This is a genomic window from uncultured Campylobacter sp. (genome assembly GCF_937921625.1).
In the GTDB taxonomy this organism is placed as follows: Bacteria; Campylobacterota; Campylobacteria; order Campylobacterales; family Campylobacteraceae; genus Campylobacter_B.
In genome coordinates, this window is the sequence record NZ_CAKZTI010000005.1 from 1 (window position 1) to 91,981 (window position 91,981).

Annotated in this window: 82 protein-coding genes, 1 tRNA gene and 1 pseudogene; 56 read left to right on the plus strand and 28 right to left on the minus strand. The window is 46.3% G+C overall.

Annotated elements, in window-relative coordinates:
- Positions 1–971 precede the first annotated feature (971 nt).
- From Q0101_RS00415 to Q0101_RS00475, 13 genes are all read left to right on the plus strand, one after another.
- On the plus strand, positions 972–1,433 hold the full coding sequence (locus Q0101_RS00415; RefSeq protein WP_297941405.1) for a hypothetical protein: 462 nt from the start codon (positions 972–974) through the stop codon (positions 1,431–1,433).
- 8 nt (positions 1,434–1,441) lie between these two features.
- Positions 1,442–1,777 carry a hypothetical protein gene (locus Q0101_RS00420; protein ID WP_297941406.1) on the plus strand — a complete coding sequence of 112 codons (336 nt, stop codon included), beginning with the start codon at positions 1,442–1,444 and terminating at the stop codon, positions 1,775–1,777.
- 73 nt (positions 1,778–1,850) lie between these two features.
- Positions 1,851–2,237, plus strand: coding sequence for an Imm41 family immunity protein (locus tag Q0101_RS00425; protein ID WP_297941407.1), 387 nt, complete (start codon positions 1,851–1,853; stop codon positions 2,235–2,237).
- A gap of 4 nt (positions 2,238–2,241) precedes the next feature.
- A complete protein-coding gene (locus tag Q0101_RS00430; protein ID WP_297941408.1) occupies positions 2,242–2,637 on the plus strand; it encodes an Imm41 family immunity protein in 396 nt (131 codons plus the stop codon).
- Between the two features lie 68 nt (positions 2,638–2,705).
- Complete coding sequence (locus Q0101_RS00435; protein WP_297941409.1) at positions 2,706–3,869, plus strand: hypothetical protein; 1,164 nt, start codon at positions 2,706–2,708, stop codon at positions 3,867–3,869.
- Positions 3,870–4,308: 439 nt separating this feature from the next.
- The gene (locus tag Q0101_RS00440; RefSeq protein WP_297941410.1) at positions 4,309–4,557 is read left to right on the plus strand and encodes a hypothetical protein; all 249 of its coding nucleotides are present in this window, start codon (positions 4,309–4,311) and stop codon (positions 4,555–4,557) included.
- Positions 4,558–4,703: 146 nt separating this feature from the next.
- Positions 4,704–5,255: a hypothetical protein gene (locus tag Q0101_RS00445; protein ID WP_297941411.1), complete on the plus strand. Its 552-nt coding sequence runs from the start codon at positions 4,704–4,706 to the stop codon at positions 5,253–5,255.
- Positions 5,256–5,347: 92 nt separating this feature from the next.
- Positions 5,348–5,827, plus strand: coding sequence for a hypothetical protein (locus Q0101_RS00450; RefSeq protein ID WP_297941412.1), 480 nt, complete (start codon positions 5,348–5,350; stop codon positions 5,825–5,827).
- 137 nt (positions 5,828–5,964) lie between these two features.
- Positions 5,965–6,147 (plus strand): hypothetical protein, encoded by a 183-nt coding sequence (locus tag Q0101_RS00455; protein WP_297941413.1) that lies wholly within the window; start codon positions 5,965–5,967, stop codon positions 6,145–6,147.
- A gap of 23 nt (positions 6,148–6,170) precedes the next feature.
- Positions 6,171–6,443 (plus strand): colicin immunity domain-containing protein, encoded by a 273-nt coding sequence (locus tag Q0101_RS00460; RefSeq protein WP_297941414.1) that lies wholly within the window; start codon positions 6,171–6,173, stop codon positions 6,441–6,443.
- A gap of 93 nt (positions 6,444–6,536) precedes the next feature.
- The gene (locus tag Q0101_RS00465) at positions 6,537–6,926 is read left to right on the plus strand and encodes a phytanoyl-CoA dioxygenase (protein ID WP_297941415.1); all 390 of its coding nucleotides are present in this window, start codon (positions 6,537–6,539) and stop codon (positions 6,924–6,926) included.
- Between the two features lie 38 nt (positions 6,927–6,964).
- On the plus strand, positions 6,965–7,354 hold the full coding sequence (locus Q0101_RS00470) for a phytanoyl-CoA dioxygenase (protein WP_297941417.1): 390 nt from the start codon (positions 6,965–6,967) through the stop codon (positions 7,352–7,354).
- A gap of 168 nt (positions 7,355–7,522) precedes the next feature.
- Positions 7,523–7,780: a hypothetical protein gene (locus Q0101_RS00475; RefSeq protein ID WP_297941419.1), complete on the plus strand. Its 258-nt coding sequence runs from the start codon at positions 7,523–7,525 to the stop codon at positions 7,778–7,780.
- A 260-nt stretch (positions 7,781–8,040) separates the two neighbouring features.
- Here the strand turns inward: Q0101_RS00475 and Q0101_RS00480 are convergent, their stop codons facing one another.
- From Q0101_RS00480 to Q0101_RS00505, 6 genes are all read right to left on the minus strand, one after another.
- Complete coding sequence (locus Q0101_RS00480; protein ID WP_297941420.1) at positions 8,041–8,907, minus strand: hypothetical protein; 867 nt, start codon at positions 8,905–8,907, stop codon at positions 8,041–8,043.
- A 15-nt stretch (positions 8,908–8,922) separates the two neighbouring features.
- Positions 8,923–9,696 carry a GNAT family N-acetyltransferase gene (locus Q0101_RS00485; protein WP_297941422.1) on the minus strand — a complete coding sequence of 258 codons (774 nt, stop codon included), beginning with the start codon at positions 9,694–9,696 and terminating at the stop codon, positions 8,923–8,925.
- A 171-nt stretch (positions 9,697–9,867) separates the two neighbouring features.
- Positions 9,868–10,158, minus strand: coding sequence for a YciI family protein (locus Q0101_RS00490; RefSeq protein ID WP_297880101.1), 291 nt, complete (start codon positions 10,156–10,158; stop codon positions 9,868–9,870).
- A gap of 79 nt (positions 10,159–10,237) precedes the next feature.
- A complete protein-coding gene (locus Q0101_RS00495) occupies positions 10,238–11,491 on the minus strand; it encodes a ComEC/Rec2 family competence protein (RefSeq protein WP_297941423.1) in 1,254 nt (417 codons plus the stop codon).
- 127 nt (positions 11,492–11,618) lie between these two features.
- Positions 11,619–13,046, minus strand: coding sequence for a type I glutamate--ammonia ligase (glnA, locus tag Q0101_RS00500; protein ID WP_297941424.1), 1,428 nt, complete (start codon positions 13,044–13,046; stop codon positions 11,619–11,621).
- Positions 13,047–13,279: 233 nt separating this feature from the next.
- Positions 13,280–14,068, minus strand: coding sequence for a histidinol-phosphatase (locus Q0101_RS00505; protein WP_297941425.1), 789 nt, complete (start codon positions 14,066–14,068; stop codon positions 13,280–13,282).
- 71 nt (positions 14,069–14,139) lie between these two features.
- Here Q0101_RS00505 and Q0101_RS00510 point away from each other — a divergent pair, with 71 nt between their 5' ends.
- The 18 genes and pseudogenes from Q0101_RS00510 (at position 14,140) to Q0101_RS00595 (ending at position 29,972) form a co-directional block, all read left to right on the plus strand.
- Positions 14,140–15,402 (plus strand): peptidase U32 family protein, encoded by a 1,263-nt coding sequence (locus tag Q0101_RS00510; protein WP_297941426.1) that lies wholly within the window; start codon positions 14,140–14,142, stop codon positions 15,400–15,402.
- On the plus strand, positions 15,399–15,899 hold the full coding sequence (gene purE, locus Q0101_RS00515) for a 5-(carboxyamino)imidazole ribonucleotide mutase (protein ID WP_297941427.1): 501 nt from the start codon (positions 15,399–15,401) through the stop codon (positions 15,897–15,899). The genes Q0101_RS00510 and purE overlap by 4 nt, the downstream gene beginning before the upstream one ends.
- Positions 15,900–15,902: 3 nt before the next feature.
- Complete coding sequence (locus Q0101_RS00520) at positions 15,903–16,358, plus strand: GyrI-like domain-containing protein (protein WP_297941428.1); 456 nt, start codon at positions 15,903–15,905, stop codon at positions 16,356–16,358.
- Between the two features lie 33 nt (positions 16,359–16,391).
- A pseudogene (gene glyQ / locus Q0101_RS00525) lies at positions 16,392–17,228 on the plus strand (glycine--tRNA ligase subunit alpha); the annotation flags it as partial.
- Positions 17,229–17,395: 167 nt separating this feature from the next.
- Complete coding sequence (locus Q0101_RS00530; RefSeq protein WP_297941429.1) at positions 17,396–18,118, plus strand: Nif3-like dinuclear metal center hexameric protein; 723 nt, start codon at positions 17,396–17,398, stop codon at positions 18,116–18,118.
- Between the two features lie 9 nt (positions 18,119–18,127).
- Complete coding sequence (locus tag Q0101_RS00535) at positions 18,128–18,835, plus strand: zinc ribbon domain-containing protein (RefSeq protein WP_297941430.1); 708 nt, start codon at positions 18,128–18,130, stop codon at positions 18,833–18,835.
- Complete coding sequence (locus tag Q0101_RS00540; RefSeq protein WP_297941431.1) at positions 18,832–20,220, plus strand: 3-deoxy-D-manno-octulosonic acid transferase; 1,389 nt, start codon at positions 18,832–18,834, stop codon at positions 20,218–20,220. The genes Q0101_RS00535 and Q0101_RS00540 overlap by 4 nt, the downstream gene beginning before the upstream one ends.
- Positions 20,220–20,969: an RluA family pseudouridine synthase gene (locus Q0101_RS00545; protein WP_297941432.1), complete on the plus strand. Its 750-nt coding sequence runs from the start codon at positions 20,220–20,222 to the stop codon at positions 20,967–20,969. The genes Q0101_RS00540 and Q0101_RS00545 overlap by 1 nt, the downstream gene beginning before the upstream one ends.
- Before the next feature lie 66 nt (positions 20,970–21,035).
- Positions 21,036–22,376 (plus strand): signal recognition particle protein, encoded by a 1,341-nt coding sequence (ffh, locus tag Q0101_RS00550; protein ID WP_297941433.1) that lies wholly within the window; start codon positions 21,036–21,038, stop codon positions 22,374–22,376.
- A 78-nt stretch (positions 22,377–22,454) separates the two neighbouring features.
- Positions 22,455–22,685: a 30S ribosomal protein S16 gene (gene rpsP / locus Q0101_RS00555; RefSeq protein WP_297941435.1), complete on the plus strand. Its 231-nt coding sequence runs from the start codon at positions 22,455–22,457 to the stop codon at positions 22,683–22,685.
- A gap of 1 nt (position 22,686) precedes the next feature.
- The gene (locus tag Q0101_RS00560; protein WP_005873158.1) at positions 22,687–22,929 is read left to right on the plus strand and encodes a KH domain-containing protein; all 243 of its coding nucleotides are present in this window, start codon (positions 22,687–22,689) and stop codon (positions 22,927–22,929) included.
- Complete coding sequence (gene rimM, locus Q0101_RS00565) at positions 22,922–23,452, plus strand: ribosome maturation factor RimM (RefSeq protein WP_297941436.1); 531 nt, start codon at positions 22,922–22,924, stop codon at positions 23,450–23,452. The genes Q0101_RS00560 and rimM overlap by 8 nt, the downstream gene beginning before the upstream one ends.
- A complete protein-coding gene (gene trmD, locus Q0101_RS00570; protein ID WP_297941437.1) occupies positions 23,449–24,150 on the plus strand; it encodes a tRNA (guanosine(37)-N1)-methyltransferase TrmD in 702 nt (233 codons plus the stop codon). The genes rimM and trmD overlap by 4 nt, the downstream gene beginning before the upstream one ends.
- Entirely contained in the window at positions 24,147–24,503 is a 357-nt protein-coding gene (gene rplS, locus Q0101_RS00575; RefSeq protein ID WP_297941438.1) for a 50S ribosomal protein L19, read from the plus strand. Before trmD ends, rplS begins: the two co-directional genes overlap by 4 nt.
- Before the next feature lie 294 nt (positions 24,504–24,797).
- Positions 24,798–27,752: an acyl-CoA dehydratase activase gene (locus Q0101_RS00580; protein WP_297941439.1), complete on the plus strand. Its 2,955-nt coding sequence runs from the start codon at positions 24,798–24,800 to the stop codon at positions 27,750–27,752.
- Positions 27,752–28,969 carry a 2-hydroxyacyl-CoA dehydratase gene (locus tag Q0101_RS00585; protein WP_297941441.1) on the plus strand — a complete coding sequence of 406 codons (1,218 nt, stop codon included), beginning with the start codon at positions 27,752–27,754 and terminating at the stop codon, positions 28,967–28,969. Before Q0101_RS00580 ends, Q0101_RS00585 begins: the two co-directional genes overlap by 1 nt.
- Positions 28,947–29,108: a hypothetical protein gene (locus Q0101_RS00590; protein WP_297941442.1), complete on the plus strand. Its 162-nt coding sequence runs from the start codon at positions 28,947–28,949 to the stop codon at positions 29,106–29,108. Before Q0101_RS00585 ends, Q0101_RS00590 begins: the two co-directional genes overlap by 23 nt.
- A gap of 234 nt (positions 29,109–29,342) precedes the next feature.
- On the plus strand, positions 29,343–29,972 hold the full coding sequence (locus tag Q0101_RS00595; protein WP_297941443.1) for a hypothetical protein: 630 nt from the start codon (positions 29,343–29,345) through the stop codon (positions 29,970–29,972).
- 51 nt (positions 29,973–30,023) lie between these two features.
- Here the strand turns inward: Q0101_RS00595 and Q0101_RS00600 are convergent.
- From Q0101_RS00600 to Q0101_RS00610, 3 genes are all read right to left on the minus strand, one after another.
- Positions 30,024–30,114 (minus strand) — tRNA-Ser (locus tag Q0101_RS00600).
- 630 nt (positions 30,115–30,744) lie between these two features.
- Positions 30,745–31,161 carry a polymer-forming cytoskeletal protein gene (locus Q0101_RS00605; RefSeq protein WP_005873147.1) on the minus strand — a complete coding sequence of 139 codons (417 nt, stop codon included), beginning with the start codon at positions 31,159–31,161 and terminating at the stop codon, positions 30,745–30,747.
- Positions 31,113–32,033, minus strand: a complete 921-nt coding sequence (locus tag Q0101_RS00610) for a M23 family metallopeptidase (protein WP_366112458.1) — start codon at positions 32,031–32,033, stop codon at positions 31,113–31,115. The genes Q0101_RS00605 and Q0101_RS00610 overlap by 49 nt, the downstream gene beginning before the upstream one ends.
- Positions 32,034–32,198: 165 nt before the next feature.
- Here Q0101_RS00610 and Q0101_RS00615 point away from each other — a divergent pair, with 165 nt between their 5' ends.
- The gene (locus tag Q0101_RS00615; RefSeq protein ID WP_297902213.1) at positions 32,199–32,642 is read left to right on the plus strand and encodes a DNA starvation/stationary phase protection protein; all 444 of its coding nucleotides are present in this window, start codon (positions 32,199–32,201) and stop codon (positions 32,640–32,642) included.
- Positions 32,643–33,185: 543 nt separating this feature from the next.
- On the opposite strand, the gene Q0101_RS00620 is transcribed toward Q0101_RS00615, so the two are convergent.
- Complete coding sequence (locus tag Q0101_RS00620; RefSeq protein WP_291939653.1) at positions 33,186–33,542, minus strand: histidine triad nucleotide-binding protein; 357 nt, start codon at positions 33,540–33,542, stop codon at positions 33,186–33,188.
- A 129-nt stretch (positions 33,543–33,671) separates the two neighbouring features.
- Between Q0101_RS00620 and pheS the strand changes: the two genes are divergently transcribed.
- The 6 genes from pheS (at position 33,672) to serA (ending at position 42,502) form a co-directional block, all read left to right on the plus strand.
- Complete coding sequence (pheS, locus tag Q0101_RS00625) at positions 33,672–34,667, plus strand: phenylalanine--tRNA ligase subunit alpha (RefSeq protein ID WP_297902218.1); 996 nt, start codon at positions 33,672–33,674, stop codon at positions 34,665–34,667.
- Positions 34,664–36,994, plus strand: coding sequence for a phenylalanine--tRNA ligase subunit beta (gene pheT, locus Q0101_RS00630; RefSeq protein WP_297941446.1), 2,331 nt, complete (start codon positions 34,664–34,666; stop codon positions 36,992–36,994). The genes pheS and pheT overlap by 4 nt, the downstream gene beginning before the upstream one ends.
- Entirely contained in the window at positions 36,991–38,265 is a 1,275-nt protein-coding gene (gene aroA / locus Q0101_RS00635) for a 3-phosphoshikimate 1-carboxyvinyltransferase (protein WP_297941448.1), read from the plus strand. The genes pheT and aroA overlap by 4 nt, the downstream gene beginning before the upstream one ends.
- Positions 38,255–39,091, plus strand: coding sequence for a 4-hydroxy-3-methylbut-2-enyl diphosphate reductase (locus tag Q0101_RS00640; protein ID WP_297941449.1), 837 nt, complete (start codon positions 38,255–38,257; stop codon positions 39,089–39,091). Before aroA ends, Q0101_RS00640 begins: the two co-directional genes overlap by 11 nt.
- 112 nt (positions 39,092–39,203) lie before the next feature.
- Complete coding sequence (locus tag Q0101_RS00645) at positions 39,204–40,871, plus strand: 30S ribosomal protein S1 (RefSeq protein WP_297941450.1); 1,668 nt, start codon at positions 39,204–39,206, stop codon at positions 40,869–40,871.
- Between the two features lie 53 nt (positions 40,872–40,924).
- Entirely contained in the window at positions 40,925–42,502 is a 1,578-nt protein-coding gene (serA, locus tag Q0101_RS00650) for a phosphoglycerate dehydrogenase (protein WP_297941452.1), read from the plus strand.
- Between the two features lie 657 nt (positions 42,503–43,159).
- On the opposite strand, the gene Q0101_RS00655 is transcribed toward serA, so the two are convergent.
- The 3 genes from Q0101_RS00655 to Q0101_RS00665 form a co-directional block, all read right to left on the minus strand.
- Positions 43,160–43,921 carry a DUF3137 domain-containing protein gene (locus Q0101_RS00655; RefSeq protein WP_297941453.1) on the minus strand — a complete coding sequence of 254 codons (762 nt, stop codon included), beginning with the start codon at positions 43,919–43,921 and terminating at the stop codon, positions 43,160–43,162.
- Between the two features lie 417 nt (positions 43,922–44,338).
- Positions 44,339–46,501: a DUF1007 family protein gene (locus tag Q0101_RS00660; protein WP_297941455.1), complete on the minus strand. Its 2,163-nt coding sequence runs from the start codon at positions 46,499–46,501 to the stop codon at positions 44,339–44,341.
- A gap of 3 nt (positions 46,502–46,504) precedes the next feature.
- Entirely contained in the window at positions 46,505–47,404 is a 900-nt protein-coding gene (locus tag Q0101_RS00665) for a zinc ABC transporter substrate-binding protein (protein WP_297941456.1), read from the minus strand.
- Positions 47,405–47,518: 114 nt separating this feature from the next.
- Here Q0101_RS00665 and Q0101_RS00670 point away from each other — a divergent pair, with 114 nt between their 5' ends.
- Both Q0101_RS00670 and Q0101_RS00675 read left to right on the plus strand, forming a co-directional pair.
- Positions 47,519–47,872 (plus strand): HTH domain-containing protein, encoded by a 354-nt coding sequence (locus Q0101_RS00670; protein WP_297941457.1) that lies wholly within the window; start codon positions 47,519–47,521, stop codon positions 47,870–47,872.
- A gap of 134 nt (positions 47,873–48,006) precedes the next feature.
- Positions 48,007–48,447, plus strand: a complete 441-nt coding sequence (locus Q0101_RS00675) for a hypothetical protein (protein ID WP_291939615.1) — start codon at positions 48,007–48,009, stop codon at positions 48,445–48,447.
- A gap of 853 nt (positions 48,448–49,300) precedes the next feature.
- Here the strand turns inward: Q0101_RS00675 and Q0101_RS00680 are convergent.
- The 4 genes from Q0101_RS00680 to rpmB all read right to left on the minus strand — a co-directional run bounded on the left by Q0101_RS00680 (position 49,301) and on the right by rpmB (position 52,304).
- A complete protein-coding gene (locus Q0101_RS00680) occupies positions 49,301–49,531 on the minus strand; it encodes a YdcH family protein (RefSeq protein WP_177387402.1) in 231 nt (76 codons plus the stop codon).
- Positions 49,532–49,777: 246 nt separating this feature from the next.
- Positions 49,778–50,971 (minus strand): bifunctional glutamate N-acetyltransferase/amino-acid acetyltransferase ArgJ, encoded by a 1,194-nt coding sequence (gene argJ / locus Q0101_RS00685; protein ID WP_297941459.1) that lies wholly within the window; start codon positions 50,969–50,971, stop codon positions 49,778–49,780.
- Positions 50,964–52,094, minus strand: coding sequence for a potassium channel protein (locus Q0101_RS00690; protein WP_177387602.1), 1,131 nt, complete (start codon positions 52,092–52,094; stop codon positions 50,964–50,966). Before Q0101_RS00690 ends, argJ begins: the two co-directional genes overlap by 8 nt.
- An 18-nt stretch (positions 52,095–52,112) precedes the next feature.
- The gene (gene rpmB / locus Q0101_RS00695; protein ID WP_291939605.1) at positions 52,113–52,304 is read right to left on the minus strand and encodes a 50S ribosomal protein L28; all 192 of its coding nucleotides are present in this window, start codon (positions 52,302–52,304) and stop codon (positions 52,113–52,115) included.
- Between the two features lie 143 nt (positions 52,305–52,447).
- On the opposite strand from rpmB, the gene rpe reads away from it, so the two are divergent.
- Together rpe and Q0101_RS00705 are read left to right on the plus strand one after the other, a co-directional pair.
- Positions 52,448–53,089, plus strand: a complete 642-nt coding sequence (rpe, locus tag Q0101_RS00700) for a ribulose-phosphate 3-epimerase (protein ID WP_297941461.1) — start codon at positions 52,448–52,450, stop codon at positions 53,087–53,089.
- A gap of 21 nt (positions 53,090–53,110) precedes the next feature.
- Complete coding sequence (locus Q0101_RS00705; protein WP_297941462.1) at positions 53,111–53,917, plus strand: 3'-5' exonuclease; 807 nt, start codon at positions 53,111–53,113, stop codon at positions 53,915–53,917.
- A gap of 409 nt (positions 53,918–54,326) precedes the next feature.
- On the opposite strand, the gene Q0101_RS00710 is transcribed toward Q0101_RS00705, so the two are convergent.
- The 8 genes from Q0101_RS00710 to bamD all read right to left on the minus strand — a co-directional run bounded on the left by Q0101_RS00710 (position 54,327) and on the right by bamD (position 64,234).
- A complete protein-coding gene (locus Q0101_RS00710) occupies positions 54,327–54,461 on the minus strand; it encodes a hypothetical protein (RefSeq protein WP_297941463.1) in 135 nt (44 codons plus the stop codon).
- Positions 54,462–54,739: 278 nt separating this feature from the next.
- Positions 54,740–55,876, minus strand: a complete 1,137-nt coding sequence (locus Q0101_RS00715) for a glycerate kinase (protein ID WP_297941464.1) — start codon at positions 55,874–55,876, stop codon at positions 54,740–54,742.
- A 334-nt stretch (positions 55,877–56,210) separates the two neighbouring features.
- Positions 56,211–57,587: a GntP family permease gene (locus Q0101_RS00720; protein WP_297941466.1), complete on the minus strand. Its 1,377-nt coding sequence runs from the start codon at positions 57,585–57,587 to the stop codon at positions 56,211–56,213.
- A gap of 1,027 nt (positions 57,588–58,614) precedes the next feature.
- Positions 58,615–59,037, minus strand: a complete 423-nt coding sequence (locus tag Q0101_RS00725) for a Sua5/YciO/YrdC/YwlC family protein (protein ID WP_297941467.1) — start codon at positions 59,035–59,037, stop codon at positions 58,615–58,617.
- A gap of 13 nt (positions 59,038–59,050) precedes the next feature.
- A complete protein-coding gene (locus tag Q0101_RS00730) occupies positions 59,051–59,950 on the minus strand; it encodes a DMT family transporter (protein ID WP_297941468.1) in 900 nt (299 codons plus the stop codon).
- 182 nt (positions 59,951–60,132) lie between these two features.
- A complete protein-coding gene (locus tag Q0101_RS00735; protein WP_297941469.1) occupies positions 60,133–60,774 on the minus strand; it encodes a hypothetical protein in 642 nt (213 codons plus the stop codon).
- Between the two features lie 293 nt (positions 60,775–61,067).
- Positions 61,068–63,578, minus strand: coding sequence for an endopeptidase La (gene lon, locus Q0101_RS00740; RefSeq protein ID WP_297941470.1), 2,511 nt, complete (start codon positions 63,576–63,578; stop codon positions 61,068–61,070).
- Between the two features lie 8 nt (positions 63,579–63,586).
- The gene (bamD, locus tag Q0101_RS00745; protein WP_297941471.1) at positions 63,587–64,234 is read right to left on the minus strand and encodes an outer membrane protein assembly factor BamD; all 648 of its coding nucleotides are present in this window, start codon (positions 64,232–64,234) and stop codon (positions 63,587–63,589) included.
- 252 nt (positions 64,235–64,486) lie between these two features.
- Here bamD and Q0101_RS00750 point away from each other — a divergent pair, with 252 nt between their 5' ends.
- From Q0101_RS00750 to Q0101_RS00780, 7 genes are all read left to right on the plus strand, one after another.
- Entirely contained in the window at positions 64,487–65,233 is a 747-nt protein-coding gene (locus tag Q0101_RS00750; RefSeq protein WP_297941473.1) for a type II secretion system protein, read from the plus strand.
- A 12-nt stretch (positions 65,234–65,245) separates the two neighbouring features.
- On the plus strand, positions 65,246–66,319 hold the full coding sequence (locus Q0101_RS00755; protein WP_297941474.1) for a type II secretion system protein: 1,074 nt from the start codon (positions 65,246–65,248) through the stop codon (positions 66,317–66,319).
- Positions 66,319–66,852, plus strand: coding sequence for a hypothetical protein (locus Q0101_RS00760; RefSeq protein ID WP_297941476.1), 534 nt, complete (start codon positions 66,319–66,321; stop codon positions 66,850–66,852). Before Q0101_RS00755 ends, Q0101_RS00760 begins: the two co-directional genes overlap by 1 nt.
- A gap of 15 nt (positions 66,853–66,867) precedes the next feature.
- The gene (gene raiA, locus Q0101_RS00765; RefSeq protein WP_297941478.1) at positions 66,868–67,410 is read left to right on the plus strand and encodes a ribosome-associated translation inhibitor RaiA; all 543 of its coding nucleotides are present in this window, start codon (positions 66,868–66,870) and stop codon (positions 67,408–67,410) included.
- A 2,137-nt stretch (positions 67,411–69,547) separates the two neighbouring features.
- Positions 69,548–74,104 (plus strand): hypothetical protein, encoded by a 4,557-nt coding sequence (locus Q0101_RS00770; protein WP_297941480.1) that lies wholly within the window; start codon positions 69,548–69,550, stop codon positions 74,102–74,104.
- 768 nt (positions 74,105–74,872) lie between these two features.
- Positions 74,873–76,669, plus strand: a complete 1,797-nt coding sequence (gene lepA / locus Q0101_RS00775; RefSeq protein WP_297924538.1) for a translation elongation factor 4 — start codon at positions 74,873–74,875, stop codon at positions 76,667–76,669.
- 593 nt (positions 76,670–77,262) lie between these two features.
- Positions 77,263–77,967 carry a DUF6882 domain-containing protein gene (locus tag Q0101_RS00780; protein WP_297941481.1) on the plus strand — a complete coding sequence of 235 codons (705 nt, stop codon included), beginning with the start codon at positions 77,263–77,265 and terminating at the stop codon, positions 77,965–77,967.
- A gap of 214 nt (positions 77,968–78,181) precedes the next feature.
- Here the strand turns inward: Q0101_RS00780 and Q0101_RS00785 are convergent, their stop codons facing one another.
- Positions 78,182–78,931: a hypothetical protein gene (locus Q0101_RS00785; RefSeq protein ID WP_297941482.1), complete on the minus strand. Its 750-nt coding sequence runs from the start codon at positions 78,929–78,931 to the stop codon at positions 78,182–78,184.
- Between the two features lie 306 nt (positions 78,932–79,237).
- Between Q0101_RS00785 and Q0101_RS00790 the strand changes: the two genes are divergently transcribed.
- The gene (locus Q0101_RS00790; RefSeq protein WP_297941483.1) at positions 79,238–79,756 is read left to right on the plus strand and encodes a hypothetical protein; all 519 of its coding nucleotides are present in this window, start codon (positions 79,238–79,240) and stop codon (positions 79,754–79,756) included.
- An 869-nt stretch (positions 79,757–80,625) separates the two neighbouring features.
- Here Q0101_RS00790 and Q0101_RS00795 read toward each other — a convergent pair.
- Together Q0101_RS00795 and Q0101_RS00800 are read right to left on the minus strand one after the other, a co-directional pair.
- A complete protein-coding gene (locus Q0101_RS00795; protein ID WP_005873085.1) occupies positions 80,626–81,555 on the minus strand; it encodes a ribose-phosphate pyrophosphokinase in 930 nt (309 codons plus the stop codon).
- 795 nt (positions 81,556–82,350) lie between these two features.
- Positions 82,351–84,651 carry a DNA polymerase III subunit gamma/tau gene (locus tag Q0101_RS00800; RefSeq protein ID WP_297941484.1) on the minus strand — a complete coding sequence of 767 codons (2,301 nt, stop codon included), beginning with the start codon at positions 84,649–84,651 and terminating at the stop codon, positions 82,351–82,353.
- Between the two features lie 92 nt (positions 84,652–84,743).
- On the opposite strand from Q0101_RS00800, the gene Q0101_RS00805 reads away from it, so the two are divergent.
- The 6 genes from Q0101_RS00805 to hemE all read left to right on the plus strand — a co-directional run bounded on the left by Q0101_RS00805 (position 84,744) and on the right by hemE (position 91,563).
- Positions 84,744–85,292, plus strand: coding sequence for a YajG family lipoprotein (locus Q0101_RS00805; protein ID WP_297941485.1), 549 nt, complete (start codon positions 84,744–84,746; stop codon positions 85,290–85,292).
- Positions 85,293–85,910: a ComF family protein gene (locus Q0101_RS00810; RefSeq protein ID WP_297941486.1), complete on the plus strand. Its 618-nt coding sequence runs from the start codon at positions 85,293–85,295 to the stop codon at positions 85,908–85,910.
- A 50-nt stretch (positions 85,911–85,960) separates the two neighbouring features.
- On the plus strand, positions 85,961–88,693 hold the full coding sequence (gene gyrA / locus Q0101_RS00815; RefSeq protein ID WP_297941490.1) for a DNA gyrase subunit A: 2,733 nt from the start codon (positions 85,961–85,963) through the stop codon (positions 88,691–88,693).
- A complete protein-coding gene (locus tag Q0101_RS00820) occupies positions 88,686–89,717 on the plus strand; it encodes an aspartate-semialdehyde dehydrogenase (RefSeq protein WP_297941487.1) in 1,032 nt (343 codons plus the stop codon). Before gyrA ends, Q0101_RS00820 begins: the two co-directional genes overlap by 8 nt.
- Positions 89,718–90,022: 305 nt before the next feature.
- Complete coding sequence (locus Q0101_RS00825) at positions 90,023–90,514, plus strand: YqhA family protein (RefSeq protein WP_297941488.1); 492 nt, start codon at positions 90,023–90,025, stop codon at positions 90,512–90,514.
- 2 nt (positions 90,515–90,516) lie between these two features.
- Entirely contained in the window at positions 90,517–91,563 is a 1,047-nt protein-coding gene (gene hemE / locus Q0101_RS00830; protein ID WP_297941489.1) for a uroporphyrinogen decarboxylase, read from the plus strand.
- Positions 91,564–91,981 lie beyond the last annotated feature (418 nt).

Sequence of the window (91,981 nt, forward strand, 5' to 3'; positions counted from 1 at the left end):
TTGCTCGTCTGCTACCGCCGTTGCGATTATTCCTTGTAGGGATATTATTGCATAGGCGGAATTTTATATGTCTAGTGGATAGGATAAACTTTTATTTCTTTCAGGAGTATTTTTTGCCTAGTACTATATTATAAATAGTATTGATCTTAATATATTTTTATCGTTTGTGGGGATATTATTTACCAAAGTAGAGCTCTTTTATCATAGATAGAGCAACCTCTTAGCCTATCCCTTTTAAGGATATTTTATGTATAGCCTTGCTTTTGATATTTTGGCTTTGCTCTAATAGAATGCTTGAGTATCTAAAGGATATTGAAGATATTTAGGTATAGAAGGGATATTGAAGTATTAAGGGTGGCAACCCATCATTTTTTAATCACTCTCCCATATTTTAAAAGCCTTTGGCTATCTTAATACTATATAAGAAAATAGCATAGCTTCCTTTATACTTTTAAAGAAGCCTCTAAGCCCTTAGACTTTTTATCTGTAAATGAAAGTAAAAGAAGAGATTAATAAATTTGAGCTAAGAAGCTTTTAAGATCTTTCTAATATAATCCCCTTGTTCATAAGGATGAAGAAGGCTTTAAGCTTTTATCTATTTTTATTTGTTCTTTGCCTTAAAGAACAAACATCTTACAGATAGGCGCTTAAGGCATTTAGTGAAAATGTATTAATCAGCCTCCTTAAGATTTTAAACCTTGAGCTGCTACAAGGCTTAAGCTAAATTTCTTAAGGCTTGAAACTCCTTAACTCATTTTTGCCTATTATTTAAAGTTTCCTTAAGAGACGACAAATATTTTTATATAGTTTTTTAAAAGACTATATACTGATATTCTGTAATCGAGTGTTCGGGGGAATTCCGAGGGTTGTACAAATTCAACGCAGGACACCACTTTTATTACTAATTAAATCGGCAAATTCTATGATTTATTTTTTATATCTAAAAAGCCCAAAATAAGTAAGGATATAAAATGAAATTTTTTCTAATCATACTTAGTATATTTCTTTGTATTTATATTGTTCTTTCGGTGCTAAGTTTTTCACCTTGTGATATTAACGATATGTTGAGGCAAAACTACAATCGTATGGAGCAAAAATGCAGACTAAAATTGATACGACGAGCTAATAAAGGCAATAGCGGGGCGCATAGGCGACTTTTATATTTTTATGAATTTTATTTTTTAGATAGATATTGTGTAGATAAAAAGGCGCAGCAAGAATTAGACAAAGAAGAGCTAAATTTTATTAAAAAATTTCATTCTGGAAATTTAGATCTATGCACAAATAACGACTTTATAGTTGGTTTATTAAAAAAGTGCGTTTTGAGGGAGGGAAATTTCACATTATGTACTGAGCGGATCGGGAAGGAAAAAGAGATTAACATGGATGAAGTCATACATCTATATTACGCGGATAAAAAACCAAAAGAATAAGAGATTTCATGAAAAATAAAATTTACTTTATTGCCGCCGCTATAATATTATTTGCGTGGATATTTTATCTATATAAAGAGCAAAGCACCTCTTGCGATATAAAAGATCTTTTTATGGGCGATACCGAAATAACAAAAGAGTGCAGAATTGCTATAATAAGGCAATTTGAAAAGAATGGTAACCCGCGCGCATATAAGCGATTGAGTTTGGTTTATGGAAAAATTTTAAGCGAAAGACCGACAGAAGAGGTTTTAGATGAGCTAGATCAAGAAGAGATAGAATTTTTGAAAAAATTGTATCCTGATTCAGAAATTCTATCTAAAGAGCTATCAAATAGAAAATAATCGATTTTTATAAATGCAAATTCGCCATAAAGATGGCTAAATTTAATGAATAAATGAAAAAGGACGGTGATTAATGGACTTAGAGTTTTTATACCAAAATTCAACGAATTCTGATAAATTTAGCATCAATTCGTTTGTCGGAAAATTTATCTATCAAAAAACTTGGTCGGATTGCGACTATTGGAAGTTGGATAAAGCTTTAATGCAGATTTTGAACTTTTATCATAACAAAACGCTTCCACGAGAAATTTTCGCCGCAATACTAGCGGTATTTAATGATGTTATCGGCGTGGAGGACAAATCGGAAATTTATGTGAGCAATATGCTGTGCGCGAAAAACGGCGACGGCGTGGTGCCGAGCATATACGATAGATTTGAAAGATTAAATGTTCTGTGCAACAGCATCGTATTCAAACAAAAGCTTGACAATAGCGGTTTTTGGTATATTCCAAAGGATTAATGCAATGGATTTTATAAATTTTTATAGAAATACCGCATTTGATGATAGATATGATGCAAATTCGTTCATAGGTATGATTTTGGATAATAATCTATGGTCCGATGATGAATATTGGAAATTAGAAACCGATTTAAAAAAGATTTTGCGGCATTATAAAAACAAAGAGTTGGACCCAGAAATAATGCAAGGCATTATTTCTATCTCTAATGATATATTTCTAAACGGAAGTTGGCGCGACGTAGATATAGACGCAAAAAGCGAATGTTTTAAAACGTATAAATATCAAGAAGATACAAAGCCGAATATTTTCGATAGATTTCGCCGTATAAAAAGCTTATTATTGGCGGTTGCGTCAGGGGATGAAAATTTTTATAAAATTAAATTTTTCTATGAAAATTAATATAAATGATCTTTGCTTCGCAAATAAGGTGTATAATTTAGCAAAAACAAAAATTACGGTGGATAAAAATGAAAAAGTTATTAAATTTGACAAATAGTAGTTTAAGGCTGAGCGATATAAATTTTAGCAGCTTTAGTGCTTCTAAAAACTGGATCGGTTTCTTTGAGATCGAAAGCAGGGTCTGGCTAAGCGGAGTAAGCTTAGCGATAAAATTATTCGATAACTTTTTTAGAAAATATAGCGATGAAGTATTTATCGTAAGCGCTCTAATGTGTGATGATAAAGTATACAAAAAATATAAAGCAATCTCGCAGGTAAAGCCGTTATACGATAAATTTAAAGATCTTGGAATTTTGCAAGAACAAAATGAGTATTTTTCTCTGGCTAGAGATAAAGAATATCCGTTGCCCGCTATGTGCATAAGAATGGATATTCTGAAATGGGACGACATAAAAGAGCTGGCTAAATTTTTGATGTGCTATGATTATTCTATAAACGAATGGTGTTTTATAGTTTTTCCGAGTTTAAATTTAGCCGTCTATCCGCATGATAGCAAGGGTTTTGGCTGTATAGGGCTAAACGACGAGATTAAATATGGAATCAACTTTTTAAAATTTTGCGAGAAAAACAGCAAGGCAAAAGTGACGATAGATAAAAAAGAGGTTAATTTGAACAAAGCGGTTTTTCTTCTGCCTAAAAATAATGAAGAGCTATTTTCCAGAGTTCAAGAAGTAAGAGAGATAAAAAGAGGAACTTTGTATGCCGATCCGAATTTAATTAAATTTATTGCCCTTAGCGGCTCAATCAAAGATCTGAAAATATCGCAATTAAAGCAGCTATTGCGCGAAGGCCTGATCTATCTTGACATAGGAATATTTTTTATCAAGAATCTTAAAAGAGAAAGAATAGCCACAACAGAGAACATTTTAATTAATTCTTCAATATATCAAGGCTTAAGCGATTTTGAGTGGTCGATCAATGAAGTGGAGATCAAAAATCCAAATTTAAAGGAAGATGATTTTATTAAAGAATGCCTTTTATTTTTGAAATTGGTAAAGGAAAAGATCGAAAATATGGATATTGAGAACAGCAGATTTGCTTTATGTTTGGATTTTTATAATATCGATGGACTGAGCGCGGATTTCGAGCTTTATACTTTAAGAGATAATGAAAAGATCGTTGATTTTTCAGAGGCTAAATTTAATCAAAGCTCGGTGTATGTAATTGTATGAAATTTATTTTCTAGACATGATTAAAGTATAAAATTTATAACTACCATCCCAAAGGAGGGCATAAAATGACATATATAAAAACATACCCCAATGCGATAGAGATGAGTGATTTTTTTGGTTTTTACTCGGATGAAATAGAAGCGATATTGGAAAATATACGTTCGAAATAGACGGGTTAATATTTACATATTGCATAGTCGAGGGATAGGTAGAAATTACTATAAAAGCAGGCGGGGAGACAGCTGTGGAATTTACCGCCGAATGCATCGAGTCCTTAAAAATCAGAAGAGATAAAGATGGCGAATTTATAGAGATAGGACAAAATTTTGCTATAGATAGAATGGTGCAGATAGAGTTGTATATAAGACCGAAAATTTTATTAAAATATGCGAGTTTAGAATGCTAGATGAAACCCACATCCCAATAAAAGGAAACCCAAATGCAAATTGATGGAAAAGAGATGTTCTACAAAGGTGGTCTTATGTTTCATCTGTGGCGAATGGCTTCTTTGGAATATCAGGATAAATATATTATTCATCCCACAATCGACGAATATGAGGATCCGTCGGAAATGGCAGAAGTATTATGTAACCAATGCGAGCGAGCTTTAAGCGATAAGTTTAGATTCTGCTTCTTGCCCTATGAAAGAGAGATATTAAAAGAACTTGCAGATCTTATTTATAAATAGAAAGGCGAAGAAGATGGTGACTATCTAGTATATCAGAATAAGTCTTGGATAGAGGTCAGAGAGCTAGCTTTAAAAATAATCCAAATTTTGGCTATGAACTTGATAACCTCAACTACGATTAAAAGCCTTATAAGGAAAAATAGAATATGTATAAGCAAATAAAAGAGCTGCTAGAAAAGAGCGGTATAGAATTAAGCGAGGGTTTGAAAGAGAGCGAAATAGAGCAAATTTATGAGTTTAAATTTCCAAAAAGTCTAAGAGGCTTTTTATCATATACATTGCCTATTTCGGTAGAATTTTATAATTGGAGAGACTTTAGCGATGAAAATATAAAGGAGATAAAGCAGGCTATGAACTACGTCTTTGAATATTTAAAAAACGATCCTATTGATGAAATTTTTCCAAATGAGGGCTATTGGAATACGCAAAAATGGGGTCCGATGCCCGAAGACCAATCTCGCAAGCGAGCCATTATACTAGAAGCAGCCAAAATCGCGCCTAAGATTATACCTATATATTCTCATAGGTATATGCCGTGTATTAAATTACCGGATCCACCGGTCTTATCTATATACTATACCGACGTCATCTATTATGGGAAAAATTTATATGACTACTTTTTGAGGGAATTTAGCAAAAATCCTCTTGAGCCGGTCGGAAAATGCCCATATGTGCCTTTTTGGTCTGATTTGTACTAAAATTTAATAAAGGCGAGTTTGCGTTAATTTACGTTTGTTTGATTTTTAGAATTTTAAGAAAATATGCGTTAGCATAGTTGGGGTGAGGAAAAATGATAGAAGTAGTGATTGACTTTGACGAGTTGCAAAAATACAGAAGATATATCGATGAGTGGCATGATTATTGTCCCAAAGAAATAGAGAATAAGTTATACTCATATTTATCCGAAAAGCTGTATTTGCCGCTGCGTATCGGCCCTGATGCATTCGCGGACTTCTTTTGGTTTCTACGATTTAAAGAATGGAAAGACTACAGCGAGGAAGAATGGGAGCAATATGAAGATAAGGACGAATGGGAAAGCTATAGCGAATACATCGAAGAAAAAGAAGAAAACTCACGATACGGTTTAAAAAATAAGCAAGGCGTTCGAGACGATTTAAAGTTGATTTTCTTAAATTTTAATGCATTTAAGAAAAAATACAGCGATCTGGCTAGGCAGTTGCTAGGCGTGATAAAATTTACGCTCTCGGAGACCGCCAAATACCCAGATTACGATGACTTACTTGATATTCAAATAGAAATTCGAAGCTAGAAGGTTATAAAGCAGCGATGAGAAATAAATTTAAGGAAAGCAGCGAATGAGATACAACGATCTGATATTTTTTAAATTTATTCCGTAATTACAAAGATAAATTTGCCGGAGTCGGTCGGCGCAACTTTGTAATTTATTTGGAAGAGCTAGTTAAGGCTGGAGAATATGGTATAGCGCTGGAAGATTTTTTAGTTCAAATGTATGAATATGATATAAAAATTTCCTCTAACGACTTAGCAATTATAAAAAATTTATGCGAAGGCGTGAATATAGGTAGTAATTTATGGTCGGTTCTAAGTATTAAAGCGGCGGGCGATTAAAAATATATCTGAAAGGGGCTCTTATGATAGAGGAATATATAAAAATAATAGAGGATTTTTTGCAAAATAGAATCGACGTATTTAAATTTGAAAAGATATATTGGGATAAATTTATGAATGATAAAAATTTTCCCGATGAATATTATGAGCCGCTTAATAGACTTCTTACTGACATCGATGAATTCGAACCAGACGAAGAGTTGAGGGGTGATGATACGGTAGGCGATTCATTAAGTGAAGAGGATCTAAGGGAGTGCGCGAAAAAGGCTTTAAAACAAATTACGCTTTTAAAATAGTAGTTTTATAAAATGATAATTTTTGCGAGAATTTTAAAAATATATTACGATATAATGCGGGCAAAACCCACATCCCAATAAAAGGAAACCCAAATGCAAATTAACGGAAAAGAGATATTTAAAAAGGGTGATCTTATGTTCCATTTAACTCGAATGGCTTCTTTGGAACATCAGGATAAATATCTAGTGCATGCCACGGCTAAATCTTATGAAGACCCCGTGGAGATGATAGATTTGTTATATGATAATTGCAAGAATGCTTTATTGGAGCAATTCGAATTTTGCTTCCTGCCATACGAGAGGGATGCGTTAAGAGAGCTTATAGAACTTATAGATAAATATACTGAAGACAATAGTATATTAAAGAGAGATACTTATGAGTATTTGGTCTATCACAATAAATCTTGGATAGAGGTTAGAGAATTAGCCTTAAATACCTTGCATATTTTTGGATATGATTTAGGTGACTTTGACCTATATTAAACTCACGGAGACAGCACTTAAATAAAAAGGAAACCCAAATGCAAATTAACGGAAAAGAGATATTTGAGAAAGGCGGTCTTATGTTTTATTTAAGCCGAATGGCTTCTTTGGAACATCAAGATAAATATCTAGTGCATGCCACGGCTAAATCTTACGAAGACCCATCAGAAATGGCAGAACTACTATGCGATGAATGCTGGAGAGCCCTTGACGAAAAATTTGAATTCTGCTTCTTACCCTATGAAAGAGAGATCTTAAAAGAGCTTGCAGAGCTTATTTATAAATACTTTAAAGATCAAAGCCTGCTAGAAGGAGATACCTACGATTATCTAGTTTATCACAATAAATCTTGGATAGAGGTTAGAGAGCTATCTTTAAAGACCTTACATATTTTCGGATATGATTTGGACGACTTCGATCTATATTAAGCTCACAGAGCAGCACTTAAATAAAAGGAAACCCAAATGCAAATTAACGGAAAAGAGATATTTAGGAAAAGCGGGCTTATGGTTAATCTATGCCGTATGGCTTCTTTGGAATATCAAGTTGATCATTTGATTCATCCCGCGGTTGAATATTACGAAAGCCCATCGGAAATGATAGAATTTCTATATACCGAATGCAAAAACGCTTTATTGGAGCAATTTAAATTTTGCTTCCTGCCATATGAGAGAGATGCGCTAAGAGAACTTATGGAGCTCATAGATAGATACTTTAAAGATCAAAGCCTGCTAGAGGGAGATACTTATGACTATCTAGTATATCAGAATAAATCATGGATAGAGGTCAGAGGGCTAGCTTTAAAGACATTGCATATTTTCGGCTACAAGCCATATAGCTTTAACTATGATTAAACCCGGATTAGACTTAGCAGAATGAAATTTATCCTATATATCTTTAATCTGCTGCTATATCTAAGCGCCTGGGCTCTGCTTGGTTATATACAGCGAAAATAAAACCGACTTCGCACAAGCGAATATTTTCATTTTGGTGGCGTCTAGTTGCACTGCATCATAGCACGCCGCAATGACGCATCTAACGTCACCGGGCCGCGCTAGCCGCTACGTCGCGATGCGCTCTATCGCTGTGCCTTAAATCCTTGCGCCCGAAGCGCCTAGATCATCTTTCCGACGAGTTTTTCTTTAAATTCTTTATAAATTTCAGGCCCCGCGTGTTTGTATTCGCTCGTTAGCTTGTTGTGAAATTCCGCCATATCGCCGCCGCTTTCGCGGTAGAGCTTGATCGCGTTTCGCCTTACGGCGCCGTCTTTTAGGTCGCTATCGTAGGCGATGCTCGCGTACCTTGCTCGCGCGCCGTCCTTGATCTCGCGGTAGGCTTCGCAGCCTTTGGCTCTGCCGAGCTTTGCGACGCACGCGGCATAGAGGGCTTGCAGGCTCACGCACTGGGGTATCAGCGCCTCCACCGCGGCGAGGTCTGCTTTGGTGATTTTAAAATTTGCAGCCTTTTGTTCCTGTTGTGCGGCCTTCGGCTCCTGCTTCGCGGTTTTTGCACCTTGCTTTTGAGTCTTTAGCTCTTGCTTTGTAGCTTTCGGCTCCGCTTTTTGGGTTTTTTTCTCCGCCATGCCGCTTGTTTTGCCTTGCTTTGCGCCCGCTCCTGCGGCATGCGAGGCTAGACTGATCTTTTCAAATTTCGGATTTTTGCGGTAGTTTAGATTATTAAAGAATTCTATCACGTCGTCGTAAAATTTGTCGTTGCTGACGATGCCGATCTTGCCCTCCTGCCCGCAGAGCTTGCCCATCAAAAACACGATGATCTTATCGGCAAAGTCCTTTCTTTGCTTGCCGATCGTAAAGACCTCGCCTATGCTAACGCCCATCTTCGATAGGCGCGCAAGGGTCAAGGCGCCGATCTTTTTGGCGGTGTTGGAGACGATATTTAGCTCGTCGCCCTCTTTGAGATTTACGACGTCGAAGATATTATCGACATCGATATTTTCGTCGTCTATGATAAAGTGCGTCAAAGTTTTTCCTTTAAATTAAATTTCAATGCCCGCGCTCGCGCAAATTTCATCTCTAAAGCGCGCGAAAGGCCTCATCGCAGGCTGATTTTGCAGATGCTCGCCGATCGGCTTTTGCATCCACGCCATATCGTACCAGCGGCCGAATTTATAGGCGCAGCGCTCGAATCTGCCGACGAAGCGAAAACCCATACGCTCGTGAAATCGCACGCTAGCGTCGTTTAGATATTCGTCATCCCCGTAAGCGATGCAAGCGTTCATGTTTGCGATGTTTTGAGCTTTGAGCGTGCGTTGTAGCGCCTCATAAAGCAGCCTGCCGATACCAAAAGCGCGCACGTTTTGCGATACATAGACCGAGCACTCCGCCGACCAATCGTATTCCGCCCGCTCTTTGAAAACCGAAGCGTAGACGTAGCCGAGGATTTGTTCGTGTTTTAAATTTACGCCGCTTTGCTTTGTCGCGACGATTAAATTTGCGCTATTTTGTTTCGTCGCACCGCTTGCGCGATTTTGCGCCTCGTCTGCGGGCAAAATTTCACTCCCTGCGCCTGCCACGCTCGCAGAAATTTTAAAATTTTCATCTCGTTCATCGTTCGCAAATGCCGCCTCATCGCTTACGTAAGCGAGCAGATAGGGGTATCTTTGCAGCGTCTGCTCGATGCGCTCCGCAAATTCCGCGGCGCTGGGCACGTCGTATTCGAAGCTGATCGCCGTTTGCTTTACGTAAGGCGCGTAAATTTCAAGCAGCACCTCCGCATCTCGCGGCGTTGCGAGCCGCAGTTTTACCTGCATAAAATCTCCTTTAAATTTAGCCGTTTTTGCATAATTTCAGTTTTAAGCTTATCTAAATTTACCGCCGTAATTTGGCTTTTAAATTTGGCGGGAATTTTATCTCACGCGCAAAACGGCTAAATTTCAGAGGCGTGTTTGAGCGCGTAAATTTTAAAATTTAACCCGCGCCATCTATTCGCCGAAAAGTCGCCAAAACTCGGGCGCAAATTTCGTCGGCGCAAATTCTATAATCTCGTATTTTGCGACGCCGTTTTGAAAGAACGGATCTTGCGCGATGATCTCATCAAGCTCCGCGCGGTCTTTGGCGTTGATTAAGATGATGCCGCCCGTGCGAGGGACTTTGCGCCCCGAGCAGATAAATTTATCCGCCGCATAAAATCGGTCTAAAAACGCGTTGTGCTCGTTGATGAAGCGATCGATTTCGCTAATTTCTTTAACATAAGTGAGGTTTGCAATAAACATTTTGATCCTTTGTGAGATTTGAAGCGCGATTTTAGCATAAAATTCCAACGGATAAAATTCCCGCTGGAATTTTCAAGCGCTACGTTATAAAAAATATCGGCGAAATTCCGATTATCGCGCAACCGAGTGCTGCGTAGCGAAGTTTTATCGCAGCAAGCGCGCAGATGTTTGCGAGCGCGAAAAGAAGCGGCGGAATTTGCGCCTGAAAGCTCGGCAGAGCAAAGTTTAAAAACGCAAGCAGCGGCGTATCGAGCGCGCCGCCGAGCCCGAATAGATGCAAAAATATGCTTAGCGGATAAAAGATTACAAATACGTATCCCAGCGGCATGACGCTAAGCTGCTGCAGCGAAGCGGTCGGGAAGAAATAATAGACCGCTACGTTCATACTGAGCCAAACGTAGAGGTTAAAAAGTATGACGTTCTGCCAGAGCTTAAATTTAGGCGCGAAGTGGTGCAGGTAGAGGAAAATATACAGCACGCCCAGGCAGGAGAAATAAAATCCGATCGAAAAGGCCAGGTGCGGGAAAAACGCAAGCAGAAGCGCGATCGTTAGGAAGAGGTTCGTAAATTTAAGTACGTAGAAATTTCGCATCGCGAGGTAAAACCCCACGCAGCACATCGCAAGCGAGCGCAGAAAGCTCGGCGTAAAATCAAGCACGAAGAGATATCCGCTCATCAGCACGATCACAAAGACGCTAAGATCGCGCTTAGCGCTGCGATACGGAAAGTAGCGATCCTGAAAGTAGCGATATATCGGCATTGCGAGCAGAAAGACAGTGCTAAAGATAATGCCCAGATGAAAGCCGCTGATCGAGATGATGTGCGCTATGCCCCAGTTCGTTACGCTAGTGCGCAGCGGTTTTGAAATTTCGGTCGCAAAATACAGCGCAGAGTAAAGATCCGCCGTCATCTCATCTTCGTGTTGAGCGCGAACGAAGCTTATCGCGCGCCATTTTGCTCCGGAGGGCGCGGTCTCGGCTGAAATTTTAAAATTTGGCGCGTAAAAGCGCTGCTTTAAAAAATCTAAAAATTTTACGTTTTTCGTTACGATGCCGATATTTATGCGCGCGAAGCGGTGAAATTCCCGCCCGAGCCCGGCAGTCGTGTAGAGGGTGAAATCCGCCGTTTTGAGCTTTAGCACCGTGTAGGTGCGGCCGCGCTCGTTCGTTTTGGCGTAGGCGTTTAAAATTTGCGCGTCGTAAAAGGCGTAGTTTTTCGCGCGAAATTCTTTGAATTCATAAAATTTCACGCCTAAGTTTATCGATAAAATTCCAAGCAAAATGAGCAGAAAGTATAAAATTTCACGTTTGCGGTAAAAGAGTTGAAGCTTCACGGACGGCATTTAAGTTCGCGCATGCGGTAGAATTTTAAAAACTTTTGTGCGGCGAAATTTTAAAATTCCAAGGCCTTATGCCGCACTGCCCAGTCAAATTTTTCGGCATTGCGGCATAAATTTAGTCTTAGCACGAATAATTCGTCGCAAACTCAAACGGCGTAGGGCGCGCCTCGTAAGGCCAAACCTGCGTTTCAAATTTAAAATGCTGATAGGTCTCGATAAAAAGCTCGCTCATTATCGGGCGCAGATACTCGTTGTCGCGGATCACCGCCTCTAGGCTGCCGCGGAGCGTGTGCGGAAGCTGCTCGATGCCGCGTTCGCGGATCTCATCGAGGTGCAGTTTGAATAAATTCTCATCCATCGGCCCGACCGGCTCGGTTTTGTTTTTGATACCGTCGATGCCAGCCATCAGCATTGCCGCAAACGCCAAATACGGGCACGCGGTGCTATCTGGGAAGCGCATCTCGGCTCGCACCGAGTGCTCGCCGCTGCCGTAAGGGATGCGGATCGAAGCGGAGCGGTTTTGGCTAGAATAAGTTAAAATCGACGGCGCCTCAAAGCCCGGGATCAGGCGCTTATAGCTGTTGGTGCTTGGGTTCGTAAACGCCGCGACGCTACGCGCATGCTTTAGCACGCCGCCGATGTACCATCTCGCCGCGTCGCTTAAATTTGCGTAGTTACCCTTTTTATAAAAGGTATTTTTGCCCTTTTTCCAGATCGATTGGTGCACGTGCATTCCGCTGCCGTTGTCGCCGTAGAGCGGCTTCGGCATAAAGGTCGCGGTCTTGCCGTTTAGGTGCGCGACCATCTTTACGACGTATTTGTATTTTTGCACGTTGTCGGCGGCCTCGACGAGAGTGCCGTATTTGACGCCGATCTCGCCCTGGCCTTGCGCTACTTCGTGGTGGCAGATGAAGGTCTCAAGCCCGATCTGTTCTAGCACTTTTAGCATCTCGGCGCGCAGATCGACCATCGAATCGACGGGCTGGACGGGGAAGTAGCCGCCCTTTACGCCCGGGCGGTGGCCGCTGTTAAAGCCGTCTTTGTAGTTTTTGCCGCTGTTCCAATGCCCCTCTTCGGTATCTACCTTAAACATCGCGCAGTTCATATCGTCGATGATCTTTACGTCGTCGAAAACGAAAAATTCATTCTCCGGCCCGAAGTAGCAGGTATCTCCAAGACCCGTGGTTTGCAGAAACTGCTCGGCTTTTTTGGCGATCGAGCGCGGGCATTTTTCATAAAGTTCGTTTTTATAGATGTCGTAAACGTCGCAGATGACGATGATCGTAACGTCTGCGGTGAACGGGTCTAAAAACGCCGTTTGCACGTCGGGCTTTAGCATCATATCGGATTTATCGATCGGCTGCCACGCCGCTACCGAGCTCGCGTCGAATGGAATTCCCTCGGCGAAGTCCTTCGGCAGGCGCTTGTAGTTGTAAGCGACGTGGTGCCAGGTACCCTTTAGATCGGTAAATCTAAAATCCACGAACTCGACCTCGTTTTCATCGCAAAATTTAAAAAATTCCTTCACGTCATTAACAAATTTTCCCATATTTTTTCCTTTTTTCCGCCCGTATTTGGGCTAAATTTAATGGCGGATTTTAACATTATTTAGTTGAAATTCGACTTTATCTGCGCGCCGTTTTGCGCACCGCGATTTTTAAAATTTCTCGCCGCCGTGCCTTTTGAAATCTGAAATTTTCACGCCACTGAAGATTTTGAAATTTTAAAATTTCTCGCTGCCCGTGCCTTTTAAATTTAGCAGAGAGCGGCTGCCGTTAAAATTTACGCCAGACTTACAAACTGCCGCTCGCGGTTTTTGAAAACGGCGATCTTATCATAGCCGAACTCGCGCGCTTTGGCGTAAATTTTATCGTAGTTTAGCGCCACTTGAGCTACCGAGTGCGCGTCCGAGCCAAGCGTGATCGGCACATCTGCATCCGCTAGCATAGCCAAAAGCGCGTCGCTTGGATAAATTTCATTTGCGGGCTTGCGAAGCCCCGCGGAGTTTAGCTCCACGACGATGCCGCTTTTTTTGATCGCATTTATCGCGCCGCCTGCTAAAACTCTAATATCTTTTTTCGGAGTAAATTTAAAAATTTTAATCAGATCCATGTGCCCTAAAATGTCGAATTTACCGCTTCTACACAGCGCGCAGATCAGCGCAAAGTATTCGCGATAAACGTCGTCTATTTCGCGCCCGCTCCACTGATCTAAAAATTCCTCGTTATCAAAGCCCCAGTTGTTTAAAAAATGCACCGAGCCGATGAGATAATCAACCTCGCGCGCGAAAATCCGCTCATCCATTAGCTCTTTTTTCGTCATAAAATCGACCTCGTATCCCAGCTGCACGTCGATCCGCCCGCTAAACTCATCTCGCAGATCCCTAATCGTCCGCTCGTAAAGCTCCATCTGCTCGAAGCTCATTCGGTATTTTTGATCGAAGTTCATCGGCGCGTGATCCGCAAAGCCGAAAATTTCTATGCCTCGTGCGATCGCCGCTTCCAAATACTGCCGCGGCTCGCCGCTAGCGTGGTTGCAAAGATAGGTGTGGTTGTGTAGATCGGCTCGCATCAACTGCTCCTTAAATAAAATTTTGGCTAAATTGTAGTAAAATCGCGCTTAAAAAATCACTAGGAATGTATTTGAAAAAACCCGAACTCTTAGCTCCCGCCGGGAATTTAACGAAACTAAAAATCGCCCTGGCTTACGGCGCGGACGCCGTGTATGCAAGCACCGGCTCATTTTCGCTGCGCCAGCGAAGCGCGAAGGAATTTAGCAAGGAAAGCTTCGCGCAGGGTGTCGCGTACGCGCACGAGCGCGGCAAGAAGCTCTACGCGACCGTAAACGGCTTTGCGACCAACGGTCAGCTAGGAAACATCGAAAGGCATTTGGAATTTCTTCGCGATCTGCGCGTGGATGGAATTTTAATCGCCACCCCAGGCGTCGCGAGCCTTGCGCGAGCCGTCGCTCCCAAAATTCCGATTCACGTCTCCACCCAAGCCAACGTGCTAAATTATCTGGATGCGCAGGTTTGGGCAGAGCTGGGCGCCGTTCGCATCGTCGCGGCGCGAGAGATGACGCTCAAAGATGCCGTGGAGATTAAAGAAAAAATTCCAAACCTAGAGATCGAAATTTTCGTGCACGGCTCGATGTGTTTCGCATACAGCGGGCGCTGTCTTGTTAGCGCGGTGCAAAGCGGGCGTTTCAGCAACCGCGGAAGCTGCGCGAACGACTGTAGATTTAACTACGAGCTTTATGCGAAAAATCCCGAAACCAGCGCGCTTTTTCGCTTGCAAGAGCGCGAAGGGGAGGGGACTTTCGTAATGAACGCGAAAGATCTTAGCCTCATTTCGCACGTGCAAAAGATCATGCAAACGGGCGCGATCGACAGCTTCAAAATCGAAGGGCGCACCAAGAGCGAATACTACGTCGCATGCGCCACGAATGCCTACCGCGCGGCGATCGACGATGCCGCGAGCGATAAATTTGAGGCCGGCGTTTACGAGCGCGAGATTGCGACGCTTAAAAACCGCGGCTTTAGCGACGGATATTTGATAAAGCGCCCATACGAGCGAGAGGATACGCAAAATTTAGACCGCAGTATCGAGCTTGGCACGCATCAGGTCTGTGCGATCTCGCAGGATGGCGAGTTTATAAGCGTCAAAGATAAAATTTTACCCGGCGAGAGTTATGAAATTTTCGCTCCGCGCGGCTTTAAAATTTGCGCTTGCGATAATGAGATCGGCGAAATTTTTGAGCTTGACGGCAAGCCATATTTGAAATTTAAGAAGCTGCAAAGCCGCAGCGGTAAGGAATTTAGCGAGATTCACAGCGGCAATCTAAATGAGATTAAGCTGCCTGCGAAGCTCGCGGAGTTTTGCTTTTTAAGAAAGGAGATAGAATGAAATTTGTTTCTATAATAATGGGCTCAAAGAGCGATTACGAGGTCGTTTACGAAGCGGCTAAAATTTTAAACGAATTCGGCGCGCCGTACGAGATGATCGTATCTTCGGCGCACCGAAGCCCCGCCCGTACGGCCAAATACGTCGCAGACGCCGAGAAAAAGGGCGCGCAGGTTTTCATCTGCGCGGCGGGTATGGCGGCGCATCTTGCTGGGGCGGTCGCTGCAAATACGACCAAGCCGGTGCTGGGCGTCCCGCTCGGCGGTAGCGCGCTTAGCGGCGTAGATGCGCTGTATTCGACCGTGCAGATGCCTGCGGGCATCCCCGTCGCGACGCTTGCGATCGGCAAGGCGGGCGCAAAAAACGCAGCGTATCTGGCGGTGCAAATTTTAGCTTTAAGCGACGAAGTGCTAAGCTCGAAGCTAAAGGCGGATCGCGCGGCAAAAGCGGAGGCGCTGAAAAAGGACTCCGAGCAGATCGAAGTGCTGCTTGAAGATTAATCTATGAAAATTTTAAAATTGCGCGAAGGCTTTGAAATTTGCGGCCTAAAGACTCACACGAATAACGCAGATGAGATGAGCGGGCGAGGGGTGATCGCAAATTTGTGGGGCGAGTTTTTAAAATTTAACGCTAGCAGAAGCAGCGCTGAGAAAAACGAAATTTATGCTGCGTATTACGACTATGAAAACGGCGCACAGGGCGAATGCACTTGCTCGAAGGAGGGACACCATAAAGAAAGCCACGACGAAGCTTGCAAATCCGCAAATCAGTGCTGTAAAAATGAGCGCGATGAAACCGGCGAAAAATTATGTATTGAAGCGGGCGATTACGCGGTTTTTGATTTTGCGAACGAGCCTACGAGAGCTGGCGAATACTGGGCTGAAATTTGGAAATTTTTTGAAAGTTCGAAGCTTCAAAGCGCTTTTCAAACGGACTTTGAAAAGCGCTTTGGAAGATAAAATTTAAATTTACATATCGATAAAAGGATAAAAATGACGTTTTCACAGATTATTTTGACGCTTCAAAACTACTGGCACGAGCAGGGCTGCTTGCTCGTTCAGCCATACGATATGCCAGCGGGCGCAGGCACCTATCATCAGGCTACATTTTTACGTAGCTTAGGAAGCAAACCTTGGCGCGCGGCATACGTAGCACCCTCGCGTCGCCCCACAGACGGGCGCTACGGCGAAAACCCAAACCGCCTCGGCGCGTATTATCAGTTTCAGGTGATCTTAAAACCGAGCCCGGATAATATCCAAGAGCTCTATCTAAAAAGCTTAGAGAAACTGGGGCTAGATCTTAAAAGCCACGATATCCGCTTTGTAGAAGATAACTGGGAGAGCCCGACGCTCGGGGCTTGGGGGCTTGGCTGGGAGGTTTGGCTAGACGGCATGGAGGTGACGCAGTTTACCTATTTTCAGCAAGTAGGCGGCATCACGTGCGAGCTAATTAGCGGCGAGATCACCTACGGACTTGAGCGCTTGGCGATGTATCTGCAAAACAAAGACGACGTTTACGACATCGTCTGGGACGACAAGGCGGGGCTAGTAACCTATGGCGACGTGCATAAAAGGGGCGAGTTTGAGTTCAGCAAATACAACTTCGAGCTTGCGGATACTGCGATGCTTTTTAATCAGTTTGAAAACTGCTTCGGCGAGTGCAAAAGTATCCTAAAGCACGGCCTGGCGCTTCCTGCGTATGATTACTGCATGCTCGCGGCGCACACGTTCAACGTCCTTGACGCGCGCGGAGCGATCTCGGTCACGCAGAGGCAGGATTATATTTTAAAGATCCGCGATCTTGCCAAAAACTGCGCGCTTTGCTACGCAGATCCGCAAAAATATATCGCTGAGCTGGACGCTGCGGCGTGCAGCGATAAAAAAGGCGGCAAAGACGGCGGCGCGGCGCCCGCTTCCTCCGCGAGCGTAAATTTAAAAAACGCCCACGGCAAGCAAAACGCCGCTGATAAAGCGGATAAAAGCGAAAAGTAAAATTTATGAAAACGGGCGAAATTTATGAAATTTTAAACGCCGCTGCGCCCTTTTGCGACGCAGAGGCGTGGGATAATAGCAGGCTTTTGCTTGGAAACTTGGATGATGAAATTTCAAAAATCTATCTAAGCCTCGACGTTACTAGCGAGCTGGTGCGCGAGGCGGAGGCGGGCTCGCTTTTCGTGGTACACCACCCGCTGATTTTCAGTCCACTAAAATCGCTTGATCCGCGGCTGTATCCTGCAAATTTGATCTATGAGATGATCCGCAAAAACATCTCTCTCATCGCGATGCATACGAACTTTGACAAGCACGTTTTAAACGGGTTTATAGCGCGCGAAATTTTAAAATTTGAAATTACGGACGAGCGGGAATTTTTGGTTTTCATGCGCGCGGATTTGAGCTTTGAGGCTCTGTGCGCGGATATAAAACGCAAGCTTGGCATCGAGCACCTGCGCGCCGTGAAGACGAAAAATTTCATCCAAAATATCGCGCTTTGCACCGGCAGCGGAAGCGAACTAAATCAAAGCTTGGGCGTGGATTGCTTCATTACGGGCGACATAAAATATCACGCGGCGCTTCAAAATTTAGAAAACGGCGTGAGTTTAATCGATATAAATCATTTTGAAAGTGAGCGCTATTTTGGGCGCGCGCTCGCACCTTTCTTGCAAAAAAGCGAAATTGAAGTTATAATAAGCGAGCAAAAAAATCCATTTACGTATTATTAAAGGAAAAAGATGAACAAATATTTAAGCCAATTGGTAGAGCTTTGCGAATTCGATAAGCAGCTGGACGGGTTTAAGCCTAAAATCGAGGCCGCACAGGAGAAGCTGAGTAAAAAAAGCACTGAAATAAACGGCGCAAAAGAACAGATCGAAACTCTAAATGCGGAGATCGCCGAGCTAAAATCTCAAATTTTACAAGCAAACGCGCAGCTGAGCGCATTTTCGTCCAAGCTAAAAGGCACGGGCAAAAAAAGCGGCGCGGCAAAAACTGAAAAAGAGATCAAAGCCCTTAGCGTCGAAGAGGACATCGCCAAAGAGCAGCTCGAAGCCACAAACGAGGAGATCGAAAGGCTAGAAAAGATCGTAGCCGCAAAGGAAGCGCTTGTAAAGGAGCAGAGCGAAAAGCAAGAGGCGTTTGAAGCCGAGTTAAAAAGCTTGCAGGAGCAGGTAAGCGCCGAGATGGGCGAGGTCGAGGTCGCTCGCGGCGCGATCTACGCCAAGCGCGATAAATTAATGCAGGCGATGAACCCCAAAACCGTCTCATTCTACGAAAAGATCCGCAAGTGGGCGGGCAATACGGCAGTCTCGCCGGTGCGCAAACAGGCCTGCTACGGCTGCTTTATGCGCATAAGCGACAAGACCTACTCCGCGGTCATCAAAAGCGACGACATCGTAACCTGCCCGTATTGCGGCAGAATTTTATATAAAGAAGCCGAGTGATCTACACCGCCTTGGCGTTTTTGGCGTGGCTCGTCGCTACGCCTTTTATTTTTATCCTAAGCTTTAAAAAAAAATACCGCACGAGCCTGAAGGCGCGATTTTTTCTATACAAAAACCCCAAATTTAGCCCCGCTGCGGTGCACTTTCACGCTTGCAGCCTGGGCGAAGTAAACGCTCTTGCGCCGCTAATTTCTAAATTTGAGAGCGTCGCGCTTAGCACGACCACGCAGACGGGTTTTGATGCGGCGTGCGCGCTTACGTCGAACTCTCGCTACCTGCCGTTTGAAAACTGGCTTCCGTTTTGGCTTACGGGCAGCCGCGCGCTGGTGATCTTTGAAGCGGAGCTGTGGCTAAATTTGATCCGTTCCGCTAAATCGCGCGGAAGCTACGTGATTCTGCTAAATGCGCGCATTAGCGATCGCTCGTACGCGAGTTATCTGCGCTTTAAGTTTTATTATCGCAAAGTGTTTGAAAATATCGATCTGGTGCTTGCGCAGAGCGAGCTTGATGCGGCGCGCTTGCGGGAGCTCGGCGCAAAAAATATAAAGGTCGCCGGCAACATAAAAAGCGCAAATATCGCCGTTGCGACGAAGGACTATTCCGCCGCGTCCGCAAATAGCTTTGTGCTTACGATCTCAAATACTCACGAGGGCGAAGAGGAGCTTATTTTATCGAATTTAAACGATTTTATAAAATTTCGCAGTTCGCAAAATATGCCCGAAAAATACCAGCACGCAGCGAGTATCCGCAGCGAGACGGACTTGGCTGCGACTGATCTTCGCGACGAGCAGGGCTCGACCGAAGCGCTAAATTTAAACGCAGCTTCTTTGGATGCGGCGAGCTCAAGCGACGCTTCGTCCGCCGTGCCGAATACGGCGCCTTTAAACGGCCCGTCTTTAAATTCTGCTACACCGAATGCAGCGCCTGCGATCGCCATGTCGCAAAAGCTAAAAATCATCCTGGCGCCGAGGCATCCTGAGCGCTTCGAAAAGGTATGTGAAATTTGCAAGGCTTGGGCGCGCGAGCATGGGCTTAGCTTTGAGCGATTTAGCGACGGCGCGGGGCTTGGGAGCGATTTTATCTTGCTTGATGCCTTCGGTGAGCTGGCAAACTTTTATAAAATTTCAAACGTTGTAATCTTAGGCGGCAGTTTTTTGCGCAATATCGGCGGACATAGCCCGATCGAGGCGGCGAGCTTCGGCGTGCCGATCATCAGCGGGCGATTTTTTCATAATCAAAAGGCGCTGTACGCGCTCGTACAAAACATCGCTCTATGCGGCGCAAACGAAATTTCAAACGCTTTAAAAGAGCCGCTAAAGAGCACGCGGATAGATAAAATTTGCGATCTGCAAGAGATAGAAAATTTAATTAAGGAAAGAATTTAATGCAAGAAAAAGCCTATAAGCTGCTAGCGGCGCAAGAAAATATCTCGCACAACGAAGCTAAAGCGCTCATCGACGCGGGGCTTGTGAGCGCGCGCGGCGCAAAGATCGCTCTAGCGCGCGAGATGCTCGGCGAAAATACTAAATTTAGCGTGATGAAGCCCGCAAAACCCGCGATCATTTACGAGGATGAGAACGTTTTGGCGGTCAATAAGCCGCCCTTTATGAGTAGCGAAAATTTGGAAAAAATCTATAAATTCGGGCTTCTAAACCGCCTGGATAAGGAAACCAGCGGCGTCGTGCTACTGTATAAGAACGAAGAATTTCGCGAAGCGGCGATTGCGGAATTTAAAAATTTGCGCGTGAAGAAAAGCTACATCGCGATCGTAAAAGGGATCGTGAGCGAAGAGATGAAATTTGACGAGCCCATTTTGACGATAAAGACCAGAAGCGGCGCCTTTTCTAAAATTTCGCCAAACGGCAAGAGCGCATTTAGCGAGGTTTATCCGCTTATGGTAAGCGGCAAAAAATCGCTCGTAAAGGTGCGGATCGAGACGGGCAGGACGCATCAGATCCGCGTGCATCTAGCAAATGCGGGATTCGGCGTAATAGGCGATGAAAAATACGCTAAAAGCCGCGCAAAACGGATGTTTCTGCACTCATACGAGACTGAAATTTTAGGGCTTAAATTTAAAGCTCCGCTTGATAAAAGCTTCAACGAATTCGGCTTTGAAATTCCTAAAGAGCTCTGATATTCAATGGCTTTTAAGTTAATTTTAGGTAACATCGCAAGTTTAAAAATTTTATAAGGGATCAAAGTGTTTGAGATCATAAGCGAGTCGTTTAAAAACGCGGTCAATAAATTAAAAACAATCGATGACGAAAAAGCTTTAAAAAACGCCTTGGAGACGCTAAAAAAGGCGCTTTTAAAGGCCGACGTGCACCACAAAGTCGTAAAGGATTTTTTGGCGCTTGTCGAAGCCGATCTTCGTATCGGTACGATAGGGCAGAAGCCGTTTTTGCAGTCCATCAAGACAAATTTGACTAAAATTTTAACGGCGCCTAGAGGCAGCAGCCAGGGATTTGTGTTCGCTAGCACGCCTCCTACGGTAGCTTTGATGACGGGACTTCAAGGAAGCGGAAAATCTACAAGCACGATAAAACTTGCGAACTATCTGAAACTTCGTAAAAAAAAGGTCTTAGTCGCAGCGTGCGACTTGCAGCGCCTAGCCGCGGTCGAGCAGCTCCGTCAGTTGTGCGAAGCAAACGAGATCGAGCTATTTTTCATCGAGGGCGAGAGCGATCCGTTAAGGGTTGCGGAAAAAGCGCTAAGCAAGGCTAAGAGCGGGCTTTATGACGTACTGCTCGTAGATACGGCGGGACGTCTTGCAATAGATGAGGCGCTAATGGCGCAGCTTGCGGAGATGAAAAAAGCTCTAAATCCGCATGAAATTTTTTACGTAGCGGACGCTATGAGCGGTCAAGACGGCATTAAAACGGCCGCTAAATTTGATGAAATTTTAGGCCTTACGGGCGTGATCTTAAGCAAATTTGACGCAGATACCAAAGGCGGCGTAGCTCTTGGTATCGCGCAGCAGCTTGGCATCCCGCTTCGCTTTATCGGAACCGGCGAGAAGGTGGCCGATCTGGAGGGCTTTATACCCGATAGAATCACTGGCCGCATTATGGGCGAGGGCGATTTAGCGACGTTAGCCGAGAAAACAAGTGCCGTTTTTGACGAAAGAGAAGCCAAAGCTTTGAACAAAAAGATCAAAAAGGGCGAGTTTAATTTCAACGATTTCGTAAATCAGCTCGAAAGCGTGAAAAAGCTCGGCAATATGAAAAATTTAATCGGCATGATCCCGGGGCTTTCCGGAATGGCGAATAAGATAAAAGATATCGATTTGGAAAACTCAAAAGAGATACTTCATATCAAAGCGATGATCAGCTCTATGACGCCGAAAGAGCGCGAAAATCCGGATCTGCTAAATAATTCGCGTAAGCGCAGACTTGCTGCCGGCGCGGGGCTTTCGCAGGTGGAGGTGAACCGCTTTTTAAAGCAGTTTGCGGGCGCTTCGAAGCTTGCAAAGAAATTTTCAGGCAAGGGCGGCATGCAGGGGCTTGCCTCGATCGCTCAAAGGCAAAATTTACCGAGATAATTTCTCGGTAGAGTTTGCAGATGTTTAAGTTTTAGCCATCTGCAAGTTCTAAAACTTACAAAAATTTAAGGAGAAAAAATGGCAACAGTTGTTAGGCTTACAAGAATCGGAAGAAAGAAGCAGCCTTTTTACCGCATCGTGGTAACAGATAGTAGAAAAAGACGCGACGGCGGCTTTATCGAGACGATCGGCTTTTACAATCCGTTAAAAGATAGCAATAATATCAAATTCGACGCAGAGCGTTTGGCATACTGGAAGAGCGTAGGCGCGAAGTTAAGCGATAGAGTCGCTCAAATCACAAGCAAATAAAATGGTAGAAAATTTTATAAAAGAATACGCAAAGTTGATCGCCGACTATCCGCAGTCCGTCTCTACGCAAAAGCGGGTCGGTGAAAACTTTACCGAGATCATCGTCTATGCCGACAAGGCCGACACCGGCAAACTCATCGGCAAGGACGGCAAAATGATAAACGCCATAAAGACCGTCATCATCGGCTATAAAGCAAAAGATCCGATTAATTATAAAATTACCGTCAAAGCCAAAGATGCCTGATGATCTTTTAGAGGTCGCGAAGCTCGGTCGGACTATCGGCCTAAAGGGCGCGGTTAAAATTTTTGATCGCAGCGACTTCCCCTCTCAGTTTAAAAAAGGCGCCAAATTTTATCTGCGAAACGGCGAAATTCTAGAAATTCTATCCTTCAACGGCGCAAATTCTAGCGCTATTTTTAAAAATTACGAAAGCGTAGAAGCGGCGGCAAATTTAACCAACCAAATCATTTACCGAAGCAAAGAGGATACGCGGAAATTTTGCAAATTGCAAAAGGGCGAGTTCTTTTACTTCGATATTATCGGGCTTGAAATTTATGAAGACGGCGCGGTTTTGGGCCGCGTAAAAGACATATCGCAGATCGGAAGCGGTTATCTTTTTGAGGTAGAAACGGATGAAAACTTAATGTCACAGGCTTTGCCGAAAGAATTTTTTATCCCCTACGTGGACGCCTATGTGAAAGAAATTTCGCTTAGCGAGCGTAAAATTTTTACACAAAATGCGCGCGCGATTTTGGAAAACTCATGAATTTTATCTTCGTTTCGCTATTTGAAAATCTCATCGCGCCGTATTTTGAGGACTCGATTTTAAAGCGCGCGGTCGATAAAAAAATAATCTCGACGCATTTTTTTGACCCGAGAAATTTCACGACAAATCGCTATAAAAAAGTAGATGATTATATGATCGGCGGCGGCGCGGGGCTTTTGATCGGCACGGAGCCGCTTGCCGGAACGATCGAACACGTAAGAGCTAAATTTAAAAACGCCAAGTTTATCTACCTCTCGCCCGCCGGTAAAAAATTTAACCAAAACGATGCCAAGCGTCTAAGCGGCGAAGAGAGCCTATGCTTTATTTGCGGGCGCTATGAGGGGATAGATGAGCGCATAGTCGAAAGATATGTAGATGAAATTTTTTGCATCGGCGATTTCGTTCTTACCGGCGGAGAGCTCGGCGCGCTTTGCATGTGCGATGCAATAAGCCGCAACATAAAGGGCGTTTTGGGCAACGAAAGCTCGCTTGTCGAAGAAAGCTTTGAAGGCGGAATTTTAGAGGCGCCTGCATTTACAAAGCCTGATATTTTTGAAAATTTACCTATAGTTTCAGAGTTTTTAAAGGGTAATCACGCTAAAATGCGCAGTTTAAAAAATCAAATGGCGCTATGCAAAACGAGGTTCTTCCGCCCGGATATGTACCGAAAGATCGCCAAAAATAAAGGAAATTTATGAAAAACAAGTATATCCAAGCGTTTGAGGACGCTCAGATCACAAGCAAAAGTGTGCCTGATTTCCGTGCCGGTGACACCTTAAAGGTAGCCATCAGGATCAAAGAGGGCGATAAGAGCAGAATTCAAAATTTTGAAGGCACCTGCATTGCGCGCCGCGGAAATGGCGTCGGCGAGACCTTTATCATCCGCAAGATCGGCGCAAATGGCGTCGGCGTAGAGAGAATTTTCCCGATCTACAGCGAAAGCATTGAAAGTATCGAGGTTCTAAGAAAAGGACGCGTTCGCCGTGCGAAGCTATTTTACCTACGCGACAGACGCGGTAAAGCGGCTAAAATCAAAGAGCTTCGAAAATAATCTTTTAAATTTACGCTTCGCAATTCAAAGGGAAGCTCTTTTTATAATGCGCGAGATTTTAAAAAATTTCGCGCAAAATCTACTCGTATTAAATTTAAAATTTTACAACTTTTCCATTAAAATTTTTAATTTTAAACTGCCTAAAAATCGTCTTTTCTGATAGAAAAAGATAAAATATATCCTGATTTTATTTGCGTTTAAAAATATTACTATAAAATGCAAATTTTAATTTAGAAAGCTCGCGCTAAATTTGAGAATTCGGCCGAGTAAAATTTATTCAGTAAAGAGCAAGATGTGATTTTTTTAGGCATTGACGTAGGATCAACCACTGTTAAAACGGTAGTTTTAAACGAAAAATATGAAATTTTAAGCAAGAGCTACGAGAGGCATTTAGCAAAGCCCAAAGAGCTGGTACTGGATAAAATTTTGCAAATCCAAAAAACCTACGCGAGCGAGCAATTCAGCGTCGCCATAGCGGGTTCAGCTGGCATGGGTATCGCCAAAAATTGTAAAATTCCGTTTGTCCAAGAGGTTTTCGCTACCTCGCTCGGCGTCAAGCGGATGTTTCCAAAGACCGATGTCGTCATTGAGCTCGGCGGCGAGGATGCTAAAATTTTATTTCTCACGGGCGGACTTGAAGAGCGTATGAACGGCTCGTGTGCGGGCGGTACCGGCGCATTTATCGACCAGATGACCAATCTTTTGCATCTGGATATTACGGAGCTTGACCGTCTAAGCTTTGCAGCTAATAAAATTTACCCGATCGCCTCACGCTGCGGCGTGTTCGCCAAAAGTGATATCCAGCCGCTACTAAATCAGGGCGTACGCAAGGAAGATATCAGCGCCAGTATCTACGCCGCTGTCGTCGAGCAGACGATCTCGGGGCTTGCTCAGGGGCGCGAGGTTAAGGGCAATATCCTGTTTCTAGGCGGTCCGTTGTTTTTCCTAAAAGGCCTTCAGGCGCGCTTTAAAGAGGTGCTAAAACTCACCGACGAAACCGCGACCTTCCCCGACATCGCGCCTTATTTCGTGGCTTACGGCAGCGCGCTGTACGCAAAGGATACGGGCGAGACTCTAAATTTAGAGGAAACGATCGCGCTTTTGAAAAAGGAGCCCGACAGAACCGCGCTGGAAGCCGAGCCGCCGCTTTTCAAAGACAGAGCGGAATTTGACGAGTTCATCGCTCGCCATGCCCGCGCGAGCGTGCCTAAGGTGGATATCCACACCTACAGTGGAGATGCATATTTGGGCGTGGATTGCGGCAGTACTACGATCAAGGTCGTGTTGATGGGCGCAAACTATGAGCTGCTGTATAAATTTTACTCCTCCAATAAAGGCGATCCCGTCGATATCCTGCTGCCGCGTCTTAAGGAGTTATACGATCTTTGCGAAGGCCGCATCAAAATCAAGGGTAGCGGTGTTACCGGCTATGGCGAGGATCTCATTAAAACCGCCTTTCGCTTCGATTACGGTATCGTCGAGACGATCGCGCATTATAGCGCCGCACGCCACTTCAATCCAAAGGTCGATTTCATCATAGACATTGGCGGTCAGGACATCAAGTGTTTCTCTATTAAAGATGGCAATATTGATTCTATCGTGCTAAATGAAGCGTGTAGCTCGGGCTGCGGCTCGTTTTTACAGACCTTTTCAAATTCTTTAGGCTACGACATCAAAGATTTTGCGAATTTAGCTCTTTTTGCGACCCATCCCGCTAAGCTTGGTAGCCGCTGCACGGTCTTTATGAACTCCTCAGTTAAGCAGGCTCAAAAGGACGGCGCTACGATCGAGGACATCAGCGCGGGCCTTGCTATTAGCGTCATAAAAAATGCGATTTACAAGGTTATCCGCGTGCGAAATGCCGACGATTTGGGTCAAAACATCGTAGTGCAGGGCGGGACATTTTTAAACAACGCCGTGCTGCGCGCGTTTGAAAAAGAGCTCGGCAAGGACGTGATCCGTCTAGATATCAGCGAGCTTATGGGTGCATACGGCGCGGCGCTTTTTGCCAAAAATAACGCAAACGAGCGCACCGATATGATCAGTCGTGCAGAGCTTGAAAATTTCACTCATCGCAGCGAATTTAGCGTCTGCAAGCTCTGTACGAACAAATGCCCGCTTACGATCAGCTACTTCGGCGATACTAAATTCGTCTCGGGAAATAAGTGCGAGCGCGGCGCGGGCAAGGAGATCCGCCACGACATTACGAATTTATTTGAGTTTAAAAACGAGCTTTTGAAAAAATATCGCAAGCCGCCGAAGCAAGACGCACCGCGGGTCGGAATTCCGTTTGTTTTGAATATGTTCGAGATGATCCCGTTTTGGAGTGCGTTTTTTGAAAATTTAGGCATGAGCGTCGTGCTGTCGCAAAAGCCGCGAAAAGAGACGCTGTTTTTGGCAAGCCAAAGTATACCGAGCGATACCGTCTGCTACCCGGCTAAAAGCGTGCACGGCCACATCTACGATCTGCTAAATAAGAGCGTCGATTTTATCTTTTATCCGTGTATGAGCTACAGCCTGGATGAAAATATCAGCGAGAACTGCTACAACTGCCCCGTAGTCGCATACTATCCCGAACTGATACGCGCGAACGTAGGTGCGCTGGAGGAGAAAAAATTTCTCTATCCGCACGTGGATCTTAATATGCAAGATTCGTTTTGCAAAACGATGCAGGCTGAGCTTGCGGACGCTGGGTATAAATTTCATTCCGACGCTGTGAAAAACGCCGTCTTGCAAGGCCTTAAGGAGCTGCAAAACTATAAAAATACCGTTTTAATAAAAGGCGAGGAGACCCTAAAGGAGATCAATGCAAGCGGCATGCCTGCCATCGTGCTAGCGGGTCGTCCGTATCATATCGACAAGACGATCAACCACGGCATCGATCGCTATCTAAATTCCTTGGGCTTTATAGTGCTTAGCGAGGACGCACTGCCACTTAGCAGGGTACAGACGAAAAGCCTTAATCAATGGACCTACCACGCCAGGCTTTATAGCGCGGCGCGGTTCGTCTGTAAATACCCGCGCATGCAGCTGGTGCAGCTAGTTAGCTTCGGCTGCGGGATCGATGCGATCACGGGCGACGAGGTGCGCGACATACTGCGCCAAAACGGTAAAATTTACACTCAACTTAAAATCGACGAGGTTACGAACCTAGGTGCGGTTAAGATCCGTCTGCGTAGCCTAAAAGCGACTATGATAGAGCGCGAAAGGCAAGGCGCGCAACAAGAAGCAAGAAAGGATGCGCGCTAATGTTTGCTAAATTTACAAAAGATATGAAAGCCACCCACACGATCCTAATCCCCACGATGATTGATCCGCATTTTCGCTTTATGCAAGGCGTGCTGCGCGACGAGGGCTATAAGAGCGTCTTGCTCGGCGAAAATCGTCAAAATATCGTCGAGGAAGGGCTTCGCAGTGTGCATAACGACATGTGCTACCCCGCGCTGCTCGTCATCGGGCAGTTTATCGACGCGCTAAAAAGCGGCGAGTTTGATACGCACAAAGTAGCGCTTCTCATCAGCCAAACGGGCGGCGGCTGCAGAGCGAGCAACTACATAAATTTGCTTCGCAAAGCGCTTGAGGACAGCGGCTTTAGCTACGTCCCCGCGATCTCGTTAAATTTCGGCTCGCTAGATGAGAATGAATTTAGCCTCGGCAAAAAATCGCTTCTAAAGCTCTTTGCCGCGATATTTTACGGCGATTTGATGATGGGGCTGTATAATCAGTGCAAGCCCTACGAAAAGATCAAAAACCAAACGAATGAAATTTACGAATTCTGCGCCGAGCGGATCAAAAATTTGACCGATCAAAGATCGTTTTTCAATCTCAAGAAAAATTTCAAATTTATCCTCTCGCAGTTCGCTAAAATCGAGCGCGACGATAAGCCGCGAGTAAAAGTGGGCATCGTGGGCGAAATTTATCTTAAATATTCGCCCATCGGCAACAACGGCCTAAACGCCTACCTCATCCGCGAAAACGCCGAGCCCGTCAATACGGGGCTGATGGACTTCGTGCTTACCTGCATCTACGACGCCGTTTACGACAAGCAGCTCTACGGCAAGGGTGGCGTGGCGTATTACGGCTCGCTTGCGGTCGCTAAAGTAGTGGAATTTTTCCAGCGCATGATGATTAAGCAGATGAAGCGCTTCGGCTTTCGCGCGCCGAGCCCATTTAGCGAGGTTCGCGCCGCCGCCGACGGCTACATCGGTCACGGCGTGAAGATGGGCGAGGGTTGGCTGCTGACGGCGGAGATGGTCGAGTTTATGCGCCACGGCATACAAAACGTCGTGTGCGCGCAGCCCTTCGGTTGCCTGCCAAACCACATTATTGCGCGCGGAATGATCCGAAAGATCAAACAGAACTACCCGCAAGCAAACATCGCCGCTATCGACTACGACCCGGGCGCAAGCGCAGTAAATCAGGAAAACCGCATAAAGCTGATGCTTGCTAACGCAAATCGAAAGTAGCGCGCCGCATATCAAAAAGGGCTTTGGAATTTTAAATTCTAAAGCCTGTCGTAAAATTTTAAAATTTAAAAGCAAGCTCGCGATGACGGTTAAATTTTTGACGCACAAATGGCTCGCTTCCTTTCGCGAAATTTCCTAGAGATTTTAAAATTTTAAATCTCGATAGCGCTCTTGTGCTTCTTTTACCTCTTCCGCGCATTCCGGCTTCAGTTCTTGTGAAATCTCATCGGAATTTCATAAAAGTCCGCGCGAAATTCTACGCGTCGCCGTCGCGAAATTTCGCGCAGAATCCCATTTTGCCACGTCATAAAATTCCACTCTCATTAAGGCAAAATTTAATACAATCCGTCTTTAAATTTTACGAAGGAAGTTTATGAAATTTTGGATTTGCGGCGTGGTTTTGGCACTATGCTGTGGAGTTTTTAGCGGATGCGCGAGTAAGAATTTGCCGGGCTACATGCAAGGGCGCGAGCATATCATCGCTATGAGCGTGGCGTCCGGCGGTCAGCTGCGTATGAGTGGTGAGATTTACGATTATGTATTTGATGCGAATCTTAGCGCCGTGCGCGCCAAGGTCGCAAGTCTGGCGTCGCTGAATAAAGACGCGATAAGGCGCAACGTAAGCATGCTCACGATCGACAGATATAACGAGGGTAGCGATGCTGCGTATATCCAGCATGAAATCGAGCTTGTAAAATACGATCTACCGCTATCCGTGCAGGCTAAGCTGATGGACGACCCAGAGCAGCTGGAGCCCGCGTATAGTTCTACGTTTCGCTACTCTTATCTGATCGAAGGCAAATATTTTAAGCGCTTAAAAGATCACGACGAGCTGCGCAGATCGCACCGCCTAAGCGTGCCGATCGAGTACCCTGCGCGTATAGCGGTCGATAGCGGGATCAAAAGCGAGCGCGATGCGAAAATGGATACCGATATACAAGGACTCATCGTAATGCCGCTAATGATGCCGGTGCTGCTTTTAGGCAGTATCCTAGACGGCTAAAATCGATTGAATCACGGAAGTGAAATTTTATTGATTTAAATTCTAAAATAGTGGCGGACAGAGAGGGATTTGAACCCTCGAGCCCCGGTTAGAAGCTGCACCCTTAGCAGGGGTGTGGTTTCGGCCACTCACCCATCTGTCCACAAAAAGAAATTGCATTATACATAACTAATCTAATAATGGGCTTAAATTAGCTCAGCTCGCAGAATTTATCACCGCGCGGATATTTTAAGCTGGTGGCACAAAGAGCTATAATGAGTCAAAACATTCGGCGTAGATAATTTATACTTGCTTACATAGCTTCTGCGAAACTTGAAACTTACGCGAGCTTTTAAAGCCTGTGCGAGTAAAAAATTTGCGTCCATGCGTTATTTTGCGGCGAAATTTTAAAATTTTAAATTCAGTCGGGCGCGAATTTTAAAATCCGGCTTACAAGCAAAATTTAAAAACCCCGTGTAAGCGCAAAATTTTGGAATTTAGAGTTTTACGATTTACGTAACTATGAGATTTTAAGCATAGTTAAGCTTTAAAATTTTGAAAATTTTAAAATATAAAAATTTCAATAATTTTGGTTGCGAGGATCTTAAAATTTGGAATTTTTTAAAATTCTAAATTTTAAGATTGAAGACACTCTAAGATTACGCAAATATAAAAGCCTTAAAAATTCTAAGAATTCCAAAGGCTAGAAATTCTAAAATTTCAATATCAATCAGATTCTAAAACCCCGTTAGCTAAAGTGTTTTAAATTCCAAGAATTCTAAATGTGCGCGATTTATTCGCCTAGAGCTTTGTCGATGAGCTTGACGTCTTCGCTTGCGCTACCGTCGATGACTAGGGCTTGATCGCCGCCACTTACAGCGCTTTTTCCATTAAATTTTGCGCCGACTTCGATGCCGAAGCTTTGCGATAGCACATCGCCTACGAGCACACCGCCGCCTAGCAGCTCGACGAGCTCGGCTTCGATATTGCCGAAAAATTTGCCGCTGATTACGATATGTTTGGCCCTGATCGAGCCGCGCGCGGTACCATTTTTACCGATGACGACGGTGTTATCGGAGATCACGTCGCCTTCGACATTGCCATCGATATGCAAAATGCACGACAGGTGCAGCTCTCCTTTGATGAGCGTGCCTGACGAGATTATTGTTGTTTGAGCGGTGTTTGCATCGCCTTTATTAAAGATTGCCATGGGACATCTTCCTCCTTAGTAAAAATTTCTTTGTAATTTTTTTCGTTCCAGTTGATAAAATTTAGCGGATCTAGCGGTAGCTGTAAAAATCTAATCTCGTAGTGCAGATGAGGTCCGGTGCTAAGCCCGGTGTTGCCGCTAAAAGCGATAAGATCGCCTTTGTTTACAAACTCGCCTACTTTGCGAGTTAAATTTGAATCCAAATGCGCATATCGTGTCGTAAAGCCGTAGTTGTGGCGAATCTCGACTAGATTGCCGTAGCCAGTAGCACCCGCGCCGCTGTATTGGATGATGCCGTCTGCAGGCGCGTAGATAGGCGTTTTAGGCGGCGTACGTAGATCAACGCCCGGGTGAAACTGCTTGCGCTTTAAGATGGGATGGTTGCGCCAGCCGAATTTCTCGCTGAGCTGATAAGTGCGCATTACCCTGCCGTTTGGGATCTGCATAAAAATTTCTTTTATCAGCGCGTCGGAGAATTTTTCGTTGATGATCTTTTGTGCGCGCTCTTTGATCTCTTGTTCGGAAGTAGGCTTGATGTGAGATAGGCGGTCGATCGCGCGCTCATCCTCCTCGGGATCAAGCCCAAACTGATGCTCCAAATCCGAAATTTTACCCTCGATGGCTTCAAATTCCATCTGACTTGCCGCGATACCGTCGCGAAGTTTTTGATTTAGCTCGTTAAGCTCGGTTTTGGTTCGCGAAAGGCTATCGATTTTAGAGCCCAGATACCTGATATATAGCGCACCCGTGACGAAAACGGTAAAAACAAATAGCACCAAATATAACGCGATCTTTTTGATGATTTGCGAAAGCAAAAAATTCCTAGAGCCATTAAGGTCGGTTATAGTTATCATAAATTTGTTTTTCATAATGCGGCATTATAATGCAGCATAGCTGAAATTTCAAAAAAATTGTAGATAAATTTAAAAGCTATTTAATTTTAAAATTTCACTAAAAGATAAAATTTATTACTTAGTATAATTATAATTTAAGCAAATCTTGCTATAATTACAGCAATTTTAAATAAAGGAGACACAATGTCAAAAACAGTAAAACAACTAAACAAACTTCAGGCGGACGCTCATGCGTTCTTTGTTGCATTCCACGATTATCACTGGAATGTTAAGGGCTTACAATTCGCGCAGGTTCACGCTTACACTGAGAAAGCATACGACGAGATGGGCGAGCTCTTCGACGATATGGCCGAGCGCGCGCTTCAAATAGGTGGCAAGGCCGTAACTAAGGCTAAGGATCTAATTGAGCTTTCAAAAGACGCTCCAATTAGCGTAAAAGATAGCTATAGCGTATCTGAGGTACTCGAGGATGTTAAAAAAGCCTATGAGTATTTAGTAAAAGAATTTAAAAAGCTTCAAGAGATTGCTGAGGAGGAGGGCGACGATACGACTTCAAATATTGCGCAGGATCACTACGGCGATTATGAAAAACGCCTATGGATGCTAAGCTCAATGCTAAGCAAATAATCCTTGCAAATCCTTTCAAAATTTTTAGGGGCGCATGCCCCTAAAATCTATTAAAGTTAATATTGAAATTCCAAGAAATTTTAAAATTCTAAGATTATAATTTCACGCTAAAATTTTAAATTATGCTTGAAAACTAAAGCCGAATCGCTCATTCAAAGCAAAATTCATGTAGGTTTTAAATTCCATATCGTTGAAATCTAACTCATTCGCCATTAAAATCATAACTCTTTTTATAAAGCTCGGTTTCATTTAAAATTTTGCCGCGTCGTTAAAATTTCTTGTCGATTTCAAATTTGAAATTCTAAGAGCTAAAGCTTTGCAGCTCAAGAATGGCATTTGCTAAGAGATCGTCTGTGATAAATTTATATTTCTTTTTAGCGTCTGATGATAAATTTTAGCTTGTAGTTTTACTATTTTGATTATTTTTAAAACCTCGGTGCTTATAAATGAAGCGGAATTTTAAAAATTTCAAAGAATTTCGCAAATTCCGTAAAATTTTGCAATTTCACGGAATTTTAGTTTTTATAGAATTAAGCTCTAGCCTTAAAAATTCTCTTCGGTATTTCGGTCGCTTACGCGGTCCCACGGCAGCTTCATTCCGCCCAGGATGTGGAAGTGCAGGTGCATCACCTCTTGACCTCCGTTTTCGCCGCAGTTGCAAACGAGACGGTATCCGCTCTTATCAAGCCCCATTTTGCGAGTTACTTCTTGGATGAAAGCGCTCATCTTCGCCATCACCTCGGGAGGCGTTACTTGGAAGTTTTCGTAGCATTTTTTAGGGATAGCCAGGATGTGGATAGGCGCTTTTGGATTGATGTCGTGGAATGCCAAAAATTCATCGTTCTCTAACACTTTGTTGCACGGGATTTCGCCGTTTACGATCTTTTCAAAGACGTTCATTTTAGATCCTTTTATGAGGTTGAAATTTAGCCGCGATTATAGCCAAAAAATCCAAACACGCAAATTTACCTAGCTTTTATCAAATTTTAACTACAATCGCGCCATTAAATTTAACCACAAGGATAGAATTTGCAAGAGATTAAAGCAAAAATCGACGCCGCATCGAGCCTAAGCGAGCTGGAAGCCGTGCGCTTGGAGCTTTTCGGCAAAAAAGGCATCATAACGGCGCTTTTTTCCGAGCTCAAATCCGCAGCGCCCGAGCAGAAAAAAGAGCTTGCCGTAAGCGCGAATGAAAAGCGCGATTATTTCAGCGAGCTCATCGCCGCAAAAAAGGCGAGCCTGGAAGAGGCGGAGCAAAAAGAGGCGATGAAAAATGAAGCGAGCGACGTCACGCTTTTTAACGAAAACGTAAGCTGCGGCGCGCTGCATCCGGTGATGGAGACGATGGATAAGATCATTGACTACTTCATCGCGCAAAATTTCAGCGTCGAAAGCGGCCCGCTCATCGAGGATGACTTCCATAATTTCGAGGCGCTAAATTTACCCAAATACCACCCTGCACGCGATATGCAAGATACGTTTTATCTAAATGACGGGCGGCTATTGCGCACGCACACCAGCGGCGTTCAGATTCGCACGATGGAGAAATTTAAAGCTCCACCGGTGCGCATGATCGCTCCCGGTGCGGTATTTCGCCGCGATATGGATCTAACCCACACGCCGATGTTTCATCAAGTGGAGGGTCTCGTAGTCGAGCAGGGCGATCGGGTGAGCTTTGCAAATTTAAAATACGTTTTAGAGGAATTTTTGCGCTATATGTTTGGAGATGTAAAGGTGCGTTTCCGCCCGAGCTTCTTTCCTTTTACGGAGCCAAGCACCGAAGTCGATATTAGCTGTATTTTCTGCCACGGCGAGGGATGCCGCGTCTGTAAGCAGACGGGCTGGCTCGAGGTGCTAGGCAGCGGCGTGGTCGATCCTAACGTCTTTAAGGCGGTGGGCTGGAAAAACGTCAGCGGATACGCATTCGGGCTCGGCGTCGAGCGCTTCGCGATGCTGCTACATGGCATACCCGATCTGCGCTCGCTATTTGAAGGCGATATTAGATTATTGGAGCAGTTTAAATGATAATAACGAGAAATTGGTTGCAGGAGTGGATCGACATAAGCGAAATTTCAAGCGAAAGGCTACTTTCTACGCTAAATTCCATCGGTCTGGAGGTTGACGCTCACGATAAAATTTCACTTCCTAAAGGCGTCGTAGTAGGACTCGTAAAAAGCAAGCGTCGTCACGAAAATTCTGATCATCTCAATGTTTGCGAGGTTGATGTCGGTAAGCAGAGCCTGCAGATCGTCTGCGGCGCGAAAAATGTTGAGGCAGGACAATATGTCGCGGTTAGCCTCGTCGGCGCCGTGCTGCCTAGCGGTCTTGAGATAAAGCCTGCCAAACTTCGCGGCGTGGAGAGCTTTGGCATGATCTGTTCGGCAACCGAGCTTGGACTTGCTAAGACGAATGACGGCATTATGGTGCTTGATAGCAGTATCGGCGAGCTCGTGCTGGGCAAGGAGCTGCGCGAGTATGAAATTTTTAACGACGATCTTATCGAGATCGAGCTTACCGCTAATCGCGGCGACTGCCTTAGCATCTTAGGCATAGCGCGCGATCTAGGCGCAGCGCTTGATCTGCCGTTAAAGGAAAAGCATGAATTTGAAGATGCCGACGGAGCGCCTGGTATCGGTAGAATTTTAAGCGTGCGTGCAAGCGATGAGGTAAGCGCTAAATTTGCTTTTCGAGCTTATGAGATCAAAGGCGAGCTGAAGTTAAATTTAAAGCAGACCTTGCGTCTTGCAAGCGTTGGTATTTTGCAAAGCTGCGCGGTGCAAAATTTCATCAACTACGCTACTCATTCTACCGGAGTATTGCTGCGCGCTTATGATTTTGAAAAGATCGCTTCCGCAGATGGCAAGGTAGCGCTTGACATAAAGCCTATGCCAAACGGCGAGTTCGGCGTTTATGCGGGCAAGAGACTGCTTAGCGTAGCAGGGATTTGCCAAGACGCGGAGCTAAAGGCGTGTTGCAGTAGCAAAGTGGTGCTATTAGAGGCAAACTATACCGCGCCACTAATTATCGCCAGAGCAGTAAACGAAAACAAAAGCCTAAAGGGTGACGAGCATGTGTATCGCTCAAGTAGAGGCAGCGAGCCAAAGCTTAGGCTGGGGCTAGATCTGCTATTTAGATTGCTACTTAAAAATAAAGCCGTGAGCCTATATGCGGGCACACAAAAGATTTCAAATGCTTTGGAGCCGCTTATCGTGGGCTTTAGCGAAAAAGAGATAAACTCAATGATCGGCGCGCAAATTCCACGCGATAAGATTGTAAAAATTTTAAAAAGACTGGGCTTTGATGTGGGCGTCGAAGCCGATCTCATCACCGCCAAGGTGCCGCCTTTCCGCCACGATATCGTAAATTCCCACGACGTGTGCGAGGAGATCGTGCGTATCGTAGGCATCGATAATATCGCCGCCGCGCCGCTAAGCTTCTACGAAAAAAACCGCCTAAACGATACCTACGTAAATTTACAAAACGGGCGCAAGCTTCGCAGCAAGGCGGCAGCAGTGGGATTTTTCGAGTGCGTACATTATGTATTTGACGACGGCAAGGCGCTAGAAAGCTTAGGCTTTGCGCCGTGCAAGGTTAAAATTTTAAATCCGATCAACGGCGAGCTGGACGCGCTAAGACCGACGCTCATTAATCATCTGCTGGAATCTGCTGAGCGAAATTTAAAGAATTCCCGCAGAAGCGTTAAGCTTTTTGAGCTAGGCGAGGTCTTTGACGAAAGCGGCGCGCAGAGCCTAAGGCTGGGCTTTATCGCTAGCGGATTAAAGGCGGAGCCCTCTATCGCTGCCGGCGCAAAACCCGCTGCGGTGGATTTTTTGTATTTTGCAAATTTAATCCAAAGCGTCATCGGCAAATTTAGAGTTAGGCTGCCTGGCGAAAATTTGAAATTTTTAAGTGAATTCGAGCAAGCTCAGATCGAGCAAGACGGCGAGATAGTGGGCTTTATCGGGCGCGTGGATTACGCCGTAGAAGCGGGGCGCGATCTGGATAAAAGCTATCTGTGCGAGATCGATTTTTCCAAGCTTAAATTTAAAAATATCGTAGCGGACGCTTATTCGAAGTTCCCTAGCGTATCGCGCGATCTAAGTATTTTGGTGCCGAGCGGAATGCGCTTCGAGCAGATCAAGCAGTGCATAGACGCCCTTAAAATCGAGGCGCTAAAGGAATTTATCCCGAGCGATCTTTACGGCGACGAAAGCCTGGGCGATTCAAAGAGCCTGACGATCAGGCTTGTATTTCAAGACCTTCAAAAAACGCTCTGCGATGAGGAAGTAGCGGGCTTTACCGATAAAATTTTAGCCGCTCTTAGCAGCGAGCTAGGGCTTGGGCTGCGATGAGAATTTTTGCGCAAGCGGGCCCTTTGCGAGCGGAGATTTCAAACATCGCCGCGGATAAATCAATCTCGCATCGCGCGGCGATCTTTTCGCTGCTAGCGGAGGGAACGAGTAAAATTTCAAACTATCTAGCCGCCGAGGATACGCTAAATACGCTAAAGATCGTGGAGCTTTTGGGCGCTTGCGTGCAGCGCGACGCTAGCGAAATTTTAATCACTCCGCCGGAGGTTATCAAAGAGCCTAACGTCCCGCTTGATTGCGGCAACTCTGGCACTGCAATGCGGCTATTTATGGGCTTTTTGGCGGGACGCGAGGGCTTTTTCGCGCTATGCGGCGATCGGTATCTAAGCGAGCGCCCGATGAGGCGCGTTGCGGATCCGCTTTGCAAAGTAGGCGCTAAAATTTACGGACGAGCAGGCGGCGAAAAGGCGCCTATCGCGGTGCTGGGGCAAAAGCTTGGGTATTTTGAATACGCGAGTAAAATTGCGTCCGCGCAGGTTAAGACTGCTCTTATTTTAGCAGCCTTGCGCGGCAGCGGATGTAAATTTAGCGAGCCCGAGCTTAGCCGCGATCACAGCGAGCGGATGCTAAAAGCGATGGGCGCGCAAATTTCGCGAAACGGACTTGCGATCGAAGTCGCGCCGCTTAGCTCGCCGCTTAAACCGCTTGAAATTTTTATCCCAAACGATCCAAGCTCGGCGTTTTTCTTCGCGGTCGCCGCAGCGATAACCCCGGGTTCGCGCATAGTGCTAAAAAATATGCTGTTAAACAAAACTCGCATAGAGGCGTATGAAATTTTAAAACGCATGGGCGCCGAGGTTAAATTTAATAAAACGAGCGAAATTTACGAGCAGATCGGCGATATAGAGGTTGCTTACGCGCCGCTTCACGCCGTAGAGGTGAGCGAAAATATCTCGTGGCTGATAGACGAGGCGCCTGCGCTTGCGATCGCCTTTGCTTGCGCACAGGGAAGTAGCGTGCTCAAAAATGCCGCCGAGCTGCGCGTGAAGGAGTGCGACCGCATAAAGGTAACCTGCGAAGGGCTTCGCGCCTGCGGTATTAAGGCGCGCGAGCTGCAGGACGGCTGGCAGATCGAAGGTGGCGAAGCAAACGCGGCGATCATCACGCCGTGTGGCGATCACCGCATCGCGATGAGCTTTGCGATTTTGGGCTTAAGATCGGGGATGATCATCGAAGATAGCGATTGTATCGCGACGTCGTTTCCGAATTTCGCCGCGATTTTAAGACAGATCGGAGCCGGCGTTGAAGATTGAGATGGCCAAAAGCTACGGCTTTTGCTTCGGCGTCAAGCGCGCGATCAAGATCGCAGAAAGCGCCGGCGAGGCCGCTACGATCGGCGAACTGATACATAACGCCGAAGAGATTAACCGTTTAAAACAAAATTTCGGCGTCAAAACCTTAGAGGGCGTTAACGAGATCAAGGACGAGCAAAAGCTCATCATCCGCACCCACGGCATCCAAAAGGACGATCTACAAAACCTAAAGGCGCAAAACAAGCAGCTCATCGACGCTACCTGCCCCTTTGTGACCAAGCCGCAGCAGATCGTAGAAAAGATGAGCGCGGAGGGCTATGATATCGTAATCTTCGGTGATAAAAATCATCCCGAGGTAAAGGGCGTGAAATCCTACGCAAAATCGCGCGTATTCGTGATCATGGATACGAAGGAACTGCAAGACGTCAAGCTCGGCTCGCGCGTCGCGCTCGTTTCGCAGACTACGAAAAAGATAGAAAGCTTTACCAAAATCGCGGATTTTTTGATGCAGCGCGCGAGGGAGCTGAGAATTTTTAATACGATTTGCAATGCGACGCTGGAAAATCAAGAAGCCGTAAAAAGCCTGTCGCAAAAGGCCGACGTGATGATAATCGTAGGCGGGAAAAATTCCTCCAACACCAAACAGCTTTTTTTAATTTCACAAAATTTTTGCAAAGACAGCTACCTTATAGAAAACGAAAGCGAGCTTGAGCGCTCGTGGTTTGAAAACAAAAGCCTCTGCGGCATCTCCGCAGGAGCCAGCACGCCTGATTGGATCATCAAAAAAGTGGTAGCTCGGATCGAAAGTCTAACGCAGAATTTATAAGCCCTCTTATCAAATTTACTCTTAGAAATTTATCAAATCGAAAGCAAATTTTAGCTAGAATCGCGCATTTTAGTTCTTTTCAAAAAAGCACAAATAAATTTAAAGGAAGCATATGGCTGAGGTGAACGAGAAGGTTCAAAACCACGCAGAGGAAGATTTTGCGACATTGTTAGAGGAGTATGACGCCGGGAAGTCTCGCGACGAGGTCGTCACAGGTAAGGTTATCGCCCTTAAGGACGGCGAGGTTTTCATAGACGTAGGCAGGAAGTCGGAGGGTATTTTAGATGCCGCCGAGGTGAGCGACGATCAAGGAAACCCGCAGGTTAATGTAGGAGATGACATCAAAGTCGCTATTATCGGAAGCAGAGGCGGTCGCCCGGTCGTATCGTATAAAAAGGCTCTAAAGAAGGAAAAAGTAAAGGCGTTCATCGACTCCTATGATGAAAACGCAGAGAATGTCTATGACGTTAAAATTCTATCATTTAATAAGGGCGGTTTCGTTTGCGCTAACGCAGATGATGTGGAATTTTTTATGCCTCGCTCGCAAAGCGCGCTTAAAAACCCAAATGGCGCCGTCGGTAAAAATTTCAAGGTAAAGATCATTAAAGTTGATAGAGATGAGCAAAGCATCGTCGTATCGCGCAAGAAGCTACTTGATGAGGATCGCAAAGCAAGCAAAGAGGCGATCGAGAAAGTAATCGCCACTGAGGGCATCATCGAAGGCGTCGTCAAAAAGATCACCACCTACGGTATGTTTGTAGACGTAGGCGGCGTGGACGGGCTCGTGCACTACAGCGAAATTTCATACAAAGGCCCGGTAAATCCGAGCTCGCTCTACAAAGAGGGCGATAAGGTTCCGGTTAAGGTTATCAAATACGATAACGATAAAAAGCATCTCTCTCTTTCGATCAAAGAGGCGATGCCCGATCCTTGGAACGAGATCAAAGATAGCCTGGAAGTGGGTGATACTATCCGCGTAAAAGTAAGTAATATCGAGCCTTACGGCGCGTTTGTCGATCTTGGCAACGACATCGAGGGCTTCTTGCATATCAGCGAAATTTCGTGGGATAAAAATATCAAAAATCCGAAAGATTTCATCAGCGAGGGCGAGGAGCTTGACGTCGAGGTCGTAGAGATCAACCCTAGCGAGCGCAGGCTGCGCGTGAGCCTTAAAAATTTACTTACTAAGCCTTTTGACGAGTTCGTTGCTAAGCATAAAGTAGGCGACGTGCTAAAAGGCAGCGTTACTACGATTACAAATTTCGGCGCGTTTGTGAGGATCGATGGCGTAGAGGGACTCTTGCATAACGAGGACGCTTCGTGGGATCGCGGCGAGAAGTGCAAAAATTTATTCAAAGTAGGCGACGAGATCGAAGTTAAAATCATCAAGATCGACAAAGATACTCAAAAAATTTCTCTAAATCACAAAGAGCTCGGCGATAGCCCTATTAGCGATTATGCTAAGAGCCACAATCAAGGCGATGTCGTAAAAGGCAAGATTCGCGATATTAAAGAGTTTGGAATTTTTGTCGAGCTCGGAGGTGGTATCGACGCGCTTATTCGCAAGGAAGATCTTGGCAATGTAAGCGTAGATAGCCTAAAAGTGGGCGACGAGATTGAAGCTGCGATCGCCTTCATCGACGAGAAGAAAAATAGAATTCGTCTAAGCGTGCGTAGGCTGGCTCATCAGAAGGAGCGCGAGGCGCTAAACGAGATCAATAGCAACGACGACGAGAAGCAAAGCCTAGGGGATCTAATCAAAGATCAACTAAATAAATAATTCCTCCCGCAAGGCATCCCCGCCTTGCGGATCCACTTCAAAAGGTAAATTTAATGAAAACTATCATAGTCTGCGACGCAATTCACAAAATCGGTTTTGATATGCTTAAGCAGGAATCGGACGTTAAAGTAATCGACGCCACGAGCGTACCCAAGAACGAGCTATACGGAATTTTAGGCGATGCGGACGTCGCGATTACCAGAAGCTCTACGGCGGTGGATGAGAAATTTCTAAATGCCGGCACCAAGCTAAAAGCGATCGTGCGTGCGGGCGTCGGCGTCGACAACTGCGACATCGACGGTTGCTCCAAGCGCGGCATTATTTTGATGAACGTACCGACCGCAAACACCATCGCCGCGGTTGAAATGAGTATGTGCCATCTACTAAATGCGGCGCGCAAATATGTAAATTCCTGCAACGATCTGAAAATTGATAGAATTTGGAAGCGCGAGAAGTGGTACGGCACCGAGCTTTATAAAAAGAGCCTAGGCATCATCGGCTTTGGAAACATCGGCTCGCGCGTAGGAGTGCGCGCGCTCGCGTTTGGGATGAACGTCATCGCCTACGATCCGTATATCGAACCCGAAAAGGCCACGAAGCTCGGGGTAAAATATACGAAAAATTTCGATGAAATTTTATCTTGCGACTTCATCACGATCCATACGCCGAAAAATCAAGAGACGATAAATATGATCGATGAGCCGCAAATAGCGAAGATGAAGGACGGCGTGCGCCTAATAAACTGCGCCAGAGGCGGGCTGTATAATGAAAAAGCGCTCGCAAACAATCTACGCAGCGGCAAGATCGCGTATCTCGGCATCGATGTTTTCGACAAAGAGCCTGCGACCGATCACGAGCTTTTGGATATCGAAAATTTAAGCGCGACTCCGCATCTTGGAGCAAATACGCTCGAATCTCAAAGCAATATCGCCAGGGAAGCCGCGGAGCAGGCGATCAGCGCCGCGCGCGGCTTAAACTATCCAAACGCTTTAAATTTGCCGCTTAAGCTCGAGGATCTGCCGCGCGGTATCGAGCCGTATATAAATTTAGTCTCCAAAATGGCTTATCTTGCGGCGCAGATCAACAAAGGCCCGATCAAATCGATTCACATCGAGGGCAGCGGCGAGGTGGTTCAGTATCTAAAATCGATGCTCGTTTTTGCAATCGTAGGCGCGCTGCACGATTCTTTGGGCGATTCGCTAAATTACGTCAATGCTAAATTTCTTGCGGATGAAAAGGGGATCGAGACGAGCTTCGGCGAGCTTGCAAACAGCGTCTATAAAAGCGAGATCGCGGTAAAAATCATGACCGACGAGGCGATCTCAAACGTCGCGGGTACGGTCTTTGACGGCAGCGAGGAGCGTATCGTAAATATCGGCGGATTTAAGACCGATTTTAAGCCGAAGGGCAAGATGATAATCTTCAAAAACACCGACGTGCCGGGCGTTATCAAATCCGTAAGCACGATCCTAGCCGACGAGAACATCAATATCGCGGACTTCCGCTTAGGCAGAGGCGAGGAGGGGGACGCTTTGGCGGTCATTTTGGTCGATTCCGAAGTGCAAAAAAGCACGCTCGATAAACTAGCGGCTCTACCAACTTGCCTAATGGTGCGCTACGCAGCGCTTTAATCCTTTTCCGCTTAGGAGGCGAAATTTTAAATTTCGCCTCGTTTTAATTCTTTATAATTTGAATTTACAATCCAGCCTATGACGGCGTTTGATGAGGCGATGCAGGAACGCGCGGCGAGGATTTTGGCGGAACTTGACGTGCGTACAGAGCCGGCGCTTGAGGTACGTTGCGGTATGAGCCAGGCAGATACCTTTTAGCGTGTGGCTTTTGTAAGCGCCGCACGCTCTAAATTTAACTCTCGTCTCAAGCTTGCTTTTAAATTTAAATTTCATCCTTGCAGAGCCGCTTTAAATTTCATAATCGCGAGCGCTGCCGATTAAATTTTGCCGCTATGCGGGTTTGGTACTAAAAGCCAGAGGCTGCGATGCGAAACGCGGTAAAATTTTATTTTGGGCATGAAGAGCTAAGCAAGAGTCGCTTCCAGGAAGCATCGGAGCGTTAAATTTTATTTATAAGACAACGTCAAGGCGCTTTTGCCTCAAATTTATTTGCGGCAGGCGCTTCATCTCTCTAATCGTATCGCCCGTTTAAATTTGGCAGCCGCCGAGAGATCGCACTGCTGATTAAATTTTACGTTTTTGTCGAAATTATGCTTCGGTAAAATTCCACCCGGACTAAATTTAGCCAATACAAAATTTCAGCCGTAATGCGCCCTGCTAATTTGTGAGTTTAAGCGTTTCGATTAGGCTTAAAATTTTGCGTATCTGCGTTTGGTATTCGCGCGCGAGCTCTATGCTAGCAGGCCTACCAAAAAGCGTAGTTTCAAAAAGATCGGGCGCACCGTTTAAAAATAGATATAAGCGCTCATCCATAAATACCGCGCTCAAGCTAAACTCGCCGTTCGTTTCGCGATTTATTTCGCGCAGACGCTCCATAAACGCGGGCGTTAGCAGATAGCGCGCTTCTACTTTGTCATCCGCAAACACGCGAAAATCGCGCATAAAATCCACATCGTCCATCATCTCTTTTTCGCCGAAGATCTTGGCGTTTAGCTCCCTGCTTACCACTATCGTTTTACCCGAGGTTTTTTTCTCGAGCTCGCAGATCAGTACGTTGCCGTCAAAGTCCATATAGTTATCGTAGAATACTTTGATCAACATAATCGCCGCTATGAGCGGATTATCCGTTTTCATGTAAAACCTACCATTACTATGTACCTCGCTGAGGCTAAATTTAATCCCGCAGTACACGCCCGTAATCCGATCCTCGCTTTTGATCCTAGATTTCCTATAAATTCTAAATTTTTGAAATTCCTCCTCTTGCATGCCGGTATATGGATCGTATTTTAAACCGGCATCTATATCGTTTATTACGGCGCGGACGAATATCTCTTTATAAAATTTGTAGTAGCGAATTTCTGCTTCGGTTTTTTGACCGGCGCAATGCAGAAAAAATATCCAAAAGTGAAAAAGGATCAAGACGCTCGAAAATTCGGCAATTTTTATTAGAGGAGTGTCTGCTTTAACGCCGCTCAGATACGCTAATACGAACAGGACCGCAAAAAAGGCGGCTATACTGAGGTAGCGGTATCTATTAAAAGCTCTAGCGCACGCTTTTTGCTCGATTAAAGTCTGCGAAATAGCATCTTGCAAAGAAGGCGACATATTTATTCTTGAGAAAATTTCGCCGTATTGTAGCGAAATTTAGCGGAATTCATAAAGAGCGAATTCCGCCGCATAATTAAATAGTAGAGATCGAAATTTAATTTACGCAGTCCGTGCGGCGTAAAATTTTACGTTTTGAAATTAGATCCGCACCGAATTGAAATTTAACGCATCGCATAAACCTATATTTCACGCGAGCTGCTTTTTAAAATTTGCATCCGAAGCTTGCAATCACAGTATCCTGAGGGTGTCTGAGATGAAATACATAAAAACTCCGAGCCCGAACATCACGAAAAGCCCCGCAAATTCTATGTAAAGCTTCAAGCTTACGAGCCGCTTCGAGCTTAGCTCGTTTGCCTTCGCGCCGAAAAGCGCGGCTAGAAATATCACGACACTCATTCCAAAACCGATGAAAAGCGCACTTGCGACGCTAAGCGCGAAGCTTCCGAGGCTGAAGGCAAGTACAAAAATCAGGATCGTGCCGGGGCAGGGCACAAGCGCCGCTGCAAGCGCGATAAGCCACTCGCGACCTTTCTCGCCGCCGCCAGTCGCGCCATTTTGCAGCGAGCGAGACGAGGTTTGGTTTTTTAAATTTGCAGAATTTAAAGCCTGTTTTTGCTTGTTTTGGCTAGACGAGTTTTCTTCTAGGCTTGCGGTTAAATTTGAATCCGAATTTGGTTCTGCCGCTGCGGCGCCTAAATTTTTAGTATCTAAATACTGCGCGGATTCGCCGCTAGGGGTTTTAAATTTAGAAAATTTATAGCTCTTTGACGCTGCGCCAGCGGAATTCTCGGCGTTTGCAAATGCCGTATTTTTTAAGCGGGAGTCCGTATCTGCGGTCTTTGCGGCGGAAGCGCAAGCAGCGCAGGAGCAGCCCGCATCGTGGCTGGCGCCCGATCTTACGCGGCGAGCTTTGTCGTAGATGATGAGCGCCGTTATGACGATGATCAGAAGTGCCGAAATTTTCGTTGTGATCGAGGCGGAGTTTGCAGAGACGAGCCCTGCAACGTTTTGCAGCACGAACATGCTCGCGCTTACTAAAACGAGCGCTCCTAGTACGTGTAGAAGCCCGATTTTAAGGGCAAATCCGAAGGCTTTGACGTAGCTGCCGCCATGGGCTAGGAAATAGCTCGCCGTTAGCAGCTTCGCGTGCCCAGGGCCTGCCGCGTGGAAAAAGCCGTATATGAAAGAAAGCGCTAGGACCCACAGGATCGTGCTTGCGCTTGCATGCTCGCTGCTTGCGCGAAATGCCGTTTTGAGGCTTTTCATAAAATCCATCGTCTTTTGCGCGACAAATCCCAGCGAGACCTCTTTGTGCTGCTCGCTTGAAATCTCGTCGCTGTCGGATGTGGCGCCGTTTTTGTCTGCGTTATTTTGCGCTAAATTTAAGGAGCTCTCCTCGGGCGGCGTCGCTAGATTTTGCGTAGAATGCGCGGAATTTAAAGAATTATCTCGTCTCGCCGACAAATTTTGCCCCGCGCCTTTATCTACAGACGGCGCAGAATTTGCGGAACCACCTTTTGCTTGCGCGTCTTTTTTTGCGGCTTTATTAATCTGCGCGATAGTATCCGAAGCGGCTATATTTTTTTGCGCCTCTGCTGCAGCCTCCGAAACGATATCGCCGACGGATCTTTGGTTTGATCTGCGCGCCGAGCTGGCATTAGGTTTTGTTTGCTCGCCTTGCGCAAGTTTGCTCTCTGAGCCCGCAAGGCTCTGCTGGCTAGATGCAAGGCTATCCTGCGCTAAATCGGAGTTCGGCGCACTTGAAATTGGCGGTTTTTTATCTGCGATCTTTGGTTTTTCGCCGCTAAATTCTATAAAAGTGGTGGCTAAATTTGAATTAGGCTTCGCTACAAAGCCCTCGCCCAGATTAATGGGCTTGTCGTCAAGCATTTTGAAATTGAAAAATCCCTGATCGTCGTTAATGGAAATTTTAAGAACGCGGTTATTGCGCAGCTCAAAGCCGACCTTTTGATCAAACTCAAACATGAGTCTGCCCTTTTTGACGAGGCTTATTGCGTTTTTAAAATTTCCCTTGATCTGCGTGCCTACGAGGTTGCTAAGCGCGGGCTTTGCGTTTTTTGGCGCTTGATCGTAGAATTCCGCCTCGCAAAGATAGTTTTTGGGGGTTAGGTAATCGGTCATCGCCTTAGTTATCTCGGCAAGCTCGCTATTTTCAAGCTTGCCGTTGGAATTTATATCGTAGGTCTGCATTATGACATCGGTAAAATTTTGAGAGAAAAGCCACGAAAAATGCAGGCTCACGATCTTGCCGTCTTGTGCGACGGGGGTAATGCTAACGTGCGCAGTGGGCGTGTATAGGGCGCACAGAGCGCACGCAAATATCCGCGAGCTAAAGATCGCGGATAAAAGTAAAATTTTAATAAATTTCATCAACTACAAATTTTCTCCGAAAACGTCGATCGTCTTTTTCATCGTCTCGTACCAATCTAGCGGCAGCTGATCGATCTCCATCACCTTTGCGCCTGTTTGTGCGGCGATGGTTTGCGCTGCCTTTTTGGAAAACTGCGGTGCGACGAAAATCACCTTGATCTTTTCCTCTTTGGCTTCCTCGATTAGCTCGGCTAAATCCGCAGGCTTAGGCTCTTTGCCCTCTACTTCGACTGCGATCTGCTCTAAATCGTATCGATGCGCGAAATAGCCCCAAGACGGATGATAAACCATAAATTTCTTTCCCTTGACGCCCGCTAATTTTTGCTTTGCGTAAGCGTCCAGCTCGTCAAGCTTTTTGGCAAATTTATCGAAATTTGCTTCATAAATTTTAGCATCCTTAGGATACTGTTTGGTTAACGCGTCTTTAATATTTTTAGCTTGAATTTTTACAAGCTGCGGATCGAGCCAGATATGTGGGTCTAAACCGCCGTGACGATGATGGTGCTCGTGCGCCTCGTGATCTTTGTCACCATGCTCATGATGTGCGTCATGATCGTGTTCGTCGTGATGGTGATGCTCTGCCATAGCCATTTTGGTAATGCCATCTTCGGTGCGGATTATCTTCATCTTCGGATACGATGCGGCAAGCTTTGGTAGCCAGACTTCATCAAATTCTATACCGACTGAAAAATACAGATCGCTATTTTCTAGCATTTTCATCTCCGAAGGCTTAGGCTCGTATGTGTGCGGATCGGCGCCTTTGCCGACCATCGTATTTACCTGCAGAGTATCGCCTGCGATCTGTTCAACAAAATACTTCGTAGGAAGTATGGTCGTGGTGACCGTAGGTTTGGCGAATGCTACGCAACTAGCTGCTAAAAGCGTGAAAACAAGCTTTTTCATAAAATTCCTTTCCAAAAAAAATTGCGGAAGTATATCAAAAGCAACTTAGTTGCAACTTAATATAAATTTATCTAAATTTCGCTATCATCGCTTAAATTTTAAAAAAGGCGTAAAATGGATCCCAAAGATTTTTTAGCGAGTCACGATATCGCTCCTACAGCGCTTAGAGTGCATATCGTGCAGATCCTAAGCGAGAAAAAATGCCCGGTAAGCTATGATGAACTAGTAGAACAAACGGGTGCGAATAAAACCACGATATATCGCAATATAGCGCTTTTGGAAGAGAAAAATTTGATAATTACCAGCGAAAATAATCATAAAAGCTTTTATGAGCTCACCGACGGCGCAAAAGCGTATTTTGTCTGCGAAAACTGCCATAAAATGGAGGAGATTTCGATGCCAGCTTTGCCACAAAAAAATGTCAAAAGTGTGCTCGTGCGAGGATTGTGCGAGAAGTGCGGCGGCTGAGGCGAGAAATTTAATCAAAAGCGCCAAAGAAATTTGGCTAAAACGCTAGGGCAAAATTTAACCGATTTTTAACGGATTTTTATAAAACAAACGATATAATCCGAGCGTTTCATATTTTAAAAGGGAAAAATTCAGTGAATAAAAACGATACGATAAAAGCAATAGAGAAGTTTGTAAGTTCTCAAGAAATGACGATGTTTCGCCTGAAAAAGGGTATCTACGGCGATGCGATGAAAAATCTTGATCAGGTTTTTACGCCGTATAAGGAGTTCGCCGAGTTTTTCAAAAATCCCGCAAATAGACTGCAAGAGTTGTTAGGCAATATCGCGTACGAATCGATTTTAAACTACACTGAAGCAGGGCTATCGCACTGCGAGAAGATCCACTCGATCTATTTTGTGGAATCCAAAGGACTTTTCAAAAGTGGGCTAAAGTATATCGAGCCTGATGCGACCGCGAGAGAAAGAGCCAAGAGTTATTACGACAAATTGCTGGAAAATAATGAGAAGCTTAACGAATATATCGATATCGGCTTGCAAAGGCTACATGGCTTAGAAGCGAAGGTTTTCGAGTAGGCCAGGTTAGTTTTGGGATTTGATTTGCGTGGCGAAATTCTATCGCAAATTCTTGGCGCTTAAAATTCTATGATTAAATTTCACACCTTTTACAGATCCACTTATACTATTTAATTCCGCGTTAGCGCCGCTTTTAATTGCACATATAACAAATAGGTTAGCTTTAGGAATTCCGTGCCGGCAGGCATTATCCGATACGATCAAAGAAATAATCTAAATTTTTAAAGCTCAACGAAGCGGGTTAAAATAAGCAAGCTTGGCTAAATTCCGTGGAGCGACTAAAGCAGGCTCTAACATAAACTAGTGCTTAGTTGGAGGCTGCGAATTTGAAATTTCGCGGCTAGCGCGAACGGGAATTTAAAATTTTAGCGCTTTTAAATTCCTTCGAAATGCGGAATTTTAAAGTAGGTATTGCGCCCGCAATAAGCAAAACGCAGGATTTGAAATTTTCTAAAAATGCTCGCTGCAAAGTAAAAATTTAAGAGCCAGGCTGCAGGGCGACGCAGCGTAAATTTTAATTTACTCTGTAGCGCAAAACGCATTCAGCAAGAGATATTTTCGGAAACAGAAGGGGCGGTAACGAGCCGAGATGAGTTATATTTATCGTGCTAATTGCATTTAGATATCTACAGTTATGTAGCCGATACGTAAAAATTATTTAGTGGTGTCAATATGGTAAAGCGTGCGGTATAAATTTTAACTCGTTTTGGCGCGCTGTTTTTATTTATCGTGCGAGGCAAATTTAAGCGGCTAAACTTATTGCGATTAGAAAATTCTAAACACGGATTAAAGCTTAGCGGCGAAATTAGCCTTGCTAGCATTCTGCTGCATCTTAATTTCGCCGCAAGCAACTTTATTTATCTGCCTTTTCGGCTTTATATTGCGCTAACAGGGTGCCTAGCTCATCTTTTATGCGAAGCTTTTCTTTCTTCATCGCATCGATCTCCAGATCGCTCATATGCACTCTGCCGGCTTGTGCGTCGGCGATCTTGTGATCCAGCTCGTCGTGCTTCTCAAAAAGCGAATCAAATCGCGCGTTTTTGCCTTTTAACTCAGTGATTAAATCTCTGTATTCATGAAACATGTCTACTCCTTTAAAAAATTTATTCAAGTATATCAATAAAGCGCTTAAAACCTAATTTCAGCTATCAAATTTAGACTGAATTTCACGCATGAAATTCCAAATTTTAAGAGATGAAATTTTAGTTTTTAAAAATTTAAAACAGGCAAATTTAAATGATAAAATTTTAAGAGCAGAGCTCTAAAACCCTGCCGCTATTCGCTATTTTCGAGACGAGATTTTTATTATGAAAGAGTAAGCTGTGAATCTTTATGATCTATAATCGGCGTTGATTTTTACGTAGTCGTAGCTAAGATCGCAGCCGTACGCGCTAAACTCGCCCTCCCCGAGCCCTAAATCGCACCAGATCGTAAAGCTTTTTCGTTGCATCACGGCGTGAGCTGCAGCTTCGCGCGCGGCGTCCAGCTCGCGATTTTGCGCGTCATAAAGCAGCACATCGTCGTATTTAATACGCAGCTTTTCTTCGTCGCATTCGATACCGCAGGCGCCTATGGTCGAGGCTATGCGACCCCAATTCGGGTCTTCGCCAAAGATCGCCGTTTTAACAAGCGGCGAATTGCTTAGCGCCTTTGCCGCCCTGCGGGCATCCCCAGCATTTGCGGCGCCGCTTACTTTAAATCGCACCAGCTTGGTTGCGCCCTCGCCGTCTTTTACCAGCATTAGCGCAAGCTCATGCGTAAGGGCGTTTAGCGCGGACGCGAAGGCATCCTTTTCATAGGCGCATTTAGTGCTGCTGCAGAGCATAATCGTATCGTTGGTGGAGGTGTCGCCGTCGACGCTTACGGTGTTGAAACTCTGCTCAGCCGCCTTTTGTAGCAGCTCGTCCATATCCGCGCGTGGGATTTTTGCGTCGGTTAGGATGAAGCAGAGCATGGTCGCAAGCGCAGGATTGATCATACCCGCGCCCTTGCAAACGGCTGCGATATGAAATTTCTCGCCGTTTTCTAAAGAAATTTCATACGCAAGCTCTTTTTTTATCGTATCTGTCGTCATAATGGCGGTGGCTAGGGCGTCCGAGTTTCGTGCCGAGAGATTAAAATTTTGCGCGGCGGCGATAATTTTTTCCTTTTTGAGGCGGTATCCGATGACGCCGGTGGAGCTCATAACGGGGTTTATCAGAGCGGTCTTTTTGCCAAGCTCGCTAAAAATTTCATCGATGTCCGCGACGCCTTGCTCCCCGGTCATCGAGTTTGCATTTTTAGAATTTACGAGGATAAAATTTGTTTTAAGCTCCCCGCCCGCGCGCTCTTGCGCTCTTTTGAAATGCCTAATCGGCGCGGCTTGAAATTTATTGCTCGTAAAGATCGCGCTTACGGCAAAGGGCTCGTCCGCGCGGATAAATCCTAGATCGTTGCCCTGTTTTTTAAAACCCGAATTTACGCCGTCAAAATAAAAGCCCTCGACATTTTGCAAACCGCCCTCAAGCTTAGTTATTTTAAACATATCTCATCTCCTGTGGCTTGTATTTGCTGCGGATGAGTTTTTTAGTGTTGCGGATGCCCTCTGCCGTGCCGATGACTAAAAATTTCACCCCAGTACCGATGAGGTAGTCGCCATCCGGCATCGGAATGAAGCGGCTGTTGGGCTCTTTGATTCCCACGACGTCGGCGTTTGTAAAATCGCGCAAGCGAGTTTCTTTTAGACGCTTAAAGCGGATCCACGAAAAATCGGGCACCGTAATCTCCTCGATATCGATAAGCGAGTCTTTTTTATACAAAAACCGCTCCAAAATGTTTTCCATATCGGGGCGCACGCTGATTGCAGAGAGCCTTTGCGCGGCGAGCTTAGAGGGTGAGACGATAGAATTTGCGCCGAGTTTTTTTAGCCTCTCGGTGTCGCTGTCATCATCGCTATTTGCCATGATGAAGTAGGGGGTGATGCGACCAAGCTCCTTTTCGTATAGGCGCACTAGCGAGATTATTGCGATATTATCGGCTAAATTTGGACTTAGTGTGATGACGGATTTTGCAGATGACAGATGCGCTTTTAGCATTGTAGTTTCTACATGCGGCTCGCCTACGATGAAATATGGATAGCGGTTTTCTTCAGCGATTTTGGCTAGAGCGGGATCAGGGTCGATCACGACAAAAGGCAGATGATTTTCGCGAAACTGCTTGGCAAGCTCGGCGCAGTAGATGTTGTTGTAACAGATAATGTAGTGGTTTTTGAGCCTTGCGATGTTATTGATCATTCGTTGCTCCCTAAGTAAATTTTGAAGTTTGCCGTTTTTTATGACCTCGACGACGACGCCCAGGCAAAACGAAAAGGTTCCAAAGCCCATGAGGATGAATAAGACGGTAAAAATTCTACCCGCGGGCGATATCGGCGCTACTTCGGTAAAGCCTACCGTCGTAAAGGTCATACCCGCCTGATAAAAGGCATCCACGAGCGAAAAGCCCGCTATAAAGACATAGCCTAATGTGCCGATTAGCATCATCAGCACGATGGTTATAAGTGGTAAGCGAAAAGGGCGTAGCTGGTCGTAAATTTCCGTGTAGAGGTTGATGTCCGGCTTAGTCGAGCCGGACCAGTCGAGGAATCGCTTGATCTTGTCCAAAACAGACATAAATTCCTCTTTAAGAGGTTATTTTGATTGCTTTTTCATAGTTCGTAGAGTTGAGGCGGCGACTTTGATTCGTCTGGTTGAGCCGTCTTGTAGCTGAACGCGGATGGTGCGTAGATTGACCTGGAATTTCTTTTTGGTCCTGTTATTTGCGTGGCTGACGTTGTTTCCTACCATCGCACCTTTGCCGGTGATTGCGCATCTTCTTGCCATAATAAATCCTTGATGATTAAAATAAATGGCGATTATAGCGAAAAAATTTCAAATTATGCTTAAAATTCGCCGCGGTTTAAATTTAGCGAAATTTATGACAAAACTAAGTAAAATTTCGCATCTTAAAATTTTAAAGGAATTTTATGTATGTAGCACCCAGCATCTTATCGGCGGATTTCGGAAGGCTTGCGGAGGAAATCCGCGCAGTCTGCGAAGCGGGCGCCGATCTCATTCACGTAGACGTGATGGACGGACATTTCGTACCCAATCTTACGATCGGACCGCTCGTAGTAAACGCCGCGGCAAAGGCGAGCAGCAAGCCTTTAGATATCCATCTGATGGTTAAAAACGTGCCGTTTTTCGTCGATCTTTTTTTACCGCTAAAGCCGAAATTTCTTAGCTTCCACATCGAGGAGGAGACCCATCCGCTGCGCCTCATAGATCATATCCGCCGCAGCGGCATCTCGCCCGCGGTCGTGCTGAATCCGCACACTCCGCTTAGCGCGCTGGAGTTTATCTTGGGCGAAGTGGATATGGTGCTTTTAATGAGCGTCAATCCGGGCTTTGGCGGGCAGAAATTTATCCCCTCGGCGCTTGAGAAAATTAAGCAGCTGCGCGAGCTGATCGATCGCAAAGGCGCAAAATGCCTCATCGAGGTCGATGGCGGCGTAAACGGGCTGAATATCGCAGGTATCGACGAAGCGGGCGCCGACGTCGTGGTAGCGGGCAATTACATATTTTCTTCAAACGACTACGCGGAGGCGATCCGTGCGCTTAAAATTTAGGCGCAGCACAGGGGTAAAATTTTGACGCATAGAATCGAAAATCTCATAAATTTACTGGCTCAAAAGAGTATAAATTATTACGATTTTATTGCTAAAGCAAGCGATATTGCCGAAATTACCGAGCTTTTCGAGCCCAAAGACCTCTCGATGTGGCGGGCGCTGGGCATAGAGATAATAAAACTAGATAGCGGCAAAATCACGCTCAAGACCCGCGAGACGGACATTTCGGATGAAATTTTTTGCTTCGTGGATATCGAGACGAACGGCGGGCTCTCAAACGGACAGATCATCGAAATCGGCGCGATAAAAACGCGCGGCACGCAGGAGCTGGGTCGCTTCGAGAGCTTCGTTTACGCGCCCGTCGTGCCCGAAAATATCACGGAGCTTACGGGGATCTGCGCGGAGGATCTGGTGGGCGCTCCGCCGCTAGCTAGCGTGCTGGAGCGGTTTAGGCTGTTTTTAGGCGATAGCGTTTTTGTGGCGCACAACGTCAAATTTGACTACGGCTTCATCGACGCGAGCCTGCAAAAATGCGGCTTCGGGATGCTTTTAAATCGCAGGCTCTGCACCGTCGAGCTCGCGCGCCGCACGATCGAGGCGCAAAGATACGGGCTCGGCTCGCTAAAAGAGCTTTTAGGCGTGCAAAACGTCCATCACCGCGCATTTAGCGACGCCGTTTCCTGCTTTGAAATTTTTAAATTCGCTCTAAAGCGGCTGCCGTGGAGCGTGCAAAGCACCGAGGATCTGATACTTTTTAGCAAAACCGCAAAGAGCCTGGCGCTGCCTAAGCCGCAGATTTCGGGGCGTGGCGAGGGCGAAATTTTATAAATCGCGCGCTGAATTAAGAGATGAAATTTTAGCGAAATTTCGCGCCGCCGCCATCTTTGTAGAAGCGCGATTTTGCGATTGAGCGGTCTTTTTCGCCTCAAGACGGACATATCGCGGGCTAAAATTCGAAATGAAGTTTATAAAGCGGATCGCTGCTTTTAAATTTACGTTGCAAATCTCATAGGCTGCGAATACGGCGGTCAAATTTTAAAATTCTATCTGTTTTAATCATGTCTTGCGGAATGCATTGCGAGGGACCGCGAGCCGCTTGATTGGAAAATGAGTTTTAAATCGCGCCTTGCGTATGTATCGCGCGCAGTAAAGTAAAATTTCGCGCCGCCCCTTAACCGCCCCCCCCATTTCTGAAACGCGCTAGAATTTCGGCAAAGCTCCGCTTTAATGTAAAATTTTATCTGCTTACCCGTGGTCTATGGTGGATGAAATTTTGCCGCCCGTCGCAAGCTGCGTATAGTATTTGCTTGCCGCTCATGCACGTCATAGCCCTTATCCTCTTGCCGCAAGCCACCGCTTTACCAACGTCCATCGTTGTAGGCTCTCGCCTGCTTCTTCGCGTATATTTTTGTGCCTTGTAAGCCGCACGAGCGCTGCATCTGCGTCAAGATCGCGCCGTGCCTTTAAAGCACGCAAATCTATCCTGCATAAAATTTCGCTTCTTCGCTGTACTCGCTTTCTGCCGCACTTTGTCGTGCTTGTCTGCCGCGAGCCGTCGCCGCCTTATTTCGCAACCGCACATGCCACGCATACATACCGCGCTCGTTGTAAGCTCTAGCGGGCGCGCCTTAAAATTTCAGCCCAAAAGCCCTATTTGGCGCCGCGTCCGAGCAAGAACAATCTCATCGCTTGTTCGGCGACGCGGGCTAAATTTTGTGTCGCGGTCTCTTTTTCCATTGCGCGCTCAAGGCTCATAGGTTCGTTTAGGATGCAAAAAAATGCGCCTATACCCCGCTCATTACAGCCGCCGGCACAGGGCGAGATACCGCCTGCCAGCGCGATTACGGGCACGCCGTAGGAAGCGGCGATCTTCGCAACACCGCAAGGGGTTTTGCCCATTGAGCTTTGAAAATCGAGCCTTCCTTCGCCGGTGATGACGAGCTCGGCGCCTTGCATATCGCGCTCTAGTCCGATCTCTTCGGTGATGATGTCGATGCCTGGCTTAAGCGTCGCGTTTAGAAAGCTTACGAAGCCAAAGCCCAGCCCGCCGGCAGCTCCTGCTCCGGGACTATTCCAAAGCTCGCGTCCGAGGTGCTTACTTACGACGCTTGCGAAATTGATAAGACCTGCATCAAGTTGCTTTACCATCGCCGCATCCGCGCCCTTTTGCGGGGCGTAAATATATGCCGCGCCGTTTTCGCCAAAAAGCGGATTATCCACGTCGCAGGCGATAAGAAACTCGCATTCTTTAAGATGCGGCAGCACCGAAGTGCAATCTATCGTGGCGAGTTTAATCAGATCCTCGCCCACTCCCGCAAGCTCTGCGCCATTCGCATCTTTAAATTTAAAACCGAGCGCGCGCAGCATACCCATGCCCGCGTCATTCGTAGCACTTCCGCCGATGCCGATGATAAACTTTCGCGCGCCGTGTGCGATCGCATGCGCTATCATCTCGCCAAAGCCATAAGTGCTCGTTTTTAGCGGGTTGCGGCGCGATTTTTCGATGAGCGGCAGACCTGATGCGGACGCCATTTCTAAGATGCCTAGCTCGTCTTTTAAGGCGTAACGCGCGGGCGTTTTTTCGCCTAACGGGTTTGCTACGATGACGTCCATAAACCTAGCTTTTAGTGCGTCGGCAAGGGCTTCAACGCTTCCTTCGCCGCCATCTGCGATAGGTTTGACGAGCACCTCGCAGCCTAGCTTTTCGATGCCTGATTTTACGGCGTTGCCCGCCTCAAGCGAACTAAGCGAGCCCTTAAACGAGTCGATCGCGACCAAAACTTTCATATTTTTCCTTTAGCTAGTATTTTAAAATTTTGGAATTTTACAGCGCATAGACTAAATTTACGATGACAAGACTGAAGCAAGAGTAGAATTTTAAAATCTCGTTGCCAAATTTATGGGGGCAAATTTTAAAATTTCATGTCGTGGAATTTTAAAATTTCGCTCCTTGAGGCTTTGTGTGTAAATTTAAAACTCCGCTATACGAAATTTTAATACTAGGGCATTTGCGCGGTATGGCTAGCTACGTAAATTTAAAGAATTTTATGTAGCTAGCCGATGGTAGATGCCCGTAGCGCTCCGCACTGATTTAGCGCGGTAGCGGCTAGAATAAGCTAGCTTAGATCAAAAACAGCGACAAAACCCACACGCTGATCATGCCTGTGATGCCCATAATTAGGGTTAGCATGGTTTGGGTGCGGTAGCCTTGCTGAGGGTTCATCTTACTAAAATTCGTAACAACCCAAAAGTAGCTGTCATTAGCGTGCGAAACTGTCATCGCGCCCGCTGCGATCGCCATTACGACGAGTGCGCCGGACATTTCGGAGGTGAAGCCCAGTACCTGCATCAGCGAGCCGTCTGCGTTAAATGCGCCCATAATCGAAGCTGTAGTGATGATCGCCACGGTGGAGCTTCCTTGCGCGGTTTTTAAGATGGCCGAGATTAAGAACGGGAAGAAAATACCCGCGGCTTTAATCGCAGTCGCATTGTCCTTGATGTAGGTTACAAAGCCGGCGTCGGTGATGACCTTGCCTAGTACTCCGCCCGCTGCGGTTATAAAGAGGATCGGGCCTACGATTTTTAAGGATTCGTTGGTAATCTCGCTAAATTCGCCTAGTTTGCCGGTTTGTGCGAGCAAAAATACCGCAAAAACTACGCCCAAGGCTAGCGCGATGATAGGATTTCCTAAAAATTGTGAAATTTCGCCCGCAAATCCGCCTACTTTTAGGATCTTGGCGACGGAGCCTAGCGCCATAAATAGGATCGGTACCAAAATAGGGGCTAAGCTTAAAAATCCGCCCGGTAATTTGCCGTATTGTTTAAGCAGATCGTCGTAGCTTTTGGCGATGACTTCATTCGCTTCGGCTTCGCTTATATGGACGCTTTTGGCGACTTTTTTAGAAAAAAAGTATGTGGCGATCAGCACCGGCAAGGACACTACCGCGCCCATTGCGATTACGAGCAGCAGATTGCCGCCTAGACCCACGGCGCCTGCTGCGGCGATCGGTCCGGGAGTCGGCGGGATGAATACGTGTGAGGCATAAAGTCCGCCGGAGAGCGCTACTGCTAGAGCGACCGGATTTTCGCCGATTTTTTTGCTGATCGCTTCGCGGATCGGGTTTAAAACGACGAAGCCGCTGTCGCAAAATACGGGGATACCTACGATCCAGCCCATTATGAGCATCGCAAGCTCGGGGCGCTTTTGCCCGACTACGTTTACGACCATATCGGCGAGTTTGAGCGCCGCGCCCGTCTTTTCGAGCACGGTGCCGATGAGCGCGCCGAAGATTATGACGATACCGATACTCTTAAACGTGCCGCTAAATCCGTCGCCGATAATCGCGGGGATCTTGGCTAGCGGTATGCCCGCGACGATCGCGAGCGCCAGGGAGATAAGCATTAGCGCCAAAAACGGGTGAACGCCTGCTTTGGAGATCAAAAAAATCATCACGACGACCGCTATGGCGAAGCAGATGATTAACGCAACACCGCTCATAAAAGCTCCTTGAATGGATTTAATTTGCCCGCAAGCGGTTTAAGCTAAGCCGTTTGCGCTTCAAATTTAATGCGGTAATTTTAGCGAAATTTTAATATAAAGCAAGAATGGCGGCGCTAAATTCATGAAAATTTATGATTTATGCAGTAATGAAGGAATAGCTAGCGGAGTTTATCGGTTGGAATTTATCGGTGCCGCACGGCGAGAGGTGGTTTAAATTTTAAAATTTGCAGCGTTTGGCTTGACTCACGTTGCGCGACGGCGGAAATTTTATCGCGGATCTGTCGTCGTGGCGCAGCAATGGGGGCGGTGCGATTGCGCTTTAAACGCAGGTTTGGCAGCTAAAGGGCGTAAGTGATGCGGACGGCTTTGCGGCGCTTGCTGCGGCAGCGGCGATCAAAGGCGTAGTATCGGCGGCAGCAGCGATGAGGCGGAAACAATGGAATTTTGACATAAGATCGGCGATGATAGAATTTTGATCGCAAACTACTTGCAGTAGCGGCGATAAAATTTTAATCGAATAGGTGTCGGCAGAAGCGGCGGAATTTTAATTGAAAGCAGGCAACATGGGTAGAGCTTCGATCAAAAAATGGCGCGTAGCGACTCGGATAAAAACCGGCGGCAATGCCTGATCTCCAAAATTTTGATCCAGAACACTCGGGATGCGAGAATTTCTAGCGATAATCTTAGCTCGCCCGAGTTAAAATTTTGATCGAGTATATGGCGATAGAATTTCATTCAAAGCTAGCAGTAGTGAAATTTTCAGCTTCGAGAACGGCGGGAATTTTATTACTTGAAGGCAGTGGGGGGGGGATTTACAGCTTTTTATATGATTTTTCGACGAGTCTGTCGTGATCTTTTCGCGATTTTTTAAAATTCCAGACGGTATTTGCGAGGTTTATATGTGACGAAATTTTACGGTTCGGTAAATTTATAAAGCCATTTAAATTTACAAAGTCGCTTAAATTTATAAACTAGCGCCTCTTTTTTGAGCGCTCTTTGCGCGTGTAAATTTTAATCGGCAGCTCTATCTGATCCGCAAAATTTTAGTTTTTGAAATTTTATAAATTTTCGAGCTTGCGTTTTGGCTGAAATTTTGATCCACGATCTCGTCTGCCACCTCTTTCGCCCAGGCTTCGTCGAAGTTTTGTCCATTTAAATTTGCGCTGCTGGAGTAAAGCCAGTCAAATTTGCGCAGAAATTCCTCGTGAGCGCACTCTTTCACGATACGCACGGCCTTGGCGTTTGGGTATAAAAACGTTGTCTTTCTCGCGCGACGCACTAAATTTTTAAATTTAGCGGGCACACGAGCGAGATTTTTTAGCTCGCTAAGCTTTGCCGTCGTTATGAGGCAGGGTTTGTCCGCCGCTCGGCGTTTGAGTGCGTTTATCTCGCGAAAATCCTTACTCAAAAATCCCGCCGTCGTATCGGTCTGCGCCAAATAGATCATCTCTCCTCCAAATTTACGCCTTTTTCCTATCTTTGGCCAGCAAAAATATGCACGAGATAATGAGCGTAAAGCCCGCAAAATCAAGAAATACGAACTCCGTCCCCAGCCAAAAATAGGCAAACGCCGCCGCGCTCACCGGCTCGATGCACGCTATCATGCTCGCCCTGCTCGCGCCTATTATCTTTAGCCCCGTCATGTAAAAGCTAAACGCGCATATCGTGCCTAAAATCACCACCGCGACAAGCGCCGCAAAGCCGTCTGCGTCGCTCACGCCGCCCAGCTGCCAAACCCGCGTGTAAAGCGCAAGCGCGCCGCCGCCGATGACCATGCCCCAGCCTAAATTTAACGCGACGGGGTATTTTTGATTTAGCTTAGTCGGGATGAGGCTGTAGATCACGACGCCAAGCGCGCTAATGAGGCACCAAACCAGCGCCTCTGCGCTGATAACGAGCGAGCCAAGATCGCCGTGAGTGGCGAGCAACACGACGCCCAGCACCGCGAAAATGAGCGCGATGAGCTCGACCTTTTTAGGCACGCGTCGTTCTAAAAAGCAAACGACGGCAAGGATGAGCGCGGGCGCGGAGTACTGGATCACGGTCGCGACGGCGGCGTTTGAGAGCTCGACACCGCAAAAGTACGAATACTGTGTCATCATAAGCCCAAAAAACGCGTAGATGAGCAGCTGCGGCAAAAGCACGCGATCTTTTAGCGGAGCGAGGGCTAGGCGCGGCGAGCGAGCGATGTAATACGCTACCATCGCAAGCCCGGCGAGGCCTAGGCGGTAGGGCACGAGCCAGTCGGCGCTAACGCCCTTTTGCGTGAACAGATACTGCCCGCAAACACTGCTAAATCCCCATAATACGCCGCCAAGAAGCGTGATGAAAACGCCGAAAAATTCGCTCTGTGATCTCATTTGCCGCCTTAAATTTAAAGCCAAAGTATACAAGCTTATGCTTAAGCTGGGGTTAAATTTGGGCGAGAGCTGGCGGGGCGAAGCTAAATTTTGATTAAAGCGTTTCGCGCGTAAAATTTGAGCTAACTTTGGCTCATTTATTGACGAGTGCGGTCAAATTTAAACAAGCTTTAACGAGTCGGCTAGCGACATCCGAAAATCCGTCCGAAAAACGCAGCCGTTTGGCGAGCCCTAAGCAAAATGAACGCCCGAAGCTGCCTGCAAATCTGCACAATAAGATATGCCGACATCATCACACAAAAATTCGCAATGCCAAAGCCGATCATTTCATAGTATGAAAATAATTCTAGCCTCATCTGTGCTATGAACTCTCGCGTCGGGCGATAAGAGTGCCATATGCTATAACCAGAGTAAAAATCATCCAGTCCGCCGAAAATCAAAAAACATACGATAAGCGCAAATAAAATAATGCCTTGCGAAAGCGCTTGGGCGTTGCTTTTATTTTCCTCAAGCCTACCGGTAGCCCCTTTTGTCACGCCGTAAAGTCCCGCAAACAGCAAACAAACTAGCATAAAAAAGCACAAATAGCTAAGATGAAACGACGCTACGTCGCCAAAGGCGGTTTTAGTCTGCGCTACGCTTATCGCAGGATAAAAATCCGCCATAAATTCCGTAAAGCCTCTAAAATCTGCGTGAGCGGACAAGATGTCTTCGGGCACGATAAATAGGCTTAAAGCAGCCAAAACATAAGCGATCAGGCTAACAAAAAAGGCGATTTCAAGCTTCCTTGCGGCCAATCTTAATCTTACTTTTAGTCTTATCATTTTCTTGCTTTATATTTTGATCGCAAACGGCACAAGCGGGAATCTAAAGAAATTTTAAATTCCGCGCGCCATGCGGTAGGATTTTAAAATTTCAGAGTCTGTGGTAGTGCTCAGCCAAATTTAGAATGCGAATTTAACCTATAAATTTGGCTGAATTTACGGACGTCAAATTTGCGGGCTAAATTTGACATCCGAATTTACGGTTTTAGTTTCTTAACCTCACCCGCCGCTCAGATACTCCTGCAGACTCATAACCTCCAGCGCGCAGCTAAATTTAAAGCGGCACTTTAAATTTAGACTAGCGCCAGCTTCAGCACCTCTTCGATCCGATCTACCGGCGTTATTTTCAGATCGTTTTTGACCTCGTCCGGTATCTCCGCCAGGTCGCGCTCGTAGTTTTTGCGCGGGATCAAAACCTCGGCGATTTTGGCTTTGTGCGCGGCGATGAGCTTCTCCTTAAGCCCGCCGATCGGCAGCACCTTGCCGCTTAGCGTGATCTCGCCCGTCATCGCTAGATCGGCGCGTACCTCGCGCTCGCTTAAAATCGACGCAATCGCCGTGCTCATCGTGATGCCGGCGCTCGGTCCGTCCTTCGGCGTCGCGCCTTCGGGCACGTGGATGTGAAGGTCGAATTTATTATAAATCTGCTCCGAGCTTTCGGAATTCTCCTCCGCGTCTAAATTTCGCGTCGCCGCAGGGCTTTTAGATGCGCCGCTATTTGCGCGCAATGCGGAGTTTTTGCCCGCGCGTGAGGCTTTTGCGGCGCCCGCCCCCATGTCTTGAGCGGCTTTGAGCTTGCCCTCGTCGATCAGCACCTTTACGACGCTAAAGGCGATTTGCGCGGATTCTTTCATCACGTCGCCGAGCTGGCCCGTGATCGTCATCGCGCCCTTGCCTTTGATCTTGACCGCTTCGATCTTGAGCACGTCACCGCCTACCGCAGTCCACGCAAGCCCGTTTACTATGCCGATTTGATCGCGTTTTTCAACCTCGTCGATCTCGAAAACCTTCTTATTTAGGAATTCGCTTAAATTTTTCGTCGTAACGATGATCTTTTTAAACTCTTTGTCTTTTAAAATTTTAACCGCGACCTTGCGGAAGATCGCTGCGATCTGGCGGCGCAAATTTCGCACGCCGCTTTCGCGCGTGTACTCTTCGATGATCTCGGCAAGGGCTGCGGGGTTGATCGCTACGTCGGCGGCTTTGAGCCCGTGGCGTTGCAGCTCCTGAGGGATCAGATAGTCTTTGGCGATCTGAAACTTCTCCTGCGGCGTGTATGAGCTAAGCTCGATAAACTCCATCCTATCGCGCAGCGGCGCGGGTATGAGAGATACGTCGTTTGCCGTGGCGATAAAGATAATCTTGCTAAGATCGATATTGAAATTTAGATAATAATCCCTAAAGCTCGAGTTTTGCTCTGGGTCTAAAATTTCAAGCAGAACCGCCGTCGGATCGCCCTTGTATGAGCTTGAAATTTTATCGATCTCATCAAGCACGATGACGGGGTTCATCTGATTTGCCTCGATGAGACCTTGCACGATGCGACCCGGCATCGCGCCGATGTAGGTGCGGCGGTGTCCGCGTAGCTCGTTTACGTCCTCGAGCCCACCTAAGGCGATGCGGATAAGTTTGCGCTTAAGCGCGGTCGCGATAGAGTTCGCAAGGCTCGTCTTGCCTACGCCAGGAGGGCCGTAGAAGCACAAGATCGCGCCGCCGTTTTTGCCGTCCTCTTTACTCTTCTTGCTGCTTGTGCCGCGAAGCTCCAAAAGCTGCTTTAGCGCGAAATACTCCTCGATGCGCGCCTTGGGCTTTTTTAGCGAGTGGTGGTCTTTATTTAGCTGAGCGGTAACGCCCTCGATGGACATCTTGTGTTTGGCGGTCTTTTCAAAAGGCACCTCCAAAACCCAGTCCAGATAGCTCTGCACTAGCCCCGCATCGGCGCTGTCCGGATGGAGACGGGCAAATTTATCGATCTGCTTTTTGATCTCTTTGTAGGCATCCTCGCCCAAATAGGGCTTTTTAGCCTCCAGTTTTTTGCGGTACTCCTCGATCTCGACATCGCGATCGGCATCGCCGCCGAGCTCCTTTTGGATCTGTTTGAGCTGCTCTTTTAAAAAATACTCTTTGTTCGTCTTGTCGATCTTGGAGTGAACTTTGCTTTTGATCTCCTTTTCGAGCCTTTGGGCTTCGATCTCGTCGGAGATGTAGTTGATGAGGTTGAAAAGGCGCTTTTGCAAGTTGCTCTCGGTAAAAAACGAGTAGGCTACCTGCTTTTTTAACCGCAGTGCGCTTAAAATGAGATCGCAGACGCGCGTGGCGTCGGTGCCGTCGTCGATGGTTTTTAGTAGATCGTTCGGGAAAAAATGCGTGAGCGTGCTAAGCGTCTTGGTTTTTTCCTTCAGTACGCTTACCAGCGCGTCTAATTTCTGGTCATTGCCGCGCTCGTCGTGGATGATATCGACGGTAGCGATTAGCGGATCTTGCGAAATTTCTTTTACGATTTTGCCTTTTAGCGCGCCTTGAAATAAAATTTTAACCCGACCGTCGGGAAGCGGTACGGTTCTCATCACGGAGCCCACGACGCCTGCGTTATAGATACCGCCGAAGCTTCTATCGCCGCTAAATTCCGACTTTGAGCTTACGACCATTATCATAGATTCGTTCTTGGCGGCTAGATCGAGAGCCTTTTTGTTATGCTCGTCGCCGATGAAAAGGGGCGCTATCATAAACGGATATAAAAATAGCTCGTCCTCGACGATGATAGGCAGATCGCTCGGGAAGGTTGTATTTTGTATCAGTTGCATCGCTCCTCCTACTCAAAAATCGCGCGATACCAAGGCGAGCGAGGTTTGATGACGTCGGTACCGTTTAATGGGGATTCTTCGATGCGCTGCTCGTAGATTTTGGCGGAACTTTCGCGGTCGGTACGCTGGTAAAGGTCTTTGATGTCGATATTTAGCTGATGCTCGGCAAGTCTGAGCTTCGTTAGCATCGTCTCAAGTAGCGGACGATACTCGCTCTGCGGATATTCAGCTATAAATTTTCGAATTTCGTCGATGCTGTTTAGCATTAGCTTTTGGTTGCGGTTCGGGCGGCTAAAGGAGTCGAAATTTGCTCTGATCTTTAGAAATCTCGCATATTCGATCTTTTGCGTCGTGCCGTAGAGGCGGATATACTCGTCTAGGTATTTGTTTGCTTTCTCATAGTTTTCATCCTCCACAAAAGCCCACGCCATAATGAGTGTCATCTCCTCAAGCAGAGGCGAAGCGATATGCTCGCTAGAAAAGCTAGTATAGTGCTTCTCGGCATCCTCCATGCTGGCGTTGTTTATATCTTCTAAAATTTTAGAATACCATGCCTCGGGGCTTAGATTAAAAAGCTCGTCGTCGCCTTTGCCACTGCAGCCGCCGATAAACGCGATAAATAGGAGAGCGGATAGAATTTTACTTAGATTTGTCATAAAAAATCCTTGGAATTTATTTAGCTTGTAATTTTATAGTCTTTGAGTAAATGCAAGCTTAAATTCCGCGTTCAAATTTAAAAATGGAATTTCTTTAAAATTTTTATGCGTTCGGGCTTAAAAATCTTTGTAAACCGAAAAAATTTACGCGATAAATTCTAAATTTAAGTTTAACAATAGTATAATTAGCGCCGATAACGCAGAGTAAGTTTGCGTTTCCGTAATTTCAAAATTTTAAAGAAAGGATGTAAGATGAAAAAAGGTTTTACTCTAATTGAGCTGATCTTTACTATCGTGATTTTGGCGATTACGACGATGGCGATCCCTCGTATCGTCGCGCAGACGACCGAGCTAAACGCCCTCGCGATCAAAGAGGAGCTCGTATATAACGCCAAAGCTTTGATGTCGCGTGTGTCTAAGGCGCAATGGGATAGTGCGTATGCTAATGATGCTACATGCGGAGGCGATGCGAGCTGCATGGATAGAATTTTGACCGTAACTCCAGGCGTAGATGATTCGGGCAATAGTACCAAGGAAGTTAGACCGGGGATTTTGCCGGAAGCTAGTCAGCGTGGAATCAGCTCCCAAACTCCGGCTACAAAAAAGCAATTTGGTAGAAATGGAATTTCGGTTGGCGGAGGTCGTTATAACGATATTGACGACTACGACCAGTTCACGACCGATATAAGAGTCGGTGATCTGGTAGGCTCTAGCAGCAAGGGTGACTTCATTCTAAATACTAGGATTAATATAGATGTGGATTATGTAGCAGAGCCTTTTACTGCTGCGCAGTATGCTACCGGTACCGATATAAGTGGTGTTCTTAGTGATAAGCCATCCAATGGCGCTGTTACCAATATCAAGATGGTTAGGGTTGCTGCTACGGATCTCAACGATGCTGTAGCGAGAGACGGTGCTGCTAAATCAGTCGTTTTAAAAGCGTTTTTATCTAATATCGGCGTCGGCGTCCAGACAACCGTTACTAGACGATATAACTGACAGGAGCGCGAGATGAAAAAAGGTTTTACCCTTATAGAGCTAGTGTTTGTTATCGTAGTGCTAGGTATCATCTCGATGTTTGGTGCCGATCTATACACGAAGATCTACAAATCCTACGTACATGTGCGCGCAGTAAACCAACTGGAAGCCAGAACGCAAAATGCGATGATGCTAATCACAAACCGCTTGGAGGATAGAATAAAAAGCTCTACCATAGGCAGGGAGCTTAGCTCAAATGAGTTTGTACCGATTAGTGATCTTACTGATCCGAAATACGACATACTAGAATGGATCGGTCAAAGCATAGAGACGAGAAATATAAATAAGAGAACTCCAGGTTGGAGTGGTTTCATGTCAATGTCTCAGCTTCGAGATGACAAATGGAAAGCAGGTATAGAAGATGCTGGCTATATTGGGAATACGAGAGCTGAATTTAATATGGTCTCCTTGGGTAGCGATTTTCCGCAAGTAGCTAGGATAGTTCAGAACTTAAGGGCTACCGCGTATAATACTCCGTCTAATAACACCCAAGTTGCCGTTATTTTTAGGGTCGTTACTAACGATGCCTCCCCTACTAGCGTAGGTATAGGCTTCGGCTACGATAGAGCGGTTCAAGCAAACGGTAGCAATCGCGTGTTGATCGCCGTAGGTACTCCTAGTGCTGCGGGTAGCGGTAATATGGAAGGCGAAACTATCAGGATAAATCAGTATCCGCTCAATCCAAATAACGATAACTCACAGGAATTCTCCGAGCAGTATTATATAGCTCATAGTGCCTACGCGATCGTTCCAGATTTAGGGGGTAGGGATAGTATTGTATATATGAGAGATAATGCTGGTAATGTATTAAGTAAAAATTTTGATTTGGTTTTAAAATATAATTATCGTCCATGGAGCACTGTTGCAAACGATGCGAACTCATACAATGTTGCTAGCAGCGCGTTACTAGCCGAGGACGTGAGCTTGTTTAGGTTCAAGGACGATAACGGCGCTGTTGCGCTTAAACTATGTATGAGAGATGACGGCAGAAATTTCGATCCCGCAGAGCTGGATCTAAACGTTTGTAAAGCACAGGTGGTGTACTAATGAAAACTATGCAAAAAGGCTTTGCTCTGGTAGCAGCCATATTTTTTATCATCATTGTAGCGACTACGGCAATTACGGCGTTATCTATCGCGTCTATGACGGCTCGCGATGTCAATAATATCCAAGGCAGGGAGCAGGCGCTACTGCTAGCTCAGAGCGCTACGGAGTTAGCCGTCCTTGCTATGCAAAAGCATGAGTATCTAACTACCGAGCTTAAGGAAAAGGGCTCTACTGCTGCGACTAATCCTACATTAAATACGATTACGCTTGAGTATCCGTCAAATGATCCGGCTCAAAAGATGTTTGATATCACCGTGACATTCGGATATTTCGATATACAGCTGGGTGCGCCCGGCAATCATACCGTCGCTTATAGTAATTTTGGGCAAGGCTCGTCAGAAAGTCTTGCGAACGGTAGTGTGGGCAGAATTTTAAGTCATGCCGCGCTTGTAGATGTGGTAGTAAAATCTAATGTAGCGGTTATGGGAAGGCCACAGATCACATATCATAGGCGTACTATTCAAAAACCATAATGCAAAGGAGAGACGATGAATTTAAATATCGTAGGTAAGCAGTTTGAGTTGACGGAGCCCATCAAAGAGTATATCGAGAACGCATTTGAAACGCTTGAGAAATATAATCTAGATCTTATCTCGGGACGCTGCGTAATCTCAGCCGACGAAAAACAGGGTAAAAAAGGCTTTGTAGTGGATTTTTCTTTAAATTTAGCGCATAAAGACACCATAGTCGTGCGCCAGAAAGATAAGGATCTCTATGCCGCCGTCGATCTCATCGTAGATCGCGCTTCAAAAGTGCTTCGCAGATACCACGATAAGGTAAATTCTCATAAAAATCGCGACGAAATGAAACAAAACGCCGTAGATAATGCAGTCGGTGCCAATAAGCTAAATTTAAATGATGAAGTCGATGAGATCGTCCCTACCGAGCTGGATCTATATAAGCCGCTAGAGATCGACGAGGCGCTAAATAAGCTTAAAGAAAGCACCGATCAGTTCTTGGTCTTTAACGATATGGATGCTAAAATGCGCGTGCTTTATAAGCGTAAGGACGGTAAATTCGGTCTGTTTTAGCTAAATTTCATATTCGGGTATTTGAAATTTCAAGCGCTCGAGTTCTGATGAAATTCGGATCGGGTGCTTTTTTAAAATCGTCTCTGTTATAACATAGCGCCGATGAACTTTGGAAAAATAGCTGGTCATGTTTTTGCAAAGTCTAAATTGCGATGTCTTTAATTCGCTGCACTAGGAATTTTTACAGAGTAATACCGCCCGATTTTTAGTTGTGACAAGCCTTGTTGCGAGAATTATCTACGAGCAGTGAAGCCGTAAAGCGAATGTGGGTGAAGTTGCATGAGCAAAAAATCGCGCTCAACTCGCCGTAAGCGAGCCGGCTTTTCGTAGCGGATGTAAAATTTATTTCAACATCAAATAGTAACAGAGCTTTTGAATTTTAAAATTTGCTGAAATTTTTGATAAATTTCCGCATTTTTTATATTTTATGAAATTTTTTCATCGTTAAGTTTTCATCGCGTTGTCGTTATTTGCCGTCCCATTTGAAATAAATTAAATTTTAATTATAAATCTTTCAAATTGCACTGTAATTTAAGCAAAAAAAATGTAAAATAATAGTCAAAAATTATGTTATTGACCGGAGGGTAGTATCATGAAAGTTAAGAGTTTTAGCTTTGCGCCCATTTTGGCGCTGTTGTTTTGTTTCGCGACGGGAGTATTCGCAGATGATGTTAGGTCGAACGTGAAGATAAATCCTGCTACCCCAATAAGCAACGAGTATCGTGACGATGGCGTGCTGGACGGAAAGATAGGCAGAAGTGGTTGGACTTGGAACGGAAATGAGGGTTTGTATAATTTCACCACTATAAAAAACTTTCCGTCTGACGAATTAAACCAAAAGCCGATAGTTAGATTCGGCGGTGCGGGCACATACGTCTTTGGAGACTACGCCGTGACTGGAAAGCCGGTGATTAAATTAAGCTGGCCTTCTGCTTTAGGCCATGGTTACATGTGGGGAGCAAAAGGCACATACATTAAAGATGACGGCGACGGACAGTTTTATTTGAATAGTTCAAAAGCTGTTTTGAGGCTTCCTAAGGGCGTGACTAAAGACGATATAGTCTATGCGAGACTTTATTGGCAGGGAAATATATTCAGCACGACTGATTTTGACAGCAAAGCAGAATACAACAGCAAAGACGGAAAAAAATTGACCGGTTTTGCTAAGGGGTATACACGGGTGAAATTTAAAATGAAAAGCTCGAAAGGTAAAGCTAGCATAATAGAAGATGTTTATAGAGATAGATGCGAAGGAACGGCTGCTTGGAACTTTTTGGCAGAATCTCGCAAGCCCTTACGTTTGCGTTTAAAATATGGCTGCACTAAAGATATTACCGATCTAGTCAAGACATATTTTGAACCTTATTCCGACAGCATTGAATTTACTGTAGGAAACGTAAAAACGAGTGATGGTGAGGATCAAAGCGGTGCAGATTTTACCAATGGAGAGTTCAACAGCGTTCGTCTTGGGCCGTACGGCGGATGGGGAATAATCGTAGTATATGATAAAACCGCCCCGTCCAGAAGGGCTTTGCTAGATAATTTACAATCTAACGATAGCGTAACGGGTCAAAAAATGACTTATAAAGAAGCCGTAGAATATAAAAATAAATATTTTAAACCAAAAAACGTAACTATTTACGGCGATTATTTTGTCCTCACCCCTTGGGATAAGGGATATACGCCTATAAACATTAACGCTACCATCAATGGATTTTATACACCTAGAAGTGGGTCCGTAAGTGCAAAGCTAGGGTTTTTAGGGTTTGGTGGCGAGAGACAAATGACCTCCGACGAGTATTTTAAAGTTCAACACAAAGGAACCGCACAAATGGATTCGCTATACGGATCCGGTGTGGTTAATCAACGGTTAGCTAACGATCGCGCTAATATATACGACGGCTCTGTCGCTTTACTTATAAATGATAACGGCACCTATAAGTATAGCTATCCATACGGCACTGGTTATTTAGGTGGATTTGATCTGGACGAATTCGATATCGGTTCAAAGATGAAGAATGCGCAATCTAGTCTAAACATCTCTTTGGGTGCGGCGTATGAAGATCTCAACGGAGGTCAAGCCGATCAAAACTTCATAAGTATGATTGCTATTTCCGCCGATTTGTATGTCCCTCAAATGTGCTATCAGTATGAAGTCTATAACGCCTCTAACTGGGTTAAATTCTTTGATAATGATGGTAACCGAAGAAGCGAAGAGGATGTAAAAAAACTACATGAACCTCCTGAGCAGATCAAAAACCCGGTAGTTGCGGGTGAAAATATCTATTATAGAATGAAATTTGAAAATAGATTGAATGGCGGCGATAGCGAAGATGCAGCAGGTGCGGTAGTATCGATCGACTTTGGTCAAGCCGGCGCTACCTATACCAAAGATAGCGCTACTATAAATAACGAGCTAGTCGTAAATGATCCTATCACTACCACTACAAATACCATACCTGCGGCGGCAGCCGATGAACTAGTCTATTTACGCGATGGTCAAAAGGGTGCATACGAGACTATGAAAGACGTCATAAAAGGTGGCACTCCAAACGTTACGAAGGCTATTTATAAAGATAGGCAGTTTACTGCGCTTGACGGTAATATATTGAAATTTTATATAGGTCAAGGCGCGGGAGACTTAACTCCTTCTTCAACACCGGGCGGTAGTCCTGTACTTGTAGGCGGATTAATGCAGCCAGGTAAAGCGGCATACGGCGAGTTTAATGCTACCGTAAATACGGGTGCAACCATATTGCAGGCTCCTGCCGTGACACTAAGTTATAAGATGAGCTTGGATATAGGCGGCGGTCAGCGAGTCTTCATAGAGATGGATAGCGCTTCTGAACTTGAATTATGCGACGCGACAAAGGTTTCTAAAAGCGTTAATATCCTACCTTTAAGCGGTTTACAGGTAGTCAATAAGAATTTTAGTAAAAATGACGACGACGATAGGCTATATACTCAAATCTCCGATAAGCCTTTCGATGCGAAACTCATCTTTAGACCGGATTATGAGAGCCAATTTTGTAAGAAGTATAAGGATGATACCGGTAAATGCGAGGAATACATCGACGCAGCCGCAAATTCTCCTTACTTCAAAAAAGATCCGAATACCGGCAAGCTCGTATATATCGGTAGTGAGGCTAGAAAGCTTGAGAAATTCGACTTGAGCGGTAAATTGTATTTATCCGTTGTCAGGGCGAGAAATGCCGCTACTACCTCGGATAAAGTTGCCGATAGCGATAAGGGGAATAGCGCAGTTTACTCATGCCGATCCGTAACCGATTCCTTAAAAATTCCGTTTAAGATGAAGGACAAAACCGATTACACTATCGATAAGGAAGTGGATTTTAAAGGAAAAAGTATTTTAGAGCTAAACGATATAGAGATAGGAGATGCGTATCAGGGTCTTACATTTATGCTTAGCTATCGTCCGGATAATCAAGTTGCCTCAGGATCCGATTTAGATCAGTATATAAAAAACAAAGATTTAAATAACAGCGATCCTAAGGCTTATTATTCGGAGCTCAAGAAATGGGAGCTTAAAAAGCGATATGGATATTGCGAGACAGGTGAGAATTTTAGCTGGTGCAACACAAAACTAACTGCGGAGCAAAAGAAGGACATTTGGGAGAATAAAATACAACCAGAGTTGCAGAAGCTTGAAGATAATATAAAGGCTGCTAAAGATGAGTTCGGAATTCAAATGTCAAAAGACGGCTCGTTCCACATATGCGGTAGCGATAACTTCGTGCTTCGCCCTGCATATTTTAATGTAGATACAGAAGCGCTGAAGAATTCGGGCAAGTATAGCAAGATCGTAGACACTACCGCTAGCGGTGATATAACTAAAAAGGGTGATGGCTCCAGCGTACTTAATCCTAGTAATCTGCGCGTAGGTGGTGATTATACACAAAATGCAGATATCTTGGCTCATGTAATATCGGCCAGAAGCTATAGCGGCAACTACGTACCTAACTACACAGCAGAAATTGGCGGGGATTTGGGCAATCAACGCTATCATCTACGTAAAAGCTATGGCGCGGATTCTGATGATACTCAAGATATATCAACCAAGATTCGCGGTATTCAAACCTACTTGCGTCCGTTTATATCTAATGAATGCGCGGCTAATGTCTCTACTCAATCCTATTATGTAGATAGAAAGAATGCTTCCACTACATTAAAACGTGGCGTTAAAGAAGATAGTTGTTATGGTGGTACCGCAGTGGAATATTCCGGTGCTAAATACAATGCCGAAACAGGCAAATATGAGATTGATCCGGAAGCTATCAAAAAAGGCTCTTTTGGCAAGAGTGATGATGTCTCGTGCGTATTAAATGGCACAAGCTCGAAATTCGACGCAGCATTTAGAAGAGTATGGGATAAAAACGCTATAAGCTTATGGGCAAATTTTAACGCTAGGAATATCGTAGAAGCAGGAGGCGTTGCGAAATTTGATAGCAAAGGTCATGTTCAAGGCGCATATCTGATGACTCAGTCTAGAAAAGATCCGGAAGCTAAAGATAAAAGCTATGCCGTTATCTATACCGAAACCATAGGTAAAGATGCCGATAAAATTTTTAATTACTATAATGTCGGCGATGTGCTGGTAAATATCTATGATAACTCGTGGACGGATGCTTATTCCGATCAGACATACTCTAAGAAGTGGAAGAGCGCTAAATGTATCATCAATTCATCTAGCAATACTCCTAATGCTAAAGGTATGATAGGCTGCGACGTAGGTATGAGGCTTGCTGCTAACAAAGATAAAGCGATAAATGATAATATCGTATTACGCTACCGACCGGATCGTATCAGGGTATCTCTCACAAGCCTCGATAACGGCGTAACAAGCGGCGTAGGTGATAATAATATCACGGGCGGGGTATCTGCGTATACATATTTCAATGCTCCGGATATTGAGAATAATGTAGTAATATATGGTAGTGATAACTCTACGCAAAATTTAGCGGTGACGCATCAGATAAGTCAGCTAGCCAAGCTTAAGGTCAATGCCGTAGCATATCTATCCGACAAGGTCTATAAAGATGTCATCGCTACGCTTTATGACGGGTATAAACAAGATGTTGGCGGCACTCCTCAAGCCGTGTGCGGATTTTCAAGCGATCTTGATTTTGCGCTAAATTTCGGATTTGATTGTGCTAACAATAATGCCGACGGACGTTGCTCCACAGCTACCGCTAGGAGAACTGGCGGAGATACAAATTATGTACCGTATCCCGATAGGGCTAATGTTATCTACAATATTCCTGGCGGTACGCAGTTTTTTGCTAGCAATTCTAACGAGTGTCTAGGCGCTACGGGATATGATAGTAGATGCTATAAATATAACGTAAGAACTCTAAGTACCACTATAACCGGTGGAAGAAGAGACTGGAATGAGGCCGCTTCCGCCGGTGATGCGGGCTACGGTATGCCTATACCTCTTAGTATCGCCCTTAATTACTATTCAGATGCTACCCTAAGAGGTGGACTTATCAATAGGCCGCAAGGCGGTACGGGAATCAGGTATGACTCGAAGTCGGATCAATTTAGAATTTTGGCGCAAGGATTTAGAGAGGGGCAAACTCCTGACTCGACTGTATATTTCAACTTCGATAGAATGCATAAAACCCCTAGCACGCCGGTGCTTATCTATGCTAGTGACTTTGATGTCAGAGATGCGAAGAAGGGCGATCTTAAAACCTATGGAAAGTTTTGGCCGTCTAAGTTCGATAGCTCATATAATGCTATCTCGGATACTAACTCCGAGGATTATAATGAAGACAATATAAAGATATCAAAGGAGGATTTTGATACATTTATCACTAGAAAAGTTGAAGATACGACGGGAGTTAAAAAAGCAAAAATGAGCGTTGCAAATAAAGCTGATTATATAGCCGCTGCTAATTCCAATAGTAAGACCTATGCAACAGGTACGACCGTTACGGATTTTAGTGACAATATAGGTACTTATGCACTATTCGTCTACGGTACGTCGTATGATAAGAGCTTGGGGTCCAGAGTCTATCAGGCTACTACCAGAACCGGGGTAACCGTGCCTGTTTATGCGCAGATTTATTGCGGCAGAACCGATAGGTGCGCGAATATGCCTGCTCCTAGCGCAGAACTTGCTTATGAAGCCCCTAACTCGAATATATTTACCGTGCTAGCGGCTCAGGATCCTAGCTTGACCGATTTTACGAAGTTCGTAGTAAATACTAGGGCTACTCTAAATAATATAGGCGCAGAGTTTGTGAGTGCCTATAACAGCTTTACGACTTCTGGCGTAAATATTCACAGGGGTAATGTAGTAGACAGAGGCAAGGAAGACGTAGATATTAGGGCTACCGTACCGGGTCAAGCTACTATACGTATCGTCACTAATCCATGGCTTATCCATACGCCTGCCGGAAATCAGAGAACTATGTTTACGGTAGCGGGTGGAGCCTATTCTAGCCAGTACTCGGGCGTACCGCAGTATTTTAATCCTCTTATTGTAAACGTAAGGGCTGCTAACCCTACGGTTTGGGGCGGAGAAGGTCAAGTCAAGTCTGGTACGGAAGATGATGTAGGATCGTTTGCCGGTGGTAGCACGTCAGATAATAGTACTAGTGATACTTCTACGAAGAAGCTAGATACGGGAGATGTCCGCGATATCTACAACCAAAAGACCGATTGGTAATCTCTGCGTCAAACTCGCGATACAAAGGCTAGCCTTTGGGCTAGCCTTTTTTTATGGGCTAAATTCTAGCCTCATAGTGGTAAGATTTTTAAATTCTACTTCCCGTATTTGCGCCTAGAAATTCCATAGGAGTAAATTTCATCAAATTTCAATCGGTAAAATTCTGCCCTTGAGCCTTGGCGAGCAAAATCTTATCGCGTAATCTTGATAGTAAATTTTACCCGTTGAAATTCCACATTCCATGGCGACGTAAATTCTGCGACCGATCCCTACAGTAAGAATTCCGAGGCGAAATTTCGCAGCGGGTTTTACCGCACGATATTTTTGATCTTTGGCGTCACGGGCTTTGTGCTGCGCGGTCTTATAAAATTTGCCGTAAAGCTTATCGCGAGTTTTACTGCGCGGAATTTTACGTTTTAATGCGTCAAATGTAGCTGTGGAATTCCACTGAGCAAAATCTCGCTTGTACGCTGCTCTACCGCCTCGTGCATTGTAAGGTGCTGCAGAATTTCACTAGGCAGAATTCTGCCTAGCTCTATTGTAAGAAGTTCTACGCCTAGCTCTCGCCGTAAATTCTGCCACGGCAAAGCTGCCCTAGCGATAACGCCAAAATTCTATCACTCAAAGCCGCGTTTCGCGCTCTTTATTTAAAATTTTGTTTCGCCCAACCTGCCTAATTCTATCGTATGCGATTCCGTCCGCTCATTTACCCGTTTTTAAATGAAATTTCGGCACAATGCGGCTTAAAATTTCACCAGGGAAAACCATTTGAAAACAAAAAATATTAGAAATTTCAGCATCATCGCGCATATCGACCACGGCAAATCCACACTCGCAGACCGCCTAATCAGCGAGTGCAACGCCGTCGAGGCGCGCCAGATGAGCAGCCAGATCATGGATACGATGGATATCGAAAAGGAGCGCGGCATCACGATCAAGGCGCAGTCCGTGCGGCTCGAGTACGAGCTTGGCGGCGAGAAATACGTTTTAAATTTGATCGACACCCCTGGCCATGTGGATTTTAGCTACGAGGTCTCGCGTTCGTTGGCTAGCTGCGAGGGGGCGATCCTCGTCGTGGACGCGAGCCAAGGCGTGCAGGCGCAGACTATCGCAAACGTCTATATCGCGCTACAGCACAACCTTGAAATCATCCCCGTGCTCAACAAAATCGATCTGCCCGCCGCCGATCCGCAGCGCGTAAAAGATGAGATCGAGCACGTCATTGGGCTTGATTGCAGCAGCGCGATCGAGGTCAGCGCCAAGACGGGTGTGGGCATCAAGGAGCTTTTAGAAGCGATAATCACTCGCATTCCCGCGCCCAAAACGGACGACGCCGCGCCGCTTAAGGCGCTCATCTACGACAGCTGGTTCGATAACTACCTAGGCGCGCTCGCGCTTGCGAGGCTATACGACGGCGTACTGAAAAAGGGCGACGAGGTCTATATCATGGGTAGCGAGAACCGCCACGAGGTGCTTGATCTGATGTATCCCAACCCGCTCGCGCCCGCTAAAACCCGCGAGCTTAGCAGCGGCGAAGTGGGCATCGTCGTGATGGGGTTAAAAAACGTCGCCGACGTGCAGGTGGGCGATACGATCACGCTTTTTAAAAATCGCGCCGTCGCGCCCGTGGGTGGCTTTGAGAAGGCCAAGCCCTTCGTGTTTGCGGGCATCTATCCCGTGCAGACCGATAAATTTGAAGATCTACGCGACGCTTTGGACAAGCTCAGCCTAAACGACAGCTCGCTTAGCTACGAGCCCGAAACGTCGCTCGCGCTAGGGTTCGGCTTTCGCGTCGGGTTTTTGGGGCTACTGCATATGGAGGTCGTGAAGGAGCGGCTTGAGCGCGAGTTCGATCTCGATCTCATCGCCACGGCGCCTACGGTGACCTACGCCGTGTATCTCACGGACGGCTCGTGCGTGCGAATACATAGCCCCAGTGAGCTTCCAGCGCCAAATTTTATCGAGCGCATCGAGGAGCCCTACGTCAGGGCGACCATCATCACTCCGAGCGAGTTTTTGGGCAATCTCATCAGCCTTTTAAATTTGCGCCGCGGCATACAAACCAAGATGGACTACATCACGCCCGAGCGCGTCCTGCTCGAATACGACGTGCCGACAAACGAGATCATAATGGACTTTTACGACAAGCTTAAATCCTGCACCAAGGGATATGCGAGCTTTGATTACGAGCCGATCGATTATAGGCGTGGCGATCTAGTCAAGCTCGACATCCGCGTCGCGGGCGAAGCGGTCGATGCGCTCTCGATCATCGTGCCCGCCTCAAAGGCCGAATCCAAGGGGCGCGATCTCGTCAAAGCGATGAAGGAGATCGTGCCGCGGCAGCTTTTTGAGGTCGCGATCCAAGCGAGCATCGGCAACAAGATCATCGCTCGCGAAAACATCCGCGCCATGGGCAAAAACGTGACCGCCAAGTGCTACGGCGGCGACATCACGCGCAAGCGCAAGCTGCTCGAAAAACAAAAAGAGGGCAAGAAGCGCATGAAAGCGATCGGCAGGGTAAATTTGCCGAGCGAGGCGTTTTTGAGCGTGCTAAAGATCGATTAAATTTATCGCACGGGTAATCTAAATTTCATCTTTTTTCATCTTTTGTCGCGCGGTCGTAAAATTTGCTTTTAAACTTTAACGATCGCTCGGGCGGTTTAAATTTAGCGGCTCGTCGTTCGGTATTAAATTTCGTCTTTAAATTTTACTATCTTAAGAGGCGATCTAAATTTTATGACTGTACGGCTTTAACTATCGCTTGCCGCCTGAGCTGATACATTCGCTGTTGCGCGCGCCGGTTTTGTACCGCTTTAAGCTCTAGCGCTCGCTGCTCGGTCGTAGAATTCTGCTGCTTGCCGTTAGGCTAAAATTTCGCCTTTCAAATTTAACGATCGCTCGGGCAGTTTAAATTTAGCCGTCCGTCGACCATTGCAGTCGCGTCCGCAGCTCGGCTACAAAATTTTATCCCGACGGCGCCCTGCTATGAAATTTTATCCATCGCGGCTTTATAAAATTTGATTAAATTTTGCCCCTTTGTCGCGCCGCGTGAAATTTTCATAGCACGAGTGTTTTATAACAAAGCGGCGTATAAGAGGGCGCGCCGATAAATTCCACAGAAGTGTTAAATTTATCGGCGCGAGATCAAAGGAGTAAAAATGAAATTTTTAGATCGCTTAGGCGCGGATAAGAGCAGCTTTATTGATCTGTTTTCGGCATGTTTAGGCTGCGGCGCAAGGGTGCAAGAGATGGGCTCGAAGCTGATTGTAAAGGGCAGGCGTCGCTCTGTGGATCTAAAGCGCGGCGAGATCAGTTTCTGCGATAATGCGCCGCGCGCCATTTGGTGTATCGGTAGCGAAGCAAGCGACAACCGCACGTGGCTGTGGGGGTACGAGAACATAAAACGCCTCGATGAGTGGCCACTTGCCTTTGCGCGAGATGTGCGCGATTTTGGCTTGCAGCACGGGCTAGAGAAGCTTAGCACGCCCAAGCTTGCACTAAGTGCGGAGATAAACGGGCATGCTCTAAGCGCGATTGCGTGCGGGCTATCGCAGGAACCTGCAATCTACTACCGCTGTCCGCACGCAGGCGGAGCGGTGTTTGTGGCGTTTGCGGCAGATGAGTGTGTGAGCTCCGATGGCACGATCAGAGGCGGTATGGGCGCAAGCAAGCTCATATCTTTGGCGCGCGATTACACAGGTGCATTTAAGTCAAATCACGCCGTTTTATCGGGGGCGCTTTTGATGAGAAACGGCACGAAATTTAGCGAAGCGGCGGGCAAGATCGTAGCAAATTTTAAAAATGATGCGCTCTTTTCGTTTGATAATTTGGGGCGGCTAAGCGAGGTGGAGTTTGCCGTATAGAGCCGCAAATCTCGCGCCGTGCATTCCAGGGCTTTGAAATTTACGCCGTAAAATTTTGCCCTGTAAATTTATATCATAGAATTTTGCGCCTCGGAATTTTGCTTGGTAGAATTTGTATCGCGGAATTCTGCCGCGTGGAATTCTGTCTTAAAATTTTGCGTCGTAAAATTCTGCTACCGGGTCTATACCTGAGCCTTTAAATTTTAAGCCAAAATTAGCCGCCGTCGATGTCGAAATCAAGATGCTCTTTGAAATAGGCGCGCAGCCTGCGGCGGTCGTTGCGGCCGGGCGTGATCGCAAACCACAGCACGCGGTCGTTTAGATCCTTACCGCGGATCAGTACGGTGTCGCGCAGCAAGATATCGTGAAAGTCGCCGTTTAGTTTCCAAGATGAGAGCGCCTTGGCAAAGAAAAAGATCACGATGCCCGCCGCCAGCATCTCATATGCCATAGTTAGCTGCTTGCTCATGGCGATACCCACTAGCCATAGCACGATTATCAATCCGATCCCAAATTTAAAGAGTTGCTCGTTTTTTACGTAGCGGGAGTGCTTAAGCGCCGTGTAGCTCGTGCAGGTGCGTAAAAAGCCGGGCGTAAGCTTAATGTAGTCGATATTAGAGAGCAGGATCTCTCTATTATGCGCGCCCGAGACGAAGGTGATCGCATAGTCGTTAAATTTATACAGCCCATCGCCGTCACTTCCTTTATACCAAGCTATACCGGCGATTATAAGTCCCAATAGCCCATTGCTGTAACGCCCTCCTCCACGGCTTTCTGCGAAAAGGAGCTTATCTAAATCAAGCCCGGTTAAAACGCCGTAAAAAAATATAAAAGCCATCATCGTAACGGAGAATATCACGATGAAAGAATTGTCGTTTTTGACGCTAAATCCGCCTGCACTCGTGGTTCGTGCGCCGCGGCTGCGAAGGGCGGCTTTGTAGTCTTTGGTAGTAAAAGTAGGCATCAGCTTCCTTTATTTCAGGCTTTCAAAACAGCTTGCGCGCGCTTTTAAAGCCCGTTTAAAACGGCGTAATTTTATAAAATTTCAGATCAAATTCGGATTAAATTTTAAATTTGAAGAGGCTTTGAAATTTAAGCGGGTTTCAAATTTAAAGGATTTGAAATTTAGCCGTCTAACTGCGCTTAAATTTTTTGCGCTTTCGCTCAAATTTATAAAAAATTCGACGCGAAGCGGTACCGAAAGATCGTAAATTTAGCCCGAGCTAAACCCCATTTTTGTATAATCGCACAAAATTTTAAAGGAGAAAAAATGAAAAAAATTTTTGCTTTGCTTCTTGCGGCGCTATTCTTTGCCGGTTGCGGGCAGTCTCAGCCGAAAGTGCCGATCGCAAGCGCGTATAAATTCAAGGGCATTACCTACTACCACATCCAAAACCATAATCCGAAAAAATTTGTCTATCAATCGCCGGAAGCAGTCGAGAAAAAGTACAATGAGCAGCTTTTAGCGGCGCTAAAAGAGGCGAACCTGCTGGATCAAAACTCTATCGACGAGCTTAAAATTACAATAAAGCACCACAGGGGCTTTACGGGCGAAGCTACTCCGTTTCCTAGCGATAGAATCGGTGGCATAGAGTTTATTTATGAGGTTAAACTAGTAAGAAACGGCCAAATTTTAAGAAGCTACGTGCAAAATGACATCGAGCATTACGATCCGGGATTTTTCGGCAATATGAAAACCATAGCGTTGCAAAATACGGATGATAGCTATGAAAATACCGCAATTACGGCTCTTGTCAAGCATTTGATGGAGATTATAAAGAAATTTTAGCGGCCAGCTTGGGCGCAACGCACGTGCCCGATGCCGCATTTGACTAAATTATAAATGATTTTGACGCCTTGCTGGCTTTTAAATCGCGGGATTTTAAAAAATCGCTGCGAGCTTGAGTGGTAAAATTTAAAGAAGCGAATTGCTTGAGGGCTACCGATATATCGATAGCCCGTCGCCAATGAAGCGGCGAACACTTGGGAAAACGGCATTTAAGTCCTTACAATACTCTAAAATATAAAGAATTTCGGCGCTAAAATTAAACGCGATCGGCGGGTGCATTCTTGCCGGCGCGTGCTGCGGATTTCGCGGCGAAATTTAAAACGTAGTTTTGCACGATTTAGAGGATGCGAGTTTTGCAGAAGCTCGGCCACACAAGACAGATGGCGAATGCGCGGCAAATTATCATAAATTTAAAGCGTAGCGGCGCTACGCGGTCTCATCAAATATGCAGAAAATTTTACGGCAAATTTAAAACGCAGTCTAGCGGAGTTAATATGGCGGATTAAAATGCGACTTGCAGCGGTTGGTGCGGTAAATTTGCTCTGCGATTGCAGTTAAATTTTTCCGCCGCGCGGAGTAAATACATTATATATTGAATAGCAAATAAAAGTATGAAATAGAGTTAAATTTTCCGCCGCGCGGAGTAAATACCGCGCAGAGTTAAATTTGCCGCATAGAAGCTAAATTTTGCGCCGCAGTTAAATCGACAATAGTTAAATCGCAGCGAGCTAAAACGCTATAAATTTAGAGCTCGCGGGCGTAAGCGCTTGACTTGCGGTTGAGCCGAGATCTTTTATTATAAGATGCCTATTGTTCGCATTCCTGCAGCTGTATAAAACAAACGACGCCGCATTTTAAATTTTAAAATTTTATTTGAATAAGCTATTTACGCTCTCGTCGTGATATACGCGCCTGATGACCTCGCCGAAGAGCGGAGCGACGCTGATTACCTTGATGCGGTCGCTTTCCTGCTTTAGCGGGATCGTGTCGGTCACGACTAGGCCGTCCAGCGCGCCGCTTTCGATGCGCTCATATGCCGGGCCGCTTAGCACGGCGTGCGTGCAAAACGCACTGACGCTCTTCGCGCCCTGTTCCTTAAACGCGCCCGCAGCCTTGACGATGGTTCCCGCGGTATCGATCATATCGTCGATTAGGATCACGTCCTTGCCCGCGACGTCGCCGATGATGTTCATCACCTCGCTTTTGTTCGCCTCCTCGCGGCGCTTATCGACGATCACCAGATCGAGCGAGAGCTTTTTAGCGAAGCTTCTGGCGCGCGCGACGCCGCCAACGTCGGGGCTAGCGATGATCGGATTTTTTAAATTTTTCTCTTTTAGGTAGTCCAAAAATATCAGCGAGCCGTAGAGGTTATCGACCGGCACGTCGAAAAAGCCCTGTATCTGCCCCGCGTGCAGATCCATCGTGACGACGCGGTCGATCCCCGCCGTCTGCATCATATTTGCCACGAGCTTCGCGCTGATCGGCACGCGCGGGGCTGCTTTGCGGTCTTGGCGAGCGTAGCCGAAGTAGGGCACGACCGCCGTGATCGAGTTCGCGCTGGAGCGCTTCAGCGCGTCGGTTAGGATCAGAAGCTCCATCAGATTGGAGTTTGCGGGCGCGCAGGTCGGTTGGATGACGAAGACGTCCTTGCCGCGCACGCTCTCGCCGATCTGGACGCTGATTTCGCCGTCGCTGAAGGTTTTGATCGCGCACTCGCTAAGCGGCAGCGAGAGATATTTGGAGATTTTTTTGGCAAATTCGGGATTTGCGGTGCCGGAGAAAATTTTATATCCGCGCATTTTGATGACCTTTGGATTGAAATTTACTCGAATTCTACACCAAAAGCGCTAAATTTTAGCTAATTCGCCCGCCGCGCTCGCGTAAAATTCATAAGCGAGCATCGCGGATCGCCGCACGTTTGCGAGATAAATTCTTTAAAATTTCAGGGCGGCTAGGCTTGTCGCGGTCTTATTCTGGCGAAATTTGGCTTTGGATTGTAGCCGATACGCGCGCGGGTCATCGTAGCCCGCGTTTTGTGCCAGTAGCTGCGCGGATGCGGCTAAAACCGTATTGAAAGGTTTTATGAAAGTCTGAGGGAACGCATCAAACAGAGATGTGGCTAAAACCGTATCGCAGAGGGCGGGGCGCCGATTAGCACGGAATTTTATATTTGCGATACAGACAGGCAAAATTTTATCTTTGGAATCATAGTGAGCGCGCGTTTAAATTTAGATTTGAGCTTGCACAGGACAGACTGCGCGAATACTTTGCGGCGCGCTAAATTTAGGCTGCCGCGGCGCATAAATTTTATATTTCTTGGGCGGTTAAATTTAAAATGTGCTTTGCTTTGGTGAAAATTTAAAACTCGCTTTGACGATCAAATTTAAAAAATCGCTCTTTAGAGCTTGATTGTGCGCCGCGAAATTTTAAAATTTATCGTGCGAGCTCCATTCGCCGCGTAAATTTAGATACTGCCTTTGCCGCTTCAATTTTAAAATCGTGCAGGTTTGCTTCGTAGCGTAAATTTCGGAATCGTTTTTTGAGCGCTCAAATTTTAAAAATCGCGCGGAGATAAATTTAATCCGAAGAAAGCGTTATTCCGTGATTTTGGTGGGCTCGCCGAATAGCCTATTCATTTCGGAGATTAAAATTTCCTTGCCGTCCTGCGCGCCGTTTGCGAGCTCGGCGAGGCCTGCCTTGGCGGCGCGCACGCTCTTGCTCGTATCGCGGGGCTTTGCGGCGTAGTTTTGCGGATCGGTGGATCTTAGCAGATCATCTTTCTCCCCGCCGTCATCTCCTGAAGAAATTTCGGAATTTTGCAGCTTAGAATTTGAAGCGGAATTTTGCGAATTGGAATTCGTCGCGGAATTTCGCTGCGCAGAATTTTGCGTAGTAGAATTTTTCGAATTTTGCTGCTCGGAATTTCTTCCCGCATCCGTTTGCAATTTTGCGGCTTGCGCCTCATTTGCGGCGGAATTTATTTGCGGTGCACAGCTCTGCTCGCTCTCTTGCACGCCGGTTAAATTCCTATGATCTTGCTCGCCCGTTTGCGTAGATTCGGGATTTTCTTGCACGCTGCTAGAGATTGAGCTTTCAGTAAAATTTTGTGCCGCGGAATTTACAGGGCTTTGCGAGGTCAAATTTGCAGGGCGCGCAGTATCGGCGCTGGATTCGGAAGTCGCGCCTTGCGTATAATTCTTGCTTTGTGTAGCGGTTGTGCCACCTGCGGAATTCCGATCGCGCTCGCTTTGGGCGGGATCATCGCCGTTTTGCGGCGCACCCTGCTCGATTTTGATTTTCGCGCTCTCGCCGAAGAGTGATTTTAACACGCTATTGATCGCTCGTGAGCCCTTGCGCAGGTACTCTCTGTCCTGCCCCTGCGCGCGCGAGAGCAGATACAGCGTGCCGCGTTCAAATTTTAAAAATTCCACGCATTTGCTAAATTTCTCGCCCAGATCGTAATCGCGGTCGTAAATTTTGGCTAAAAAATTCTCGTAAATTTCATTTTGAGCGCCCGTTTTGACGGACGAGTTAGAATTTTGCGCCTGCGCCGCCGCACCGCCTGCGTTTGGTTTTATTTCGTCGCTCGCGTCAGAGCTTTGTTTTGCGGCAGCGCTTGCGACAGAGTTTTGCGCCGAGCTTGCAGGACGTTTTGCGCTTGTCGTAAAGCTAGGCACGCCGCTTGTCGCGCCATTCGCCTCGCTCGGTGCAAAAGTAGCGCCGCCCGGCTCGCTATTTGGCGCAAAATTCGCGCTTTGGTTGGAATTCGACCTAAAATTCGGCGCAGAGCTTTGCGCGTTTAAATTAGGCGCCGAAGCAGAAGCATAGCCCTCGCCTTGATCCAGGGATCTTCCGACCTCTATGAGCTCGTCGATCTCGCGCAGATTTACCGCCTCCATCATCATAAAAATCATCATAGAAATTGCGTAGGTGTTGTCCGGGCTGATGGCGAGCATGCTCTTAGCGCCCGCTAAAATGCGGAAAAACCGCTCATACATCAGCAGGCTAAATTTCGCGTCGCGGCGCAGGAATTTATCCTTTAAATTTGCGATCATCTCGTCGATTATCGTCTCGGCGTTGTAGTTTTCGACCTCTTTGATGATCTCGATCGCGCCCGCGCGGTCCTGGCGCAGCACGACGTCTAAAATTTCGCCGATTTTAGCGGGATCGAGCAAGCCTAACATATCGGCGATCGCGCGCTGCGTGATGCCTTCGCGGCTAAAGATAATCGCCTGATCGAGGAGCGTGAGCGTGTCTCGTAGCGAGCCTGAGCCGCTACGCGCTAAAATTTCAAGCGCGCCCTCTTCGTAAGCGATATTTTCGGTTTTTAAAATTTGCTCTAGATGCGCTACGACGGCGCTTTTGGCGATCGGCTTAAAGCGAAAGTGCTGCGTGCGCGATAGCACGGTGACGGGAAGCTTGAGCGGATCGGTGGTCGCAAGGATAAATTTTACGTAGCTAGGCGGCTCCTCAAGCGTCTTTAAAAGCGCGTTGGAGGCCTCTTTGGTGAGCATATGCACCTCGTCGATGATGAAAATTTTAAAGCGCGCGCTTGCGGGATGATACTTCGTCTGCTCGATGAGCTCGCGAATATCGTCGATCTTGCGGTGGCTGGCGGCGTCCATCTCGATGATGTCGATGTGGCGCCCCTCGTTTGCCATTACGCAGTTATCGCAGAGCTCGCACGGCTTGCCGGTGGGGCCTTTGTCGCATAAAAGCGCTTTGGCAAAAATCCTAGCCGTCGAGGTTTTGCCGCTGCCGCGAAGTCCGCTGAAAAGATATGCGTGGCTCAGCCTGCCCGAATCCAGCGCGTGCGCGAGGCTTTTGGCGACGGCGTCTTGACCGATGAGCTGATCGAAGCTTTTGGGTCTGTATTTTAAAGCGAGTGCTTGCAAAATTTCTCCTTTGATCTCGCAATGATACAAAAAAATCTATAAATTTTAAATTTAGTGCTACAATGCGCCCGAATTTCAGAAAAAGGATAAAAATGAAAAAATTTTTAATCGGCGTATTTGCGCTATTTTTTGTCGCTTGCTCGCAAACCAGCAGCGTCATCAGCTTAAATCCGTATCTTTCTAAGGCCGATCAGACCGTAAGCGGCAAGTCGGTAAATATCAACGCGATCAACGATCAGCGCGAAAATCAGATGGTAATCGCCGTCATCAACGATAATAACGGCAAGCTGGTCGATGAGGTACTTTTAAAAAACAATCTCTCGGCGTGGTTCGACAAAGCTTTACGCGCGGAGCTTGAGGCTCGCGGCGTAAAGATCGATCCGGCAAGCCCGAATATCGTAACCGTAAACATTAGAAGCATCTCGGCGGCGATCAACGGCTACTCGAAGGAAAATATGAGCGCAAGAGGCGAGGTCGCGATCTCTATCGTGCAGGGCAACAAAACTACGACCAAGCGCGTTTCGCAGGATCAGAGCCAATTTACGGCGCTTCGCACGGCTAGATCGCTTAATCCTTTCGTGCAAAGCTTGCTTGGCGACATCGTCAAAAAATCTGCCGATCAAATCATCTCTACGCTTTAGATGCGCTGCGTAAATTGCGGCGCGTTTAGCCTGCGCACGATCTGCGCCGCCTGCGCCGCAAATTTAGCCGAATGCCGTCTAAGTATGCGGCAGGTGGAGGGCTTTAGCGTATTTTACTACTACGGCTACTCCGAAATTCGAGAGCTTATACTTTCTAAACATCACGAATACGGCGCTGCAGTGCTTGCGCGCATAGCCTCTTTAAGCCTAGCGAAATTCCCGCTTCATCTGCAGCGCGAAATTTCTGCAAATCCGCAAAATTACGAAACGTTTAAAACGGACGGGATTTTTAAATTTAACGCCGTGCCGCTGGATGATGACGCTCGCAGCGGCTATTCGCACACGGCGATCCTAGCTCGCGCGCTAAAAAGCGAACTGATTGAGCCAAAATTTCACTGCCTGCGCGCGCAAAACCGCGTCAAATACACGGGGCAGAGTTTGGAATTTCGCCTAAAACACAAGCGAAATTTTAAAATTTTAACCCCGCCGAAATTCCCCGTGATCCTAGTAGACGACATCATCACCTCGGGTCTTAGCATGCTGCAAGCACGCGAGAGCTTGATCGATGGCGGCTTTATGCCCGTGTGCGGCTTGGTTTTAGCTAATGCAAAAGAATAATTCGCTATAATCGCGCTTTAAAATTTAAAAGGATATTTATGCAATCAAATATGTTTGAAAATCAGGAGATCATCGATATCGACGTCGAAGAATCGATCAAGACGAGCTATCTTGATTACTCGATGAGCGTTATCATCGGTCGTGCGCTGCCGGACGCCAGAGACGGCCTAAAGCCGGTGCATAGGCGAATTTTATACGCGATGAACGATCTTGGCGTGGGCTCTCGCCAGCCATACAAAAAATCCGCCCGTATCGTAGGCGACGTCATCGGTAAATACCATCCGCACGGCGATACCGCCGTTTATGATGCGCTCGTGCGAATGGCGCAGAGCTTTTCGATGAGAATCCCTTCCGTCGACGGTCAAGGTAACTTCGGATCGATCGACGGCGACGGCGCGGCGGCGATGAGGTATACCGAAGCGCGTATGACGCCGCTAGCCGAAGAGCTGCTAAAAGACCTGGATAAAGAGACGGTCGATTTCGTGCCGAACTACGACGAGAGCCTGAACGAGCCCGACGTCCTGCCTGCGCGCGTGCCGAATTTACTGCTTAACGGCTCGAGCGGAATCGCCGTAGGAATGGCGACGAATATCCCACCGCACAGCCTAGATGAGCTCGTGGGCGGTCTTTTGATACTGCTTGAGAATAAAAACGCAAGCCTAGAGGAGATCATGGGCGAGATCAAGGGCCCTGATTTTCCGACCGGCGGCATCATCTACGGCAAAAAGGGGATTATCGAGGCGTATAAAACGGGCAGAGGGCGCGTTAAAATTCGCGCTAAAACCCATATCGAAAAAAAGGCTAGTAAAGACGTCATCGTAATTGACGAGCTGCCGTATCAGACCAATAAAGCGCGCCTGATCGAGCAGATCGCAGATCTCGTAAAAGAAAAGCAGATCGAAGGCATCTCCGAAGTGCGCGACGAGAGCGATCGCGACGGAATTCGCGTAGTAATCGAGCTTAAGCGCGACGCGATGAGTGAGATCGTGCTGAATAATCTATTTAAGCAAACCACGATGGAGGCGACTTTCGGCGTGATAATGCTCGCAATCGACGGCAAGGAGCCGAAGATTTTTACGCTGATAGAGCTTTTGAAACTGTTTTTGAACCACAGAAAAACCGTCATCATCCGCCGCACGATTTTTGAGCTTCAAAAAGCGCGCGCTAGAGCGCACATCCTGGAGGGCTTAAAGATCGCGCTAGATAACATCGACGAAGTGATCGACGTGATTAGAAATTCCGCCGACACCAACGTAGCGCGCGAAAATTTAATGAGCAGATTCGGCCTCAGCGAGGCGCAATCGGGTGCGATCTTGGATATGAGGCTAAGCCGCCTCACCGGACTTGAGCGCGAAAAGATCGAGGAGGAGCTAAAAGAAATTTTAGCCGAGATAAAGCGGCTTGATGCGATCTTAAAGAGCGAGGAGCTGATTGAGGGGATCATCAAAGATGAGCTTTTGGAGATCAAGGATAAATTCAGATGCCCGCGCATCACCGAAATCGTCGATGACTACGAAGATATCGACATCGAAGATTTAATCGCGAATGAAAATATGGTCGTTACGATCACTCACCGCGGCTACATTAAGCGCGTGCCTAGTAAGACTTACGAGAAGCAAAAGCGCGGCGGCAAGGGGCGCGTGGCGGTCACGACGTACGACGATGACTTCATCGAGAGCTTTTTTACGTCCAACACCCACGACACGCTTATGTTTATCACCGACCGCGGGCAGCTTTACTGGCTTAAGGTCTATAAAATCCCAGAGGGCTCGCGCACCGCAAAGGGCAAGGCGGTAGTAAATTTAATCCAGCTCGGCGCGGACGAAAAAATCATGGCGATCATCCCTACGACCGATTTTGATCCGAGCAAGTCGCTCGTATTTTTCACTCGCAACGGCATCGTGAAACGCACGAATTTAAGCGAGTTTAAAAACATCCGCTCGCTCGGTATCCGCGCTATCAGCCTGGATGAGGACGATACTCTGGTGACTGCGCTCATCGCTCCAAACAGCGCCGAGGAGATGCAAAACTACAAAGGAGGCACCTTAAGCGGCGACGATCTGGACGGCGGCGAGGCTGAGGAAGTTTTAGAGCAGACCGAGCAGGATATTTTAGAGGGAAGCGAAAATGAAATTTTAGATGAAATTTCTCAAGACGAGGGCACGCAAGAGGGCGAGCCGCAAAGCGCTAACGAAAATATGCTCTTCATCGCTACGAAAAAGGGAATGTGCCTTAAATTTAATCTAAATAAAATTCGCCAGATGGGGCGCATCGCTCGCGGCGTAAAGGGGATTAAATTTAAAGAAAAAGGCGACGAGGTCATCGGCGCCGCGTTCATTTTAAGCGACATGCAAGAAATTTTAAGCGTGAGCCAAAAGGGTATCGGCAAGCGCACGACTGCGAGCGAGTATCGCCTCACAAACCGCGGCGGCAAGGGCGTCATCTGCATGAAGCTCACCAACCGCACGGGCGAGCTCATCGGTGTCGTGATGGTCGATGAGGAGATGGATCTTATGGCGCTTACTACGAGCGGCAAGATGATCCGCGTGGATATGCAAAGCATCCGCAAAGCGGGCCGCAACACCAGCGGCGTCATCGTCGTAAATGTCGAGGGCGACGACGTAGTGAGCATTGCGACCTGCCCGAAGGCAGAGGAGGGCGACGAGGGCGAAGCGGACGAGCTTGCGCAGGATGAAAATTTATTAAATTCAAATTTAGATAGTAAAGATTCGCAGAGCGAGGGCCCTAGCGATGAAATTTTAAAAGGAGGAGAGGATGAGTAGTTACAATATCGCCATCGTAGGCGCTACCGGCGCCGTAGGCGAGGAGATTTTGCGCGTCTTAGACGAGATGAACTTCCCCGTGAAGGACATACTGCCGCTTGCAAGCGCAAAGAGCGCGGGCGAGAAGGTGGAATTCCGCGGCAAGGAATACGTCGTGAGGGAGCTTACCGACAGCACCTTCGACGAAAACGAGATCGACATCGCATTTTTTAGCGCGGGCGGCTCCATTTCGGCGCATTATGTGCCTTTTGCTGCGGCAAGCGGCGCAGTGGTGATCGACAACACTAGCCACTTTCGCATGCAAGAAAATGTCCCGCTCGTAGTGCCCGAGTGTAATCCTCAGGATATAAAGCTATGGGAAGAGACAGGCATCATTGCTAATCCGAACTGCTCTACCATCCAGATGGTTCAAATTCTTAAGCCGCTTGATGACGCGTTTGATATCGAGCGCGTGGATGTAAGCACCTACCAAGCGACGAGTGGCGCAGGTAAAGAGGGTATGAGCGAGCTTGTAGGGCAGTTGCAGCAGTTTTTCGCTTTTAAGCTTGATGAGTGCGAGCCGAAGGTTTTCCCGCATCAGATCGCGATGAATGTCATCCCACACATCGACGTCTTTTTGGATAATGACTACACCAAAGAAGAGATGAAGATGGTGAACGAAACGCAAAAAATTTTGCATAAAAACTTCGCCGTTTCGGCTACCTGCGTGCGCGTGCCGGTACTTCGCAGCCACAGCGAGGCGATCACGATAAAATTTAAAAAGGATTTCGAGATTAGCCGCGTGCGTGAAATTTTAAGAAACGCGCCTAGCATCGTGCTTGTAGACGATCCGAGCAAAAACGAATATCCGATGCCGCTGCTTTCGAGCGACACGAACGAAACCTACGTCGGCAGGCTCCGCAGGGACAATTTCGACGATAAAATTCTGCATCTTTGGTGCAGCGCCGATCAGATCCGCGTCGGAGCGGCTACGAACGCCGTGCGCATCGCGCTTCGCTGGATCGATATGCAGCAAGACAAGTAGGATAAATTTAGCAAGGCTGCCGAGCCTTTGTGCGCGGATACAGTCGCGCGCATGATTTCGGCGCCGAAGACTGGCGAATAAAATTTGCAAATTGGTCTAATTAAAATTTAAGACCGCGAGCTGAAATTTTGCGCCTTTAACCTGGCGCAAAATTTTAAAGACTCAAACGGACGCGATTAAATGGGGTAAATTTACGCGATTGCAAACGAGCGTAAATTTAAACGAACACTTCGGCATAGAGCGGCTTTTAAATTTATACATTCGTTTGCGGAGCAGCTAATCCCGAATTAAAATTTAAGGAAGAAATGAAAGCTATATTTGAAAAATTTTTGCTTTGTAGCAAGTCTCTAACGCTTCTGCCTGTTATTTTTTGTGTTGCGGCTAGTGCGACGATATTTGTGATGGCAAGCTACGAAATCGGCTCGGCGCTTTATAAAATCGTGGATTGTTTTCTAGCGCCGCAGAGCGAGCGAGCGCTTTATATTGGCATTTTAAGCGAAATAATAACGGCGATCGATCTGTATCTGGTCGCCATCGTGTTGCTAATCTTCGTATTTGGAATTTATGAGCTGTTTATTGACGAGTTTGTGGATCTAAATTTGCAAGTTTTAAAGATCGCCTCGCTGGATGAGCTAAAGCATAAACTCGGCAGCGTCATCATAATGGTGCTCGTAGTGGATTTTTTCAAGCGAATTTTGCACACCGATTTTACTACCCCTTTGGATATGCTTTTGCTCGCAGGGGCTATCTTCGCGGTTTGTTTGGCTTTGTATATTTTGAGTAAATTTAAAGGATAAAAATGGTTTTCATCGACGCATGCTTCGGCAAAGAGACCCCATACACGCCTATTTGGATGATGCGCCAGGCGGGGCGCTACCTGCCGCAATACATGGCGGTGCGCGAGAGGGCGGGCGATTTTTTGAGCCTGTGTCGCGACTATCGCGCCGCTAGCGAGGTGACGATCCAACCCGTGGAGATTTTGGGCGTCGATGCGGCGATACTTTTTAGCGATATCTTGGTCGTGCCGATGCAGATGGGGATGGATCTGCGCTTCGAAGCGGGCGAGGGGCCGCGCTTTAGCGATCCGATCCGCTCTCAGGGCGATCTAGCGCGCCTTGATCCGCAAAAGGCCGCGGCAGAGCTCGGATACGTTTATGATACGATCTCGCTTACTCGCTCGCGCCTTGCCGCGGATAAAGCGCTCATCGGCTTTTGCGGCGCGCCGTGGACGATCGCTACTTATATGATCGAGGGCGGCAGCAGCAAAAATTACGCCGTTTGCAAAAGGATGCTCTACGAAAATCCGCAGCTTTTGCATGAAATTTTGCGCCTCGTTACGGAGGCGACGAAGCTTTATCTGGCGCGCCAAATCGACTCGGGCGTCAATGCGGTGCAGATTTTTGATAGCTGGGCGGGCGCGCTGGAGCCGAGCGCATACGAGGAGTTTGGCTGGCGATACATCCTAGAAATCACGGAATTTTTAAAGGCGAAATTCCCGCATATCCCGCTCATCGTCTTTGCCAAAGGCACGGGCGCGCAGATGTCGCGGCTGAGTGGTATCGCGGAGCAGCGAGGTGAAGCGAGCTTTGACGTATGGGGCGTGGATTGGAGCACTCCTATGGGGCTTGCGCGCGAGCAGCTCGGGGGCAAATTTGCGCTTCAAGGCAACCTGGAGCCGATGCGGCTATACGACCGCGGCGCGATAGAATCGGGCGTGCGCGAGATTTTAACGGCGATGAAGGGTGCCGCGCATATCTTTAATCTAGGGCATGGAATTTTGCCCGACGTAAGCGTGCAAAACGCCAAATATCTGGTGGATCTGGTGCACGAGCTAAGCGCGCGCTAAAACCTGATTTTGCGATAGCCTGCTTGCGGCGCGCCACTGTGAAATTTCATAGAGCTGTAATTTAAAATTTCATTCGCTTGTGTCGCTTGCTTTGCTTTAGTGCAATTTTTCCGCTGTCTATAAATTTTAAATTTTGCACCGTTTTCACGCTGCCAAAACAGCTGCGGAATGCAAAGCTTTAAATTTTAAAATTCTGCGCCGTTTTGGCGAGGCAGTATCGCTAAATTTTAAAATTTAGCCGCAGTTTGAAATTTTATGCCGAGCGAGGATCTGAAATTCTACGCGCTGTGTCCACGGCGGCGTAAAATACCGCAAGCTTGCGAGCTAAATTTAGCCTGCGCCTTAAATTTATAGCTCGCGCACCCTAAATTTAAGGATAAATTCAAAGCTCTAAGCTTAAAATTTCGCCGTAGCGGGG

Bases quoted from the DNA above. Each gene is read 5' to 3' on its own strand.
- argJ (WP_297941459.1), bottom strand. From the start codon at position 50,971: ATGTTTAAAATAACTAAGCTTGAGGGCGGTTTGCAAAATGTCGAGGGC.
- Q0101_RS00735 (WP_297941469.1), bottom strand. From the start codon at position 60,774: ATGATAAGACTAAAAGTAAGATTAAGATTGGCCGCAAGGAAGCTTGAA.
- Q0101_RS00730 (WP_297941468.1), bottom strand. From the start codon at position 59,950: ATGAGATCACAGAGCGAATTTTTCGGCGTTTTCATCACGCTTCTTGGC.
- lon (WP_297941470.1), bottom strand. From the start codon at position 63,578: ATGCAACTGATACAAAATACAACCTTCCCGAGCGATCTGCCTATCATC.
- Q0101_RS00720 (WP_297941466.1), bottom strand. From the start codon at position 57,587: ATGAGCGGTGTTGCGTTAATCATCTGCTTCGCCATAGCGGTCGTCGTG.
- serA (WP_297941452.1), top strand. From the start codon at position 40,925: ATGAAAACTATCATAGTCTGCGACGCAATTCACAAAATCGGTTTTGAT.
- Q0101_RS00680 (WP_177387402.1), bottom strand. From the start codon at position 49,531: ATGTTTCATGAATACAGAGATTTAATCACTGAGTTAAAAGGCAAAAAC.
- glnA (WP_297941424.1), bottom strand. From the start codon at position 13,046: ATGGGAAAATTTGTTAATGACGTGAAGGAATTTTTTAAATTTTGCGAT.
- Q0101_RS00545 (WP_297941432.1), top strand. From the start codon at position 20,220: ATGCAAGAAAAAGCCTATAAGCTGCTAGCGGCGCAAGAAAATATCTCG.
- Q0101_RS00785 (WP_297941482.1), bottom strand. From the start codon at position 78,931: ATGCCTACTTTTACTACCAAAGACTACAAAGCCGCCCTTCGCAGCCGC.
- Q0101_RS00645 (WP_297941450.1), top strand. From the start codon at position 39,204: ATGGCTGAGGTGAACGAGAAGGTTCAAAACCACGCAGAGGAAGATTTT.
- rimM (WP_297941436.1), top strand. From the start codon at position 22,922: ATGCCTGATGATCTTTTAGAGGTCGCGAAGCTCGGTCGGACTATCGGC.
- aroA (WP_297941448.1), top strand. From the start codon at position 36,991: ATGAGAATTTTTGCGCAAGCGGGCCCTTTGCGAGCGGAGATTTCAAAC.
- Q0101_RS00790 (WP_297941483.1), top strand. From the start codon at position 79,238: ATGAAAAAAATTTTTGCTTTGCTTCTTGCGGCGCTATTCTTTGCCGGT.
- gyrA (WP_297941490.1), top strand. From the start codon at position 85,961: ATGTTTGAAAATCAGGAGATCATCGATATCGACGTCGAAGAATCGATC.
- Q0101_RS00535 (WP_297941430.1), top strand. From the start codon at position 18,128: ATGAACAAATATTTAAGCCAATTGGTAGAGCTTTGCGAATTCGATAAG.
- hemE (WP_297941489.1), top strand. From the start codon at position 90,517: ATGGTTTTCATCGACGCATGCTTCGGCAAAGAGACCCCATACACGCCT.
- rplS (WP_297941438.1), top strand. From the start codon at position 24,147: ATGAAAAACAAGTATATCCAAGCGTTTGAGGACGCTCAGATCACAAGC.
- Q0101_RS00490 (WP_297880101.1), bottom strand. From the start codon at position 10,158: ATGTTTATTGCAAACCTCACTTATGTTAAAGAAATTAGCGAAATCGAT.
- Q0101_RS00805 (WP_297941485.1), top strand. From the start codon at position 84,744: ATGAAAAAATTTTTAATCGGCGTATTTGCGCTATTTTTTGTCGCTTGC.
- Q0101_RS00530 (WP_297941429.1), top strand. From the start codon at position 17,396: ATGAAAACGGGCGAAATTTATGAAATTTTAAACGCCGCTGCGCCCTTT.
- Q0101_RS00615 (WP_297902213.1), top strand. From the start codon at position 32,199: ATGTCAAAAACAGTAAAACAACTAAACAAACTTCAGGCGGACGCTCAT.
- raiA (WP_297941478.1), top strand. From the start codon at position 66,868: ATGAATTTAAATATCGTAGGTAAGCAGTTTGAGTTGACGGAGCCCATC.
- Q0101_RS00670 (WP_297941457.1), top strand. From the start codon at position 47,519: ATGGATCCCAAAGATTTTTTAGCGAGTCACGATATCGCTCCTACAGCG.
- purE (WP_297941427.1), top strand. From the start codon at position 15,399: ATGAAATTTGTTTCTATAATAATGGGCTCAAAGAGCGATTACGAGGTC.
- Q0101_RS00460 (WP_297941414.1), top strand. From the start codon at position 6,171: ATGATAGAGGAATATATAAAAATAATAGAGGATTTTTTGCAAAATAGA.
- Q0101_RS00450 (WP_297941412.1), top strand. From the start codon at position 5,348: ATGATAGAAGTAGTGATTGACTTTGACGAGTTGCAAAAATACAGAAGA.
- Q0101_RS00660 (WP_297941455.1), bottom strand. From the start codon at position 46,501: ATGAAATTTATTAAAATTTTACTTTTATCCGCGATCTTTAGCTCGCGG.
- Q0101_RS00505 (WP_297941425.1), bottom strand. From the start codon at position 14,068: ATGCGAGCCGATCTACACAACCACACCTATCTTTGCAACCACGCTAGC.
- bamD (WP_297941471.1), bottom strand. From the start codon at position 64,234: ATGACAAATCTAAGTAAAATTCTATCCGCTCTCCTATTTATCGCGTTT.
- Q0101_RS00665 (WP_297941456.1), bottom strand. From the start codon at position 47,404: ATGAAAAAGCTTGTTTTCACGCTTTTAGCAGCTAGTTGCGTAGCATTC.
- Q0101_RS00760 (WP_297941476.1), top strand. From the start codon at position 66,319: ATGAAAACTATGCAAAAAGGCTTTGCTCTGGTAGCAGCCATATTTTTT.
- Q0101_RS00485 (WP_297941422.1), bottom strand. From the start codon at position 9,696: ATGCAGGTAAAACTGCGGCTCGCAACGCCGCGAGATGCGGAGGTGCTG.
- Q0101_RS00585 (WP_297941441.1), top strand. From the start codon at position 27,752: ATGTTTGCTAAATTTACAAAAGATATGAAAGCCACCCACACGATCCTA.
- Q0101_RS00605 (WP_005873147.1), bottom strand. From the start codon at position 31,161: ATGGCAATCTTTAATAAAGGCGATGCAAACACCGCTCAAACAACAATA.
- Q0101_RS00810 (WP_297941486.1), top strand. From the start codon at position 85,293: ATGCGCTGCGTAAATTGCGGCGCGTTTAGCCTGCGCACGATCTGCGCC.
- Q0101_RS00820 (WP_297941487.1), top strand. From the start codon at position 88,686: ATGAGTAGTTACAATATCGCCATCGTAGGCGCTACCGGCGCCGTAGGC.
- trmD (WP_297941437.1), top strand. From the start codon at position 23,449: ATGAATTTTATCTTCGTTTCGCTATTTGAAAATCTCATCGCGCCGTAT.
- Q0101_RS00710 (WP_297941463.1), bottom strand. From the start codon at position 54,461: ATGGACGTTGGTAAAGCGGTGGCTTGCGGCAAGAGGATAAGGGCTATG.
- Q0101_RS00750 (WP_297941473.1), top strand. From the start codon at position 64,487: ATGAAAAAAGGTTTTACTCTAATTGAGCTGATCTTTACTATCGTGATT.
- rpe (WP_297941461.1), top strand. From the start codon at position 52,448: ATGTATGTAGCACCCAGCATCTTATCGGCGGATTTCGGAAGGCTTGCG.
- pheT (WP_297941446.1), top strand. From the start codon at position 34,664: ATGATAATAACGAGAAATTGGTTGCAGGAGTGGATCGACATAAGCGAA.
- Q0101_RS00780 (WP_297941481.1), top strand. From the start codon at position 77,263: ATGAAATTTTTAGATCGCTTAGGCGCGGATAAGAGCAGCTTTATTGAT.
- Q0101_RS00795 (WP_005873085.1), bottom strand. From the start codon at position 81,555: ATGCGCGGATATAAAATTTTCTCCGGCACCGCAAATCCCGAATTTGCC.
- Q0101_RS00415 (WP_297941405.1), top strand. From the start codon at position 972: ATGAAATTTTTTCTAATCATACTTAGTATATTTCTTTGTATTTATATT.
- Q0101_RS00445 (WP_297941411.1), top strand. From the start codon at position 4,704: ATGTATAAGCAAATAAAAGAGCTGCTAGAAAAGAGCGGTATAGAATTA.
- Q0101_RS00430 (WP_297941408.1), top strand. From the start codon at position 2,242: ATGGATTTTATAAATTTTTATAGAAATACCGCATTTGATGATAGATAT.
- rpsP (WP_297941435.1), top strand. From the start codon at position 22,455: ATGGCAACAGTTGTTAGGCTTACAAGAATCGGAAGAAAGAAGCAGCCT.
- Q0101_RS00520 (WP_297941428.1), top strand. From the start codon at position 15,903: ATGAAAATTTTAAAATTGCGCGAAGGCTTTGAAATTTGCGGCCTAAAG.
- Q0101_RS00435 (WP_297941409.1), top strand. From the start codon at position 2,706: ATGAAAAAGTTATTAAATTTGACAAATAGTAGTTTAAGGCTGAGCGAT.
- Q0101_RS00465 (WP_297941415.1), top strand. From the start codon at position 6,537: ATGCAAATTAACGGAAAAGAGATATTTAAAAAGGGTGATCTTATGTTC.
- Q0101_RS00825 (WP_297941488.1), top strand. From the start codon at position 90,023: ATGAAAGCTATATTTGAAAAATTTTTGCTTTGTAGCAAGTCTCTAACG.
- Q0101_RS00595 (WP_297941443.1), top strand. From the start codon at position 29,343: ATGAAATTTTGGATTTGCGGCGTGGTTTTGGCACTATGCTGTGGAGTT.
- Q0101_RS00420 (WP_297941406.1), top strand. From the start codon at position 1,442: ATGAAAAATAAAATTTACTTTATTGCCGCCGCTATAATATTATTTGCG.
- Q0101_RS00620 (WP_291939653.1), bottom strand. From the start codon at position 33,542: ATGAACGTCTTTGAAAAGATCGTAAACGGCGAAATCCCGTGCAACAAA.
- Q0101_RS00475 (WP_297941419.1), top strand. From the start codon at position 7,523: ATGATAGAATTTCTATATACCGAATGCAAAAACGCTTTATTGGAGCAA.
- Q0101_RS00470 (WP_297941417.1), top strand. From the start codon at position 6,965: ATGCAAATTAACGGAAAAGAGATATTTGAGAAAGGCGGTCTTATGTTT.
- Q0101_RS00715 (WP_297941464.1), bottom strand. From the start codon at position 55,876: ATGAAAGTTTTGGTCGCGATCGACTCGTTTAAGGGCTCGCTTAGTTCG.
- Q0101_RS00425 (WP_297941407.1), top strand. From the start codon at position 1,851: ATGGACTTAGAGTTTTTATACCAAAATTCAACGAATTCTGATAAATTT.
- Q0101_RS00755 (WP_297941474.1), top strand. From the start codon at position 65,246: ATGAAAAAAGGTTTTACCCTTATAGAGCTAGTGTTTGTTATCGTAGTG.
- rpmB (WP_291939605.1), bottom strand. From the start codon at position 52,304: ATGGCAAGAAGATGCGCAATCACCGGCAAAGGTGCGATGGTAGGAAAC.
- Q0101_RS00560 (WP_005873158.1), top strand. From the start codon at position 22,687: ATGGTAGAAAATTTTATAAAAGAATACGCAAAGTTGATCGCCGACTAT.
- Q0101_RS00725 (WP_297941467.1), bottom strand. From the start codon at position 59,037: ATGATCTATTTGGCGCAGACCGATACGACGGCGGGATTTTTGAGTAAG.
- Q0101_RS00690 (WP_177387602.1), bottom strand. From the start codon at position 52,094: ATGTCTGTTTTGGACAAGATCAAGCGATTCCTCGACTGGTCCGGCTCG.
- Q0101_RS00770 (WP_297941480.1), top strand. From the start codon at position 69,548: ATGTGCTATCAGTATGAAGTCTATAACGCCTCTAACTGGGTTAAATTC.
- Q0101_RS00440 (WP_297941410.1), top strand. From the start codon at position 4,309: ATGCAAATTGATGGAAAAGAGATGTTCTACAAAGGTGGTCTTATGTTT.